114 protein-coding genes, 2 pseudogenes and 1 riboswitch (2 of these 117 cut by a window edge) are annotated in these 110,230 nt (G+C 71.2%); of the genes and pseudogenes, 54 read left to right on the plus strand and 62 right to left on the minus strand.

Annotated features, from left to right (window positions below):
• Positions 1-1,631, plus strand: the 3' portion of a protein-coding gene (locus tag OG965_RS33550) for a SpoIIE family protein phosphatase (RefSeq protein WP_371655807.1). Its footprint begins 415 nt before the window's first position; 1,631 of the gene's 2,046 nt are visible here — the last part of the coding sequence; its start codon lies beyond the left edge, outside the window; the stop codon is at positions 1,629-1,631.
• 54 nt (positions 1,632-1,685) lie between these two features.
• The gene (locus OG965_RS33555; protein WP_371655808.1) at positions 1,686-2,546 is read left to right on the plus strand and encodes an Fpg/Nei family DNA glycosylase; all 861 of its coding nucleotides are present in this window, start codon (positions 1,686-1,688) and stop codon (positions 2,544-2,546) included.
• Positions 2,547-2,603: 57 nt separating this feature from the next.
• On the opposite strand, the gene OG965_RS33560 is transcribed toward OG965_RS33555, so the two are convergent.
• On the minus strand, positions 2,604-3,251 hold the full coding sequence (locus OG965_RS33560; RefSeq protein WP_371655809.1) for a zf-HC2 domain-containing protein: 648 nt from the start codon (positions 3,249-3,251) through the stop codon (positions 2,604-2,606).
• Between the two features lie 86 nt (positions 3,252-3,337).
• Here OG965_RS33560 and OG965_RS33565 point away from each other — a divergent pair, with 86 nt between their 5' ends.
• Complete coding sequence (locus OG965_RS33565; RefSeq protein ID WP_371655810.1) at positions 3,338-4,099, plus strand: LytR/AlgR family response regulator transcription factor; 762 nt, start codon at positions 3,338-3,340, stop codon at positions 4,097-4,099.
• Positions 4,100-4,129: 30 nt separating this feature from the next.
• On the opposite strand, the gene OG965_RS33570 is transcribed toward OG965_RS33565, so the two are convergent.
• Positions 4,130-4,621 carry a hypothetical protein gene (locus OG965_RS33570; protein ID WP_371655811.1) on the minus strand — a complete coding sequence of 164 codons (492 nt, stop codon included), beginning with the start codon at positions 4,619-4,621 and terminating at the stop codon, positions 4,130-4,132.
• Between the two features lie 121 nt (positions 4,622-4,742).
• On the opposite strand from OG965_RS33570, the gene OG965_RS33575 reads away from it, so the two are divergent.
• A complete protein-coding gene (locus OG965_RS33575; RefSeq protein ID WP_371655812.1) occupies positions 4,743-4,931 on the plus strand; it encodes a zf-HC2 domain-containing protein in 189 nt (62 codons plus the stop codon).
• On the opposite strand, the gene OG965_RS33580 is transcribed toward OG965_RS33575, so the two are convergent.
• Positions 4,850-5,407, minus strand: a complete 558-nt coding sequence (locus tag OG965_RS33580; RefSeq protein WP_371657131.1) for a sigma-70 family RNA polymerase sigma factor — start codon at positions 5,405-5,407, stop codon at positions 4,850-4,852. The two genes, OG965_RS33575 and OG965_RS33580, sit on opposite strands and share 82 nt — an antisense overlap.
• 298 nt (positions 5,408-5,705) lie before the next feature.
• Here OG965_RS33580 and OG965_RS33585 point away from each other — a divergent pair, with 298 nt between their 5' ends.
• Positions 5,706-6,917 carry a CapA family protein gene (locus tag OG965_RS33585; protein WP_371655813.1) on the plus strand — a complete coding sequence of 404 codons (1,212 nt, stop codon included), beginning with the start codon at positions 5,706-5,708 and terminating at the stop codon, positions 6,915-6,917.
• Positions 6,918-7,080: 163 nt separating this feature from the next.
• Here OG965_RS33585 and OG965_RS33590 read toward each other — a convergent pair whose 3' ends face one another.
• Positions 7,081-7,530 carry a universal stress protein gene (locus OG965_RS33590; RefSeq protein WP_371655814.1) on the minus strand — a complete coding sequence of 150 codons (450 nt, stop codon included), beginning with the start codon at positions 7,528-7,530 and terminating at the stop codon, positions 7,081-7,083.
• A 73-nt stretch (positions 7,531-7,603) separates the two neighbouring features.
• Between OG965_RS33590 and lysX the strand changes: the two genes are divergently transcribed.
• Complete coding sequence (gene lysX, locus OG965_RS33595) at positions 7,604-10,891, plus strand: bifunctional lysylphosphatidylglycerol synthetase/lysine--tRNA ligase LysX (protein ID WP_371655815.1); 3,288 nt, start codon at positions 7,604-7,606, stop codon at positions 10,889-10,891.
• A 107-nt stretch (positions 10,892-10,998) separates the two neighbouring features.
• Positions 10,999-11,853 (plus strand): polysaccharide deacetylase family protein, encoded by an 855-nt coding sequence (locus OG965_RS33600; protein WP_371655816.1) that lies wholly within the window; start codon positions 10,999-11,001, stop codon positions 11,851-11,853.
• A 41-nt stretch (positions 11,854-11,894) separates the two neighbouring features.
• Here OG965_RS33600 and OG965_RS33605 read toward each other — a convergent pair whose 3' ends face one another.
• Positions 11,895-12,554: a class F sortase gene (locus OG965_RS33605; RefSeq protein ID WP_371655817.1), complete on the minus strand. Its 660-nt coding sequence runs from the start codon at positions 12,552-12,554 to the stop codon at positions 11,895-11,897.
• A gap of 354 nt (positions 12,555-12,908) precedes the next feature.
• On the opposite strand from OG965_RS33605, the gene OG965_RS33610 reads away from it, so the two are divergent.
• Complete coding sequence (locus tag OG965_RS33610) at positions 12,909-13,388, plus strand: hypothetical protein (protein ID WP_371655818.1); 480 nt, start codon at positions 12,909-12,911, stop codon at positions 13,386-13,388.
• A 130-nt stretch (positions 13,389-13,518) separates the two neighbouring features.
• Here OG965_RS33610 and OG965_RS33615 read toward each other — a convergent pair whose 3' ends face one another.
• The 3 genes from OG965_RS33615 to OG965_RS33625 all read right to left on the minus strand — a co-directional run bounded on the left by OG965_RS33615 (position 13,519) and on the right by OG965_RS33625 (position 15,639).
• Positions 13,519-14,061: a hypothetical protein gene (locus OG965_RS33615; RefSeq protein WP_371655819.1), complete on the minus strand. Its 543-nt coding sequence runs from the start codon at positions 14,059-14,061 to the stop codon at positions 13,519-13,521.
• Between the two features lie 179 nt (positions 14,062-14,240).
• A complete protein-coding gene (locus OG965_RS33620) occupies positions 14,241-15,005 on the minus strand; it encodes a hypothetical protein (RefSeq protein WP_371655820.1) in 765 nt (254 codons plus the stop codon).
• Between the two features lie 73 nt (positions 15,006-15,078).
• Positions 15,079-15,639, minus strand: coding sequence for a hypothetical protein (locus OG965_RS33625; protein ID WP_371655821.1), 561 nt, complete (start codon positions 15,637-15,639; stop codon positions 15,079-15,081).
• A gap of 228 nt (positions 15,640-15,867) precedes the next feature.
• On the opposite strand from OG965_RS33625, the gene OG965_RS33630 reads away from it, so the two are divergent.
• The 3 genes from OG965_RS33630 (at position 15,868) to OG965_RS33640 (ending at position 20,065) form a co-directional block, all read left to right on the plus strand.
• Positions 15,868-16,857: an SCO0930 family lipoprotein gene (locus OG965_RS33630; protein ID WP_371655822.1), complete on the plus strand. Its 990-nt coding sequence runs from the start codon at positions 15,868-15,870 to the stop codon at positions 16,855-16,857.
• Positions 16,858-17,081: 224 nt separating this feature from the next.
• Entirely contained in the window at positions 17,082-17,894 is an 813-nt protein-coding gene (locus tag OG965_RS33635) for an SAM-dependent methyltransferase (protein WP_371655823.1), read from the plus strand.
• Positions 17,891-20,065 (plus strand): putative bifunctional diguanylate cyclase/phosphodiesterase, encoded by a 2,175-nt coding sequence (locus OG965_RS33640; protein ID WP_371655824.1) that lies wholly within the window; start codon positions 17,891-17,893, stop codon positions 20,063-20,065. The genes OG965_RS33635 and OG965_RS33640 overlap by 4 nt, the downstream gene beginning before the upstream one ends.
• A 64-nt stretch (positions 20,066-20,129) precedes the next feature.
• Here the strand turns inward: OG965_RS33640 and OG965_RS33645 are convergent, their stop codons facing one another.
• Positions 20,130-21,017: a LysR family transcriptional regulator gene (locus tag OG965_RS33645; protein WP_371655825.1), complete on the minus strand. Its 888-nt coding sequence runs from the start codon at positions 21,015-21,017 to the stop codon at positions 20,130-20,132.
• Between the two features lie 83 nt (positions 21,018-21,100).
• On the opposite strand from OG965_RS33645, the gene OG965_RS33650 reads away from it, so the two are divergent.
• The 3 genes from OG965_RS33650 to OG965_RS33660 are packed head-to-tail and all read left to right on the plus strand — an operon-like array spanning position 21,101 to position 24,519.
• A complete protein-coding gene (locus OG965_RS33650; protein WP_371655826.1) occupies positions 21,101-21,808 on the plus strand; it encodes a succinate dehydrogenase in 708 nt (235 codons plus the stop codon).
• Entirely contained in the window at positions 21,809-23,767 is a 1,959-nt protein-coding gene (locus OG965_RS33655; RefSeq protein WP_371655827.1) for a fumarate reductase/succinate dehydrogenase flavoprotein subunit, read from the plus strand.
• Positions 23,764-24,519, plus strand: a complete 756-nt coding sequence (locus OG965_RS33660) for a succinate dehydrogenase/fumarate reductase iron-sulfur subunit (RefSeq protein ID WP_371655828.1) — start codon at positions 23,764-23,766, stop codon at positions 24,517-24,519. The genes OG965_RS33655 and OG965_RS33660 overlap by 4 nt, the downstream gene beginning before the upstream one ends.
• 66 nt (positions 24,520-24,585) lie before the next feature.
• Here OG965_RS33660 and OG965_RS33665 read toward each other — a convergent pair whose 3' ends face one another.
• The 3 genes from OG965_RS33665 to OG965_RS33675 all read right to left on the minus strand — a co-directional run bounded on the left by OG965_RS33665 (position 24,586) and on the right by OG965_RS33675 (position 28,873).
• Entirely contained in the window at positions 24,586-25,260 is a 675-nt protein-coding gene (locus OG965_RS33665; protein WP_371655829.1) for a hypothetical protein, read from the minus strand.
• A 229-nt stretch (positions 25,261-25,489) separates the two neighbouring features.
• On the minus strand, positions 25,490-27,853 hold the full coding sequence (locus OG965_RS33670) for an ATP-binding cassette domain-containing protein (protein ID WP_371655830.1): 2,364 nt from the start codon (positions 27,851-27,853) through the stop codon (positions 25,490-25,492).
• Positions 27,854-27,862: 9 nt separating this feature from the next.
• On the minus strand, positions 27,863-28,873 hold the full coding sequence (locus tag OG965_RS33675; protein ID WP_371655831.1) for an MsnO8 family LLM class oxidoreductase: 1,011 nt from the start codon (positions 28,871-28,873) through the stop codon (positions 27,863-27,865).
• Positions 28,874-28,920: 47 nt separating this feature from the next.
• Here OG965_RS33675 and OG965_RS33680 point away from each other — a divergent pair, with 47 nt between their 5' ends.
• Positions 28,921-29,409, plus strand: a complete 489-nt coding sequence (locus tag OG965_RS33680) for a hypothetical protein (RefSeq protein WP_371655832.1) — start codon at positions 28,921-28,923, stop codon at positions 29,407-29,409.
• A gap of 32 nt (positions 29,410-29,441) precedes the next feature.
• Here the strand turns inward: OG965_RS33680 and OG965_RS33685 are convergent, their stop codons facing one another.
• Complete coding sequence (locus OG965_RS33685) at positions 29,442-29,663, minus strand: dodecin (RefSeq protein WP_371655833.1); 222 nt, start codon at positions 29,661-29,663, stop codon at positions 29,442-29,444.
• 240 nt (positions 29,664-29,903) lie between these two features.
• Between OG965_RS33685 and OG965_RS33690 the strand changes: the two genes are divergently transcribed.
• Positions 29,904-31,157: an extracellular solute-binding protein gene (locus OG965_RS33690; RefSeq protein ID WP_371657132.1), complete on the plus strand. Its 1,254-nt coding sequence runs from the start codon at positions 29,904-29,906 to the stop codon at positions 31,155-31,157.
• Here OG965_RS33690 and egtD read toward each other — a convergent pair.
• Genes egtD through egtA form a run of 4 tightly spaced genes read right to left on the minus strand, consistent with a single transcriptional unit; the run spans position 31,135 to position 35,466 of the window.
• Entirely contained in the window at positions 31,135-32,133 is a 999-nt protein-coding gene (gene egtD, locus OG965_RS33695) for an L-histidine N(alpha)-methyltransferase (RefSeq protein WP_371655834.1), read from the minus strand. The genes OG965_RS33690 and egtD overlap by 23 nt on opposite strands.
• On the minus strand, positions 32,106-32,885 hold the full coding sequence (gene egtC / locus OG965_RS33700; protein WP_371655835.1) for an ergothioneine biosynthesis protein EgtC: 780 nt from the start codon (positions 32,883-32,885) through the stop codon (positions 32,106-32,108). The genes egtD and egtC overlap by 28 nt, the downstream gene beginning before the upstream one ends.
• Entirely contained in the window at positions 32,885-34,216 is a 1,332-nt protein-coding gene (gene egtB / locus OG965_RS33705; protein WP_371655836.1) for an ergothioneine biosynthesis protein EgtB, read from the minus strand. Before egtB ends, egtC begins: the two co-directional genes overlap by 1 nt.
• Positions 34,213-35,466: an ergothioneine biosynthesis glutamate--cysteine ligase EgtA gene (egtA, locus tag OG965_RS33710; RefSeq protein ID WP_371655837.1), complete on the minus strand. Its 1,254-nt coding sequence runs from the start codon at positions 35,464-35,466 to the stop codon at positions 34,213-34,215. Before egtA ends, egtB begins: the two co-directional genes overlap by 4 nt.
• A 284-nt stretch (positions 35,467-35,750) precedes the next feature.
• On the opposite strand from egtA, the gene OG965_RS33715 reads away from it, so the two are divergent.
• Positions 35,751-36,788: a glycosyl hydrolase family 18 protein gene (locus tag OG965_RS33715; protein ID WP_371655838.1), complete on the plus strand. Its 1,038-nt coding sequence runs from the start codon at positions 35,751-35,753 to the stop codon at positions 36,786-36,788.
• A 25-nt stretch (positions 36,789-36,813) separates the two neighbouring features.
• Here the strand turns inward: OG965_RS33715 and OG965_RS33720 are convergent, their stop codons facing one another.
• Together OG965_RS33720 and OG965_RS33725 are read right to left on the minus strand one after the other, a co-directional pair.
• Positions 36,814-39,510, minus strand: coding sequence for a sugar-binding domain-containing protein (locus OG965_RS33720; RefSeq protein WP_371655839.1), 2,697 nt, complete (start codon positions 39,508-39,510; stop codon positions 36,814-36,816).
• Between the two features lie 87 nt (positions 39,511-39,597).
• Positions 39,598-40,785 (minus strand): ROK family protein, encoded by a 1,188-nt coding sequence (locus OG965_RS33725; RefSeq protein WP_371655840.1) that lies wholly within the window; start codon positions 40,783-40,785, stop codon positions 39,598-39,600.
• Between the two features lie 170 nt (positions 40,786-40,955).
• Between OG965_RS33725 and OG965_RS33730 the strand changes: the two genes are divergently transcribed.
• Complete coding sequence (locus tag OG965_RS33730; protein WP_371655841.1) at positions 40,956-42,404, plus strand: APC family permease; 1,449 nt, start codon at positions 40,956-40,958, stop codon at positions 42,402-42,404.
• Here OG965_RS33730 and OG965_RS33735 read toward each other — a convergent pair.
• Complete coding sequence (locus OG965_RS33735; protein ID WP_371657133.1) at positions 42,377-43,495, minus strand: hypothetical protein; 1,119 nt, start codon at positions 43,493-43,495, stop codon at positions 42,377-42,379. The genes OG965_RS33730 and OG965_RS33735 overlap by 28 nt on opposite strands.
• Positions 43,432-43,986 carry a hypothetical protein gene (locus OG965_RS33740; protein WP_371655842.1) on the minus strand — a complete coding sequence of 185 codons (555 nt, stop codon included), beginning with the start codon at positions 43,984-43,986 and terminating at the stop codon, positions 43,432-43,434. Before OG965_RS33740 ends, OG965_RS33735 begins: the two co-directional genes overlap by 64 nt.
• A gap of 644 nt (positions 43,987-44,630) precedes the next feature.
• Here OG965_RS33740 and OG965_RS33745 point away from each other — a divergent pair.
• The 7 genes from OG965_RS33745 to OG965_RS33775 all read left to right on the plus strand — a co-directional run bounded on the left by OG965_RS33745 (position 44,631) and on the right by OG965_RS33775 (position 49,172).
• Positions 44,631-45,269, plus strand: a complete 639-nt coding sequence (locus OG965_RS33745; protein WP_371655843.1) for an HAD family hydrolase — start codon at positions 44,631-44,633, stop codon at positions 45,267-45,269.
• Between the two features lie 106 nt (positions 45,270-45,375).
• The gene (locus OG965_RS33750) at positions 45,376-46,578 is read left to right on the plus strand and encodes a helix-turn-helix domain-containing protein (protein ID WP_371655844.1); all 1,203 of its coding nucleotides are present in this window, start codon (positions 45,376-45,378) and stop codon (positions 46,576-46,578) included.
• Between the two features lie 91 nt (positions 46,579-46,669).
• On the plus strand, positions 46,670-46,834 hold the full coding sequence (locus tag OG965_RS33755; protein ID WP_371655845.1) for a hypothetical protein: 165 nt from the start codon (positions 46,670-46,672) through the stop codon (positions 46,832-46,834).
• On the plus strand, positions 46,834-47,328 hold the full coding sequence (locus OG965_RS33760) for a hypothetical protein (RefSeq protein WP_371655846.1): 495 nt from the start codon (positions 46,834-46,836) through the stop codon (positions 47,326-47,328). Before OG965_RS33755 ends, OG965_RS33760 begins: the two co-directional genes overlap by 1 nt.
• Positions 47,325-47,588 (plus strand): hypothetical protein, encoded by a 264-nt coding sequence (locus OG965_RS33765; RefSeq protein WP_371655847.1) that lies wholly within the window; start codon positions 47,325-47,327, stop codon positions 47,586-47,588. The genes OG965_RS33760 and OG965_RS33765 overlap by 4 nt, the downstream gene beginning before the upstream one ends.
• Positions 47,589-47,699: 111 nt before the next feature.
• Positions 47,700-48,731 carry a LacI family DNA-binding transcriptional regulator gene (locus OG965_RS33770; protein WP_371655848.1) on the plus strand — a complete coding sequence of 344 codons (1,032 nt, stop codon included), beginning with the start codon at positions 47,700-47,702 and terminating at the stop codon, positions 48,729-48,731.
• A gap of 183 nt (positions 48,732-48,914) precedes the next feature.
• Positions 48,915-49,172 (plus strand): hypothetical protein, encoded by a 258-nt coding sequence (locus OG965_RS33775; RefSeq protein ID WP_371655849.1) that lies wholly within the window; start codon positions 48,915-48,917, stop codon positions 49,170-49,172.
• On the opposite strand, the gene OG965_RS33780 is transcribed toward OG965_RS33775, so the two are convergent.
• Positions 49,136-50,689 (minus strand): IclR family transcriptional regulator C-terminal domain-containing protein, encoded by a 1,554-nt coding sequence (locus OG965_RS33780; RefSeq protein ID WP_371657134.1) that lies wholly within the window; start codon positions 50,687-50,689, stop codon positions 49,136-49,138. The two genes, OG965_RS33775 and OG965_RS33780, sit on opposite strands and share 37 nt — an antisense overlap.
• A 163-nt stretch (positions 50,690-50,852) precedes the next feature.
• Between OG965_RS33780 and OG965_RS33785 the strand changes: the two genes are divergently transcribed.
• From OG965_RS33785 to OG965_RS33795, 3 genes are all read left to right on the plus strand, one after another.
• The gene (locus OG965_RS33785; RefSeq protein WP_371655850.1) at positions 50,853-52,037 is read left to right on the plus strand and encodes an acetyl-CoA C-acyltransferase; all 1,185 of its coding nucleotides are present in this window, start codon (positions 50,853-50,855) and stop codon (positions 52,035-52,037) included.
• A gap of 210 nt (positions 52,038-52,247) precedes the next feature.
• Positions 52,248-53,714 carry a benzaldehyde dehydrogenase gene (locus tag OG965_RS33790; RefSeq protein WP_371655851.1) on the plus strand — a complete coding sequence of 489 codons (1,467 nt, stop codon included), beginning with the start codon at positions 52,248-52,250 and terminating at the stop codon, positions 53,712-53,714.
• Positions 53,715-53,809: 95 nt separating this feature from the next.
• Positions 53,810-54,739, plus strand: a complete 930-nt coding sequence (locus OG965_RS33795) for an AEC family transporter (protein WP_371655852.1) — start codon at positions 53,810-53,812, stop codon at positions 54,737-54,739.
• A 14-nt stretch (positions 54,740-54,753) separates the two neighbouring features.
• Here OG965_RS33795 and trxA read toward each other — a convergent pair whose 3' ends face one another.
• A complete protein-coding gene (gene trxA / locus OG965_RS33800) occupies positions 54,754-55,122 on the minus strand; it encodes a thioredoxin (protein ID WP_371655853.1) in 369 nt (122 codons plus the stop codon).
• Between the two features lie 137 nt (positions 55,123-55,259).
• Here trxA and OG965_RS33805 point away from each other — a divergent pair, with 137 nt between their 5' ends.
• Positions 55,260-56,693: an NAD(P)/FAD-dependent oxidoreductase gene (locus tag OG965_RS33805; RefSeq protein WP_371655854.1), complete on the plus strand. Its 1,434-nt coding sequence runs from the start codon at positions 55,260-55,262 to the stop codon at positions 56,691-56,693.
• A 38-nt stretch (positions 56,694-56,731) separates the two neighbouring features.
• Here the strand turns inward: OG965_RS33805 and OG965_RS33810 are convergent, their stop codons facing one another.
• Positions 56,732-57,619, minus strand: a complete 888-nt coding sequence (locus tag OG965_RS33810) for a nuclease (protein WP_371655855.1) — start codon at positions 57,617-57,619, stop codon at positions 56,732-56,734.
• 208 nt (positions 57,620-57,827) lie between these two features.
• On the opposite strand from OG965_RS33810, the gene OG965_RS33815 reads away from it, so the two are divergent.
• Together OG965_RS33815 and OG965_RS33820 are read left to right on the plus strand one after the other, a co-directional pair.
• Positions 57,828-58,382, plus strand: a complete 555-nt coding sequence (locus OG965_RS33815) for a DUF1990 family protein (RefSeq protein ID WP_371655856.1) — start codon at positions 57,828-57,830, stop codon at positions 58,380-58,382.
• A 10-nt stretch (positions 58,383-58,392) separates the two neighbouring features.
• Positions 58,393-58,869, plus strand: a complete 477-nt coding sequence (locus OG965_RS33820) for a GNAT family N-acetyltransferase (protein ID WP_371655857.1) — start codon at positions 58,393-58,395, stop codon at positions 58,867-58,869.
• A 16-nt stretch (positions 58,870-58,885) separates the two neighbouring features.
• Here OG965_RS33820 and OG965_RS33825 read toward each other — a convergent pair whose 3' ends face one another.
• The 3 genes from OG965_RS33825 to OG965_RS33835 form a co-directional block, all read right to left on the minus strand.
• Positions 58,886-59,935, minus strand: coding sequence for a M4 family metallopeptidase (locus OG965_RS33825; RefSeq protein WP_371655858.1), 1,050 nt, complete (start codon positions 59,933-59,935; stop codon positions 58,886-58,888).
• A 123-nt stretch (positions 59,936-60,058) separates the two neighbouring features.
• Positions 60,059-61,141, minus strand: coding sequence for a magnesium/cobalt transporter CorA (gene corA, locus OG965_RS33830; protein WP_371657135.1), 1,083 nt, complete (start codon positions 61,139-61,141; stop codon positions 60,059-60,061).
• Positions 61,142-61,228: 87 nt separating this feature from the next.
• On the minus strand, positions 61,229-61,582 hold the full coding sequence (locus OG965_RS33835; protein ID WP_371655859.1) for a tetratricopeptide repeat protein: 354 nt from the start codon (positions 61,580-61,582) through the stop codon (positions 61,229-61,231).
• Between the two features lie 143 nt (positions 61,583-61,725).
• Here OG965_RS33835 and OG965_RS33840 point away from each other — a divergent pair, with 143 nt between their 5' ends.
• Positions 61,726-62,691 (plus strand): pirin family protein, encoded by a 966-nt coding sequence (locus tag OG965_RS33840; RefSeq protein ID WP_371655860.1) that lies wholly within the window; start codon positions 61,726-61,728, stop codon positions 62,689-62,691.
• Positions 62,692-63,390: 699 nt separating this feature from the next.
• On the opposite strand, the gene OG965_RS33845 is transcribed toward OG965_RS33840, so the two are convergent.
• The 10 genes from OG965_RS33845 to OG965_RS33890 all read right to left on the minus strand — a co-directional run bounded on the left by OG965_RS33845 (position 63,391) and on the right by OG965_RS33890 (position 70,960).
• Positions 63,391-64,293, minus strand: coding sequence for a C40 family peptidase (locus tag OG965_RS33845; protein ID WP_371655861.1), 903 nt, complete (start codon positions 64,291-64,293; stop codon positions 63,391-63,393).
• A 13-nt stretch (positions 64,294-64,306) separates the two neighbouring features.
• Positions 64,307-65,281: an SPFH domain-containing protein gene (locus OG965_RS33850; protein WP_371655862.1), complete on the minus strand. Its 975-nt coding sequence runs from the start codon at positions 65,279-65,281 to the stop codon at positions 64,307-64,309.
• 179 nt (positions 65,282-65,460) lie between these two features.
• A complete protein-coding gene (locus tag OG965_RS33855) occupies positions 65,461-66,129 on the minus strand; it encodes an SsgA family sporulation/cell division regulator (RefSeq protein ID WP_371655863.1) in 669 nt (222 codons plus the stop codon).
• 38 nt (positions 66,130-66,167) lie between these two features.
• Complete coding sequence (locus tag OG965_RS33860) at positions 66,168-66,422, minus strand: hypothetical protein (protein WP_371655864.1); 255 nt, start codon at positions 66,420-66,422, stop codon at positions 66,168-66,170.
• The gene (locus tag OG965_RS33865; RefSeq protein ID WP_371655865.1) at positions 66,419-66,994 is read right to left on the minus strand and encodes a signal peptidase I; all 576 of its coding nucleotides are present in this window, start codon (positions 66,992-66,994) and stop codon (positions 66,419-66,421) included. Before OG965_RS33865 ends, OG965_RS33860 begins: the two co-directional genes overlap by 4 nt.
• A 109-nt stretch (positions 66,995-67,103) precedes the next feature.
• The gene (locus tag OG965_RS33870; protein ID WP_371657136.1) at positions 67,104-67,652 is read right to left on the minus strand and encodes a transposase; all 549 of its coding nucleotides are present in this window, start codon (positions 67,650-67,652) and stop codon (positions 67,104-67,106) included.
• The gene (locus OG965_RS33875) at positions 67,649-68,188 is read right to left on the minus strand and encodes a winged helix-turn-helix domain-containing protein (RefSeq protein WP_371655866.1); all 540 of its coding nucleotides are present in this window, start codon (positions 68,186-68,188) and stop codon (positions 67,649-67,651) included. Before OG965_RS33875 ends, OG965_RS33870 begins: the two co-directional genes overlap by 4 nt.
• A 60-nt stretch (positions 68,189-68,248) precedes the next feature.
• The gene (locus OG965_RS33880) at positions 68,249-68,830 is read right to left on the minus strand and encodes a hypothetical protein (RefSeq protein ID WP_371655867.1); all 582 of its coding nucleotides are present in this window, start codon (positions 68,828-68,830) and stop codon (positions 68,249-68,251) included.
• Between the two features lie 175 nt (positions 68,831-69,005).
• Positions 69,006-69,683 carry a response regulator gene (locus OG965_RS33885; protein WP_371655868.1) on the minus strand — a complete coding sequence of 226 codons (678 nt, stop codon included), beginning with the start codon at positions 69,681-69,683 and terminating at the stop codon, positions 69,006-69,008.
• Complete coding sequence (locus tag OG965_RS33890; protein ID WP_371655869.1) at positions 69,680-70,960, minus strand: sensor histidine kinase; 1,281 nt, start codon at positions 70,958-70,960, stop codon at positions 69,680-69,682. The genes OG965_RS33885 and OG965_RS33890 overlap by 4 nt, the downstream gene beginning before the upstream one ends.
• A 228-nt stretch (positions 70,961-71,188) precedes the next feature.
• On the opposite strand from OG965_RS33890, the gene OG965_RS33895 reads away from it, so the two are divergent.
• The gene (locus tag OG965_RS33895) at positions 71,189-72,052 is read left to right on the plus strand and encodes an SsgA family sporulation/cell division regulator (protein ID WP_371655870.1); all 864 of its coding nucleotides are present in this window, start codon (positions 71,189-71,191) and stop codon (positions 72,050-72,052) included.
• A 186-nt stretch (positions 72,053-72,238) separates the two neighbouring features.
• On the opposite strand, the gene OG965_RS33900 is transcribed toward OG965_RS33895, so the two are convergent.
• Positions 72,239-72,910: a GntR family transcriptional regulator gene (locus OG965_RS33900; RefSeq protein WP_371655871.1), complete on the minus strand. Its 672-nt coding sequence runs from the start codon at positions 72,908-72,910 to the stop codon at positions 72,239-72,241.
• Positions 72,911-73,161: 251 nt separating this feature from the next.
• Between OG965_RS33900 and OG965_RS33905 the strand changes: the two genes are divergently transcribed.
• The 5 genes and pseudogenes from OG965_RS33905 (at position 73,162) to OG965_RS33925 (ending at position 78,242) form a co-directional block, all read left to right on the plus strand.
• Positions 73,162-74,214 (plus strand): FUSC family protein, encoded by a 1,053-nt coding sequence (locus tag OG965_RS33905; RefSeq protein ID WP_371655872.1) that lies wholly within the window; start codon positions 73,162-73,164, stop codon positions 74,212-74,214.
• 121 nt (positions 74,215-74,335) lie between these two features.
• Positions 74,336-74,500: pseudogene (locus OG965_RS33910) on the plus strand (pirin family protein); the annotation flags it as partial.
• A gap of 480 nt (positions 74,501-74,980) precedes the next feature.
• The gene (locus OG965_RS33915) at positions 74,981-76,270 is read left to right on the plus strand and encodes an ice-binding family protein (RefSeq protein WP_371655873.1); all 1,290 of its coding nucleotides are present in this window, start codon (positions 74,981-74,983) and stop codon (positions 76,268-76,270) included.
• A 126-nt stretch (positions 76,271-76,396) separates the two neighbouring features.
• Complete coding sequence (locus OG965_RS33920) at positions 76,397-77,125, plus strand: DUF5819 family protein (protein ID WP_371655874.1); 729 nt, start codon at positions 76,397-76,399, stop codon at positions 77,123-77,125.
• Positions 77,115-78,242 (plus strand): HTTM domain-containing protein, encoded by a 1,128-nt coding sequence (locus tag OG965_RS33925; protein ID WP_371655875.1) that lies wholly within the window; start codon positions 77,115-77,117, stop codon positions 78,240-78,242. The genes OG965_RS33920 and OG965_RS33925 overlap by 11 nt, the downstream gene beginning before the upstream one ends.
• A gap of 34 nt (positions 78,243-78,276) precedes the next feature.
• Here the strand turns inward: OG965_RS33925 and OG965_RS33930 are convergent, their stop codons facing one another.
• Entirely contained in the window at positions 78,277-79,149 is an 873-nt protein-coding gene (locus tag OG965_RS33930) for a helix-turn-helix domain-containing protein (protein WP_371655876.1), read from the minus strand.
• A gap of 741 nt (positions 79,150-79,890) precedes the next feature.
• Between OG965_RS33930 and OG965_RS33935 the strand changes: the two genes are divergently transcribed.
• The 3 genes from OG965_RS33935 (at position 79,891) to OG965_RS33945 (ending at position 81,462) form a co-directional block, all read left to right on the plus strand.
• Positions 79,891-80,079 (plus strand): hypothetical protein, encoded by a 189-nt coding sequence (locus OG965_RS33935; RefSeq protein ID WP_371655877.1) that lies wholly within the window; start codon positions 79,891-79,893, stop codon positions 80,077-80,079.
• A 433-nt stretch (positions 80,080-80,512) separates the two neighbouring features.
• On the plus strand, positions 80,513-81,079 hold the full coding sequence (locus OG965_RS33940) for a GNAT family N-acetyltransferase (protein WP_371655878.1): 567 nt from the start codon (positions 80,513-80,515) through the stop codon (positions 81,077-81,079).
• Positions 81,079-81,462 (plus strand): ANTAR domain-containing protein, encoded by a 384-nt coding sequence (locus tag OG965_RS33945; RefSeq protein ID WP_371655879.1) that lies wholly within the window; start codon positions 81,079-81,081, stop codon positions 81,460-81,462. Before OG965_RS33940 ends, OG965_RS33945 begins: the two co-directional genes overlap by 1 nt.
• A gap of 48 nt (positions 81,463-81,510) precedes the next feature.
• On the opposite strand, the gene OG965_RS33950 is transcribed toward OG965_RS33945, so the two are convergent.
• Positions 81,511-82,347, minus strand: coding sequence for a DUF1206 domain-containing protein (locus OG965_RS33950; RefSeq protein WP_371655880.1), 837 nt, complete (start codon positions 82,345-82,347; stop codon positions 81,511-81,513).
• A 127-nt stretch (positions 82,348-82,474) separates the two neighbouring features.
• Between OG965_RS33950 and OG965_RS33955 the strand changes: the two genes are divergently transcribed.
• Positions 82,475-83,815 (plus strand): diacylglycerol kinase family protein, encoded by a 1,341-nt coding sequence (locus OG965_RS33955; protein ID WP_371655881.1) that lies wholly within the window; start codon positions 82,475-82,477, stop codon positions 83,813-83,815.
• A 194-nt stretch (positions 83,816-84,009) separates the two neighbouring features.
• Positions 84,010-84,612, plus strand: coding sequence for a hypothetical protein (locus tag OG965_RS33960; protein ID WP_371655882.1), 603 nt, complete (start codon positions 84,010-84,012; stop codon positions 84,610-84,612).
• 42 nt (positions 84,613-84,654) lie between these two features.
• Here the strand turns inward: OG965_RS33960 and OG965_RS33965 are convergent, their stop codons facing one another.
• The 3 genes from OG965_RS33965 to OG965_RS33975 all read right to left on the minus strand — a co-directional run bounded on the left by OG965_RS33965 (position 84,655) and on the right by OG965_RS33975 (position 86,465).
• Positions 84,655-85,008 carry an ANTAR domain-containing protein gene (locus OG965_RS33965; protein WP_371655883.1) on the minus strand — a complete coding sequence of 118 codons (354 nt, stop codon included), beginning with the start codon at positions 85,006-85,008 and terminating at the stop codon, positions 84,655-84,657.
• A 72-nt stretch (positions 85,009-85,080) separates the two neighbouring features.
• Complete coding sequence (locus OG965_RS33970; protein WP_371655884.1) at positions 85,081-85,251, minus strand: hypothetical protein; 171 nt, start codon at positions 85,249-85,251, stop codon at positions 85,081-85,083.
• 377 nt (positions 85,252-85,628) lie between these two features.
• A complete protein-coding gene (locus tag OG965_RS33975; RefSeq protein WP_371655885.1) occupies positions 85,629-86,465 on the minus strand; it encodes an alpha/beta fold hydrolase in 837 nt (278 codons plus the stop codon).
• 123 nt (positions 86,466-86,588) lie between these two features.
• Here OG965_RS33975 and OG965_RS33980 point away from each other — a divergent pair, with 123 nt between their 5' ends.
• Positions 86,589-87,026 carry a MarR family winged helix-turn-helix transcriptional regulator gene (locus OG965_RS33980; RefSeq protein WP_371657137.1) on the plus strand — a complete coding sequence of 146 codons (438 nt, stop codon included), beginning with the start codon at positions 86,589-86,591 and terminating at the stop codon, positions 87,024-87,026.
• A 28-nt stretch (positions 87,027-87,054) separates the two neighbouring features.
• On the opposite strand, the pseudogene OG965_RS33985 reads toward OG965_RS33980, so the two are convergent.
• The 3 genes and pseudogenes from OG965_RS33985 to aceA form a co-directional block, all read right to left on the minus strand.
• Positions 87,055-87,477 (minus strand): annotated as a pseudogene (locus tag OG965_RS33985) (acyl-CoA thioesterase); the annotation flags it as partial.
• Positions 87,478-87,663: 186 nt separating this feature from the next.
• Positions 87,664-87,901, minus strand: a riboswitch (cobalamin riboswitch).
• Between the two features lie 57 nt (positions 87,902-87,958).
• Positions 87,959-88,825 carry a 3-hydroxybutyryl-CoA dehydrogenase gene (locus OG965_RS33990; RefSeq protein ID WP_371655886.1) on the minus strand — a complete coding sequence of 289 codons (867 nt, stop codon included), beginning with the start codon at positions 88,823-88,825 and terminating at the stop codon, positions 87,959-87,961.
• 51 nt (positions 88,826-88,876) lie between these two features.
• Positions 88,877-90,160: an isocitrate lyase gene (gene aceA / locus OG965_RS33995; protein WP_371655887.1), complete on the minus strand. Its 1,284-nt coding sequence runs from the start codon at positions 90,158-90,160 to the stop codon at positions 88,877-88,879.
• A 382-nt stretch (positions 90,161-90,542) separates the two neighbouring features.
• Here aceA and OG965_RS34000 point away from each other — a divergent pair, with 382 nt between their 5' ends.
• Positions 90,543-91,964 carry a short-chain fatty acyl-CoA regulator family protein gene (locus OG965_RS34000; RefSeq protein WP_371655888.1) on the plus strand — a complete coding sequence of 474 codons (1,422 nt, stop codon included), beginning with the start codon at positions 90,543-90,545 and terminating at the stop codon, positions 91,962-91,964.
• 191 nt (positions 91,965-92,155) lie between these two features.
• On the opposite strand, the gene OG965_RS34005 is transcribed toward OG965_RS34000, so the two are convergent.
• The 3 genes from OG965_RS34005 to OG965_RS34015 all read right to left on the minus strand — a co-directional run bounded on the left by OG965_RS34005 (position 92,156) and on the right by OG965_RS34015 (position 93,902).
• Positions 92,156-92,620 carry a Crp/Fnr family transcriptional regulator gene (locus tag OG965_RS34005; protein ID WP_371655889.1) on the minus strand — a complete coding sequence of 155 codons (465 nt, stop codon included), beginning with the start codon at positions 92,618-92,620 and terminating at the stop codon, positions 92,156-92,158.
• 46 nt (positions 92,621-92,666) lie between these two features.
• Positions 92,667-93,032 carry an STAS domain-containing protein gene (locus OG965_RS34010; RefSeq protein ID WP_371655890.1) on the minus strand — a complete coding sequence of 122 codons (366 nt, stop codon included), beginning with the start codon at positions 93,030-93,032 and terminating at the stop codon, positions 92,667-92,669.
• 243 nt (positions 93,033-93,275) lie between these two features.
• Positions 93,276-93,902 carry a TetR/AcrR family transcriptional regulator gene (locus OG965_RS34015; RefSeq protein WP_371655891.1) on the minus strand — a complete coding sequence of 209 codons (627 nt, stop codon included), beginning with the start codon at positions 93,900-93,902 and terminating at the stop codon, positions 93,276-93,278.
• Positions 93,903-94,113: 211 nt separating this feature from the next.
• Here OG965_RS34015 and wrbA point away from each other — a divergent pair, with 211 nt between their 5' ends.
• The 3 genes from wrbA to OG965_RS34030 all read left to right on the plus strand — a co-directional run bounded on the left by wrbA (position 94,114) and on the right by OG965_RS34030 (position 95,528).
• On the plus strand, positions 94,114-94,716 hold the full coding sequence (gene wrbA, locus OG965_RS34020) for an NAD(P)H:quinone oxidoreductase (RefSeq protein WP_371655892.1): 603 nt from the start codon (positions 94,114-94,116) through the stop codon (positions 94,714-94,716).
• 150 nt (positions 94,717-94,866) lie between these two features.
• Positions 94,867-95,088 carry a hypothetical protein gene (locus OG965_RS34025; protein WP_371655893.1) on the plus strand — a complete coding sequence of 74 codons (222 nt, stop codon included), beginning with the start codon at positions 94,867-94,869 and terminating at the stop codon, positions 95,086-95,088.
• Positions 95,089-95,114: 26 nt separating this feature from the next.
• A complete protein-coding gene (locus tag OG965_RS34030; RefSeq protein ID WP_371655894.1) occupies positions 95,115-95,528 on the plus strand; it encodes a VOC family protein in 414 nt (137 codons plus the stop codon).
• A 39-nt stretch (positions 95,529-95,567) separates the two neighbouring features.
• Here OG965_RS34030 and OG965_RS34035 read toward each other — a convergent pair whose 3' ends face one another.
• The 7 genes from OG965_RS34035 to OG965_RS34065 all read right to left on the minus strand — a co-directional run bounded on the left by OG965_RS34035 (position 95,568) and on the right by OG965_RS34065 (position 101,233).
• Entirely contained in the window at positions 95,568-96,608 is a 1,041-nt protein-coding gene (locus OG965_RS34035) for a hypothetical protein (protein WP_371655895.1), read from the minus strand.
• 1 nt (position 96,609) lies between these two features.
• Positions 96,610-97,260 carry a contact-dependent growth inhibition system immunity protein gene (locus OG965_RS34040; protein WP_371655896.1) on the minus strand — a complete coding sequence of 217 codons (651 nt, stop codon included), beginning with the start codon at positions 97,258-97,260 and terminating at the stop codon, positions 96,610-96,612.
• An 8-nt stretch (positions 97,261-97,268) separates the two neighbouring features.
• Complete coding sequence (locus OG965_RS34045; protein ID WP_371655897.1) at positions 97,269-97,568, minus strand: RNase A-like domain-containing protein; 300 nt, start codon at positions 97,566-97,568, stop codon at positions 97,269-97,271.
• A 69-nt stretch (positions 97,569-97,637) separates the two neighbouring features.
• Positions 97,638-99,311 carry an RNase A-like domain-containing protein gene (locus OG965_RS34050; protein WP_371655898.1) on the minus strand — a complete coding sequence of 558 codons (1,674 nt, stop codon included), beginning with the start codon at positions 99,309-99,311 and terminating at the stop codon, positions 97,638-97,640.
• A gap of 5 nt (positions 99,312-99,316) precedes the next feature.
• Entirely contained in the window at positions 99,317-99,622 is a 306-nt protein-coding gene (locus OG965_RS34055) for a WXG100 family type VII secretion target (protein WP_371655899.1), read from the minus strand.
• A gap of 57 nt (positions 99,623-99,679) precedes the next feature.
• Positions 99,680-100,048, minus strand: coding sequence for a WXG100 family type VII secretion target (locus OG965_RS34060; protein ID WP_371655900.1), 369 nt, complete (start codon positions 100,046-100,048; stop codon positions 99,680-99,682).
• 150 nt (positions 100,049-100,198) lie between these two features.
• Positions 100,199-101,233 carry a PucR family transcriptional regulator gene (locus OG965_RS34065; protein ID WP_371655901.1) on the minus strand — a complete coding sequence of 345 codons (1,035 nt, stop codon included), beginning with the start codon at positions 101,231-101,233 and terminating at the stop codon, positions 100,199-100,201.
• Positions 101,234-101,367: 134 nt separating this feature from the next.
• Between OG965_RS34065 and OG965_RS34070 the strand changes: the two genes are divergently transcribed.
• On the plus strand, positions 101,368-102,300 hold the full coding sequence (locus OG965_RS34070; protein WP_371657138.1) for an alpha/beta hydrolase: 933 nt from the start codon (positions 101,368-101,370) through the stop codon (positions 102,298-102,300).
• A 103-nt stretch (positions 102,301-102,403) separates the two neighbouring features.
• Here OG965_RS34070 and OG965_RS34075 read toward each other — a convergent pair whose 3' ends face one another.
• Entirely contained in the window at positions 102,404-102,805 is a 402-nt protein-coding gene (locus OG965_RS34075) for a VOC family protein (RefSeq protein WP_371655902.1), read from the minus strand.
• A gap of 215 nt (positions 102,806-103,020) precedes the next feature.
• Between OG965_RS34075 and OG965_RS34080 the strand changes: the two genes are divergently transcribed.
• The 3 genes from OG965_RS34080 (at position 103,021) to OG965_RS34090 (ending at position 105,261) form a co-directional block, all read left to right on the plus strand.
• Positions 103,021-103,704 carry an NADPH-dependent FMN reductase gene (locus OG965_RS34080; RefSeq protein WP_371655903.1) on the plus strand — a complete coding sequence of 228 codons (684 nt, stop codon included), beginning with the start codon at positions 103,021-103,023 and terminating at the stop codon, positions 103,702-103,704.
• Between the two features lie 335 nt (positions 103,705-104,039).
• Complete coding sequence (locus OG965_RS34085) at positions 104,040-104,666, plus strand: hypothetical protein (protein ID WP_371655904.1); 627 nt, start codon at positions 104,040-104,042, stop codon at positions 104,664-104,666.
• A 190-nt stretch (positions 104,667-104,856) separates the two neighbouring features.
• Entirely contained in the window at positions 104,857-105,261 is a 405-nt protein-coding gene (locus OG965_RS34090) for a DUF1003 domain-containing protein (protein WP_371655905.1), read from the plus strand.
• On the opposite strand, the gene OG965_RS34095 is transcribed toward OG965_RS34090, so the two are convergent.
• Together OG965_RS34095 and OG965_RS34100 are read right to left on the minus strand one after the other, a co-directional pair.
• A complete protein-coding gene (locus OG965_RS34095) occupies positions 105,235-105,558 on the minus strand; it encodes a DoxX family protein (protein ID WP_371655906.1) in 324 nt (107 codons plus the stop codon). The genes OG965_RS34090 and OG965_RS34095 overlap by 27 nt on opposite strands.
• A 66-nt stretch (positions 105,559-105,624) precedes the next feature.
• On the minus strand, positions 105,625-106,098 hold the full coding sequence (locus OG965_RS34100; protein WP_371655907.1) for a carboxymuconolactone decarboxylase family protein: 474 nt from the start codon (positions 106,096-106,098) through the stop codon (positions 105,625-105,627).
• Between the two features lie 230 nt (positions 106,099-106,328).
• On the opposite strand from OG965_RS34100, the gene sigJ reads away from it, so the two are divergent.
• Entirely contained in the window at positions 106,329-107,261 is a 933-nt protein-coding gene (gene sigJ / locus OG965_RS34105) for an RNA polymerase sigma factor SigJ (RefSeq protein ID WP_371655908.1), read from the plus strand.
• Positions 107,262-107,511: 250 nt separating this feature from the next.
• Here sigJ and OG965_RS34110 read toward each other — a convergent pair whose 3' ends face one another.
• Positions 107,512-108,414 (minus strand): CAP domain-containing protein, encoded by a 903-nt coding sequence (locus OG965_RS34110; RefSeq protein WP_371655909.1) that lies wholly within the window; start codon positions 108,412-108,414, stop codon positions 107,512-107,514.
• A gap of 208 nt (positions 108,415-108,622) precedes the next feature.
• A complete protein-coding gene (locus OG965_RS34115; protein ID WP_371655910.1) occupies positions 108,623-109,720 on the minus strand; it encodes a PepSY-associated TM helix domain-containing protein in 1,098 nt (365 codons plus the stop codon).
• Between the two features lie 52 nt (positions 109,721-109,772).
• Here OG965_RS34115 and OG965_RS34120 point away from each other — a divergent pair, with 52 nt between their 5' ends.
• On the plus strand, positions 109,773-110,009 hold the full coding sequence (locus OG965_RS34120; RefSeq protein ID WP_371655911.1) for a hypothetical protein: 237 nt from the start codon (positions 109,773-109,775) through the stop codon (positions 110,007-110,009).
• A gap of 52 nt (positions 110,010-110,061) precedes the next feature.
• Here the strand turns inward: OG965_RS34120 and OG965_RS34125 are convergent, their stop codons facing one another.
• Positions 110,062-110,230, minus strand: the 3' portion of a protein-coding gene (locus OG965_RS34125; RefSeq protein WP_371655912.1) for a YwqG family protein. The gene runs 677 nt beyond the window's last position; the window shows 169 of its 846 coding nt (coding positions 678-846); the start codon falls outside the window, past its right edge — the gene reads right to left on this strand; the stop codon is at positions 110,062-110,064.

Here is a 110,230-nt window from a genome sequence, read left to right on the forward strand (position 1 = left end):
GCCGCAATACCAGCGTGGTCGACAGCACTACGGCGGCCCTGGCGCACGCCCGTACCGTGCAGGACGTCATCGACGTGCTCAAGGGCTCGCACGGCCTGGAGCACCTGGGCGCCACCAGCCTGGTGATGGGGCTCCTGGAGGCCGGCCGGATCCATCTGGTGGCCGAGGGCCCCGAGGACAGCTTCGTGCCCGGCACCCGCTGGACCCGGGTCGACGAGCAGTACCCGATGAGCGAGGTCGTGCGCACCCTGGCCCCCCGGTTCATCCAGACCGCGGACGACTTCGCCAGGTCCTACCCCCGTCTGTGGCCGCACATCAGCGGCCTCGGCATCACCGCCGCCGCCTATCTGCCGCTGATCGCCCAGGCCCGCCCGATCGGCGCCCTCGGCCTGCTCTACAGCGACAAGACCGGGTTCACCGCCGACGAGCGCAACCTCCTGGTGGCGCTGGGCAGTTCCATCGCGCAGAGCCTCCAGCGGGCGGTCCTGTACGAGCAGGAGCACGACCTCGCCGAGGGGCTCCAGCAGGCCATGCTGCCGCGCCGCATCCCCGAGGTGCCCGGCGCCCAGATCGCCGTGCGCTACCGCTCGGCCCGGCTCGGCCGGGACATCGGCGGCGACTGGTACGACGTCATCCCGCTGCCCGGCGGCCGCGTCGGCGCGGTCATCGGCGACGTCCAGGGCCATGACACGCACGCCGCCGCCGTGATGGGCCAGCTGCGGATCGTGCTGCGCGCCTACGCCGCCGAGGGGCACACCCCGGCCACCGTGATGGCCCGCGCCTCGGTGTTCCTGCACGAGCTGGACACCGACCGCTTCGCGACCTGCACCTACGCCGAGGCGGACCTGTCGACCGGGGTCGTCCAGCTCGTACGGGCCGGACACGTCGACCCGCTGCTGCGGTACGCCGACGGCAGCTGCCGCAGACTCCCGGTCGAGGGCGGTCTCCCGCTGGGCCTGTCGGCCGAGTTCGGGCGGCTCGAATACCCGGTCTCCACCATCGAGCTGGACCCCGGCCAGACCCTGCTGCTGTACACCGACGGCCTGGTCGAGCAGCCCGGGGCCGACCTCGACGACGGGATGCAGCTGCTGGCCGCGCTGGTGCGGTCGGGGCCCGGCGACCTCCAGGAGCTCGCCGACCGGCTGTGCGACGTGGTCGACGACCGGGCGGGCGACGACGACGTGGCGCTGCTGCTCCTGCGCCGGCGCGCCCTGGAGGCCCCGCAGAGCGGCGGCCGGCTCCAGCAGCACGTGGCGCAGAACGACCCGGAGGCGCTGAGCTCCTCGCGCCATATGATCCGGGCCGCGGTGCGGGCGTGGGGCGCCCGGGAGCGGGCCGACGAGATCGAGCTGGCCGCCGACGAGCTGATCACCAACGCGCTGATGCACACCGACGGCGGCGCCATCGTGACCGTACGGGTCCTGGCCGGGCCCGAGCGGCGTATGCGCGTCGAGGTCGAGGACCGCTCCAGCGCCCTGCCGCGCCGCCGCGAGGCGGGCGACTCCGGGGTGTCGGGGCGCGGTCTGATGCTGGTGGACCGGCTGGCGGACGTGTGGGGCGTGGAGTCGAGGGGCAGCGGCAAGTGCGTGTGGTGCGAGTTCATCGTCCCGGAGCGCGCTACTGGACGGTAACTATCCGTTACATGGCTGAGCGAGGAGCTCGCGGGGCTGGTTAATCTGTGAGGTATGCCGGAATTGCCCGAAGTTGAAGCGCTCCGTGACTTCCTCGCCACGCATCTCGTCGGCCACCGGATCGCCCGCGCGCTGCCGGTCGCGATCAGCGTCCTCAAGACGTACGACCCGCCGGTCGGCGCCCTCGGCGGACGGGCGGTCACCGGGGTGGGGCGGTACGGCAAGTTCCTCGACATCGACGCCGACGGCCTCCATCTGGTGGTTCATCTGGCCCGCGCCGGCTGGCTGCGCTGGCAGGACGCGCTGCCCACCGAGCCGCCGCGCCCCGGCAAGGGACCGCTGGCGCTGCGGGTCGCGCTGGAGGGCGGCGCCGGGTTCGACCTGACGGAGGCGGGCACCCGCAAGAGCCTCGCCGCGTACCTGGTCCACGACCCGGGGGAGGTGCCCGGCATCGCCCGGCTCGGGCCCGACCCGCTCGCCCCGGACTTCGGCCGCGACCGGTTCGCCGGGCTGCTGGCGGGGGAGCGGCGCCGGCTCAAGGGCGCGCTGCGCGACCAGTCGCTGATCGCCGGGATCGGCAACGCCTACAGCGACGAGATCCTCCACGTGGCGCGGATGTCGCCGTTCAAGCCGGTGGACCGGCTCACCGACGACGAGATCGCCACGCTGTACGAGGCGGTCCGCGCCACTCTCGCCGATGCGGTGGAGCGCTCGCGCGGGCTCGCGGCGGGCCGTCTCAAGGCGGAGAAGAAGAGCGGGATGCGGGTGCACGGCCGGACCGGCGAACCCTGCCCGGTCTGCGGCGACACCGTCCGCGAGGTCTCCTTCGCGGACTCCTCGCTCCAGTACTGCGCCACCTGCCAGACCGGCGGCAAGGTCCTCGCCGACCGCCGGATGTCCAAGCTGCTCAAGTAGCCGCGCGACCAGCCACGGGCAGTCCGCAGCCGACGAACCCCGTTTCCGGCGGGGCGCTCACCCAGATCTGGTCAGCGTCGCGAGCCGGGCCCCGTCCTGGGTCCGCACCTCGAAGCGGGAGATGTCGGCGGGCGCCAGCGCCGCGGCCCCCCGCATCGTCACCTGGGCCCCGTCCCGTACCGCCCAGGTCGCCACCGTGTCCTCCTCGCCGCCGCGCCCCACCGCGACCAGCGTGCACACCGCCGGGCCGCGCACCCCGCCCACGTCGAGCCCGACGTCGGTGCCGAACCCGGTGGGCGCGGCCGCCAGCGTCGCCGTCACCCCGGGCGCCGACGCGGTCGCCGTCCAGTGCGGCGCCGCCGGGTCCGCCATCAGGTTCAGGGCGGCGAAGGGCGCGCCCACCACCAGCGCCGCCGCGGCCACCAGCAGCCCGAGCCGCCTTCGGCGCTGGGCCCGCAGCCGGACGACGACCGCGCCGAGCGCCGAGTGCAGCAGCCCGGGCGACGGCGCGGCGACCGGATCCACCCCGGGGGGCGTCCAGCGGGCGTACGCGGCGAGCAGCGCCTCCACGCTCCCGAGCTCGTCCAGCAGGCGTGCGCAGTGCGCGCACCCCGCCAGGTGCTCCTCGAAGCGGAAGGTGTCGGCGACACCGAGCACACCGAGCGCGTACGCCCCGACGTCCCGGTGGAGTTCCAGCGGCCTCATGCCGTCTGGTACGCAGACGGCGGCCCAATCACTCAAGTCACACGGGAAGGGACAGTAAGCAGTCGGCGCACCTACAATCCGACCGCATGCTGCGCGTACTGGCCGTCGACGACGAAGCCCCCGCCCTCGAAGAGCTTCTGTACCTCCTGCGCGCCGATCCGCGGATCCGCAGCGCCGAGGGCGCCACCGGGGCCACCGACGCGCTGCGCCTGATCGGGGGCGCGCTGGACGCCGGGCCGGACGACGAGCAGGGCGTCGACGTCGTCTTCCTCGACATCCACATGGCGGGGCTCACCGGACTCGACATCGCCCGGCTGCTCGCCGGGTTCGCGCGGCCGCCGCTGATCGTCTTCGTCACCGCGCACGAGGGCTTCGCCGTCCAGGCGTTCGACCTGAAGGCGGTCGACTACGTACTCAAGCCCGTCCGCAGGGAGCGGCTCGCGGAGGCGGTGCGCCGGGTGGCCGAGATGACGGGCGACCGCGCCCCTTCGGTCCCGGAGGTCCACGAGTCCCCGGCGGCCCACATAGCCGTCGAGCTCGGTGGCGTCACCCGGTTCCTGGCCGTCGCCGACATCGCGTACGCCGAGGCGCAGGGCGACTACGCCCGGCTGCACACCGGCTCCGGCAGCCATCTCGTGCGCGTGCCGCTCTCCACGCTGGAGGACCGCTGGCGCGCGCACGGGTTCGTGCGCATCCACCGCAGCCATCTCGTGGCGCTCGCCGGGATCGACGAACTGCGCCTGGAGGCGGGCAGCATGACCGTCCGCATCGGCGGGGCCGAGCTCCCCGTCAGCCGCCGCCATGCGCGTACCCTCCGCGACCAGCTGCTGCGTCGCGGCGGTCGCTGACGATCCGCCCGCTTACGTTCTGATGGTGCGTCAGAACAGATGGATCGCCAGATGCCCGAGCGGCAGGCCGAGTTCCCACGCCGGGGTCCACACCCGCGGCTCGTCCTCGACCTCGGCCCGCGGGTCGACCCCGCCCGGCACCACCGCGTCCAGGTCCGTGGCCAGCAGCTCGGTCTCCTCCAGCCACCGCCACGCGTCCCGCGCCAGCGCCAGGTCGGGGCCGGACCCGGCCGCCTCCCGCTCGTGAAGGCGCTCGCGGACCCATCTGTGCCACGGCCGGCCGGCCGCGGTCAGCGAACTCCACTCGTCGAGCCGGGCCACCACCCGCGCGCCGCCGACCGCGCCGTCCGACAGGAAGATCGTCAACGCCAAGGCGTTGCGTCCAGCCCTGAATTCGAGCGTCGTCGGCGGCATCAGATCGCCGGTGCGCAGTAATTCGTCGGCGATGTACTCCGCGTACATCCATGCCATCGGCACCAGCAGCTCTCCACCACTGGTCCCGTTCGTACCCTCCGGACGCATTCCGTCTCGCCTCTTTCATCGACTGTCCAGGCGCTCCAGGGAGCTCCAGGGAGCATTGAACCGGGGGCGCGTGCCCGCCGTGGCCAGAAGGGCAGGATCCGTCGTCCCACACGAGGTGCCCATGCATGTGCGGCAGTTGCTCGGCGCGTACGTCCTCGGCGCCCTCGCGCCGGACGAGGACCGCCGGGTCGCCGGTCATCTGCGCATCTGCCCCGGCTGCCGCGCGGCCTACCTGGAGGTCGCGGAGGCACCCTCGATGCTTGCCCTGCTCTCCGAGGAGGACCTGGCGGACGGGCCGCCGGACGAGTAGCCCGGCAGGACCCGCGCCAGGGCCCGCAGAGCATAGTACGAACGGGACTTGACGGTGCCGCACGGCACCCCCAGGACTTCGGCCGCCTCGGCCACGCTCAGCCCCCGGAAGTAGATCTGCGCCAGCACCGCCCGGTGCTCGGGGCTCAGGGTGCGCACCGCGTCCCGCACGTCGAGCGCCGCCGTCGACCGCTCGGCGTGGTCGTCCTGCGCCTCCACGCGCGCGTCGAGCACGGCGTCGTGCACCTCGACCGGCCGCGCCTGCCGGTTCCTGCGGGCGTCGATCGCGAGGCGCCGCGCGACGGTGAACAGCCACGGCCGCATCGAGGCGTACGGGCCCTCGAACGCCTCCGGGTGCTGCCAGGCCCGTACCAGCGTCTCCTGGAGCAGGTCCTCGGCGCGCTGCCGGTCGCCGTAGGTGAGGCCGAGCAGGAAGTGCATCAGGGCGGGGCCGTGCTCGCGCTGGAGCGCCGCCAGATCGGGCTCGCGGGTGTACCGCCGCGGCGGCGCCGCACCTCGTGGGGCCGCGTCCGACCGTGGGGCCGCATCCGGGATACCCGTGCTCACCGTGGTGCTCCTTCCCGAGAATCCGCAGGCCGCAGCCGTATCCGAGCGCAGCCGGGCGCGAAGGGACAGCCGCCGGACCGCGACATGCGACGAACGGTCGAATGGAGCGGCGAATGGTGCGGCGAACGGTTGGGGAATCGGGCCAGATATGCATGATGTGGATATCTGATAATCAATCAGGCATTTCCGACCCGTGGAGCCCGGTGCCATGACCAGCAGAACGAGCCGGCGGACGGCGGCCGTCGCGGCCCTCGCCCTCGCCGCGACCGCCGGGTGCGCGGCGGAGCACCCCGCCCCCGCGCGCCTGCCGTACCACCAGGACTCCGAGCGGCCCGGCACTCCGTCACCGGCCGGCGGCTCGGCGACTGCGGGGCCGCGCGCGTTCACGCTGGTCGCGACCGGTGACGTACTGCCGCACTCCTCGACCATCGAGCGCGCCGCGGCCGACGCGAGCGGGGACGGCTACGACTTCCGGCCGATGCTCGCCGGGGTCAAACCGCTCATCTCCCGGGCGGACCTGGCGATCTGTCACATGGAGACGGTGTACGGGCCGGACGGCGGGCCCTTCACCGGCTATCCGGCGTTCAAGTCGCCGCCGCAGGTGGCCGCCGCGCTCAAGGACACCGGGTACGACTCCTGCTCGACCGCGTCCAACCACAGCCTCGACGACGGGGCCGACGGGATCGCCCGGACCCTGCGCGCCTTCGACAAGGCAGGCCTCAAGCACACCGGTTCGGGCCGCACCGCCACGGAGTCCGCGACGCCCGCCCTGCTGGAGGCGGGCGGCGCCAAGGTCGCCCAGCTGGCGTACACGTACGACACCAACGGCTATCCGATGCCGGACGGGCAGCCGTGGGCCGTCCACCTCATCGACGAGCAGAAGATCCTCGCGGACGCGCGCGCGGCCCGCGGGGCGGGGGCCGACGTGGTCGTCGTCAGCCTCCACTGGGGCACCGAGTGGCAGACCGAGCCCGACGAGCAGCAGCTCCAGCTCGGCAGGGCGCTCACCGCCTCCCGCACCGGCGGCCGCCCCGACATCGACCTGATCCTGGGCACGCACGCGCACATCCCGCAGGCGTACGAGAAGGTCAACGGCACCTGGATCGTCTACGGCGAGGGCGACCAGATCGCCGGGGAGATGTTCAACAACACCGGCGCGCGCGACCCGCGCGGCAACATGAGCTCCATCGCCCGCTTCACGTTCGCGCCGCCCGCGCGGGCGGGGGCGCGCTGGGAGGTCACCAAGGCGGAGTTCGTCCCCCAGTGGGTCGACGCGGACCGCGGCCGCGTCGTCAACCTCCCCGAGGCCCTGCGCACCTCCCCCGACCGGGAGGACTACCGCACGGCCGAAACGGAGATCCGGGAGGCGGTGCTGGGGCGGGGTGCGGCGAGGGACGGGTTGAGGATGGCGGAGCGGTAGGGCTGCGCCCCGGACCCCGGTTGGTGTGCGAGCCCCCCCGGGGAGCGCGGGGCTGTGACATGTGCGGCTCCGCCGCGATGGGGGTCCCCCCTGTTCGAGCGAAGCCGAGAGCTTGGGGGAGCGACCAGCCACAGACGGCCCGCAGACAAAGACCGGGCTGAGGCTACGGCACCACCGTCACCGGCCACCGCCCCGCCTTCACCAGCCGTACCGCCACCGACCCCACGATCCGGTGCCCCGCCGACTCCGACGCGCCCACCACCACCGCATCCGCCTTCAGCGAGTCCGCGGCCGTCACCAGGCCCCCGTACGCGTCGCCGCGCAGGGTGTGGAACTCCCAGCGCACGGTCCAGATGTCCCTCACCCGTTCCGCCGCCGCGCGGATCTCCTCGGCGAGACCCTCGGCGATCTCCCCGGTGGTGTCGGCGACCGGCGCCCCCATCGCGGCGCCCGCGGTCACCAGGGGCTGGACGTAGACCACCGCGAGCAGTGCGTGCTGGCGCCGGGCCAGACCGCTCGCGTACGCCGCCGCGCGCAGCGAGGAGTCGGAGCCGTCCACCCCGACGACGATGACCTTGGGACCGTCCGTACCGCGTTCGAAGGGTGCTGTCACACGAACGAGGCTAACTCCGCGGCGCGCCGCTCCCGACAGGCGGCCCGGCGTGCCGCTCCCTAGAGTGCAGGGCATGAGTGTCAGCGAGGAGACGCCCATACCGGCACGGGCCCGGACACCCTCGCGGTCCCGGTTCCTGAGCCGGGTGCCGGAGGCCTTCGCGATGTTCTTCGCCGGGCTCGGGCTGTTCTGCGGGGTCATCGCGCTGGTGCCCGCCCTGCGCAGGTGGCTGCGGCCGGTCTCCTGGTTTCTCGACCGGGTCACCGTCCCCGTCAGCGCCAACCTCGCCTACGCCGTCTTCCTGCTGCTGCTCGCCGCCGCGATCGGCGCCCGCAAGAAGGTCGCCTGGTGGCTGGTGGTCGGCTACCTCGGGCTGCTCTTCCTCGCCGATGTGCTGCTCGTCGCCGTCGCCGAGTGGATGTGGGCCGCCAACGGCATCGTGTGCGGCGCCGCGCTCGTCGTGCTGATCCTGGCGCGCGGCGAGTTCTACGCCGAGACCCGGCGCGGCGCCGTCCACCGGGCGCTGCTCGTCCTGGTGCTCGGCCTCGCCGCGGGCGTCCTGGCCGGCTGGGCTCTTGTGGAGATCTTCCCCGGCACGCTCCCGCGCGGCCAGCGGCTGCTGTGGGCCACCAACCGGGTGCTCGGCGGGCTCGCCTCCAGCGGCCAGTTCGACGGCCGCCCGCCCCGCCCGCTCTACTTCTTCCTCGGCCTTTTCGGCGCGATCGCTCTGCTCAGCGCGGCCACCACGCTCTTCCGCTCGCAGCGCATGGAGGCCGCGCTGCACGGCGACGAGGAGCCGCGCATCCGGGCCCTGCTGCGCGCCTACGGCCGGGAGGACTCGCTCGGCTACTTCGCCACCCGCCGCGACAAGGCGGTCGTGTTCTCGCCGAGCGGCAAGGCGGCCGTCACCTACCGGGTGGAGGCCGGGGTCGCGCTGGCCAGCGGCGACCCGGTCGGCGACCCCGGGGCGTGGGGGCCCGCCATCGCCGCCTGGCTGGACGTGGCCAGGAAGTACGCCTGGGCGCCCGCGGTGATGGGCGCCTCCGAGGAGGGCGCCACCGTCTACGCCCGGCACGGTCTGGGCGCCATGCAGCTGGGCGACGAGGCGATCCTGCACGTCGCGCGGTTCGACCTGGACGGCCGCGAGATGCGGGTCACCCGGCAGGCAGTGCGCCGCGTCGCCCGCACCGGCGCCACCACCCGCATCCGCCGCCACTCGGCGCTCACCGACGAGGAGATGGGCCAGATCGTCGACCGGGCCGACGCCTGGCGCGACACCGAGACCGAACGCGGCTTCTCCATGGCGCTCGACCGCCTCGGCGACCCGGCCGACGGCGACTGCCTGCTTGTCGAGGCCTTCGCCGCCGACGGCACGCTCATCGCGCTGCTCTCGTTCGTGCCGTGGGGCCCGGACGGCATCTCGCTGGACCTGATGCGGCGCGACCGCAGCGCGCCCAACGGTGTCATGGAGTTCATGGTGGCCGAGCTCTGCGCGTACGCGCCGAAGCTGGGCGTACGGCGGATCTCGCTCAACTTCGCCGTGTTCCGCTCGGCCTTCGAGGAGGGCGCCCGGATCGGCGCGGGCCCGGTGCTGCGGCTGTGGCGCAGGCTGCTGCTGTTCTTCTCCAAGTGGTGGCAGCTGGAGGCGCTGTACCGGTCGAACGTGAAGTACCAGCCGCAGTGGTTCCCGCGCTTCCTCTGCTACGGGGACGCGGGCTCCCTCGCCCGCGTCGGGCTCGCCTCCGGCATCGCCGAGGGCTTCGTCTCCGTACCCAGTCTGCGCAAGCTGTGGGGCAAGGGGCATCCCAGGGGCGTCACCAGCCCGGGCACCACCGAGGGCCTGCCGTCCATCGAGGCGCTCGGCCTGTCCGGGCCGGGCGCCGAGGGGACGGGGGAGCGGCAGCTGCCCGACCAGGTGCGGGTGCGCCACACCAAGCTGGAGCGGCTGCGCGCCGAGGGCACCGAACCGTATCCGGTGGTCATTCCGCCGCGCACGCACACCCTGGCGGAGCTGCGGGAGGCCGGTGCGGGAACGGCCGCCACGGTGGCCGGGCGCGTGATGGCCGTACGCGACTTCGGCGGCGTCGTCTTCGCCGTGCTGCGCGACTGGTCGGGCGACCTCCAGCTGGCGTTCACCCGGGACGGCACGGGCGTGGACGTCCTCGACCGCTTCACCCGCGACGTCGACCTCGGCGACCACATCACCGCCACGGGCACCACCGGCACCACGGTCAAGGGCGAGTACTCGCTCTTCGTCACCGGCTGGCAGATGACCGGAAAGTGTCTGCGCCCGCTGCCCGACAAACGGCTCGGCCTGGCCGACCCCGAGGCCCGGGTGCGCCGCCGCTACCTCGACCTGGTGGCCCGGCCCGAGGCCCGCGACGTCGTACGGGCCCGCTCCACCGCGGTCCAGGCGCTGCGCCAGGGACTGCTGGACCGCGGCTATCTGGAGGTCGAGACCCCGATGCTCCAGCAGATCCACGGCGGCGCCAACGCCCGCCCCTTCACCACCCACATCAACGCCTACGACCTGGACCTGTATCTGCGGATCGCCCCCGAGCTGTATCTGAAGCGGCTGTGCGTCGGCGGGGTCGAGAAGGTCTTCGAGATGGGCCGCACCTTCCGCAACGAGGGCGTCTCGTACAAGCACAACCCCGAGTTCACGATGCTGGAGGCCTACCAGGCCTTCGCCGACTACGACGTGATGCTCGATCTGACCCGCGAGCTCATCCAGGGCGCGGCGACCGCCGCGTTCGGCGCGCCGGTGGCACGCAAGGCCGGTCCCGACGGGCGGCTCGTGGAGCACGACATCTCCGGCCCGTGGCCGGTCAAGACGCTGTACGGGGCGCTCTCCGAGGCGCTGGGCGAGGAGGTCGGCGCCGACACCGACGAGCGGGAGCTGCGTCGGCTCTGCGACCTGGCCGGGGTCCCGCACACGCCCGAGAACACCCGCGGCGACGTGGCCCTGGAGATGTACGAACGGCTGGTCGAGGAGAAGACCCAGCTGCCCACGTTCTACAAGGACTTCCCGACCGACGTCTCCCCGCTCACCCGCCAGCACCGCAGTGACCCCCGCCTCGCCGAGCGCTGGGACCTGGTGGCGTTCGGCACCGAACTGGGCACCGCCTACTCGGAGTTGACCGACCCCGTGGAGCAGCGGCGGCGGCTCACCGCGCAGTCACTGCTCGCGGCGGGCGGTGACCCGGAGGCGATGGAACTGGACGAGGAGTTCCTGGACGCGCTGGAGTACGCCATGCCGCCCACCGGCGGGCTCGGCATCGGCGTGGACCGGCTCGTCATGTTCCTCACCGGCCTGACGATCCGTGAGACACTGCCGTTCCCGCTGGTGCGGCGCCACTGAGCCACACACGTCAACGGTCCGCCCCGGGTGCGTCCCAACGGGTGTTTTCGGCCGCGCGGGCGGTGCGCTTCAGCCGCCGGGGCCGTGTGCCGTGCGAGCCATGGGTCATGAAAAAGGATCAGATGCTCCCCGGGCGTCGCACGCTCCTGCGCGTCGGCGCCTGTCTGGGAGCCGCCGCCGCCCTGCGGATGCTGACGGCCGAGGACACCGGCGCGCCGGAGGGCGGGGCCACGGGAGCGGCCGCCGGTCCCGCCGCGGGCCCGCAGGCCGCCGCGCCCCGGCTGAAGTCCACCGCGTACCGCCTCGAACCGATGACCGCCGAGGCCCCGCCGCAGTACCGCACCGCGCTGCCGCCGGTGCGGCGCCGGCCGTTCCTGAGCATGCCCCAGCTCGGCCCCGACACCATGGTGCTGACCTTCGACGACGGCCCCGACCCGCGCTACACGCCGGAGATCCTGCGGACCCTTCGCGAGTACGACGTGCGGGCGATGTTCTTCGTCTGCGGCGAGATGGCCACCGACAACCGCGACCTGCTGCGCGAGATGCGTGACGACGGGCATGTGATCGGCAACCACTCCTGGAGCCACCCGCTGCTCATCAAGATGTCGCGGGACGCGGTACGCGACGAGATGACCCGCACCAGCGAGGTGGTCGAGGAGGTGCTCGGGGAGCGGCCGCAGTGGTTCCGCGCCCCCTACGGCGCCTGGAACCGCAACTCGTTCCAGATCGGCGCCGAACTCGGCATGGAGCCGATGGGCTGGACCCTCGACACCCTCGACTGGACGGCGCCCGGCACCGACACGATCGTGCGCCGGATCCGGGACGGTGCCGCGCCGGGCGTCGTGGTGCTCTCGCACGACGCCGGGGGCGACCGCTCGCAGAGCGTGGCGGCGCTGCGCACCTATCTGCCCCGGCTGCTCACCTCGGGCTACCACCTGCGCGTACCGCCCAAGCGGCGCTGAGCAGGCGGGGGTTCAAAGACAGGCTCTGAGGCCGGGCCGGTTCAGCGGGTTCCCACCATGCGGGCGAAGACGACGACGTTGCCGTCGTAGCCCTTGGCGCGGGTGAAGCCGCCGCCGCAGGTGATCACCCGCAGCTCCGGGTGCCCGGTGTCGCCGTACACCCGGGCACCCGGGAAGTTGTTCTTGTCGTAGACCTCGACGCCGTACACCTCGAAGACGGCCACATGCCCGTCGTAGCGGGTCACCTCGACGTGGTTGCCCTTCTTGAGCGAGCCCAGGCCGTAGAAGACGGCGGGGCCCCGCATGGTGTCGACGTGGCCGACCATGACGGCGGTGCCGTTCTGGCCGGGGGAGATCGCGTTCTGGTACCAGCCCGCCAGATTGGGGTCGTCCGGCGGCGGCGCCTGCACCCAGCCGTCCTGGTCGATGCCGACCTCGATGACCGGGGCGTCGACCTTGATCGCGCCGATCTTGATCCGGGAGGCCGGCGCGTACGCCAGCGGCTCGACCGGGGCGAGGGACGTGGCGGCGACGAACACCTCCGGCCTGCCCGTCAGCGCGGCGGCCGCCGCGGGCTGCGGGGGGCCCATCGTGACGTCGGCGCCGTTCCGCAGCAGAGCCAGACCGGTGAGCATCACCAGGGCGAGCGCCCCCCACGGCGACCGCCTCCGATGCTCCGAGCCGCCCTCTTCCTGCCCCATCTCGCTCCCTCCAAAGCCCTCCGTGCCACCTGTAGGCACGGTAAGGGCGTGATCGCACTCCGGCGATCAGGGAGGTGCGAACGGGTGGTGACGGGGGTGACGGCTCCCTCGGGGCGGCACCAGGGGGGCGGCACCCGCGTGACCCATCCGTGTCATGGTCCGATAAAAGTTCTGACGGTCTGTGACCTGCAGGTCCGTCAGATCGGCGGACCGTCCACCGGCGTGTCGGCTCACCAGGGTGGACCAGCGCGACATGCGAGGTGAAGAGCGTCCGGTGAGGGTTCGTCATGGGAGGCGTACTCGTCGAATTTCCCGGAGCACGGCTTTGGGGCGCCCTCCCTCGGAGGTTCAACCATGCGTGCTGCACGCGCTCTCCCGGTGGCCGTGGCCGCCTTCGCGGCGGTGGGGCTCTCGGCCCCGCTCGCCTCCGCCAACTTCGGCCCGAGCAACGTCACCGTCAACCCGAGCGCGGTCCACCCGGGCTCCACGCTGACGATCACGGCCAACGGCTGCGGCCACGGCGGCATCGTGACGTCGAACGCCTTCTCCCCGACGTCCCTCTCGGGCGGGGACACCGGATTCGCGACCGCCAGGATCCACGACCACATCACCCCCGGGTCGTACAACCTGTCGGTCCGCTGCAACGACAACCCCAGAACGGAGACGCGCAGCTTCACCGTGCTCTCCGGCCGCGGCGCGATGGGCGGGCTCGGCGGCTCCGCCGGTCCGACCCAGACCGAGATGGCCGTCGGCGGGTCCCTGGTGGCGCTGGCCGCCATCGGCGGTGCCGTGTTCGTGGCACGGCGCCGCCGCACGACCGGCGGGCGGGTCTGACCGGCCGAACCTCCCGGACAGAGCCGAACCGCCCGCCGCCCCGAGTCCTGGCCAGGACTCGGGGCGGCGGGCGGTTCGCGGCTGTTCTCTGCCGGGGAGGCCCTGGTTGTCAGTTGTCAGTTGTCAGTTGTCAGCTGTCACGGCGGCGCAGATAGAACATGAGGCCGCCGCCGGCCGCGGCGACGAGTGCGAGGCCGATCGCGATCTCGCCCTTGTCGATGCCCTCCGAGGTGCCGCCGATGCCGCCCCGCACACCGCGCGAGGGCGCGGTGGTGGTGCTGATGGTGGGCCTGATGGTGGGCCGGAGCGTCTGGATACCGCCGGTGATCGTGAGATCGGTGGTGCCCCGCTCGCCGCCGCACATGAACGTCACGGTGTAGGTGGCACCGCGCTTGGCGTTGAAGTCGACCTGGGCGGTCGTGGAGCTGTTCGGCGAGATGGTCACCGTGTTGAAGACGCCGGAGGAGGCGGTGGCGGTGGAGGGGCACCCGGTGACGTTCAGCGTGACCGTACCGCCGGGGGCGATGGTGGAGGGGGTCACGCTGAACCCGAACGACGTGATGTTGCTGCCGTGCGCGCCGCCGCCATCGGCGGCCAGCGCTGCCGCGGGGGCGGCGACGGAGAGAGCCGCGGCGCCGAGCAATGTGGCGGATGCGATGCGTATCGCGCCCATGGTCAATCCTCCGGGTCCCCGAGGAGCACTGCGGAACCGTTTTCCACAAAAAGCGGGAAATGCACCTCGATGCCCGACACGCTAAGAGCGGGCGGCGCCGGTCGCGATCGCTGTCCGGCGAATGGGGCATTCCCTTCCCCCACCCGGCGGACCTGTCGGGGTGTCACCGGGGATTTCGGTCAGGTGAACAGATCGGGAAAGAGGTCGCGGAACGGCGCCGAGGTGGCCGACAGGCCCCGGCCGAAGGGGGCGTCGAAGTCCCAGATCAGGAAGAGCAGGAAGGCGATGAGCACGCTGAACAGCCCGGCGAGCAGCAGTTCGCGCCCGGTGCGGCGGATCTGGAGCGTGAAGATCAGGCCAACGGTCACCACGGCCCCGGTGATCAGCCCGAACCAGACGACCCCCGGCATCGTGGCCCCGGCCCCGGCACCGCGCGTGCTGCGGGCGTCGTCGACGGCCGCCACCTGGTCGACCAGCGGCTGGTACGCCTGGCCCTCGTGGTCGGTCTTGGGCTCGTAGTCCGTGACGTCCTTGCGCAGCTGGGAGAGCAGGACCGACCCCTTGTCGCCGAGCTCGCCCGAGACCTCCATGTGGTGCCACTCGGAGCGGACGACGTAGGTGACGTACGAGTCGACGTCCGCGCGGATGCGCTCGCGGACCGGGCCCGGGTAGACCTGGACGCGCTCGCTGACCTCGTGGAGCGCCTGCGCCTCCTGGCGGACGGTCTCCGAGGCCGCGCCCCGGGCCTCCCAGACGCCCGCGATGGCGAGGCCGAGGACGATCGCGTAGATCACTCCCATCATCATCGTCATGTACTCCATGACGTCCGGGGTCTGGGAGGGGTCGTCGTCCTCGCCGATACGGCGGTGGTTGACGATGACGATGGTCAGCACGACGACGCACGCGGCGGCCATCGCGATGGAGAGGACGATCCAGTCCTTCAAGGGGGAACCTCCGACGAGGGTGGAGCGGGAACGGCGCCGCGCGGCGCGGACGGGGCGCGCCGGGGGGCGACGGCTAGTTCGAGCGGGGGCGGAGCACCACGACGGCGACCACCGCGGGCACCGTGATCAGCAGGGTGAGCGTCACCGTCGAGAGCCCCGGCTCGGGCTTCTTCCTCGGCGGCCTGCGGTACGCGGGCAGCGCGACGGGCCGCAGCCGCGGCGGCGGGGTGGCCGAGGGGCTCGGCGGCACGGGCGCGGGCGGCGGGGGCGCGGGGTTCGCCGGTACGGGTACCGCGGGCCGCACCGGTCTGGGCTTCGGAGGCTGCGGTTCGGGCGGGGCCGGCGGCGGGGGAGGGACCGGCTTCGGCGGGGCCGGCGGGTGCGCCGGCGGGGGTTTCGGCACCGGTGGCTTCGGTTCGGGCGGCTTCGGTGGAGGCGGTTTCGGCGTGGGCGGCGGGGGCGACGGCGTGCAGATGCCGCCCCCGGCGACCGCCACCGCCCAGTCGTCCCCGGCGCCGCCCGAGACCGAGGCGTACGCACAGGCGTCCGCGCGCGCGTACGGCGCGGGGCCGGTCAGCAGCAGGGCCAGGGCGGCGGCCGAAAGCAGCCGTTGCGCCAAGTGGGGTACGTGCACGCCCAGGATCATCCGGCCCGGCGGGCCGCTCGGCCATGAGACCGGCGCGGATTCGCCTGATGGGGGGAGGTTGGCCGGGTTTGCGTTTGGAACCGCCGGGGGCGGTTCGGCGGGGGCGGGAAAATTCTTTCGCAGGCTTTTGAACGCTCCGGGGGCCGCCACGCGTACCTAGGGCCATGAAAGGCGCACCCAGGCGCAACAACAAACAGAGAACCAACTGGAGTTGACATGGCAACCTGGCGCAACGCCTCGCTCGCGGTGACGGCGGCGGCAGTACTGGCACTCACGGCGACGGCGTGCGGCCAGGACAAGGGAAGTGCCTCTCCCAAGGGCCAGTCGGTCGGCAACGCCGCCCAGGCCGCGGGGAGCGGAAACGGCTACGGATACGGCGACGCGGGCTACGGCTCGGGGTCCGGCACCGCCAATCAGGCGGCCGCCAAGGCGGCCGGACAGCTCACGGTGTGGGACAGCAAGGAACTGGGCAAGGTGGTCACCGACAGCGCCGGAATGACCCTCTACCGCTTCGACAAGGACACCGCCAGTCCGCCCAAGTCGAATTGCGACGGCGACTGCGCGAAGCTGTGGCCGGCCGTGCCCGCGGGCAGCGTCACAGCGGCTCCCGGCACCGACGCGAGCCTCATCGGCGAGGTGGCGCGTACCGACGGCAGCAAGCAGCTGACGATCGCCGGCTGGCCGATGTACCGGTACACCAAGGACACCAAGGCCGGTGACGCGAACGGGCAGGGCGTGGGCGGCACCTGGCACGCCTCGGCCCCCGACGGCAAGAAGGCGGCGCCCTCCGCGGACAGCGCCGGGGCCGGGGCGGAAGCGGGGGCGGAGGCGGAGACGCCGAGCCTGCCGGGTCTGTCGGTCCGTAACGACGCCAAGCTCGGCAAGATCATCGTCGATTCCCGCGGGATGACCGTCTACCGGTTCAAGAAGGACTCCGCCTGGCCCATGAAGTCGGCCTGCACCGGGGACTGCCTCAAGAAGTGGCCGGTGGTCGCGCCGGTCGAGAAGAAGGACACCGAGGGCATCATCCAGAAGGGCTTCGTCACCTTCAACCGGCCCGACGGCATCAAGCAGCAGTCCATCAACTGCTGGCCGATCTACACCTACGCCGGCGACAGCAAGCCCGGTGACACCAACGGCCAGGGCGTGGGCGGCACCTGGTGGGCAGTCTCGCCCGAGGGAAAGCTGATCGCCACCACCAAGTAGCCCCGCAAGGCCCCCCAAGGCCGTCGGCCCGTCACCGTGTCCCCCGCGCGGTGGCGGGCTCGACGTACGTTCCGGGGGATGTGACCGAACTTGTGTGTGACCAATAACGGATCGGCATTTTCCGTTTTTACTCGCCCTCCTGCCTGACGATCAGTAGCCTCAGCTCGAACACTGACCATGCACATGGCCACCACACCCCCCGCGGCGAGCTGTTGGAGACATAGATGGAGCGTCCTGCCTGGGCCCCTACGGGCATCGACATCTCGGTGCCGAGTGTGTCCCGCATCTACGACTACTACCTGGGCGGCTCGCACAATTTCGAGGTCGACCGGGAAGCCGCGCGCAAGGCCATGGAGTTCATCCCCGGACTGCCGAAGGTGATGCAGGCGAACCGGGCGTTCATGCGGCGGGCGGTCCGGTTCGCCCTGGATGAGGGAATCACGCAGTTCCTGGACATCGGCTCGGGCATCCCGACGTTCGGCAACGTCCACGAGGTCGCCCAGATCGCCGCCCCCGAGGCGCGGGTCGTCTACGTCGACCACGACCCGGTCGCCGTCGCGCACAGCAGGGCCGTCCTGGACGGCAACGAGCGGGCGGGCGTGCTCGCCGCCGATCTGCGCAAGCCGCAGGACATCCTCACCAGCCCCGAGGTCGGCCGGCTGCTCGACCTGGACCAGCCGGTCGCCCTGCTCCTGGTGGCGGTCCTGCACTTCGTCGAGGACGCGGACGACCCGCGCACCGCGGTCGCCCAGCTGCGCGACGCGCTCGCCCCCGGCAGCCTGCTGATCCTCACCCATGCCGCGTACGAGGGCATCCCGCTCAGCGAGGACCGGGCAGGCGGCGCGGTGGGCGTCTACCGCAACATCCGCAACCCGCTGGTCATGCGGACGAGCGACGAGATCGCCACGTTCTTCGACGGGTTCGAGATGGTCGCGCCCGGTCTGGTGCAGATGCCGATGTGGCGCCCGGAGTCCTCGCCGGAGCAGGAAGACCCCTATGCCTTCTCGGGGTTCGCCGGCGTGGGACGTATAGCGTGAGCACCCCGCCCCGGAAGGACGGGCAGCCCGTCGATCCCGACGGCCCCGAATCCAGGCTCAGACGGTTCGCCACGATCTGGAGCAGGGCCATCTTCCCGGTGACGGCCACGTCGCTGACCCGCCCCGAGTTCGAGCGCCATCTGCTGCCGCTGGCCCGCCGCCTCATCGAGGCGCTGCACCGCCGCCACTTCGACCCGGCGCCCGCGCACGAGATCGGCGCCGCCCTGGTCGGCGCCCACTGCACCGACCCGGACGCGCTCAGCCGTACGCTCGGCGTGGTCGACTCCTATCTCGTCCTGTACTGCGGTACGGGCGGCGACCTGCGGGCCGAGGAGGCCCGGGCCCGCTGCGCCCGCCTCCAGCACGCACTGGCCGCCGGGTTCGCCCAGGCGCTGCGCGAGCGCACCCTGCGCGAGCAGGAGGCCATCGCCCGCTCCGCGCTCGCCGCGCGCAGCGCCGCCGAGGAGGCCCTGCACACCACCGAGGCCCGGTTCCGCGCGGTCTTCGAGGGCGCCGCCGTCGGCATCGGGATCGCCGACCTCGAAGGCCGCGTCCTGGAGGTCAACGAGACCCTCACCCGGATGTTCGGCGGCGTCGAGGGGCAGATCCGCAGCCGCAATGTCAGCGAGTGGGTGCACCCCGAGGACGCGCCGCAGGTCTGGAAGCTCTACGAGGAGCTGGTCCGGGGCGATCGCGACCACTACCGGGTCGAGAAGCCGTACTACCGCGGCGACGGCACCGTCCTGTGGACCAATCTGACGGTCTCGCTGCTGCGCGACGCCGAGGGCCGCCCGCAGTACCAGCTGGCCCTCCTGGAGGACACCACCGAGCGGCGGCTGCTGAATCTGCGGCTGCGCTACGAGGCCACCCACGACGCCCTGACCGGCCTGCCCAACCGCACCCTCTTCTTCGAGCGCCTGGACAAGGCGCTCGCGGCGGGCCAGGGCAAGCGATTCGGGCTCTGCTACCTCGACCTCGACGGGTTCAAGGCGGTCAACGACAGCCTCGGCCACTCGGCGGGCGACCGGCTCCTGGTGGAGGTCGCCGACCGGCTGCAGAGCTGTGCGACCGGTCCCGGCGAGATGGTGGCGCGGCTCGGCGGCGACGAGTTCGTGGCCCTGACCACCGGCACCGACACCCTGCGCGAGGTCGACGAACTGGCCTCCCGCATCCTCGGCGTGCTCTCCGTGCCGATCCGTCTTGAGGGCCGCGAGCTCACTGTGCGCGGATCGATCGGTGTGGTCGAGGGCCCGGCGGACGAGCGCGGCCCGGCGGAGGTGCTGCGCAGCGCCGACATCACGATGTACCGGGCCAAGGCGGCGGGCGGCAACCGCTTCGAGCGGGCCGACCCGGAGGCCGACGCCCGGGCGATCACCCGGCACGGGCTCACCAACGCGCTGCCGGCGGCGCTGGAGCGCGGTGAGTTCTTCATCGAGTATCAGCCGCTGGTGCACCTGGGCGACGGCAGTGTGCACGGGGCGGAGGCGCTGGTGCGCTGGTCGCATCCGCAGCACGGCGTGCTGGGCCCGGACCGGTTCATCCCGCTCGCCGAGCACACCGGTCTGATCGTGCCGCTCGGCCGCTGGGTGATGGCGGAGTCCGTACGCCAGGCGAGGTTCTGGCAGGAGCGCCACCCGGGCTCGCGGGCCGGCGGCCCGCTGCGGATCAACGTGAACCTCTCGCCCACGCAGCTGCACCACCCCGGTCTGGTGGCCGACACGGTGGAGGTCCTGGAGCGGTCCGGCCTGGAGCCGGGCGCCCTGTGCCTGGAGGTCACCGAGTCCGCGCTGATCGGCGCCGACGACGATCTCCTGAAGCCGCTGCGCCAGCTCGCGGACATGGGTGTGGACATCGCCCTGGACGACTTCGGCACCGGCTACTCCAACCTGGCGAACCTGCGCAGGCTCCCGGTGAGCGTGCTGAAGCTGGACCGCTCCTTCACCCAGTCCATGCAGCAGCACCCGGCCGACCCGGTCGACATCAAGATCGTCGAGGGGATCGTGTCACTGGCCCACAGCCTGCAACTGGCCGTCACCGTCGAGGGCGTGGAGACCGGGGCGCAGGCCGAGCAGCTGCGCGAACTGGGCTGCGACACCGCCCAGGGCTGGTACTACGCCCGCCCGGGCGCCCCGGACCGCATTCACTCGCTGGCCCTGACCGACGCCGTCTGACCCGTACCGATGCTGAAGGTCGGGGTCCGACCCCCGGCCGGGCGCGCGTCGTCCGGGCCGGGGGTCAGACCCCGACGCTGAGCAGGACCCGCTGCAACTCCCGTGCGGCGCGCGGCGGGTCCACGTCGCTGCGGTGGGCGAGCGCGATCGTGCGGCGCAGGCCCGGGCGGGCCAGCGGGGTCACCCGCAGATCGCGGCCCGCCCGCGCGGCCACCATGCTCGGCACCACCGCGATGCCGAGCCCGGCCCGTACGAAGCCGAGCACCGCGTCCATCTCGCCGCCCTCGACCGTGAACACCGGCTCGAAACCCTCGGCGCGGCAGGCCGCCACGGTGAGCTCCCGCAGGTCGTAGCCGTGCCGGAACATGACGAGCGGTGCGTCGCGCAGATCGCGGATGTGGACCCGCCCGTCGGTGCCGGGGGCGGGTTCGGCGGCGGCCGAGACCACCACCAGGTCCTCGTGGAGGAGCTCGACGCTGGTCAGCGCGGGGGAGGCGGGCGGCAGCGGGAGGACCACCAGTGCGAGGTCGAGCGCGCCGCGCGCCAGCGCCCGTACGAGGTCGTGCGAGCCGCCCTCCTCGATCAGGAGCTGGATGCCCGGATGGCGGCCGTGGAAGGCGCGCAGCACGTCCGGCAGCAGGCCGGTGCACAGGCTCGGGGTGGCGCCGAGCCGGACCCGGCCGCGGCGCAGCTGGGCCAGCTCCTGCACCTCGATCCGGGCGGTGTCCGCGTCGGCCAGGATGCGGCGGGCCAGCGGCAGCAGCGCCTCGCCCGCGTCGGTCAGCGCGATGTTGCCCCGGGCGCGGCTGAACAGCTCGGCGCCCAGCTCCTTCTCCAGCGCCCTGATCTGCTGGGAGAGCGAGGGCTGCGAGACGTGGACCTGCTCGGCGGCGCGGGTGAAGTGGCGGGTCTCCGCGACGGCCACGAAGTACAGGAGCTGCTGGAACTGCATGGACCCACGATAGGCCATGGCTATCGAATTGAGCATATTCATGTCTTGGACCTCTCGGGACCTCCGGCCCTAGCGTCTATGACATGGCTCTGGCAACGCGGACGGACCGAAAACCGTCCTTGACGCGCACCGTGTGGGACTCGACCGTCGGCAAGAAGGCGGTCATGGCCGTCAGCGGCATGATCATGCTGACGTATCTGGCCGTCCACATGTTCGGCAACCTCAAGATCTTCTTCGGGGCGGGCGACTTCAACGGGTACGCGCACTGGCTGCGCACCGTCGGCGAGCCCTTCCTGCACTACGAGTGGGCGCTCTGGATCATCCGGGTGGTGCTGGTCGCCGCCGTCGTCGCGCACGCGGTCTCCGCGTACCAGCTGAGCCGCCGCGACATCAGGGCGCGCCCCGACAAGTACGTGCACCGCCGCCCCCGCGCGAGCTACGCCACCCGCACCATGCGCTGGGGCGGCGTCATCCTCGGCCTGTTCATCGTCTGGCACGTCCTGGACCTGACCACCGGGACCGTGCACACCGGCGGCTTCCAGTCCGGGCACCCCTACCAGAACGTGGTGGACACCTTCTCCACCTGGTACGGCAACACCGTCTACATCGTGGCGATGCTCGCCCTCGGCCTGCACGTCCAGCACGGCTTCTGGAGCGCCGCCCAGACCCTCGGCGCCGGCAGCGCGGCCCGCGACCGGATCCTCAAGACCCTCGCCAACGTGCTCGCGCTGGTGCTGACCCTCGGATTCATCTCCGTCCCCGTCGCCGTCATGACCGGAGTGGTGAGCTGAATGACCTCGTCCCCCGACTACACCGACTACGCGCTCGGCGAGCCGATCGCCGACACCAAGGCGCCCTCGGGACCCGTCGCCGAGCGCTGGGACACCCGCCGCTTCGAGGCGAAGCTGGTCAACCCGGCCAACCGCCGCAAGCACACCGTGATCGTCGTCGGCACCGGGCTCGCGGGCGGCTCGGCCGGCGCGACCCTGGCCGAACAGGGCTACCACGTCGTCCAGTTCTGCTTCCAGGACTCCCCGCGCCGCGCGCACTCCATCGCCGCGCAGGGCGGCATCAACGCGGCCAAGAACTACCGCAACGACGGCGACTCCATCCACCGCCTCTTCTACGACACCGTCAAGGGCGGCGACTTCCGGGCGCGGGAGTCCAACGTCCACCGCCTCGCCCAGATCTCCGTCGAGATCATCGACCAGTGCGTGGCCCAGGGCGTGCCCTTCGCCCGCGAGTACGGCGGACTCCTCGACACCCGCTCCTTCGGCGGCGTCCAGGTCTCCCGTACGTTCTACGCGCGCGGCCAGACGGGCCAGCAACTGCTGCTCGGCGCCTACCAGGCGCTCTCGCGGCAGATCGCGGCCGGCAACGTGGAGCTGCACGCCCGCACCGAGATGCTCGACCTGATCGTGGTGGACGGAAAGGCGCGCGGCATCGTCGCCCGGGACCTGGTCACCGGCCGCATCGACACCTACTTCGCGGACGCGGTGGTCCTGGCCAGCGGCGGATACGGCAACGTCTTCTACCTCTCCACCAACGCCATGAACTCCAACGCCACCGCCGTGTGGAGGGCCCACCGGCGCGGCGCCTACTTCGCCAACCCGTGCTTCACCCAGATCCACCCCACCTGCATCCCGCGCACCGGCGAGCACCAGTCCAAGCTCACCCTGATGAGCGAGTCGCTGCGCAACGACGGCCGGATCTGGGTGCCGAAGGCCCAGGGCGACACCCGCCCCGCGGCCGAGATCCCCGAGGACGAGCGCGACTACTACCTGGAGCGCATCTACCCCTCCTTCGGCAACCTGGTCCCGCGCGACATCGCCTCGCGCGCCGCCAAGAACGTCTGCGACGAGGGCCGCGGCGTCGGCCCCGGCGGCCAGGGCGTCTACCTCGACTTCGCGGACGCCATCGCGCGGATGGGGCGCGACAAGGTCGAGGAGCAGTACGGCAACCTCTTCGAGATGTACGAGCGGATCACCGCCGAGAACCCGTACGAGGTGCCGATGCGGATCTATCCCGCCGTGCACTACACGATGGGCGGACTGTGGGTCGACTACGACCTCCAGACCACCGTTCCGGGGCTGTTCGCGATCGGGGAGGCCAACTTCTCCGACCACGGCGCCAACCGGCTCGGCGCCTCGGCCCTGATGCAGGGCCTGGCGGACGGCTACTTCGTACTCCCCTCCACGATCAACGACTACCTGGCGCGCAACCCGCACCAGGAGCCGGTCACCGCCGAGCACCCGGCGGTCGCGGAAGCGGTCGCCGACACCGAGGACCGGCTCAACCTGCTCCTGTCGGTGAACGGCGACCGCACCCCCGACTCCTTCCACCGCGAGATCGGTGAACTGATGTGGGAGTACTGCGGAATGGCCCGCACCGAGGAGGGGCTGCGCAAGGCCCTCGACCGGATCCCGCAGATCCGCGAGGAGTTCTGGCGCCGCATCAAGGTCCCGGGCACCGGCGAGGAGTTCAACCAGTCCCTGGAGAAGGCCAACCGCATCGTCGACTACCTGGAGCTCGCCGAGCTCATGTGCCTCGACGCACTGCACCGCGCCGAGTCCTGCGGCGGCCACTTCCGCGCGGAGTCCCAGACCCCGGACGGCGAGGCGGCCCGGCGCGACGAGGAGTTCTCGTACGCGGCCGCCTGGGAGTTCAGGGAGACCGGCACTGCCCCCGTCCTGCACAAGGAAGACCTCGTCTTCGAGTACGTCCACCCCACCCAGCGGAGCTACGCATGAAGCTCACCCTGCGCGTCTGGCGGCAGAAGAACGCCGACGCCGACGGAGCGATGTCCACCTACGAAGTGGACGGCATCTCGGCCGACATGTCCTTCCTGGAGATGCTCGACACGCTCAACGAGGAACTCATCCTGGGCGGCGAGGACCCGGTCGCCTTCGACCACGACTGCCGCGAGGGCATCTGCGGCGCGTGCAGCCTGGTCATCAACGGCGACGCGCACGGACCCGAGCGCACCACCACCTGCCAGCTGCACATGCGGGCGTTCCGGGACAGCGACACCATCGACGTCGAGCCGTGGCGGGCGGCAGCCTTCCCGGTCGTCAAGGACCTGGTGGTGGACCGCTCGGCCTTCGACCGGATCATCCAGGCGGGCGGCTACATCAGCGCCCCGACGGGAGCCGCGCCCGAGGCGCACGCGACGCCGGTGCCCAAGCCGGACGCCGACTTCGCCTTCGAGCACGCCGAGTGCATCGGCTGCGGCGCGTGCGTGGCGGCCTGCCCCAACGGCTCGGCCATGCTGTTCACCTCGGCGAAGGTCAACCACCTCAATGTGCTGCCGCAGGGCGCGCCCGAGCGCGAGACCCGGGTGCTCGACATGGTCGGCCGGATGGATGAGGAGGGCTTCGGCGGCTGCACCCTCACCGGCGAGTGCGCCACCGCCTGCCCCAAGGGCATCCCGCTGCCGTCGATCGCGGCGATGAACAAGGAGTGGCTGCGGGCGACCAGGAAGGCGAGGAAGGTCGGCCGCTGAGGCGCCGCCGAGGAGTGGGGCGTGCCCCGGGCCGTGGGTCCGGGGCACGCTCCTTCGGCGTACGGCTCAGCTGGTGACGGTGATCTGCTGGGCCGGGTCGGTGGTGTCGGTGACGTCGTACGTGGCCGAGAAGGTGGCCGTCTGGTTGCCCGTCGGGCAGAGGAAGCCGCCCGTCCCGGTGGCTGCCACGGGCGCGTTGGCGATGGCGAGCTTGGACGGTGAGCCGTTGGTCCAGGTGCCCGCGACAGTGCTGGGGCCGCCTGGCGACGCGGTGAGCGTGCAGCTGGCGAGGCCGCTCGTCTTGATGACGACGCCGCCCTTGGGCATGGTGAGCCCGGCCGAGACCGGCGAGCCGTACTGGGCGGAGATGCTCCACTGGCCGTTGGTCGCGTTGCTGGTGACGGTCACGCCGACGCCGAAGATGCTGGTGGTGCAGCCGCTGAAGGAAGGCGGGTTGATGGCGGCGGAGACGGGCCCGGCGGCGTTGTGGTTGCCGGGGGCGGCCGGGACCTGGTTGGTGCTCCCGCCGCCCGGGACCGAGGCGGAGACCGTGCAGGTCATGGTGGTGGAACCGGCGGTGAAGGTGGCCTTGCCGTTGAGCTTGGCGGCGAAGGAGTGGCCGGCCGGGGTCACCGTGGTGGAACCGGCCACGAGGGCGTTCGCGGCGGTGGTGGCGCCGAAGGTGAGAGCGGCCGCGGCGGCTATGAGGGCGGCGGGCACACGGAATCTGCGGGTTGCCATGGGGGGCTCCTCGGTCGAACGATTTCGATGGGGTGGGGGTGCGAGGAGGAACTCAGGTGAAGTCGAACCCTGGTGAACTTGAGAGTAAGTCCGCTTTTGGGGACCGAACAGCCGGGGATCCGCCATGAATTGACGGACCGTCAGCTTGCTGTTCGGTGAGGTTCTGCTACTGGTGGCGAGGCGCGGCCCGCAGTCGAATCACCGGACTTCCAGCGGAGCGCTCAGCGCGTCAGCCGTCGAGGGCGTTCGCCAGATACGGCGCCGTGCGCCCGGCCCCCGCCGAGGCGACCTCGCGCGGCGGGCCCGCCGCCACGATCCTGCCGCCCTCGTCGCCGCCGCCCGGCCCGAGGTCGACCACCCAGTCCGCGCCCGCCACCACGCTCATGTCGTGCTCGACGACCACCACCGAGTGGCCCGCGTCGACCAGGCCGTGCAACTGGCGCAGCAGCACCTCGACATCGGCCGGGTGCAGCCCGGTCGTGGGCTCGTCCAGCAGATACAGGGTGTGGTCGCGCCGCACCCTCTGAAGTTCCGTCGCCAGCTTGATGCGCTGGGCCTCGCCGCCGGAGAGCTCGGTGGCGGGCTGGCCCAGGCGCAGATAGCCCAGGCCCACGTCGAGCAGCGCGGTCAGACTGCGGGCGGCGGCCGGGGTGTCGGCGAAGAACTCGGCCGCCGCCTCCACCGTGAGGTCGAGCACCTCGGCGATGGTGCGGCCCCGGTGGGTGACCTCCAGCGTCTCCGGGTTGTACCGGGCGCCGTGGCAGTCCGGGCAGGGCGCGTACGTACTCGGCAGGAACAGCAGCTCCACCGAGACGAACCCCTCGCCCTGGCAGGTCTCGCAGCGCCCGCCCGGCACGTTGAAGGAGAACCGGCCCGCCTTGTAGCCGCGCGCCCTCGCCTCCTCGGTGGCGGTGAAGAGCTTGCGTACGACGTCGAAGAGGCCGGTGTACGTGGCGAGGTTGGAGCGGGGCGTGCGGCCGATCGGCTTCTGATCGACCGTCACCAGCCGTTCCACACCCGGGAGTTCCTCGGTGACCTCGCCCACCAGCGTGGACTTTCCGGAGCCCGAGACGCCGGTCACCGCCGTGAAGACGCCCAGCGGCAGCCCGGCCGTCAGGCCCCGCAGATTGTGCCGGGTCACCGGGCCGACGTTCAGCCATTCGGACGGCTCGCGCACCTCGCGTACGGGCGCGGGCGCCGTGTCGAAGAGGAAGCGGCGGGTCTGCGACTCGGCCACCTCGGCCAGCGCGTGCGGCGGCCCGCTGTGCAGCACCTGACCGCCGTGCACACCGGCGAGCGGGCCCACGTCCACCAGCCAGTCGGCGTGCCGCACCACATCGAGGTGATGCTCGACGACGAACACCGAGTTCCCGGCCGCCTTCAGCCGGTCGAGGACCGTGAGCAGGGCCTCCGTGTCGGCCGGGTGCAGCCCCGCCGACGGCTCGTCCAGGACGTACACCACGCCGAAGAGCCCCGACCGCAGCTGGGTCGCGAGCCGCAGCCGCTGGAGCTCCCCGGTGGAGAGGGTGGGTGCGGTCCGGTCCAGGCTGAGATAGCCGAGACCGAGCTCGGTGACGGGGTCGATCCGGCTCAGCAGGTCGGCCGTCAGAACCTCGGCCGTGGGCCCGCCGTCGGCCGAACGCAGCACATCGGCGAGGGAGTTCAGGGGGAGAGCGGCCAGCTCGGCGATGGTGCGGCCCGCGAAGGTGACGGCCAGAGCCTCGGGCCGCAGCCGGCTGCCGCCGCAGACCGGGCAGTCGGCGGCGGTGAGGAACCGCTCGGCCTTCGTCCGCAGCGTCGGGCTCTTGCTCTCCGCGAACGTCTTCATCACATAGCGGTGGGCGCTCATGTACGTACCCTGGTACGGGCGTTGGATGCGGTTCGCCTCGCGCACCGGGTGCACGGTGACCACCGGCTGCTCGTCCGTGAACAGGATCCACTCGCGGTCCGCCGGGTCGAGCTCGCGCCAGGGCCGGTCGACGTCGTACCCGAGCGTGTCGAGGACGTCGCGCAGGTTCTTGCCCTGCCAGGCGCCCGGCCAGGCCGCGATGGCGCCGTCGCGGATGGACAGCGACGGGTCGGGGACGAGGAGCTCCTCGCTGGTGCGGTGGACGCGGCCCAGGCCGTGGCACTCGGGGCAGGCACCCGCGGCCGTGTTGGGCGAGAAGGCGTCCGAGTCCAGGCGCGCGGCGCCCGCCGGGTAGGCGCCCGCGCGGGAGAACAGCATCCGCAGCGAGTTGGAGAGCGTGGTGACCGTGCCGACCGAAGAGCGAGAGGTCGGTGACGAGCGCCGCTGCTCCAGCGAGACGGCGGGCGGCAGCCCCGAGATCTCCGCGACCTTCGGCGCGCCCACCTGGTGGATCAGCCGCCGGGCGTACGGAGCCACCGACTCGAAGTAGCGCCGCTGGGCCTCCGCGTAGATCGTCCCGAAGGCGAGCGAGGACTTCCCCGACCCGGAGACACCGGTAAAGACCGCCAGCGCGTCCCGGGGGATGTCCACGTCGACCCCGCGCAGATTGTGCTCGCGCGCGCCCCGCACCCGTACGTAAGGGTCGTGGGCGCGGTCTTCGGTGGGTCCGGTGGGGCTTTGCATACCGGAATTCTAGGCGGGGCCGCCGGTGAGGCCCGCGAGCCGCCGGTAGGAGTCCAGCATCGCGCCCCGGTCGTACGTACTGGTGGTGACCAGGTACTCGTCGGCCGCGCTGCGCGAGAGCAGCTTCTCCAGGGCGTCCGCGACCTCGTCCTCGGTGCCGTGGATCTGGCCGCGCTGCGCCTCCTCGAAGAGCGCGCGTTCGCGGTCGGTCATCGGCAGCGCCAGGATCTCCTCGGCGGGGGAGAGCGGCGGGAACTCGCCCCGGGTGCGCGAGTGCGCCGTCGACCAGGCCTCGGGCAGCAGGATGCGGCGGGCCTCCTCGGTGGTGCCGGCCACGGCGACCGTGCCGGAGACCACCACGTACGGGCGGTCGTTCCACGCGGACGGGCGGAAGGCGTCGCGGTAGTCGTCGATGGCGCGCAGCATGGCGTCCTCGCCGCGCACATTGGCGATGACCAGGGCGAGACCGGCACTGGCGGCGAGCTGCGCGCCCTGTCCGGTGGCGAGGACGAACGCGGGGACCCGGAGGCCCTCGGCGGGGCGGGCGTGCACCTGGGGGTGGGCCGTCTGCGTACCGTCGAAGTAGCCGAGGAGCTCGGTCAGCCGGTCCGCGAAGTCGTCGGCGTCCTTCTTGTCGCGGCCGAGCGCCTTGCGGATGCCGTCCGTGAACCCGACCGAGCGGCCGAGGCCCATGTCGATACGGCCGGGGAAGAGGGACTCCAGGACCCCGAACTGCTCCGCCACCACGAGCGGTTGGTGGTTGGGGAGCATCACCCCGCCCGTGCCGACCCGGATCGAGGAGGTCGCGGCGGCGACGGCCGCGGCGAGCACGGTCGGCGCGGAGCCCGCGACACCCGGCACGCTGTGGTGCTCCGAGGCCCAGAAGCGGTGGTAGCCGAGTCGCTCGGCCTCCTGCGCGAAGGCCACGGTGTCCCGCAGTGCCTGCGGGCCGTCGTGCCCCGCGCGGATGCGGGAGCGGTCCAGGACGGAGAAGCGCGTCGACGCGATCACTGAGCTCACACAACCTTCAACGTCTGTGCCGCGCCAGGATTCCCTAGGGTGGGCACATGACGGAGAACAGCAGGCCACTGGCCGTATTCGACCTGGACGGGACGCTCGCGGACAGCGGTCACCGGCAGCACTTCCTGGAGGGCGCGAAGCGGGACTGGGCCGCCTTCTTCGCCGCGGCCCCGGCCGATCCTCCGCTGGCGGAGGGAATCGCGCTGTGCCTGGCGGCCGCCGAGGAGTGCGAGGTCGTCTACCTCACCGGCCGCCCCGAGCGCTGCCGCCGGGACACCCGGGCGTGGCTGGCCGCGCAGGGCCTGCCCGACGGGACGCTCCACATGCGGCCCAACGCCGACCGCAGGCCCGCCCGGACCACCAAGCTGGAGCTCCTGCGCCGGCTCGGCGCCGGGCGCGAGGTGCGGATGCTGGTGGACGACGACGAGCTGGTGTGCGACGCCGCCGAACGGGCCGGGTTCCGGGTCGTACGGGCCCGGTGGGCCGCCCCGTCCGAGGCGCTGAAGGACGCGCAGGAGCGGGAGGGGCGGACCTGAGCGGGTGGGGCGGGGCGGACCCGCCCCGGCCGTCACACCTCCTGGTCGTCATCCAGCCGGAAGCCGACCTTCAGACCCACCTGGTAGTGCTCGATCTGCCCGTCGGCGATCTGGCCGCGTACCTGGGTGACCTCGAACCAGTCGAGATTCCTCAAGGTCTGCGACGCGCGGGCGACGCCGTTGCGAATGGCCTGGTCGACGCCCTCGGGGGAGGTGCCGACGATCTCGGTGACGCGGTACGTGTGGTTGGACATGGAGGTGCACTCCTCTTCGTCGCGTCCCTCCACCGTGCCCCACCTCGCGCCGCTTCGCGAGGCGTCGGGCGGGGCCCGGGTGCGGCCTCGGTTCCGTAACAAGGGTTGACCGGCCCATTGGTACAGACCAAAATCGGCCGCACCCGAACTAGCCAACTGCGCTTTCCCCCAGAAGAGCCGTCTGCGCTTTCCCCACGTCGGGTCATGACTGCCCGTGCCATGACGCAGAAGGTGACCTCCGTGAAGAACCGCTACCTCCATGCCCCCGTCGTGCTCGCCACGGCCCTCGCACTCGGCGGCTGCGGCGCGCTGCCGGGCATGGGCGGGGACTCCACCACCACCGTCACCGTGTGGCTGATGAAGGACAGCGCCTCCGACGAGTTCATCAAGCGGTTCACCGACGAGTTCGAGAAGGAACATCGCTCGGTCAAGCTGGACGTACGGATCCAGGAGTGGACCGGCATCGGCCAGAAGGTGACCACCGCCCTCAAGAAGGGCGAGGTGCCCGACGTCGTCGAGGTCGGCAACACCCAGGTCTCCCAGTACGCGGCGAGCGGCGGGCTGCTCGACCTCACCCTGGAGTCGCTGCGCGACTGGGGCAGCAAGGACTGGCTGCCGGGCCTCGCCGAACCCGGCAAGGTCGACGGGGTGCAGTACGGCATTCCCTGGTACGCGGCGAACCGCGTCGTCATCTACAACAAGGACCTGTTCGACGCGGCGGGCATCAGCAGGACGCCGAAGACCCGCGCCCAGTGGCTGAGCGACACGGGCAAGCTCAACACCGGCGCCACCCAGGGCGTCTACCTCGCCGGACAGGACTGGTACACCCTCGCCGGATTCGTCTGGGACGAGGGCGGCGAGCTCGCCCAGGAGAGCGCCGGGGAGTGGACCGGCACCCTCGCCACGCCCGCCGCGCTGCGAGGCATGGACTTCTACCGGCAGCTCCAGGCGCTCGGCGACGGCCCCAAGAACGCCGACGAGGCCACGCCCCCGCAGGCCGAGGTCTTCGCCAAGGGCAGGGTCGCCCAGATCATCGCCGTCCCGGGCACCGCCAAGGCCATCCAGAAGGCCAACCCCGCCCTCGCCGACAAGCTCGGCTACTTCCCCATCCCTGGCAGGACCGTGGCCCAGCCGGGCGCGGTCTTCACCGGAGGCTCGGACCTCATCGTGCCCAAGCGGTCCACACACCACACCGAGGCTGTGGAGGTGGTCAAGGCGCTGGCCGGGGAGAAGTGGCAGCAGGATCTCGCCGCCACCATGAGCTACGTACCGAACAAGCCCGCGCTCGCGGCCGCCGTGGAGAACCAGGCGGGTACCGCCGCGATGGCGCAGGGCGCGGCCCGGGGCAGGGCCACGCCCAACTCGCCCCAGTGGGCCGCCGTCGAGGCCGACAACCCGATCAAGCCGTACATGACCGCCGTGCTCACGGGGGCCGACCCGAAGACGGCGGCCAGGACGGCCTCCTCGCGGATCAGCTCGCTGCTGTTCCCCTGACCTGGTCGCCCGCCGTCGCCAGCGACAGCGCGAACCGGCCGTCGGCGTCGGTCCACCAGTGGGTGGCCGTCAGCCCGGCGGCCGCCAGCTCGGCCCGCACGCCCTCGCGGCGGAACTTCGCCGAGATCTCGGTCCGCAGCTCCTCGCCCTCCTCGAAGCGGACGACGAGATCCAGCTCGGGGATCTTCACAGTGAGGTCGGCGCGGGCCCGCAGCCGCATCTCGATCCACTCGTTGTGGGCGTCCCAGCGCGCCACGTGCGTGAAGTCGTCGAGGTCGAAGTCCGCGCCGAGCTCGCGGTCGATGACGGCGAGCACGTTCTTGTTGAACTCGGCCGTCACCCCCCGCGCGTCGTCGTACGCCCGCACCAGGACCGACTCGTCCTTCACCAGGTCGGTGCCGAGCAGGAAGCTGTCGCCCGGCTCCATCATCGCGGCGACCGAGGCCAGGAACTCCGCGCGCTCGGCGGGCAGCAGATTGCCGATCGTGCCGCCGAGGAACACCACCAGACGCGGCCCCGGGGTGGCGGGCAGGTCGAGCGGACGGGTGAAGTCGGCGATCAGCGCGTGCACTTCGAGCTTCGGCCGCTCCTCGATCAGCGCCTTCGCCGCCCCGGCCAGGGCGCTCTCGCTGACGTCGACCGGGATGTACGTGAGCGGGTCCGGCAGCGCGTCGAGCAGCAGTCGGGTCTTCTCCGAGGAGCCCGAGCCCAGCTCGACGAGGGTGCGGGCGCCGGAGGCGGCGGCGATCTCGGCGGCCCGACGGGTGAGGATCTCCCGCTCGGCGCGCGTCGGGTAGTAGTCGTCGAGCCGGGTGATCTCCTCGAACAGCTCGCTGCCCCGGGCGTCGTAGAACCACTTGGGCGGCAGGGTCTTGGGCGTACCCGTCAGCCCGTGCAGCACATCGGCGCGCAGCGCGGCCCCGGTGGTGTCCTCGGGCAGGGTGCGGGTCAGCTGGAACGGGTGGGACTCGTGCACGAGGAAGGCTCCTTGAGGGGGGTCAGTACGAGGTCGGTACGGGTCGCGGACAGCAGGGTGCGGTCGGGGACCTCGTGCCAGTGCGGATCGTCGTCGTAGGGCTCCGAGGCGACGACCGTGCGGTCGCCCGGCCGGGCCAGGTACCACAGGGTGTCGCCCCAGGCCGTGGCGGCGATCGTCTCGCCGTCCGTGAGCAGCAGGTTCAGCCGCGAGCCCGGGGCCGCCTCGGCGACCTCGGTCACCGTCTCGGCGAGCGCCCGGCCCATCTCGTCGCCCGCCCGCAGCCGGTGAAGCAGCAGGGCCCACACCAGCGCGGAGTCACAGCGCGCCTCCAGACGCAGCAGCTCCTCCGCGGGCAGGGCGGCGGCCGGCGGGGCCAGCGAGCCGGGCCAGCCCTTGACCGCCCCGTTGTGGCTGAACAGCCAGCGCCCGGCGGTGTAGGGGGCGGCGGCCGCCTCGCCGTCCGCGCCCGGCTCGGTGGCGTCCCGGACCGCCGCGAGCAGCGCGCCGGTGCGCACCACCCGGGCCAGGTCCGCGAACGACGGGTCGGCCCAGATCGGCCCCGGGCGGCGGTAGCGGCCCGGCACCGGGTCGCCCTCCGCGTACCAGCCGACCCCGAAGCCGTCGGCGTTGACCGTTCCGTACCGCTGGTGGCGCGGCGCCCAGGACTGCCGGTACAGCGCGTGCGGCGGGCTGACGAGCAGCTCGCCGAGCGGCAACGGCGCGCCCAGAAAAGCGATATGACGGCACATCAGGCATCCCTCGCGGTCCGGAACCCGGCGAATATCTGCCGCCGCACCGGAAGGTCCCAGTTGCGGAAGGTGCCCCGGCAGGCCACCTGGTCCACCGCGAACGAACCGCCGCGCAGCACCTTGTGGTCGGGGCCGAAGAACACTTCCGAGTACTCGCGGTAGGGGAACGCCGCGAAGCCCGGGTACGGCATGAAGTCGCTGGACGTCCACTCCCAGACGTCACCGATCAACTGCCGTACACCCAGCGGGGACTCGCCCGCCGGATAGGCCCCGGCGGGGGCCGGGCGCAGATGGCGCTGGCCCAGGTTGGCGTGCTCGGAGGTGGGGTCGGCGTCGCCCCACGGGTAGCGCCGGGAGCGGCCGGTGGCGGGGTCGTGCCGGGCCGCCTTCTCCCACTCCTCCTCGGTGGGCAGCCGCCGCCCGGCCCAGCGGGCGTACGCGTCCGCCTCGTACCAGCTCACATGGAGCACCGGCTCGTCCAGCGGTACGGGCTCGGTCACCCCGAACCGGCGGCGCAGCCACTCGCCGCCCTCCCGGCGCCAGAACAGCGGAGCCGTCAGCTCGTACTGGCGGACCATGGCCCAGCCCTTGGGCTCCCACCAGCGCTCGTCGGTGTAGCCGCCGTCCTCGATGAACCGCAGATACGCGCCGCAGGTCACCGGGGAGGTGTCCAGATGGAAGGCCGGGACGATCCGGTGGTGGGCCGGGCGCTCGTTGTCCAGGGCCCACGGCTCGGCCGAGGTTCCCATGGTGAACGGGCCGCCGGGGACCAGGACTTCGGCGGGCAGGCCCGTGGTGGAGCCCCGCGGCGGCTCGGGGGCGGCGAGCGCCGCCGGGCCCTTGCGGAGCTGATGGGTGATCAGCATCGTCTCGTCGTGCTGCTGTTCGTGCTGGGCGACCATCCCGAAGGCGAAGCCCGCGTCGACGAGACGGGGGCCGCCCTCCAGCGGCGCGCTCTCCAGGACGTCCAGGGCCCGGCCGCGCACCTCGGCGGCGTACCGGCGCGCCTCGGCGGGGGAGAGCAGCGGCAGCGAGGGCCGGGTGGCGCGGGGGTGCTCGAAGGCGTCGTACAGCGAGTCGATCTCCGGGCGCATCGCGTCCCGCCCGGCGACCGCCCGCAGCAGCCACTGCTCCTCCTGGTTGCCGATGTGCGCTAGGTCCCAGACCAGCGGCGACATCAGGGGCGAGTGCTGGGCCGTGAGGTCGTGGTCGTCGACGCAGGAGGTGAGCGTGGCGGTGCGCGCCCGCGCGGCGGTGAGCGCCGTCAGGGCGCGCTGCCGCAGCGCCTCCGGGTCGGTGGGGGCCGCTCCGGTCGGTTCGGGGCCGGTCATGAGGAGGTGTCCTTCCCGGGGGCGAGCGCGAACGAGGTGTCCGCGGGAGAGAGGCCCCGTGCGATGTGGCGGTCCGTGAAGGCGGCGACCGCCTGCCGGACCTCGGTGGTGGCGCCGAGCCGGGGCAGCGCCTCCAGCGCGGCCGCGAAGCAGAGCTCGGCCGCCTCCCGCAGTTCGGGGTCGGTGAGCCCGGAGCGGGCCGCCTCGACCCAGAGCGGGTTGCGCGGCGCGGGCAGCGAACCGGCCCTCTCCGCGAGGGATTTGACGGCCCGGTAGGCGGTCTCGGACGCCTCCTGGTCGTCGAAGAGCGCGGTGGTCACCGCGAGCGGGACGATCCAGCCGTCCTCGCCCGGCTGCGCGTCGATCATGCGCAACTCCAGGTGCCCGCGCGGCCGCACCGGCGGGAAGAGCGTGGTCAGGTGGTAGTCGAGGTCCTCGCGGGTGGGCCGACGCGGCTCGCCCGTGCGCAGCCACTCGCGGAAGGTGAGCCCCTCCGGCGCCTCCCAGGGGCCGTCCTCGGACCGGACGCACATCACCGGCGCGTCCAGGACGTGCGCGGCCCAGGCCGCCCGGGGCTCGGCGTCCAGCGGGGGCGCCAGCGACCGTACCGGGTCGATCGCGGTCCACACCGCCTGCCGGGAGGAGCGCCAGCCGGTGGGTCTGCCCTCCTGCCAGGGGGAGTTGGCGAACGCGGCCACCAGGACCGCGCCGAGGAGGTGGGCGAGCCGCCAGCGGCGCCCGAAGCCGAGCGGGCCCGGCTCCTCGTATCCGGCGTCGAGGCAGACCTGGACGGAGGCCGAGGCGCACATCATGGCGCGCCCGGCCGGGCCCGTACGGTCGAAGTGGGCTTCCATGGCGTCGTACCGGGGGTCGTGCAGAAAGCGGCGCGGCGGCTGCCACGGCTCCTGGCCGAGCCCGGTGAGAGTGAGGTCCCTGGCGCGAAGATCGGCCCGGACGGCCGTCAGATCGGCCGCCACGGAGTCGATGCACTCCATGAGGGAATCGGCGGGAAGCGAGCTGAGCTCCAGCTGGCCGCCGGGTTCGACGGTGAGTGCCGACCGCAGGGGGAGCGCCCTTAACGAGGCGTAGGCGGCGGCGAGTCGGTGGTGCTGAACGGGGAGGTGCGGGTCGTGCAGATCATGGACGAGCCACTCCACTTCCACTCCGACGGCGCGAGGCGGGCCGTTCTTGAAGCAGATACATCGAAGCAGATCGTCTGCTTCCGTTTCTGTGAACTGTTTGGTCAGCATGGTCGCTTCCCCAACTCGGGGTCTTTTTCGGTGCACTGTCCCACCTAAGCCACTGCCATCGTCTCGCACAAGAGTGCCCATCCGGACGGAAAGTATGTTGCGGGAGTGTTGTCCTGGCGTCAACGATGCTAGATACGAGTGCACGACTGCGCGACCTAGGGCCTGTCCGGTGGATCTGGTCGGCACGCGGGGGTCTGGCCCTGGGGTGAGTGTCGCCTTCCCGGTTGCGCCGGACGGCGCAGTGTGCGCTGCCCCGGGGGCGGACGGCGGCCAGGCTCGGGGGCATGATCATCCGAGCCTTCACGGCGCTGCTCGCCGCCCTCCTCGCCGTCCTCGCCACGCCCCCGCCCGTCTCCGCCGCGGAACCCGCGCCGCCCCGCACCGTCTCCGGCTGGCTGCCGTACTGGGACCAGGAGGGCGCCTACCAGGACGCCCTGCGCCACGCGGCACAGCTGCACACCGTCAGCCCGTTCTGGTACCAGGCGATCAGCGCCGAGCGCGTCGACGGCCACCCGGGCGCGGGCGCGCAGCGCATCGTCGACGGGCTGCACGCGGCCGGGATCGCCGTGGTGCCCACCGTCATGGAGACGATGAAGCCCGGCGTACTCGCCGCGATCCTCGCCGACCCGGCCCGCCGCGCCGCCCACATCACGGCCCTGCTCACGGTGGTGGGCAGCCGTTCCTACGACGGCCTGGACATCGACTACGAGTCGATCGCCCCGACCGGCGACGCCGGCTACCCCGCGGTACGGGCGGACTACGCCACGTTCATCACCGAGCTGTGCGGGCGCCTGCACGCCCTGGCCAAGAGCTGCGTCAGCACCGTCTCGCCGCAGACCTCGACCACCGGACGCATCTGGGACTACGCGACGATCGGCCGGGCCGCCGACCGGGTGCGGATCATGGCGTACGACCGGCACTGGTCGGGCGGCGACCCCGGCCCGCTCGCCGGGGCCGACTGGTACGAGGAGATCCTGCGCCGGGCCACCGCGCTGATCCCGGCCGCCCGCATCGAGATGGCCCTGCCCGCGTACGGCTGGGACTGGCCCGCGGGCGGCGGTGGCCGCGCCCGGCACGTCACCATGCGGGAGGCCGAGGCCCTGCGGGTGGCCGAGGGCGCGCCGTACCAGTTCGACCCCGTGTCGAAGACACCGCACTTCGGCTACCAGGACGGGGACACGGCCCGCGAGGTCTGGTACCAGGACGCGCGCGGCATCGAGGCCGATCTGCCGGTCCTGGCCCGCTACGGCATCCACCACACCTCCCTCTGGGCCCTCGGCTTCGAGGACCCGGCGGTGTGGCCGGTGCTGGCGAGAACCTGACCGGCGAACCGGCCACGGGCCCGGTTCAGCCGTGGACCGTGGCGGTCGGGGTGTTCCAGCCCGAGATCCGCAGCCGGGGCGCGGACCCGTGCAGGTCGGCGGTCCGGTAGGCGGCGGTCAGCGTCGTCGTCTCGCCGGGCCAGAGGGTGACCTGGTTGTCGGACCACTGGACGGGCAGGACCGGGGCGCCCTTGGCGTCCACGAGGTGGACGTCGGTGAGCAGCGCCGGAGTCCTGCCCGTTCCCGTGTTGGTGAGTGTGACGGTCGTCGTCGAGGTGCCGTCGCCGCCCGTGGCCGTCGTCGCGGTGGCGGTCACCGTCGCCTTCGCCATCGCGCTCAGGCCCTTCAGATCGGCGTAGGCGGTGGTGGGGGTGTAGTACCAGTCGGTGTGCGCGTAGTCGAGGACGTCCGCCTTGGTGGAGAGCCAGTACACATTGCGGCCGACCTCCTTGCCGGTGGCGTCGGTGAGCAGCAGCCGGGCGAGATAGGTCGTGGAGAGGCCGCTCACGCTCGCCGGGACGGTGAGCGCGGTCGTCCTCGCCCCGTCGCCGCCCACTCCCACCCCCGTCGCCGTCCTGTCGTACTTCTGCGTCCCGTCGGTGTTGAACAGCGTCACCCGGGCCGTGAGACCGGACACGGGCGTGTGCCTGCCGTTCACCACGGCGACCGAGCGGTCGTCGTAGGAGTACTGGATGTGCAGCGGCTCGTTCGCCTTCTTCGCGCCGAAGTACGCGCCGCCCTGGTCCAGGTAGCGGTCCGTCAACTGCCAGTGCAGAGAGGTCCAGCCGCTGTTGAACATCCAGTGGACGACCCCGGTCGCGGGCTTCGAGGCGTCCTTGGCGTTGCGGGCGTACGCCTCGTACTGGGCGCGCACGTTCTCGTACTGGGCGAGCTGCGCCTTGCGTACATAGTCGTCCAGACCGGCCGGGGCACCGTAGCGTCCGGCCAGGGCCGCGTCGTAGAGGGCGAGGGTGGCGAAGGTCGAGGAGGGGGAGCGGTGGTACTGCTTGGCCGACGGGCTCTTCCAGAGCGTCTCCAGCTCGGCCGGTGACATCATCCGGCGCAGGGTGTCCAGGGTGGGGATGTCGGGGCCCGCGCTGGTCTCGGAGTTGAAGCCGGTGGCCCCGCCCTCCTGCTTGTTGTACCAGTAGTTGGGCGGCACCCAGTCGTACGGGCCGGTCATCTTCATGCCCGAACTGCCGGTGATCGGCGAGGACTTGTCGGACGCGGCGGCCACGATCGGGGTCTGCCAGTCGGCCGCCCGCAGTGCGTCGACATAGTTCTTCTCGATCGTCTTGTCCGGGGCGAAGTCGCTGCCGATCAGGAACGAGATCACACTGGGGTGGTCGCGTAGCCGGGCCGCCTCGGCGGCCATCGACGCCTTCGCGACCGGGTAGTCCGCCGCGGTCCACTTGTCGCCCGGCTCGCTCCCGTTGACCTGGCCCTCCCACTTGTCGCAGCACTCCCAGCCGGGGAGCGTGAGGATGCCGTACCGGTCCGCGAGGTCGAAGAACTCGTCCGGCTCGATGTGCCCTTCGAGCCGGATGGTGTTGAGGCCCAGATCGAGCGCGTACTTGAGCCGGTCCTCCACATAGGTGCGGTCCCAGCGCAGGTACTCGTCCGGCGACCACCCGCCGCCCTTGATCAGCAACGGGCGGCCGTTGACGGAGTACTGGCGGGCGCCGTCCGCGTTGAGCGGTGCCTTCACGTCGCGGATGCCGAACGACTCGTGCACGGTGTCGGAGGTGGTGCCGGAGACCGACGCGGTCAGGTCGAGCCCGTACAGCGCCTGCTCGCCCATCCCGGCAGGCCACCACACGCGCGGCGAGGCCAGATGGAGCTGGGGGTGGGCGGCCGGGGTGAAGGTGACCGTCCTGGTCTCGTGCGCGGCGAGCGTGACGTCCTGGCTGAAGGAGGCCGTGCCGATCGTGCCGGAGACGGTCGTGGTGACCGTGCTCGCCGAGTCATTGCGTGCCTGCGCCTTCACCGTCAGGTCGGCGGTCGACAGGGACGGCACGGCGAGTGCGGTGACGACGTGGGCGTCCCGCAGCGCGACCGGACCGCCGCGCCGGACCAGCACATCCCGGACGATGCCCATGTTCTCGTCGGGCGGCGGCTGCAGCCAGTCGATCCACCCCATGGTGAGGTTCTTCCTGGGGGCATTGGGCTGGACGCGGAACGCGACGGTGTTGGTGCCGGACCTCACCGCCGAGGTGATGTCCAGCTCATGGCGGGTGTACGCCCCGGTGACCGCACCCTTGTCCGCGACCTGCTGCCCGTTGACGAACACATCGGCGGCCGAGACGACCCCGCTGAAGTCGAGATACGTACGCGAGGAGGTGTCCGCGACGGTGAAGTCCGAGCGGTACCACCAGGGCACCGCGAAGTCGGCGGTGGGGATGTTCTTCTGGTTGGTGGAGTAGAAGGGGTCGGCGTACTTGCCGGCGGCGAGCAGCGCCGCGAGGACCGTGGAGCGGGGCCCGGCCGGGTACCAGCCCGCCGCCGGATAGCCGGGGCTGGAGACGGCCGCCGCGGAGTCGGTGACCTTGGCGGTGGACTGGATGGCGTAGGTGGAGAGCGCCGCTGTGGAGGGGACAACGGCCGTGTGGGCGGCGGGAGTTGCCTGCTGGACTCCCGAGGCGAGGGCGAGCGTCAGGGTGAGGGCGACGGCCGCGGCGGTCCTTCGGCGGACGAAAGGTCGGCGGTAGAGACGGTAGAACACGGTGGTCTCCCGGCATCCAAGTCAGGCATTCAAGTTAGGAAGCTTTACTAACTCGCACCCCGAAGGTAGAGACCTGAGGAAGTCATGTCAACGACCGGAGTCGCCGGAGCGGGTCCGCCGCTCGAACGTCACGTCCCGCGCCGTCCCCAGCGCCGTCGCCACCGCGCCGAGCAGCACCGCGTCCTCGCCGAGCGAGCTCGCCGCCACCTTCGGGCGCAGCGGCGTCAGGGTGCGCAGGGTCTCCCGTACGGTCCGCAGCAGCAGATCCGCGCTGTGGCCCACGCCCCCGCCGAGCACGACCAGATCCGGGTCGAGCACCGCGGCGACGGCCGCCACGGTGTGGGCCAGGCGCTCGCCCTCCAGCTCAACAGCCTTGACAGCGGCGGGATTTCCGGCCCGCGCGGCGTCGAAGACGTCCTTCGCGGTGAGGGGCCCGGACATGCCGTGCGAGCGTGCCGCCGCCACCACGGCGTCGCCGGAGACCACGTCCTCAAGGGTGTCCGGCTTCTGCCGTCCGGGCCAGGGCAGGAAGCCGATCTCGCCGGCGCCGCCGTGCGCGCCGGTGAAGAGCCGGCCCTCGCTGACCACGCCCATACCGAGGCCGGTGCCGATCATCACGTACACGAAGAGGCGGCTGCCCGAGCCGACGCCGAAGGTGTACTCGCCGAGCGCCGCCAGATTGGCGTCGTTGTGCACCGCCAGCGGCATCCCGAGCCCGTCGCGCATCCGGTCGAACAGGCCAGGGCGGCCCCAGCCCGGCAGGTGCTGGGCATAGCGCACCCGCCGCTTCTCCGCGTCGTACACACCGGGTGTGCCGACCACCGCCTGGGCGATCTTGTCCGCGTCCACCCCGGATCCGGCGACGAGTTGACGGGCGGTGGTGACCACCAGATCGGCCATGGTGCCCGAGGTGCGGGCCTGGTTGCGGACCTCCGAACGGGCCACCACCGCGCCGTCCAGATCCGCGAGCGCGACCCGCAGCCAGGCCCGCCCGATGTCGATGCCCAGCGCGTATCCGGCGGTCGGGTCGGGGGCGTAGAGCACCGCGGACCGGCCGCGCTCGGGCGTGTGCGTGCCCGCCTCACGGACCAGGCCGGTGGCGGCGAGCGCGGCCAGCGCGCTGGAGACCGTGGGCTTGGACAGGCCGGTCTCGCGGGCGAGCTGGGCCCGCGACGAGGGGCCGCCCGCGCGCAGCCGGGCGAGCAGCAGCCGCTCGTTGCTGCTGCGCTGGCGCTGTGGGTTCCAGGGCTGTTCACCCTCGTCGCTGCTGGTCATCGCATCATTCTCACGTATCGCTCCGGACGGTTTCCCGGCGACCTCTTGACGCTCAAAGTAAAGGTACTTAACTTGAGCACGCCCGGCGCCGGGGCGCACCCCCGCTCTGGCCAAGAACCGCCGCTCGCACCGCCGTTACCAGCGTCCCCCAAGCCCCAGGGAGGTCCTTCGTGTCCGGAACCCCGCCGCCGACCGGCGGCTTCGTCCGCCGTATCGGACTCTTCCAGGCCACCGCCATCAACATGAGCCAGATGTGCGGCATCGGCCCGTTCGTCACCATCCCGCTGATGGTCGCCGCCTTCGGCGGGCCGCAGGCCGTCGTCGGCTTCGTCGTCGGGGCGGTGCTCGCCCTCGCCGACGGGCTGATCTGGGCCGAACTCGGCGCCTCCCTGCCCGGCTCGGGCGGCAGTTACGTCTATCTGCGCCAGGCCTTCCAGTACCGCAGCGGACGTCTGATGCCGTTCCTGTTCGTGTGGACGGCGATGCTCTTCATCCCGCTGATCATGTCCACCGGCGTGGTCGGCTTCGTTCAGTACCTCGGCTACCTCGCCCCGGACATGGGGGACACGACCGGCGACCTGGTCGGGCTCGGGGTGATCGCACTCGTCGTCCTGCTGCTGTGGCGCGGCATCGAGCACATCGCGCGGATCGCCACCGTGATGTGGGCCGTGATGATCGCCTCGGTGACCCTGGTCGTCATCGCCTCGGCCACCGACTTCAGCGCCGACCGCGCCTTCACCTACCCGTCGGGCGCCTTCGAGCTCACCAGCAACCACTTCTGGCTCGGCTTCGCCGCGGGTCTCACCATCGGCATCTACGACTACCTCGGCTACAACACCACCGCGTACATGGGCGCCGAGATCAAGAACCCCGGCCGCACCCTGCCGCGCTCCATCATCTTCTCGATCGTCGGCATCATGGCGATCTATCTGCTCCTCCAGATAGGCACCCTCGGCGTCATCGACTGGCAGCGGATGACCGACCCCGGCGACATCGCCTCCACCTCCGTGGCGTCCGCCGTCCTGGAGAAGGCCTGGGGCAAGGGCGCCGCCGACGTCGTCACCGTCCTCATCCTCATCACGGCCTTCGCCTCCGTCTTCACCGGACTGCTGGGCGGCTCCCGGGTGCCCTACGACGCGGCCCGCGACCGCGTCTTCTTCCGCCCGTACGCCAGGCTCCACCCCAAACACCGCTTCCCGACGCTGGGCCTGGCCACCATGGGCGTCATCACGGCGATCGGCTTCCTCATCGGCCGCCACACGGATCTGGCCACCCTGATCCAACTGCTCACCACGGTGATGGTGCTGGTGCAGGCGCTGGCCCAGATCGCCGCGGTGACGGTACTGCGCAGCCGCCAGCCGGGCCTGCGCCGCCCCTACCGGATGTGGCTCTATCCGCTGCCCAGCTTCGTCGCCCTGGTGGGCTGGCTGGTGATCTACGGCTACGCCGACAAGAACTCGCCCGGACGCCACCCCATCGAGTGGTCACTGGCCTGGCTGGCGCTGGGGTGTGTGGCGTTCGTGGTGTGGGCGCGGTTCGAGAAGGTGTGGCCGTTCGGGCCGCGCGAGGTGCGGGAGGAGTATGTGGAGGGTCATGATCCGAGGGCGTCCATCAGGTGATCATCCAGGTCGGCCACCCAGCCCTCGTGGCGCCACGGCCGCAACTCCTGCCGTGCCCGCCGCAACCGGATCGCCGGGACCCGCCCGCCGGTCGCCGAGGCCGACACGACGCACTGGTGCAACAGCTCGGCTGCCGAGCGCGGATCGTTCATACGGATCCGGGCCAGCGCCTGGTCCGTCGTGACGATCGCCCGCTGCACCTGCTCGCGCGGCGCCACAAGCGCGTCGGCCGAGACCGCGAAACGCTCGTGCGCGGCAGCTGGGTCACCGACATACAGCTCACATACGCCCTCGAAGCCCCGCAGGTGGCCCGCCGTGAACGACGTCATGCTCGGATCCCGCTGATGGCTGCGCTCCATGTCGTACCGGGCCAGCCCCAGAGCGGCCTGCGCCTGCCGCTCCTGGCCCGCCCGCGCCGCGATCTCGGCCTGGAGGGCGTGGGCCAGTGCGCGCACGACGGCGCTGCCGCTATTGCGGGCATCGCACACGGCGGCATCCACGAGTGTCCGTGCCCCGTCGAGGCCCTGTGTCGAATACAGCGTGACCAGGGCGTGGCTCATGTGTACGACGGGGCGCCGCCACGGATCCGGCAGCAGGCTCGCTTCCCGGGCGGCGGCCGTGTACAGGCTGCGGGAAGCCACGTCATCCCGGGTCTCGAAGGCGAGGCGCCCCGCGAATGTGTGGGTGGCGACCGCGACCGCGCGCAGGTGTGGCAGCAGCGGTTCGGGCACGGGCCCGATGGCCAGCTGTCGGCAGGCCTCCAGCGCGGGGGCGAGCATCAGCTGGAGCCGTACGAAAGGGAGGCTGCCGACCTGTGAATTGACGTCGGACACCACGGCGGACAGCGCGGCCACCGCGTGTTCATCCGTCAGGGACGGGTCGGCCATCGTCGCAGCGAGGGCGGACTGCGCTGCCGTCGACAGCAGCGCCAGCATCCCGCCGCCCTGGTCAGTCGCGGCCTGCACGAGCACCGACCGCAGCTCCGCCAACTGGCGGGCGGATTCCCCGAGATGGGCCAGCGCGTCGATCAGCTCAGCGAAGTCGGAGCCGGGGCCGAGCGCGATCTGGCCGGTCGGAGTGCGCGCGTACAGGTGGGCGAGGAGGAGTTGGTGGCGTTCGTCCGGCCGGGGCGGGTGGGCGGATTCCCAACGCGCCACTTCCTCTGCTCCGCCGTGTAGTCGAGGGTCTGCCACGTGCCCGTCGACGGCTCGATGGCGTGCGGGAAGCCGATGGTCATCGAGGCGTGGTCGACCATCCACCGGTTCCGCGCGTGATAGGCGGGGGTCCCCAGTTCCGTGGCCTTGAGCTCGACGACCTGCTTGATGCGGTCCCTCGCGCGGGCGATGGCCTGCCGGGCGTCAGCCGGCTGTTGGTCGACCGTGCCCGGCACGACGACGGTGAGCTCTGCCGCGGTGTTCCCGGCCAGCCACACCAGGGCCATTGAGTCGATGCCGCTGGCGCCTCCGATGAAGAAGTGAGCATCGTCGGCGAACGGGCCCAGATAGGTCATGAACAGGTCGCCGTACGCGTCCAGGCTGCGGTGGCCGGTCGAGCGCGTTCCGGTAATGGCTACCTGACGCATGATCAACTCCGTGTCATAGGTTGTCATATCCCCCTTGCCCTCGCGTATTGGGATCGTCTCCACATGGACACCGACCTGCGGAAACTCGCGGGCCGAACACCGGCGGCGACCACACCAGCTACGCGCACGCCGACTGCGCCGAGGCGGCCGGAGCCGAGGTGATCACGCCGTGATGGACCAGAACAGCAGAGCCATCATCGACTGGCTCGCCTCCGCGCACCCCGTGCCCACGCAAGCCCGACGCGAATTCGACGTGGGTATCGCCCTCGTGCCGACCGGGACCAAGTTCGACGCGATCCGCCTGCCCGCCGACGTCGTACACGCGGCGGCGGGCAGCGAAGACCCGGACGCCGTCGGCGTCTGGTGCTACGCACTCGTACCGCCAGGCACGTACGCCGATTGGCGAGTGCCGGGCGTGGAGTGCCTGCGTCCAGGGACCTGGCTGGGTGTGCCCCGCCCCGACCTCACCGCACGGCCCGGCCCGCACTGGGTCCTGCCACCCCGCGCGGCGGGCAGTGTCTGCGCGGCCAAAGCCCTCGCCGACCTGGTGGCGCTTGGGCAGACCAGACCCCGGTTCCTGGTTCCGGCGGGTCCAACTCCGCACCGTCCGTGTCGCACTCGGCAGCATGTCCTACGCTTTCACCATGATCCGCGCAGTGGCCTTCGACGTCGGTGAAACCCTGGTGCGCGACGACCGCTACTGGGCTTCCTGGGCCGACTGGCTCGACGCCCCCCGGCACACTGTGGCCGCTCTGGTCGGCGCCGTGGTCGCCCAGGGGCGGGACAACGCGGACGCGCTGCGGCTCATCCGGCCGGACATCGACGTCGCTGCGGAGTACGCGGCTCGTGAGGCTGCCGGGCTGGGCGAGTTCCTGGACGAATCCGATCTGTACCCGGACGTACGCCCCGCCCTGACGGCCCTGCGCGAGCGGGGCGTACGGGTCGTGATCGCCGGGAACCAGACGGCTCGCGCGGCCGAACTCCTGCGGGCACTGGACCTGCCCGCCGACGTGATCGCCACGTCCGGCGAGTGGGGCGTGGCGAAGCCCTCGGCCGCCTTCTTCGCCCGAGTCGTCGAGGCCGCGCGGACCGCGCCGGGCGAGACGCTGTACGTCGGCGACCACCCGGCGAACGACGTCGGTCCCGCCCTCGCCGCGGGCATGAGGACCGCACACCTGCGGCGGGGTCCGTGGGGCCATCTGTGGGCGGACACGGCGGAGGCGGCAGCGGCGGACTGGCGGATCGACTCCCTGGACGACGTTGTGCGGATCGTCACCGGGTAGGCCGAGGCGAACGGCCCCAACTCGGGCTCCGGGGACGGGTCGTTCACGTGCGCACAGCGCGCACGCATGGGTACGGTTCGGAGTGCAGCCCCGAACGGAGTTCAGTATGCCCGCCGACCGTGCACGCGAGGTGGGGCAGCGCATCGCAGCCACTCGCCACTCCCGCCGTATGACACAACAAGATCTCGCCCGCGCTTCCTTCGTCTCCCTCGCCATGGTCAAGGCCGTCGAGCGAGGCGCCCGTATGCCGAGTGATTCGTCCCTCGACGCCTTGGCGGACAGCCTCGGCGTGGACCCGTCCGCGCTGCGCACCGGCTATGCGAGGACTGAGCGTCGTGTGCACCGGGCTCTGCCCGCGATCTCCGCCGCGCTGGCCGCGTACGACGCCCCGGAGGGGCCACCGGCCCGGACGTTGCCCGAGCTGCGTGCGGCGATGGACGAAGCCGTGAACTGGCGCCTGGGTGCCCAGTACGGCCGCATCTCGCAGGTGATCCCGGGCCTTCTTGAGGACAGCCTCCGCGCCCTGCATGGGGAACGGGGCGCCCAGGAGCGCCGCGCCGCCGCGCTGGTCGTCTCCGCCGCGCGGACCGCCGATGCCGTGGCGTTCAAGTTCGGCGCCCACGACCTCTCCGCCCGTCTGGTGGACCTGATGAGATGGGCCTCGCTTCTGGCCGAAGAGCCGCTGCTGGCTGCTTCGGTCGCGTACGTGCGGACGGAGACGTTCTTCGTCGCCCGCGCCCACACGGCAGGTCTGCGCGCTCTGGAGGCGGCCATCGATGCCAGTCCGGCGCCCGATCGGGGCAGCGCAGGTGCCGCCCGGGGATCCCTTCACATGCGGGCAGCCGTCATCGCCGGGCGGGCCGGAGACCCGGAGGCGGCTGACAGCCACCTCGATGAGGCACTGCGACTGGCTGATCAACTCCGAGAGGATGTCTACGACGGCACTGCCTTCGGTCCCGACTCGGTCCGCGTTCACGAGGTGTCGGTGGCCGTGAGTCTGGGCGGCGACCACGTCGAACGCGCCCTGAGCGCCGCCCGCGACTGGGAGCCGCCGAGCGGCATGCCCGCTGAGCGGCGCTCCGGCTTCTCCATCGAACTGGCCCGCGCCCAGTTGTGGGCCGGCCTCATGGACGATGCCTTCGAGTCGCTGAAGGTTGCTCGCCGCATCGGCCCACAGCACACGCGTGAGCACCCCTGGGCCCGTGAGACAGCGGCAACGCTACGCCGGCTGAAGCGGGCCGACGACGAGTCGTTGACGCGTTACGCGGAATGGATCGGCGCGATCGAGCAACCCCTTCGAGGGATCTGAAGGGATACAAGCTGTAGCACTTGTGCCCCTTCCACGAGTCCACCATCTGCCGTGTCCACATGACATGACCTGGCAGATGGGAGTCCGAAGCATGAGCGACACCAACGAAGCCGCAGGCTTGGCGCAGTACCGGCGTTGCGAGGTCTGCAAGGAGCCGGGCGCCGACACCATCACCCGTATGTTCGTCGCCGAAACGGGCGGCGGCGACCACACCAGCTACGCGCACAGCGGCTGCGCCGAGGTGATCACGCCGTGATGAACCAGACCGGCAGAGCCATCATCGACTGGCTTGCCTCCACGCACCCCGTACCCGCCCAAGCCCGACGCGAATTCGACGTGGGTATCGCCCTCGTGCCGACCGGCACCAAGTTCGACGCGATCCGTCTGCCCGCCCCCGTCGTCCACGCGGCCGCAGGCGGCGAAGACCCCGACGCCGTCGCCGCGTTCCTCGCCAAAACCCTGCCCGGCGGGGCCGTCATCCACGATGCGTACGGCGTCGGCGTCTGGTACTACGCACTCGTACCGCCAGGTACGTACGCCGATTGGCGAGTGCCGGGCGTGGAGTGCCTGCGTCCAGGGACCTGGCTGGGCGTGCCCCGCCCCGACCTCACCGCACGGCCCGGCCCGCACTGGGTCCTGCCACCCCACACAGCAGGCAGTGTCTGCGCGGCCAAAGCCCTCGCCGACCTCGTGACGCTCGGGCAGAACAGTCCGCGCCAGATGCCGACGACGCCGGAGCGGACGCCATGAGGTCCGTGATCCGCTACGCGGAATGGACCCTCGGCGCCGACACAACCCCCGGTGCCGCCGGGCCGATCCACGTGATGGAGTGCACCACCTGCCTCGACACCTCCCCACCCTCCGACACCCGCGACGGGCCGGAGGACTGGGCGATCCGGCACACCGCACGGCACCACGATCACGCCGGATTCCGGGCCGTCGTGACGTCGTTCAGCCGGATCACTCCGGCGCCGGGCAACCCGTTGTACGAGCAGCCGTCGCCTCGTTGAGCGCCCGCCCTCGTGTCCCCTGCCCCAGACGGTATATCCGGTCTCCGCCGTACCGACTTCGGCCAACCGCCGGACCGGGACACCGGTGGTTCTGCAAGGATGCCGAACGCGATGAGCGATATAGCGAAGCAGCCGCAGCAGCCCGCCGACCGGCCCGTCCCGACCAGTGCCGACGTGGCCCGACTGGCCGGCGTCTCGCGCGCGACGGTGAGCTACGTACTCAACAACACCTCGGCCGTACGCATCAGCGAGCCCACCCGGGTACGGGTGCGGGAGGCCGCCCAGGAGCTGGGTTACGTGCCGCACGCCGCGGCCCGCAGCCTGCGCGCCGGACGCACCCGGATCGTGCTGCTGCCCAGCGGGCACATCCCGGTCGGGCCGCTCTACAGCCGCTTCCTCAACGAGCTGCAAGGGGCGCTGCGGCGGCTCGACTACACGGTCGTGCAGTACGGCAGCCTCGGCCTGGGCGCCGACGACGCGGCCCGCGCCTGGGCCGAGCTGCGCCCGGTCGCTGTCATCTCGCTGGGCGAGACCGAGCTGACCGCCCAGGGCGTCGAGCTGCTGAAGCGGTCGGGGGCGCGGGCGGTCGTCACGCTCGGTCCGCAGCGCGTCGAGGGCGCGCACTCGCTGCTGATGGACCAGCGAGAGATAGGGCGTTGCGCGGTCGGCCACCTGCTGGAGCGCGGCCATCGCCGCATCGGCGTCGTGGTGCCGGCCGAACCGGGCCTGGAGCTCTTCTCCACACCCCGCCTTGCGGGCGCCCGCAAGGCCGTCGCGGGCACGGACGCGGTGGTCGAGCCGCTGGAGCTGGCGTACGAGGAGGAGTCGGCGGCAGGGCTGGCCCGGCGCTGGCGAGGGCTCGGTCTCGACGCGGTGTTCGCGTACAACGACGAGTACGCGATGCTCCTGATACGCGCCCTCCAGGACGCGGGCATAGAGGTTCCCGCCGAGGCGGCCGTGGTCGGCGCCGACAACCTCCTCCTCGGCAAGCTTCTCCGCCCCCGCCTGACCACGGTCAACATAGACATGATCGCGGGCCGCCACCTGGCAGAACTGGTGGACGCGGCGGTACGCGACCCGTCGGCGGTGGGGGAGCGGAGGGACTTGATGGGGGCGACCTTGGTGAGGCGGGAGTCGAGCTAGGTAATAGGTGCGTGGACTTTCCGTCCTCCGTCCGTTGTGGGCACAACGGACCACCGGCCCGCAGCTGACACGAGAGCCGCCCTGCTGAGGGCTTTCGGGAAGGGGCGGGGTGGGGGAAATTTCCGCCCCCACGAGCGGAGTGGCACCCCGCACCCTCCACCCCCACCCCCCTACCGTCCCCCCATGCACCCCTCCCGCTTCGTCATCCTCCTCGTCCCCTCCCACGTGGAAACCCGCGGCACCGCCTCCGTGGCCGACAGCGCCGTCCGCTCCGCCCTCGTCGAGGCGACGGGCGAGACCGGTGAGACGGGCTACCCCCGCTACGCCGGCCACGGCATCGTCGCCGACGTGGACCCCCGGACCCGTACCGTGGAGGGCATCCTCGTGGACGGCGCGGAGCTCGACTACGGCCTCACCGCGCTCATCGCCCCCGAGGGGTGACCGGGCACGCCCGACAAACCCGGCACCCCCAGCACCCCCAGATCCGCCGAGATCCCCGCGCCCGCCGCCCGCAGCGCCGGAAGCAGCGTCCGCAGCATCTCCTCCGGCGTCCCGCGCCGCGCGTGTTGCGCCACGTTCACCGCCGCCACCACCCGCCCGTCCGCCCCGTGCACCGGCACGGCCAGCGAGCGCAGCCCCTCCTCCAACTCCTCGGCCACCAGCGCGTACCCGTCGGCCGCGCACCCCTCCACGATCCGGGCCAGCTCGGCCGCGGACGTCACCGTGTTCGGGGTGAGGGCGGGCAGCCCGTCGGGCAGCGGCGGGCGTTCCCCCGGCGTGAGACCGGCGAGCAGCACCCGCCCCATCGACGTCGCGTACGCCGGGAACCGCGTCCCCACCGTGATGTCGATGCTCATGATCCGTACGGTCGGGACGCGTGCCACATAGCGGATGTCGGCCCCGTCGAGCACCGCCATCGACGCCGACTCACCGGTCCGGGCCACCAGGCGCGCCAGGTGCGGCCGGGCGACCTCGGCGAGCCCGAGCGCCGAGAGCCGGGCACAGCCCAGTTCGAGGACCCGGGGGAGCAGCCGGAAGTGACGCCCGCCGGGGCCGCCGCACTCCACGTACCCCAGGTGCGCGAGCGTGAGCAGCGAGCGCCGCACGGTGGCCCGGGCCAGGCCGGTCGCCTCGGAGACGGCCGTGAGCGTCAGCCCCTCGCCCCGGTCCGCGCCCAGTGCGCACAGCACCGCGAGGCCACGGGCGAGGGACTGCAGAAAGTCCGGCCCGAGCTCCCGCTTGAGCCCGGCGGAGGCGTCGACCTTGAGTCCGGCGGACGCGTCGACGAGGGACCCCGCCACGGGGTCGACCACGGCCGACGGACACGGCCCCGCGAGCGCCGCCTCCATCGCACCCCCCGCCTCCCGCAGCCGAGGCAGCACCGCCTCCCGCAGGGACTCCGGGGTGTGCCTGCTCGTGTGGCTCGCCACGCTCACCGCGCACACCGTCGAGCCCGCCGCGTCACGTACGGGCACCGCCACCGCGATCAGCCCCGGCTCGATCAGCTCCTCGTCGACCGCCCACTCCAGCGTGCCGTCGGCGAAGAGCGCGCCCGGCGCGCAGCGGTCGGCGGGCAGGAGGTCGCCGATGCGGAAGGCGAGCGACATCGTGCGGCGGCGGGCGGCGGTCTGGAGGACGACGCGGGCGCCCGCCCCGTCGGGCACGGCCACCGAGACGGACTCGTCCAGCTCGTCCGCGAGCCTTCCCACGAGCGGGCCGAGCGCCGCCGGAATCCCGCTGCCGCGCAGATACGCGCCGGACAGCGCCATCAGGCGCGGTGCGAGCGCGACTCCCCGGCCGTCGGCGCGGACCAGGCCGAGCCGGTCCAAAGTCGCCACCACCCGGTCGACCGTCGCCCGGGCGAGCCCGGTGGACCGTACGAGCGCGCCGCGGTCCATGTCGTGTGCGGCGAGCGCGCGAAGCACCGCGAGGCCGCGTTCCAGCGGGCCGACCGACATGTCGTGGGACACGGGTCCTCCAAGGGCCGTTGACAGCGCGCCGGGGCGGGCCGAGACTCGGCATTGATTGTGAACCAAAGTTCACTGGGCGAACAGAGTGCGTCGGACCGAATGCGTCGCGCACCACGCGGGCACGGCCGACCGAGCAGCGGGAGAGAAACCGATGAGCATCCGGGACGTGTACATCGTCGACGCCGTGCGCACCCCCATCGGCAAGTTCGGGGGCGCGCTCGCCCGGGTGCGGCCCGACGACCTGGCCGCGCACGTGGTGAAGTCGCTCGTCGGCCGCTCCCCGCAGCTCGACCCGGCCCGCATCGACGACGTCTACTTCGGCGACGCCAACGGCGCCGGCGAGGACAACCGCGATGTGGCCCGGATGGCCGTGCTGCTCGCCGGGCTGCCGGTGTCGGTCCCCGGCGTCACCGTCAACCGCCTGTGCGGTTCCGGCCTGGAAGCCGTCATCCAGGCGGCCCGCGCCATCGCGGTCGGTGACGCGCACATCGCGGTCGCGGGCGGTGTGGAGTCGATGTCCCGCGCCCCATGGGTGATGCAGAAGCCCGAGCGCGCCTTCCCGGCCGGTCACCAGCAGCTCTGGTCGACCACGCTCGGCTGGCGGATGACCAACCCGAAGATGCCCGCCGAGTGGACGGTCGCGCTCGGCGAGGGCGCCGAACTCATCGCGGACCGGCACGCGTTGACCCGTGAGCGGCAGGACGCGTTTGCCCTCGACAGCCACCGCAAGGCCGCCGAAGCCTGGGCGAAGGGGCTGTACGACGACGAGGTCGTCCCGTACGAGGGCGTCGATCTCGTCCGTGACGAGTGCATCCGCGAGTCGTCCTCCATGGAGGCGCTCGCCCGGCTCAAGCCCGCCTTCCGCGAGGGCGGTTCGGTGACCGCGGGCAACTCCTCGCCGCTCAACGACGGCGCCGCCGCTCTGCTGCTCGTCGACGAGGAGGGGCTGCGCGCCACCGGCCGCGAGCCGCTCGCCCGGATCCGTACGTCAGCGGTCACCGGGATCGAGCCGCAGCTCTTCGGTCTCGGCCCGGTCGAGGCGGTGCGCACCGCGCTGGCCAAGGCGGGCAAGGGCCTCGGGGACCTGAGCGTCTTCGAGCTCAACGAGGCGTTCGCCGCGCAGTCGTTGGGGTGTCTGGCCGAGTGGCCGGAGCTGGATCCCGCCGTGGTCAACCCGCGTGGCGGCGCCATCGCCATCGGCCACCCGCTGGGCGCGTCGGGCGCCCGGCTCGCCGGGGCGGTGGCCCACCAACTGGCCGCGGCGGGCTCGGGCGTGGGGCTTGCCGCGCTCTGTATCGGCGTCGGCCAGGGGCTCGCGCTGGTCCTGGAGCGCTAGGCGCTCCGCTGGAGGGGCAGTTGGTCGGCTGCGGGCCGTCTGTGGCTGGTCGCGCAGTTCCCCGCGCCCCTGTAGGGCACCCGGTACCGCACCGGACCTCCGCAGACATTTGTTCGTGCAGCCCCACTAGGATGCCGCACGGAACTTCCCCGCGATCATGGCTTCCCCTCGGTCATCGCTCTCGATCACGCGTGAGACTGGAGATCCTTCATGACCCTGCTCGACCCCAAGACCTGGCAGGCGCGGACGCTGTCGGGGGGTGAGTACGAGGTCACCGAACCCGCCACCGGAGAGGGCCTGGGCGCGCTCACCCTGGCTACCGCGGACGACATCGCGGCGGCCGTCGCGGCGGGCCGCGCGGCACAGCCCGGCTGGGCCCGCACCCCGCACTTCGCCCGCGCGGCCGTACTGCGCCGCGCGGGCGACCTGTTCACGGAGTGCGCTGGGGGCACCTCCCAGGCTTTCGGCTCTGGGGGAGAGCTGCGCGAATGGCTCGTACGGGAGTCCGGCTCGATCCCCGGCAAGGCCGACTTCGAGCTGCACGTGGCCGCCCAGGAGTGCTACGAGGCGGCGGCGCTCGCCTCCCGGCCGCTGGGCGAGGTGCTGCCCAGCGAGGAGCCGAGACTCAGCTTCACCCGGAGAGTGCCGGTCGGCGTGACCGGGGTCATCGCCCCGTTCAACGCCCCCCTCATCCTCGCCATCCGCTCGGTCGCGCCCGCCCTCGCCCTCGGCAACGCCGTGGTCCTGAAGCCCGATCCGCGCACCGCCGTCTGCGGCGGTCTCTCGCTCGCCGCGGTCTTCGAGGAGGCCGGGCTGCCCGAGGGCCTCCTTCACGTACTGCCGGGCGGCGCCGAGGCCGGACAGGCCCTGGTCGCGGACCCCGGCATCCCCGTGATCTCCTTCACCGGCTCGACCGCCGCCGGGCGCCGGGTCGGTGAGGCCGCCGGGCGTCTGCTCAAGCGCGTCCACCTGGAGCTCGGCGGGAACTCCGCGCTGGTCGTCCTGGAGGACGCCGACATCGAGGGCGCGGTGGCGCAGGCCTCCTGGGGCTCCTTCTTCCACCAGGGCCAGATCTGCATGACCACCGGCCGCCACCTCGTCCACGCCTCGCTGTACGAGGAGTACGTGGAACGGCTCGCCGCCAAGGCCGACGCGCTGGCCGTGGGCGACCCGTACCGCGAGCGGGTGCATCTCGGGCCGATCATCGACCGGGCCCAACTCGCCAAGATCCACGGCCTGGTGGAGGGCAGCACCGCCCGCGGCGCCCGGCTCGCCGCGGGCGGCACCCACCAGGAGCTGTTCTACCGGCCGACCGTCCTCGCGGACGTCGACGACCACACCCCGGCGTATACGGAGGAGGTCTTCGGACCGGTCGCGCCCGTACGGCCGTTCCGCACCCTGGACGAGGCCGCCGCACTGGCCGCCGACGGCCCGTACGGGCTCTCCCTCGGCATCGTCACCCGCGACACCGCGCTCGGCCTTGAGCTCGCGGACCGCATCCCGACCGGCATCGCCCACATCAACGACCAGACGGTCAACGACGAGGCGGTGGCGCCCTTCGGCGGCGTGGCGGCGTCGGGGACGGGCGCGAGGTTCGGCGGCGCGGCGAATCTGGAGGCGTTCACGGAGCTGAGGTGGACGACGGTACGGCGTACCCCGCCGAGCCATGCGTTCTAGCGGAGCCTTTTAGGGGCGCGGGGAACTGCGCGACCAGCCACACACAACCCGCAGCCGCACGACGGCATTCGCACCCCACCACCTAGTCTGAGCCAGTGAACGCAGTGATCAGCGGCTTCCTGCCCATCTGGGCACTCACCGCCTGCGGCTGGGCCGCCGGGCGCTACAACGTGCTCGGCGCCCAGGCGCAGGCGCAGCACGTGCTGGGAAGGTTCGCGTTCACCTTCGCGATGCCGTCGCTGCTGTTCCTCACGATGTCGCGCTCGCACCCGGGCGATCTGGCCCGGCCGGGCGTGGCCGTCTTCGCCGCGAGCCTGGTCACCGTGTTCGCGGCCGGGCTGCTCGTCAGCCGCTGGATGTTCCGGCGCAAGCGCGGGGAGCAGGCGATAGGCGCGATGGCCGCGTCCTATGTGAACTCCGCGAACCTCGGCATCCCGGTCGCCGTGCACGTCCTGCACGACACCTCGTTCATCGTCGCCGCGGCCCTCTTCCAGATGCTCTTCATCACGCCGCTGATCCTGGTCCTGATCGAGCTGGACGTACGCCGGGCCGGGCGCGAGCGGTGGACGCGGATCCTCCAACTCCCCTTCCGCAACCCGGTGATCGGGGCGTCAGCGCTGGGGCTCGTGGTCGCCGGGACCGGGCTGCGGCTGCCCGACGAAGTGGTCTCGCCGCTCCAGATCCTCGGCGGCGGCGCCGTCCCGTCGGCGCTCTTCGCGCTCGGCATGTCGCTGAACGCGCGCGCCCGGCCCGACGCCGACGGCCGGACCGAGCGGTTGATCCTGGTGGGGCTGAAGGTCGTGGCGCAGCCCCTGCTCGCCTACGCGCTGGGGCGCTGGCTCTTCGGGCTCGACGGGCACGCGCTGTTCGCGGTGGTGCTGTGCGCCGGGCTGCCGACCGCGCAGAACGCGTTCATCTTCGCGTCGGAGTACTCCCTGGACACGGAACTGCCCAGGGACACCGTGCTGCTTTCGACGCTCCTGTCGATGGTGTCCCTGTCGCTCATCGCCTGGCAGTTGGGCTGAGCCGCGGGGCCGCCCTACTCGGCCTTCTCGGCCTCGGCGACCGACTTGCGGACCTCGTCCATGTCGAGGGCGCGCGCCTGCCCGATCACGTCCTCCAGAGCGGCCTCCGGCAGTGCGCCGGGCTGCGAGAAGATCGCCACGTTGTCGCGGACGATCATCAGGGTGGGGATCGAGCGGATCTCGAACGCCGCCGCCAGCTCCTGCTGGGCCTCGGTGTCCACCTTGGCGAAGACCAGGTCCTCGTGGCGCTGGGAGGCCGCCTCGTAGACGGGGCCGAACTGCCGGCAGGGACCGCACCAGGAGGCCCAGAAGTCGATCAGGACGAAGTCGTTGTCCGACACGACCTGGTCGAAGTTCTCCTTGGTCAGCTCCACAGTCGCCATCACGCACTCCTTCTTCCTGGCCTCACCGTGAAGCCGCTTCGCACAACGGCGGCCGCCGTCGTGGTATTCCGTGTGTTTTCCGCTGACTCACGGCTGCCCCTGTGGCTCCGAGGTACTCCCCGCACCAGACTGTGCGTATGACGGAAGCCCTGGAATACGACGTGGTGGTGCTGGGAGCGGGGCCGGTCGGCGAGAACGTCGCCGACCGGGTGCGGGCGGCGGGCCTGAGCGCCGCCGTGGTGGAGAGCGAACTCGTCGGCGGCGAGTGTTCGTACTGGGCGTGCATGCCCAGCAAGGCGCTGCTGCGGCCGGTGATCGCTCGCTCGGACGCGCGCAAGGTGCCCGGGCTGCGCGGCAGCGTGGAGGGCCCGCTGGACGTGCCGGCGGTGCTCGCGCACCGCGACAGTTACGTCTCGCACTGGAAGGACGACGGCCAGGTGCGGTGGCTGGACGGCATCGGCGCCCACCTCTACCGCGGCCACGGACGCCTCTACGGCACCCGCAAGGTCAGCGTCACCAGCCCCGAGGGCGAGCACCACGTGCTGACCGCCCGGCACGCGGTCGCCGTCTGCACCGGCAGCCGCGCCATCGTGCCCGATCTGCCCGGCATCGCCGAGGCCGGGCCCTGGACCAGCCGCGAGGCCACCAGCGCGCAGGAGGTGCCGGGCCGGCTCGTGGTCGTCGGCGGGGGAGTGGTCGGCGTCGAGATGGCGACGGCCTGGCAGGCGTTCGGCGCGCAGGTGACGGTGCTGGTGCGCGGCGACGGGCTGCTGCCGAAGATGGAGCCGTTCGCGGGCGAGCTGGTCGCCGAGGCACTCAAGGAGGCGGGCGCCTCCGTACGTACGCACGTGTCCGTGTCCGAGGTCGTACGGGAGGGCAGCACCGGACCCGTCACGGTCGTCCTGGACGACGGCGGGCGCATCGAGGCGGACGAGATCCTCTTCGCCACCGGCCGGGCCCCGCGCACCGACGACATCGGCCTGGACACCATCGGCATGGAGCCCGGCTCCTGGCTGCCGGTCGACGACTCCTGCCTGGTGGCGGGGAGCGACTGGCTGTACGCGGTGGGCGACGTCAACCACCGGGCGCTGCTGACCCACCAGGGCAAGTACCAGGCGAGGATCGCGGGCGCCGCGATCGCCGCGCGCGCGGCGAAGGTCCCGCTCCTGGAGACCGACTCCTGGGGCGCCCACGCGGCCACCGCCGACCGTGCCGCCGTCCCCCAGGTCGTCTTCGCCGACCCCGAGGCCGCCTCGGCGGGGCTGACGCTCGCCGAGGCGGAGGCGGCCGGGCACCGCGTCCGGGCCGTCGACTACGACCTGAGCGGCGTGGCGGGCGCGGGCCTGTACGCCGACGGCTACCGGGGCCGCGCCCGGATGGTCGTCGACCTGGACCGCGAGGTCCTGCTCGGCGTCACCTTCGTCGGCCCCGGCGTGGGCGAGCTCATCCACTCCGCCACGGTCGCGATCGCCGGCGAGGTCCCGATCGGGCGGCTGTGGCACGCGGTACCGGCGTACCCGACGATCAGCGAGGTGTGGCTGCGCCTCCTGGAGACGTACCGCGACCAGTAGGCGCCCGTGTGGAGGTCGCCGTCAGCTGGAGGTCGCCGTCAGTGCTCCTCGAAGACGAGGTTCTCCGGCGGCTCGGTCATCCGGACGGTCTGCTCGGCGACCTCCACGACTGTCGACAGGGTGGTGAACTGCCCCTTCGACACGATCAGGACGCGGTCGGGGCGCTGGTCGAGAAACGCCTTGAACCCGGCGAGCGAGGGGTCCCCGGCGCCGAGGACGAGATAGTCCGCAAGGCGCCGGAACAGCTTCGGCAGCACGACCGCGCTCTCGGTGAGCGAGGCCAGACCGTCGATCTTCGCGCCGCTCGCGGTCAGATCCACCGGCCACAGCCCGTTGGCGGCCGTGCGCGCCTCCTGCACCGCGGCCGTCATCGCCGCGCGCAGATCGACGAACAGCTTGGTGTAGTACGTCGGATAGGCGAGCCCGTCCGCCAACTGGGCGAAGTTGGCGGTCTGCTGGAGCAGCGCCGCGTCGACGAAGTGCTGCTGCCCGCTCGGGCCGGGCGCCGGGCCCCGTCCGGCCATCGCCACACAGCGCCCGTGCAGGTCCGCGCCCCGGGTGAGAACGAACCCCGGGGCCCGGTCGGGCTCGGAGGCGGTGACCGTGCCGTGGGCGTCGCGCTCGACGCCGGTGAAGCCGAGCCAGGCGGTGAGCGCGTCGGCCGCCCGGTCCGCGAACGGCGGCGGCTGGTGCGTCTCGCGGCCGTGCGCCGGGATGTAGTGCGTCTCCAGGGTGTCGATGCCGTCGAGCCGCAGCTGGGCGCCGCCGCTCCGGTTGCGCTGGACGCGGTGCGGCCCGGGTACGAGGTCCCACTGCGCGGGGTCGGCCGGGTAGAAGCGGACGGAGTCGCCGTCCGGTCTGGCACCGGTGACCCGGTACGTTCCTTCGATCACGAGCATTCCCACGACGGCCTCCTCAGCGTGCACACCGGGCACCTCCAGCATCCGCCGTCCGGGCCCCGGGGGCGCCCGCGCGGCGCGATAGTTACGGTCCGCCGGGCCCCGGCGCGCACAGCGCCGTACGCCGTTGCGCGTACGTCCCGTCCGCTCCGGCCACCGCCTTGTTGAACGCGTTCAACGCGAGGTAGGCTCGCTCTGTATCTGAACGCGTTCAGAATGGGGGGTCGGTAAGCGCATGAGCGTCCTCGCCTTCACTTATCCCGAGGTCGGCGGCACCCGGCTGCACCGGCTGCCCGCCGGATACCACCACCTCCACCACAGCACGCGGATCGGCCATGGGCCGGACACTCTGCGCCGCGCCGGAGCCGCCGTCACCGAGTGGCGGATGCACCGCGCCCTCGGCGTCGGGGTGCGCTCGCCGTCCGGGCGGGCCGAGCCGGGCGTCCCCGTGGACATCGTGCTCGGCGTCGGCCCGGTCGGGATCGCGGCGCCGTGCCGGGTGGTGTGGACCGACCGGGAGCCGCACCGGATCGGCTTCGCCTACGGAACGCTCCCGGGTCACCCGGAGTGCGGCGAGGAGTCCTTCGTCGTGGAGCTCGACGGCAGGGGCCAGGTCTGGTTCACCGTCACCGCCTTCAGCCACCCCGCGAGCTGGTACACCCGCCTGGCGGGCCCATTGGTCCCGGTCGCCCAGCGGCTGTACGCCCGCCGCTGCGGGGCGGTGCTGCGCAGGCTGGCCCGGGAGGCGGAGCCCCGGCCCGGGTTCGCCCGCACGGCCACCCATCAGTAATACTCACCACATGACCTCACACATTACGAGCAAGGGTGGCGAGGGCGTGCTGATCCGGCGCGCGGTCGCGCGCGACGCCAAGCGCCTCACCCGGCTCGTACGGTCGTCACGCGCGTACGAGGGCCCGTACGCGCCGATGGTCGCGGGCTACCGGGTGGGACCCGACTACATCGAGACGCACGAGGTGTACGTGGCGGTCGGCGCCGACGACCGGCTGCTCGGCTTCTACGCCCTGCTGCTCGCCCCGCCCGAGCTCGACCTGATGTTCGTCGCCGACGACGCCCAGGGGCTCGGCATCGGACGCCGATTGGTCGCGCACATGACCGGCCGGGCCCGGGCCGCCGGGCTCGACCGCGTCCGGGTGGTCTCGCACCCGCCCGCCGAGGGCTTCTACCGCAGCATGGGCGCGCTGCGGACCGGCACGGCCCGCGCGAACCCGCCCGCGGTGATGTGGGACCGGCCTGAGCTGGAGATCCCGATTCCCTGACCGGTCCCGGACCGCCTCAGGTGAGCTCCACCCCGACCTGGCCCCACGCCTTGGTGACGGCCTGGAGCTCGTCGCCGTCGCCGTACAGGCCGCGGGCGGTGGCGACCGTGAGGCGGCCGAAGTCGGCGAACTGGGCGTCGCTCGCCAGCTCTCCGCCGGTCAGCGTGGCGTACCAGATCTTCCCGGCCCGCTCCCAGGCGTTGCCGCCCAGCGCCGTGGCCGCCAGGTAGAACGCGTGGTTGGGGATGCCCGAGTTGATGTGCACTCCGCCGTTGTCCCGGCTGGTGCGCACGAAGTCCTCCATCGTGGCGGGCTGCGGGTCCTTGCCGAGCTGCGGGTCGTCGTACGCCGTGCCCGGCGCCCTCATCGACCGCAGCGCCTCGCCGTGGATGCGCGGGCCGAGCAGCCCGGCGCCGATCAGCCAGTCGGCCTGGTCGGCGGACTGCCCGAGCGCGTACTGCTTGATGAGTGAGCCGAAGACGTCCGAGACCGACTCGTTGAGCGCGCCCGACTGCCCGAAGTACTCCAGGTTGGCGGTGAACTGCGTGACGCCGTGGGTGAGTTCGTGGCCGATGACGTCGACCGGGATGGTGAAGTCGAGGAAGAGCTCGCCGTCCCCGTCGCCGAACACCATCTGCTCGCCGTTCCAGAAGGCGTTGTCGTACTTCTCGCCGTAGTGGACGGTCGCCTCCAGCGGCAGTCCGGAGTCGTCGATCGAGTGCCGCCCGTACGCCTTGAGATACAGCTCGAAAGTGGCACCGAGCCCGGCGTGCGCCCGGTTGACGGTCGCGTCCTGCGACGGCGTGTCGCTCTCGGTGTGCACCTTCGAACCGGGCAGCGTCTCCTGCGACCTGGCGTCGTAAATCGTGCGGGTGGGCTTGTCGGAGGGCGTGCCCGTGGGGGCGGCCATGCCACGCACGGTGGTGATCCGGCGCCGGGTGCGCTGGAGCGCGTCGTGCTCAAGGGTGCGGCGCGCTGGCTCGAACGTGGTGGGGTCCTCGGCCTGCGCGAGCTTGTCGAGGACATGGGGCGGGATGATGGTGCAGAACACGGTGTTGGTCTCCATGCCGAGCAATGTGGCACAGCGTGACCGCTTCGGTGATGCCTGTAGTCGAGTTGGCTGAAAATCGGTGGCGGAGTCGGAACGGCCGCTTCTACGGACCGTGACGGCGGCCCGCCGGTCGTCCGGTCACAGCCAGCCGTTGCGGCGGAAGCCCCGGTGGATGGCGAAGCAGGCGACGGCCATGAGGGCGAGGGCGAGGAAGTACCCGTACTTCCAGTGCAGTTCCGGCATGTTGTCGAAGTTCATGCCGTAGATCCCGCACACCATCGTCGGCACCGCGACGATCGCCGCCCACGCCGTGATCTTGCGCATGTCCTCGTTCTGGGCCACCGTCACCTGCGCCAGATGGGCCTGGAGGATCGAGTCGAGCAGCGCGTCGAAGGAGCCGATCTGCTCGTTGACCCGGGCCAGATGGTCGAAGACGTCGCGGAAGTACGGCTGGGTGTCCGGGCCGATGTGCGGCATCGGCCCGGTGGCGAGGGCCTGGAGCGGGCGGTACAGCGGCGTCACCGCCCGCTTGAACTCCAGGAGTTCGCGCTTGAGCTGGTAGATGCGGCCCGCGTCGCCGCGCCCGGCGGTGTCGCTGAACACGGCGGTCTCGACGGCGTCCACGTCGTCCTGCATGGCGTCGATGACCACGAGGTAGTCGTCGACGACGTGGTCCGCTATGGCGTGCAGCACCGCCGCCGGGCCCTTGGCGAGCTGGTCGGGCGTCTTCTCCAGGGCCTCGCGCAGCGGACCGAGCGAGCCGTGCTTGCCGTGCCGCACGGTGACCACGAAGTCGGGCCCGGTGAAAATCATCAACTCACCGGTCTCGACGACCTCGCTGGTCGCGGTCAGCTCCTCGTGCTCGACGTAGCCGACGGTCTTGAAGACCGCGAACAGCACGTCGTCGTACGGCTGGACCTGCGGCCGCTGATGGGCGCGGACCGCGTCCTCGACGGCCAGCGGGTGCAGCTCGAAGAGCTCGGCGATCCCGGCGAACTCCTCGGCGCTCGGCTCGTGCAGCCCGACCCACACGAACCCCTCCCCGGCCTTGCGCACCCGCCGTACGGCCTCGTCCACCGGGCAGTCGCCCGGCTGGCGCACCCCGTCCCGGTAGACCACGCAGTTCACCACGGCGCTGCCGAGAGGCGAGCGGGCCGGGTGGCTGAGGTCCACCGTGCGGCGGTAGGCACGGCGGACCGCCCTGCGGAGGTTGCGGATCATGGGCACGGCTGAGCACTCCTTCGGCGGATCGATCGGCCAGTGTGCCATGCGCGGCCGAAGGGGCCGTCGGCGCGCCGAGTCCGCAGGTCACCGCTGCTGTGCCGGGACCTCCCCGTCGAAGGCGGCGGCGAGGCGCAGATAGCGGGCCGCGTCCTCGGGCCGGCCCTGGCGCTCCAGGGTGCGGCCGAGCATCAGCGTCGCGTACTGCTCGACGGGGTCGCGCTCCAGGACGGAACGCAGCTCGGCCTCGGCCTTCTTGAGCTGGGCGGAGTGGTAGTAGGCGCGGGCGAGCAGCAGCCGCGGCGCGACCTGCTCGGGCACCTCGTCGACGATGCCGGTCAGGATGCGTACGGCTGTGACGTACTCCTTGGCCTCGAAGAACAGCTGGGCGCGGTCCCAGCGCTCGGCGGTGGTGCCGGACTCGTAGTAGCTGTCGACCACGGAGGATCCTCTCGTAGCTGGTCTGCCAAATGCCGATACGGACGCCACAACACGAGGTGATGGTTGAAAATTCCACAACCTTGCGGGTGTGGCGCGCGTGGGAGGCTGCCACCGGGTGCCCCGACAGGAATAGGTTGACCGACATGAGCAATCTCGATCGTCAAGCCACACTCTCCGTGTGCGGCGGCCGCGGCTTCGTCGTCGCCGAGCCGGTGCGCGAGCTGCTGTCGCCGCGCACCGTCAAGCTCGGCGAGTCCACCGAGGTCCGCCGGCTGCTGCCGAACCTCGGCCGCCGCATGGTCGGCGCCTGGGCCTTCGTCGACCACTACGGCCCGGACGACATCGCCGACGAGCCCGGTATGCAGGTGCCGCCGCACCCGCACATGGGGCTGCAGACGGTGAGCTGGCTGCACGAGGGCGAGGTGCTGCACCGCGACAGCCTCGGCAGCCTGCAGACCGTACGCCCGCGCGAGCTCGGCCTGATGACCTCGGGGCGGGCGATCAGCCACTCCGAGGAGAGCCCCCGCCCGCACGCCCGCCTCCTGCACGGCGCCCAGCTCTGGGTCGCCCTGCCCGACGCCCACCGCCACACCGAGCCGCACTTCCAGCACCACGCGGACCTCCCCACGGTCACCGCCCCGGGCCTGAAGGCCACGGTGATCCTGGGCGAGCTCGACGGCGCGGCGTCGCCGGGCACGATCTACAGCCCCCTGGTGGGCGCCGACCTGACCCTGACGGCCGGCGCGGACCTCGCCCTGCCCCTCGACCCGGACTTCGAGTACGCGGTCCTGTCGATGTCCGGCGAGGCCCACGTGGACGGCGTCCCGGTCCTCCCCGGCTCCATGCTCTACCTCGGCTGCGGCCGCACCGAACTCCCCCTGCACGCCCCCTCGGACGCCTCCCTCATGCTCCTGGGCGGCGAGCCGTTCGAGGAGGAGATCGTGATGTGGTGGAACTTCATCGGCCGCTCGCAGGCGGACATCGAGGAGGCGCGGGAGGAGTGGATGTCGGGGGCGCGGTTCGGTGAGGTGAAGGGGTATGACGGGGAGCGGTTGGCCGCGCCCGCGCTGCCGGCGGTGGCGTTGAAGGCTCGGGGGAGGGTGCGCTGAGCTGCACTTTTCGTGTTTCGAGCGGAGTGCGGAAGGGGTGGGCCCCGGGGTGCCCTCGGGGCCCTTGCCGACGCTCGGCCGGGAGCGGCAACCCCTTCATGGGTGTGGGGCTCCCTGGCGCGGGCGTCTTGCAGGTTTCGGTGCCTGTGAGCAGGTCTGATCGGACTGGTGCTGACCCTTTGCTGACTCTACTGATGAGTAATCAGAGGGGGGTGGGGGTGCTTTCAGCAGGGACGAGGCAGCCTCGGAGTCGAGGGGGAGGGAGTGCATCGGAAGGGCTTCCGGGACGCATGCTGACTTCCCCGCCCGTCGCATCCGGTGGATTTCTCGCGATCGTCCGCACGAGGCCTTCTTGTTCTCTTGTCCGGTTCCGAGGCCGAGGCCATTCCGTGCACGGCGCGAGTCCGGGCCAGCAGGTTTTTCGTCTGCTGGCGGTACGCGGTCTCACCTGCTGCTGATGTGCGGCAACGGGTGGGTCTCCCGATGTGGAGCCGAGTTGGTCCGCAGGGGGTACGCGCGCTCCTTGGCTCACGGCGGCAGTCGGGCCGCTCCCCGGCACGAGCGATCCTGGCGGGGAGCGGCACACCGGCACCAGAGGGCTGTGTGCGGCGGTGGCGGACGTGGCTGGACTGCGGCGTCGAGGGGCATGGGAAGAGCCGGCTGCCGCACCGATGTCGCCGTACAGGCGACATCGGTGTGCTAACGGAGACGTCCGTACATGTTCGGGTTGTACCAGTCGAACGTAGACACGCGGACGTTCTTGCCGGGGCGGGGGGCTTCGAGGTACTGGCTGTTGCCGAGGTAGATGGCTACGTGATGGATGCCGGAGGCGCCGCCGGTGGTGCTCCAGAACACGAGGTCGCCTCGGCGCAGTTGGTCGCGCGGGATCGGGGTGGTCGCGCGGTACTGGTCGTCGGCGACGCGGGGCAGGGTGATGCCGGCCTGGCGGTAGGCGGCCTGTACGAGGCCGGAGCAGTCCCAGCCGTGCGGCCCGTCGCCGCCCCAGACGTAGGGGTCGCCGAGGTGTGCCATGGCGTACGCGATGGCGGCCTCGGTGCCGTGACGGCTGGGGGTTCCTGAGCCCGTGCCACTTGAGGAGCTCGCCGATCCGGAAGAGGTCGACGAGCCGGAGGATCCTCCCGAACCACCCGTGTTCCGTGCGTACTTGGACTGGTGGCTGGTCCACCACCACTGCCCGCCCTTCTGATACCAGTACACGCGGTCGGTGGCGTCCCAGCCCGCATGCCCGCGGAACGTCGGTTCCTTGGCAGAGGGCGACCGGGGGGAGGTGCCACCGGTGGATGAGCCCCCGGCCCGCTCGACGTACTTGTCGTAGTGGGAGGTCCAGCGCCACCAGCCGGTCGCGTCCTTGTACCAGTACTTGGAACCGTCCCAGCCCGCGTGGCTGGGTGCTGGTTCGGCCGAGGCCGTGCCCGCCGCCGTGCCCACCAGGACGGCGGCGCCGACGGCGGCCACTACCGCACCGCGCACGCGGGGCCGCCGGTCGGCGGAGGTGTCCGTGCGTCCCGCGCGGCGGTTTCCCAGGCATGCCGAACACGTGCAGTCGGCGGGGGTGGCGTCGGTGAATTCTGGCGGTTGCATGTCCGTCTTTCTTTCAGCGGGTATCCACGGCGCCGGCGCGCGCCGTGTAGAAAGCCACGGTCAAGTCCTTGACGAGGGCCTTGCGTTCGTAGTCGTCGAGTGAGACCAGGCCGCGTTCGGTCAGTCGGCTGACGGTGTCGTGGACCGCGTCGAGGACCGAGGTGAGTACGGCGTCGCGGTGCTGGGCGTCGAGGGCGGCGATCTGGCGTCGCCGCATCGCCGCCGCCACGCCGGGCGCGTACTCGATCCGGATCGGCCGGGCGGAGGAGATCTCGATGCCGACCGGCCTGCACTCGGCGGCCAGGGTTCGGGTGAGCTCGCTGCTCATTGCGTCGGTGTCGCGCAGCGTAGGGGAGTTGGGGTCGGTTTCCCGGAAGGAATCCGCAGGAAGTCGGGAGGCGGTGCGGGCGGTGGCTGCCTCGATCTGTTCGCGCAGGTATGCCGTGTGGTCGTCCACGGTGAACAGGGCGCGGGCGGTGTCCTTGACCCGCCACACCACGAGGACGACGACCTGGAGTTCGGCGCCGGTCGCGTCCACGGCGCGCAGGGGCTCGCTGCGCCAGTGGCGCAGCCGCACGTCGGCGCGGTGACGCCGGGCCAGTGGGCTGATCCACACCAGTCCGGTCCGGCGGACGGTGCCCTGGTAGCGGCCGAACCGGGTGAGGACCCGGGCACTCCCGGCCCGGCTGCGGGTGAGTCCACCGAGGGCCGCGAGAGAAAGGACCGCACAGCCGGTGATGGCGGCCCACTGTCCCGGCGCCAGGCCTTGGTCAAGCCGTTCCGGGAGGCGGCCAGGCTCCGTGGGGGTCAGCCCCGCGCGCCAGAGCAGCCATCCGGCCGTGGCTTGGGCGAGCAGTACCACGAGCACCGCCCACCATGCCGAGGGCGACCGCCCGGGCCGCTCCGTGAGGTCGCGTTCCAGGCGCGGTGGTGACAGGGGGTGCCGGACGGTTGCCGGGTCGGACGGCCGGGGCTGGGCGGCTGCCACAACCGGTCCTCGTTGTTCGGTGGGGGAGCCGTCCCTGAAGAGCTGATCCATGGGGATGGTGGCGGGGCGTTTGCGCACGATGAGCTCGCGGGGTTTCTTGATCCCCGCAGGATCGACAATGTTCAGGTCGCTCGGTAGCGACGATGTGGCCTTCTCCGGAATGTGCGGTATGGGCATGGTCAGTTCGGCGGCAGCCACAAGCGCTGATCGGAAGTGCTCGGCTGTGGACGGATCTCTCTGTTCGAGGGGGGCCTGGTGTGAACGGCCTGCTGTGCGGTGAGCAATCGTGCGAATCGCGCGCCGCGAATGGCCTCACCGATGCGGCGGGCGACATCCCGTGCCGGAATCCTGAGCTCACCGGTGCCAGGTATTTCCCCCTCCTCCGGCCCCGGTGGCCCTTCCGTTGAGGCTTCCTCCTCGTCGGCCTGGAAAAGAGCCGCGAGGTGCCGGTCGATGTCGAAGTACGGGCTCTCCATTCCGTACGGGACGACGCGCCGGGTCTCGTCGAGCCACGCCTTGAGGTCGTGGAACGGGAGGGTGAGGCGGCAGGACACGTGAGACCGCAGGTCGATGTGGATGCGGCTGCGGAACGGCTTGCCTCCGTGGTCGGCGGTCGCCGGCCGTACCCGTACGTCGCCGTCGCCCGTGGGCTTCCAGCTCCCCTGGATCAGAAGGGAGCGCGCGAACACCCAGGTGGTTATTTCCTGCCCCTGGAAGGATATTTTGAGCTCTGTCTCGAACGGCAGCGCCGGGGTGTATCGGAAAGTGCCTTCGACGGGGACGTGTACTCCGTTGGTCTCGGGGGTCACGACATTCATCCCGATGGTTCGGGTCACGTCATGGGTCACAGCGTCAACTCCAGTAGGGGAAAGGGGGATTCGTGCCGTCACGGCATGGGTTGAATGAGCTCGCTGTTGTCGCCTGGGGTTGACGGAAGCGGATCGGGCGATTGGTGCGGCGTAGGCGACGAAGAGGGCGGCGAGAACTGGCCGGCGGTGGTGGTGCCGCTGTCCACGTGGGTCACGGAGGTGTTCCAGGTCTGGCCGTATCCGCCCGCCGAGACGAGGCCGCAGGCCGCGGCGGCGAGCAGCAGTGCGGCTGCTACGTGGTGGCCGCGCAGGCGACAGGGCGGGATGTTCACGCTGCGGCCCCGCGGTGCGGATCGCTGCCGACCGGTTCGCCGGAGCGGCGCAGGGCTCGGACGGAGAGCCAGGTGATCAGCAGACCTGTGATGAGTGCGGCTGTGCCGAACGGGCCGAGGGAGCGGATCCATGTGATCACCCCGCCCGCGTAGGGGACTTGGAAGACCGGAGCGCGGTAGGTGCCTGATTCGAGGTCGATCTTCCAGGGGTCGGGCGCGGGGTTGGCGTCGCCCTTGGTGGTCATGACGGTTGTTCCGTCAGGGGACTTGGTGAGGGAGTACACACGGTGGATGACGGGGGCACCGCCGGGCTCGCCGTACGGCTTGGGCGGCTGGAAGGCGATGGTTTCGCCGGTGGCGACGTCTCGCGGGTCGAGTTTCTCCAGGGCGATGAGCGTTCCGGTGGCGAGGTTCGGTGCCATGGAGCCGGTGAGGATGGGCTCGTACCGGAGGTCGAAGCAGAAGCGGCCGACGGCGAGGCCGGTCACGGCGGCCAGTGTCGTCGTGAGCACGAGAATGCTGAGGGAGCGACCTGTTGCCGCGACGACACGTTTCCAGAGGGGCGTGTTCATGGGGTTTCCTGTCGGTGCTGCGGTGTGCGTGTCCGCGCGGGACGGCATGGGGAGAGGCCGTCCCCGCTCTCGTCGAGCGGGGACGGCCTCACTGGGAGGGGACTACTCGTTACTGACGTTGTGGTCGTGATGTCGGCGGGGTGAGTCCGGTGGCGGCGAGGCATCCGTCGATGACGTCGCTGCGGTACTGAAGTTCACGCAGGCTGCGTCGCAGAACCCGGATCAGGTGGTCGGGGTCGCTGAACGCGGTATTGCACTGGCCCGACCGTCGGATCACGGACCAGATGCCTTCGACCGGGTTGAGGTCGGGTGCGTAGGACGGCAGTTGGAACGAGGTGACCCAGTCGTGGGCGTTGATGAAGTCCCGCAGCCGGGTATCCAGGTGCACGTTCAGGTTGTCCCACACGAGCACGAGGGGGGCGTCGAGCTGGTGGTGGGCGGCGGTCAGCAGGTCGCGGTAGTCGGTCCAGGTGAAACTGCGCCGGCCACCGCGCTTGTGGTCAACGTGCCGTTTCGGGCGGAAGATCAGGCGCGAACGCTCGCCGGGTTTGTAGCAGCACATCGCAGCGATCGAGAACCGCCGCTGAGAGCGTCCTCTCACCCGGATCACCGGGGTCCGGCCCCGCTTGGCCCAGGTGCGGGAGGTCGGCGGCGTCATCGAGAATCCGGCCTCGTCTTCGAAGACGATCCAGGCCCCGAGCGCCGCCGCGGTCCTTCCACCTGCGGCCACGTGTCCTTCACCCAGCCCGTCACCTTCTCCTCGTCGCGCTCCAGTGCCCGCCGGGCCGGGACCTGATGGCTCCACCCGTGCCGCCTCAGCATCTGCGCGATCGCCGAGAGCGTGAGTGTCTTGTGGAACCGCCGTCCGATCAGCGTCTTGATCCGGGCCAGCGTCCACGTCTGGTCTTCCCACCCGTGCGCGACCGGTCCCTTGGCCAACTCCTCTTCCAGCACCGCGAACAGCCGCTCGCTCAACACGGGCAGAGAAGCCGGACCCTTTGAACGGAGAGCCCGCCGGCCACCGTCCTGCCAGGCCCGGCGCCACCGTTGCACCGAGCGCACGCTGATCCGCAGCTCCTTCGCGACCGCCGCGTTGTCCTGGCCCACGGCGAACAGCTCCGCCGCCTCCAGCCGGATCCGCTCGCGAAACTCCCGCCGCTCAGCACTCAGACCACCACCTTGCGGATACCTCATGGTTCGGGCATACCGCGACGATCACCATCCGTCAGTCCCGACGACATCACGACCACAACGTCAGTAGAGGGTGCCGTCGAAGCCCAGGTTGAACTTCGCCTTCTTGCCCTGGAGGGAGACGTCGGCGTTCGGGTCAACCGTCGCGACGATCTTCAGGAACCGGGTGGTGCTGGGGTCGAGCTTCTCCGCCGCAGTGACCGTGCCGGTCTGGTCGACAGAGGCGTTGTCGATGACGACCTTGTCGTTCGTGGCGTCGTGCTGGCCGTCGAACGCGTTGTCGCTCTCGGTGACGGTGAACAGCAGCCCGGCCTCCAGGCCGTCGCTCGACGAGTCGGCCTTCAGCGTGCTGGACGTGTTCAGCGCGACAGAGCCGCTGTTGGTCACGTTGACGTAGCCGGTCTGGGTGGAGCCGGGAAGGGCGTCCGGCATGTCGACGGCCCACTGCGAGCCGCCCGTGACGTCGTCCTTGGCGTCCAGCTTGACCGAGGCGGCGGTGATGGTGCCGCTGTCCGGCGCGTCGGTGTGGGTCTCCCACGCCGAGTAGCCGCCGCCGGCGATCAGGCCGAGACCCACCAGAGTGGCGGCACCCGCCACCGCGGCGCTCTTCGACTTGAAGCGGGATGCGACGTTCTTCGCGTACATGATGATTCCTGTCGTGATAATTCCCGCATTGCCTTTACTGGAAAGGGACTTGGCGGGAACTGCGGATTAACGATCACGAACTTAAGCCAGGAATCAGCTGCATCCGATACGGAATTGACGGAAGTCAGCAGGGTTGATGCCGACGTCAACCGCGCGGCGGGGAAAAGCTGGACCGTCAGCGCGTGGACGGTTTGTCGGAGCCACCGCTCAACAGCCCCGCGTCGTAGATGAGAAGCGCGGCCTGCGTGCGGTTTTCCAGCCCGAGGAGGCCGAGGATCCGGGAGAGATAGGTCTTCACCGTGCCCTCCGTCATGCGCAGGGTGCGGGCGATGTGCGCATTGGAATGGCCGTGCCCGACGAGGACGAGGATCTCGCGCTGGCGGTCGTTGAGTTCGGCCAGACGGGCCCGTGCGGTGCGGGCCCGTTGCGGACTCTGCAGCCGGGCCTCGCCCAGCAGGCTCCTGACCTGCTCGGGCATGAGCGCGGTCCCGCCGGAGGCGACCAGACGGACGGAGTTGACGATCTGGTCGGGGGACGCGGTTTTACGGAGGAAACCGTGTGCGCCCGCCGCGAGGGCCTGCAGCACGTTCTCGTCGGCGTCGAGGTTCGTCAGGAGCAGGACTTTCGGCGGCTGGGGGAGAGCGGTGAGGGCGGCGGTGGCGGCGAGTCCGTTCATGCCGGGCATCTGAATGTCCATCAGGACGACGTCGGCGGGGTGCTGGACGGCCAGGCGCAGTGCGTCGGTGCCGCTCGCCCCCTCCGCGACGACTTCGATGGCGTCGGCCGTGGACAGCAGGGCGCGCAGCCCGGAGCGGATGAGGGTCTCGTCGTCGACGAGCAGGACGCGGATCACGGGTTCGGGCTCTTCCTGCGGTGGGGAACGGAGGGGATGAGGGCGCGCACCCGGAAGCCGCCGGTGTCCGTGGGCCGGGCTTCGAAGCGCCCGCCGAGGAGAGTGACGCGCTCCCGCAGGCCGACAAGGCCGAATCCGCCGCCGGGAGCCGAGGGGGTACTGGCGACGGCTGAGGGCGGGCCGCTGACCACCGTCAGATCGGCCGTGTCGTCCTCGTGGGTGAGCGTGATGCGGATCTCGGCGCCCGGTGCGTACTTGGTGGCGTTGGTCAGCGACTCCTGCAGCACACGGAACAGGGTCGGCCGGATGTCGGCGGGCAGTATGCCGAATGCGGCCCAGCCGCCTGCCGGGCCCGTCACCGGGGCGCCGGTCCGCCGGACGCGTGCCACCAGCGCGTCCATCTCCGCGGCGTCCGCCACGGCCGGTGGACCGTCGTCGGGCACGTCCGAGCGCAGGACCTTCACCACCCGGTGGAGCGTCTCGGCCGCGGCGGCATTCGACTCGACGACGACCTGGGAGAGCCTGTTCCACTCGGTGGACGTTTCCCGCGTACGGGCCAGAGCGCCCGCGTAGAGGTTGGTGAGGGCCAGGTGGTGGCCGAGGGAGTCGTGCATTTCCCGGGCGATGCGGGTGCGCTCCATGAGGCGGGCCTGTTCGGCGTGGCGGTGGTGTTCCTGCCGCAGCTGGCTGTTCAGGCGGCGCATGCCTCGGGAGCGGCGCAGATAGGTGCCCAGGGCGTAGGCCGTGATGACCGCGGTGGCCGAGCGGTAGGTCGCCTCGGCCACGCCGCACGGGAGGTAGAGGCGCGGTATGTCGGCCGGGCACTGGGTCCCTGCCTCGCGGTACGCGCCCAGGGCTCCGGCGAGCGTGGTCAGCGACATGGCGGTGAGGGCGGGCAGGGCGCGGCCGTCGAGCCGGCCCTGGCGGGGTACGGCGCCGAGGGCGAAGGCGGCCGCGGTCAACGGCACGTAGAAGTCCGTGGCGACGAAGGTGTAGGCCGCCAGAGCACCGTACGCGAACGCCGACCAGCGGCAGACGGCGAAGAACCCGGCGACCGCCATGAGGTTCACGGAGGTGCGGGCGAGGTTCCCCTGGACGAATCCGCCGTCGCGGGTCACCCCGACGTGCACCGCGAACGCGGCCATCACCAGGGCCGCGGCCATGTCCCCCCACACGCCGGGCATGTTGCGGCCCCGCCGCACGGACCACGCCCACGAGCGTCCGCCCGCCCCCACCCGGTCCTGGACCTGTCTGACGACCCGGAGAAAGTGAATCACTGGAGCGTTCCGATCATGCGTTCCGAATGGAAGGGGAATGATTGCTGGGGAATACCCGCCGGGTCCAACGAGTGTGACTTCATTGATGGATTGATTGACCTTGGTCAACTCGACGTGGCAGAAGGTCATATGAACCACTGGCTTTGGTTACTTCCTCTTGATGGTGCGAGGGAGGACATGGCTACGGTGAGGCTTGAAATTCGTCTCTCACCCACTGGAGTTCGCACTGTGGTCACCGACGTGGTTCAGACCGTCGAGATGAAACTCCTGCAGCCGGGAAACCACGAGGTTGAGGTTTCGGTCGACGGGACCTTCCGCTATGACCGGAGTCGGCCCTTCGAGGTGGAGCTGAGCATCTCCGGTGCGGGCAGGACCATCGCCACCTGGGTGTTCGCGCGCACGCTGCTGGTGCAGGGCTGCCGTGAGTGGGTGGGCGAAGGAGACGTCCGGGTGTGGCCCGAGCACATTGCCGTGGACGGGTGGCCGTTCGCCGACCGCGTGTGCATCGAGCTCCGAGCGGGCACGACGTGTCTGCTCGGCGTACCCCGCCAAGAGCTGTCCGGCTGGTTGGGCGAGACCTACCGCCTTGTGCCGCACGGGCAGGAGGGCAGGCACTTCGACATCGACTGGCACATCGCTCCGTTCGGACGCCTCAATGCCCCCGCGGCACACTGGGCGCAGCGCTTCAGCTCGACCCGGCGCAGCGCCCGGCTGGCCCGCTGGCTCGCCCTGCACCAGCTCGACGTATGGGGCGTCCCGTATCGCAGCGGGCCCTCGGAGGCCGCGGCTCTGGTGATCGCCGAGCTGACCGCCAACGCCGTCACCCATGCCGGAGCCGAGGGGCGCAACTTCGAACTGAGCCTCGTCCTCGGGGGCACGCTGCGCATCGAAGTCGGTGACATACGGGACGAGTACCTCTCACGGCATTCCGCCCCGACCCACCTCGACGCCGTGGCTCCAGGAGTTCGCGGGCTGGCCGAGAGCGGGTACGGCCTCGTCCTCGTCGACTCCGTGTCCTCGGCTTGGGGAGTGCGGTTCCGCGAGAAGGGGGCCGGGAAAGTGGTGTGGGCCGACCTCGGCCTGTCGGCCTGAAGGCCGGTACCGATCCGTGCCGCCGCCCCCTGGGATCGGGGGAGGCGGGGCCGCCCGGCGAGTCGTGCGTCTCGGTTCGGCAGGCCTCCGCGTGGCCCTGTCGGCCGAACTCTCCCTGTGGCGGCGTCAGTTGGGCATGGCGGCATCCAAGTGGGCCGTCCGTGCGCGCGGTCCTGGGTGGCGCGGTCACCCTCTGCCGGGGAGTCGCAGGTCGTGGTCACCGAGGCCGAGGCGGCGCAGGATCGCCGAGGTGTGCTGCTGGAGCAGCCGGCGGGCGCGCGCGGTGTCCCCGTGGCTGAGGGCCTCGGCGATCGCCGCGTGCTCGTCGATGTCCTCATCCGCGTGCTGGACGGTGGTGATGGACGCGGCGGCGATGCGGAGCTGCTGGATCCACAGGCGCCCGTACATCTCGGTGACGACGCTGTTCCCGGCGCCCGCGACCAACTGCGTGTGGAAGCCCTGGCCGACTCCGAGGGCGACCGACTGCGTCGGGCCCGGTCTGGCCGTGTCCTTGCTGAGCGCCGAGCTCAGGGACGCGCCCAGCTCGCGCACGGCGTCCGCGCCTCGGGCGACCGTGGCATCGATGGCGTACAGCTCCAGCAGGAGGCGGGCCTCCATCGTCTCGCGCCCCTCGGTGAGCGTGACCGGAACGACCAGCGCGCCGCGCTTGGGGTAGAGGCGCAGGAAGCCCTCGGCCTGCAGCTGGAGGAACGCCTCGCGCACAGGGGTGCGGGAGATTCCGAGCTCTTCGGCGACCACGCCTTCCGACAGCAGCGTGCCGCCCGGGTGGGTGCCGTCCAGGAGCAGCGTCCTGACGTGCGTGTAAGCGCGCTCCGCGGCGGGCCTGGTCTCAGTCATGGTTTGTCCCTGCTTTCTCTGTATGCATACATTCTTGCATACAAGCTTGTATCTAAGCTTAGATGCGAGATGCACGGATCGTCCCATTACTGGCCGAGAGGGGCGGATGTGCGAGCCGCCTCCGGTCACAGGGGCGCGGCACCGACGACCGCACTACTCACGGAAGGAAGGGAACCCCGAGCATGCCGACCGCCCCGCCCGATGCCGTTCCACGCCGACTCGCGATCCCCTGGGGGCGCACGCTCCGGGGCATGGTCACCTTGTCCGGCGCCCTGGCCGCGGCACTGCTCGGCAACGCGCACCAGGCCCCGGTTCTGGTCATCGCGGGGCTCTGCTCGATCAACGCCGACGTGACCGGACCGCCCCGGGTCCGTGCCGCGCGCCTGGCCGCGGTCATGGCGGGCGGCACCGTCGGGCTCCTGCTCGGCTGCCCGGTTCACGCGTCGGGACCGGGTCAGATCGCGGCGATGGCCGGGGCCGGTCTGGCCGCCGGCGTGTTGTGGCCGAGAAGTGGCACGGCCCAGCTCGGCGGGCTGAAGCTGATGATCCTCACCTGCGTCGGCTTCGGCGCCGGCGCCCAGCTCGCCGCCCCTCTGGCCGTCGGGCTCTACCTGCTGGGCTGTCTGCCGATGGTGCTCGTCACCACGCTGATGTGGTGCGGCGAGAGCCTCTCGCGCGGACCACGGGGCGGCCTCTCCCGCCGAACCTCCCGAACCCGTACGATCTGTCCGCCGATCTGTCCGCCTCGCCCAGCCCGTCCGAGAGCGCGATGGCAGCTCCGCGCCCTGAGCACACTCCACGCCCGGGACGCGCTCAGACTGGCCACGTGCGTCGGGCTCGCCGCCACCGTGGCGGTCGTACTGCACCCCGCGCACGCGTCCTGGCTCCCCATGACGGTGTGCCTCGTCTTCCGGCTCGATCCGATGCCACTGCACCACCGTGCCCTGCACCGGGCGGCGGGGACGGTCGTCGGCGTGCTGCTCGCTGTCGCGCTGAGCCGACTCGCCCCGCACGGCTGGGTGCTGCTCGGCGTCGCCGTCGCGGTGGGCGCGCTGGTGCCCGGGATCACTGACTGGTCCTACGCCGGGCACACCTCCCTGGCCACCGTGATCGTCCTGGTGCTCACCAACCCGGCGGCCGTGGCCGACTCCGCCGACATCGCCGCCCGCCTCATCGACACCCTCCTTGCCTGCCTGATCGCTCTCGCGTTCGGTCGGCTCATCTGGCCCCGCCATCAGCCGCACCCCTTCCGGGCACGCCGCCGGGCCCACTTGTCCATGCCGACAAGCGAAGAACGCATGTAAGCGTGCGGGTCAGAGCATCACCGCGCGGAGGAGGGAGCGTTCTCGTGCCGATGCTGACCTTTTGCTGACCCCCGGCAGCCCATCATGCCGTTGACCTGCGGAGACGCTGCAACTGTGTGAGATGTGGTGGAACTACATCGGGCGGTCGCAGGAGGACATCGCGCAAGCGCGTGCGGAGTGGATGAACGGCAGCCGCTTCGGTGAGGTGAAGGGGTATGACGGGGACCGGCTGGCGGCCCCGGAACTCCCGCCGGTTCCGCTGAAGCCGCGGGGGCGGGTGCGCTGACCTGCTCGGCAGTAGGGGGGCCTTCGTCGAGTGTTGAGCAGTCTGTGACAGGGGTCGGCAATCCGAAGCCGACTTACTGCTGACTGCTGTGCTCCTGGCGGCACGGGTGGCCCTGGCCGAGCCCCGACCGCCAGGAGCTTCGTCGTTGTGCGGACATGTCCAACTCGCGGCCACCGCCGCCAGGTTGGAAGATGATTATTGATCAGCCGGCGGGTCGCCGCGGTGACCGGTGCCCGCCTGCCGGGCCGGACTGCCCAGGGAATCGTGAGCGGCTCGTCCGCCATTGGGCCGGATAAACGGCAGCGCCATTCAGCCCATTAATCATTTGGGTAGATCAAGCGCCGAATTCTTCCATTTCAGCTAAACCGCCCGGGTGAGCCGTAATCGGAGCAGATTCCTGCGTAATATTCCACGCGCAGAATCGAATTCTGCACGGCAGGGAATCGCCAAGATCATCCTCTCAAAGGAGTTGGCCCCTCGATGACGCTGAATATCTCTGACGCGCCTGCACGGCGCACACTGTCGGTGTGGATCGCGGCGGTTACGGCCGTGGTGATGGCCGCTGCCGTCCTCGCCATGACGCCGACACGAGCAAACGCTGTCGCCAGCCCTGTGCCTCTGGGCACGGCAGCTGATTTCGGAGTGCTGGCCGGCGCCACGGTCACCAACACCGGTTCCACGGTGGTCAACGGTCTCAACGTCGGCGTGAGCCCCGGGACGGCCATCAGCGGGTTCCAGACGTCCGACGGAGGGCCCGGCATCGTGACCCCGCCCGGGGTTCTGCACCGTGCCGATGCCGTCGCGGGCCAAGCCAAGATCGACCTGAATACGGCGTACAACCAGGCCGCCGGACAGACTCTGAGGGACGCGACCTACAACGACGCTCCCCACGAGTTCGGTGGCCAGACGCTGACACCGGGCCTCTACAAGGCGAACAGCTCCGCCGGGATCACCGGCACGCTCACCCTGGACGCCCAGGGCACCCCCAGTGCCGTCTGGGTGTTCCAGATCGGTTCGACGCTGAAGACGGCATCCGCCAGCTCGGTGAGCTTCATCAATGGCGCCTCGCCGTGCAATGTGTACTGGCAGGTCGGCAGCTCGGCCACGCTCGGTACCAACTCCACGTTCGTGGGCACCATCCTGGCCGACACCTCGATCACCGCCACCACGGGGGCGATCATCAACGGCCGGCTGCTGGCCGATGCGGGCCTGCGCGGTGACGGCGCCGTGACGCTGGACAGCAACAGGATCTTCCAGGGGCCGTGCGGGACCGGGGCCACTGGTGGGACCACGGGTGGTCTGGTCACCGGCGGTGTTGTCGCCGGTGCCACGTCCGGTGGCCCCACGTCCGGTGGCTCCACGGGCGCCTCCACGGGCGCCTCCACGGTCGGGGTCATCGCCGGCGTGCCGACGGGCGGCGGAACCGGTGGCGTCCTGGGCGGTCTCCTCGGCGGCGTCCTGACGACAGGCGGCAGCACGGGCGGAGCGCTCGGCGGCCTCGTCGCGGGTGCTACGACGAGCGGGACCACGGGTGCCACCTCGGGCGGCGTGCACGGCGGCGCGACCGGCGGGACCGGGCACCACCATGGCGAGAAGCCGGGCAAGCACGGAGGCCACTACGGAAAGCCGGAGAAGCCGGGTGGCCACTACGGAAAGCCCGAGAGGCCGGGTCACTACGATCACGGTGGGAAGCCCGAAAAGCACGGCGGTTACGGCGGGTACGGCAACAAGCCCGAAAAGGACAACGGCTACGGCAGCGTTCGTCACTGAGTCGTACACGCGTCCTTGAGGGGACGGGCGGCGCGTGGCGGATCGTTGCCGATTCCGTCGCGCGCCGCCGCCGAAAGCCCAGGAGAAGCAGTGAGAGAAGCCGGGATCGAAAGGCCGGGTGGGGGCGTGCTGAATGGCACCTCATCGACGGCTGCGGACGAATCTTCGGGCGAATTCCCGCAAGAATCCGTGCCACAACCCGCGGAAAGACCCACGGAACAAACGGGGCCTCCGCCGGTCTTCCTGCAAGCGGTAACGAGTGCTGCCGTTTTCCTCTGCCTGGCGACGGCCCTGGTCCATGTGCTCCTGGTTTTTCTGCATGTGGCGCCCCCGAACCCGCTCTCCCAGCGGTACAGCCGGCAGGTCAACGCATGGGTCTTCCCGCTGTTCGAGCAGAACTGGCGACTTTTCGCCCCGGATCCGGAGTCCGTGAACCGGCGGATTTCGGCGAGGACCCTGCACACCGCCCCGGACGGAACCGTGCGGGTAAGCGGCTGGTTCGATCTGACCGCCGTGGACGATGCCGCGGTGGAGCACAACCCCTTCCCGAGTCATACGGCGCAGAACATGCTGCGGCGGGCCTGGAGTTCCTACCTCGAAAACCACGTTGTCGACGACCAGCCGCGCTCGCCGCGGGCGCTGATGACTCAGCGGTACCTGACCGACATCGCGTCGGACCGCGTCGCGGCCCACCGTGGCGGGAGCTTCGAGGTCATTCAGCTACGGGTGGTCACCGTACCCATCGCCGCACCCGCCCCGGCGGGCGGTGCGGGCGCGGCCGAGGTCGCACCGCGGACGGCCGATACGCGGTATCTGCCCTGGTGGAAGGTGGAGGTGGACTCCCATGGAAACTGAGCAGCTGCCCGCATCGCACCCCCGTACCGCCGAGGGGCCGGGGGCGGGCGCGCCGCACCGCGCAACCGACCGTGTCCGTGCGGCCCTCGACGTCCTGACCGAGCGGCCGGTCTCCCTGTACGCCGCGGCGGTCCTGCGCATCGGATACGGGTCCGTCTACCTTGTCTTCCTGCTGCGCGAGTTTTCGCACCGCGACGAGATCTGGGGTCCGGGATCACCGTGGACACCGGAGCTGGCGAGGCAGCTGTTCGACCAGACCGGATGGGTCAGCTTCCTCACCCTGTCCGACAACCGTACCTACTTCGAAGCCTGTTACGCACTGGCCGTCGGTGCATCGGCACTGTTCGCCCTCGGCTGGCGGACCAGGGCGGTGTCCGTGCTGTTCGCGGTCGTGGTCGCGTCGTTCCACAGCAGGGCGATCTTCATGACCGACGGAGGAGACAACCTCATCCTCCTCATGGCCCTCTACCTCGTCCTCACCGCATGCGGCCGCCGCTGGTCCCTGGACGCACGCAGAACCCGGCTCCGGGCATGCGCGGGTGCTACGGCGCGCCCGTCGGTGGACCCGACGGCGGGTGGGCCACGGCAGCACCTCCGCGCTTCCCGGCGGACCCTGACCGCCGTGCTGCACAACTGCGGGATGTTCGTCATCGCGGTCCAGGTCTGCTTCCTCTACGGGTCCGCGGGCCTGTACAAGGTGCAGGGCGGATCCTGGGGCAACGGGACCGCGCTCCACTACGTCCTGAACCTCGACCTGTTCCGGCCCTGGCCCGGACTCTCCCTCATGGCGGACGAGCACGACGTACTGATCGCCATCGCCTGCTACCTGACGGTGCTGCTGCAGGTCGCCTTCCCGTTCGTCCTGTTCGGGCGGCTCAAGTACCCGGTCCTGACCATGCTGTTGGGCATGCACCTGGGCATCGCGGTACTCATGGGGCTGCCCCTCTTCTCCGGCGCGATGATCATCGCCGACGCCGTGTTCCTGCCGGACCGCTTCTACCGGGCTCTGGGGCGGCTGTGGCGACGTACCGTTCGGGGCGCGGGTCCCGGAAGAACGGCGGACGCGCCCCGGACACCCCATGCACTGGTACCCGCGCAGAGCGAACCGGCCGGCTGAGGCCGTGCCCCGTACGAAGGGAGAGAACGACCTCTCAGGGGCGGCTCAGCGCGTCGATGTACGTCTTGGAGACATCGGCGATGAGGTCGCGGGTGCTGTCGGGGCTGAGGGCCTGGGCCTGGAGGTGGTCGTACAGCATGCTGAAGTGCTGCATGTCGGATCGTTTCTCCAGGTACAGGTCGCTGGTGAACCGCTCCAGGTACACCACTCCCGCGTCGGGGCTGTCGGCGAACTGCAGGAGGGAGAACTGTCCTGACAGGCCGGGGTGGGCGCCCACCGCGTGGGAAAGTACCTGCACGGTGATGTGCGGCTCGGCGCCGAGTGCGTTGAGGTGCTCCAGTTGTTCGCGCATGATGTCGGGACCGCCGACGACGCGGCGCAGTACCGATTCGTCCAGGACGACCCACAGACGCAACGGGCGGGCCGGGTCGTAGATCCGGTGCTGACGGCGCAACCGCACCTTGAGGCGCGTGGCGGCCTGTTCGGCAGTGATCGGGGGGATCGTTTCCTCGATGACCGCGTGGGCGTAGGCGGGAGTCTGCAGCAGCCCGGGGATCACCATGGGCTCGAAGCTATGGAGGCAGGCGGCGTCCGTCTCCAGGGCGATGTAGACGCTCTGGGGGATGTCGCCGTACGCGTGCCACCAGCCTTGCTGTCCGGATTCCTTGGCCATCTCCATCAGAGCGTCGATGACCTGCTGGTCCGTCACTCCGTAGAGCGCGCACAGGTCGCGCACGTCGCGGGGGCTGATGGTGCGGTTGCCGTTCTCCAGGTGACTGATCTTCGGCTGGGAGACCATGAGTCGCTCGGCCACTTCTGTGCTCTTCAGCCCACTGCCCTGGCGGAGCCGACGGAGCTCGGCTCCCAGACGGCGTCTCCTGACGGTGGGGTTGGTGTTCGCCGCCACGAGCGGTGTACCTCCGGCCTCAAGTCATCTTGTTCGCCCGCAGATTGCCATGTGACAAGGTCTGTTGACCGTATGCCGTGCCGTCGTGTCGCGGAGCAGTCGAAACGGAATCTGCCCTTGTAATGTGCCTCACGGCAGGAACCGCCGGAGCCGGCCGCACCACACCTGCCACGATCGCCGCCGAGGCCGGCTCGGTATCCCTGGGCGTTCGCCTTCGGCTTGCCGTGCTTTCGCCGTGCGCGCCACCTGGTGGCGGACAGGTGGAGGTAGCCGATGAGTGCGGCGAGCCACAGCACAAGCCGCCGGCGGGAGTGGATTTCCGCAGGAGGGAGAGTGCGGGGCGTCGGCCCGTGCGGCGGGGCCTCCAGCCGTTACAGGGCCGCAAGCCCTGTTCTCCGCGAGGTGCAGGCTAAACAGAACGGGGGCGCGTCGCCCGGAAGTTCCAGGCGGCATGGCCCAACGCCGTGCCTGCCAGGCAACTCCGCATGACCGGACCTGTCAACGCGAACGGAATGCCGGTGCGTTCGCGTACGGGCGCGGAGACGGTCGAGCGGAGTCCAGGGTGAACACTTGACGAGGAAGCATGATCAATCCGTTCCCACGCATCGGGACGCTCTGCACGATCGAAGGACATTCCTCTGGATCGCGGTGCCTGATCGCAGTTTGGCGGGGAACACGACAGCCAGCGGTGCTGCCACCGGGAACACCTGTGGGTCGCCGTTCATCGGCAGGAGAAGTCAGATGCTGGCATTCGTGGCGGCCGTGCTCTTCGTTATCGCCTTCGTCATTCATGCAACCGAGACGTCGACCGAGGTGGTCTTCAGCGCGACGAGTCTCATGCTCGTCGGGCTTGCCTTCCTCGCCGTGCACTCGGCCGGCGTGGGGTCCGGGTGGTCTCCCCGTGGTCGGGGCCGCGGCCGCCGACGCTGAGCGAGGTCTTCGGGTCCCGAATCGACGATCCGGGCCGCCGCGTGTGTCTCCGTGAGTGGACGCCATTGCCCCCGCTGGAGGGAACTGGGCGGTTCCCCTGTCCTGGTGGACAGGTTGTCGGACCGCCTGTTCGCCTGTCTCCGCCCTATGTGTGCCTCTGCCGGGAACACCCCGAGAAGAGCCGGGAGCCAAGCTCCTCTCCGTGGCCCTGCCCGGCGGGTCTCTGAAACTGAGGCGTCATGCCCCTACCGCAGTTGAACGTCCACCGGCACGCCAGAAAGACCAGTTCCGCGACATCGCATCGGCTCGCTCCCGCTGTCCTGGGCGGTGTGCTGTGAGGGTTTGGCCCCGGCGGGGGCAGTCACAGGAGGCCGCACTCGACGAGCCGTTCACCCCGAGCGCGGTGCCCCTGCGTCGGGTGAACCGCCGGCTGGTGGAGGACCTGCGCCAGGATCTGGCGGATCTGTACGTGGAGTCCTGTGAAACGGAGCCGGGCGAGGACTACCGCAGTCGCAGTCGCGAGGACTTCCTGAATCGTCTCACCGGTGACATCCGCCGGCCGGGGTTCGCCATGGTGATCGCGGAGACGGAGGACCTGGTGGGATGCGCCTTCGGCTTCCCGGTGCGCAGCGACAGCTTCCGGTGGCTGGGTTTCGACGGTGAGCTGCTCCGCAGCTTCGAGCAACTCACCGAGTCCGACAGGGTCTTCGCCATCACCGACATCCTGGTCCGCCCACACCCTCAGAACCAGACTCTGGGCCGACGTCTGCAGGAGCGCTTGCTGGGCGACCACCAGGCGTCGATCGGCGCCACCTTGGTGGACCAGGCCGATCATCCGGCCCTGACCGCCTTCCGGGCCTGGGGGTGGCAGGACATCGGAGAGATCTGGAGGCCGACCGACCACACGATGTTCCGCGTGCTGGTCCTTCCCCTCGGAGAACGGACCGTGGCGAGGCTGGAGGTGCCGGCTCATCATTCCTTGACGCGGTGGACCGGGTGATGCCGGACAGCCGGTCGTCCCGGATCCGTGTGCTCGTCGCCGAGCAGGCGGGCCGACGTGGTGCACGGGCCGGGGTGGTGGACGTGTGCACCGCGGCGGTGGCCTCTCTGCCGGTCGGTGGGGCCGGGGTGTCGGCGATGTTCCGGACGGCGGCGAGCGATCCGCTGTGCAGTACCGATGACATCAGTGAGCAGCTGACGGCGCTCAACAGCCGCGTCCTGATCGAGCAGGCCAAGGGCAAACTCGCCGAGCGCCAGGGCATCGACATGGAACAGGCGTTATCCGCCCCGCGCGCCTACGCCCGCTCCCACAACCGCCGTCTGTCCGACGTGGCCCGCGCCTTCGTCGACGACACCGAGCCCCTCGCCGGTCTGACGTCCTGACCCATCTCCAGCGCTCAGCTCGGACCTGGTGGTCGTTGCCGTCCTTGTTCACAGGCGGCGCCAGCGCGCGGAGGCGAACGAGAAGACTCCGAAGAGGATCAGGCCGACCGCGACGGCGACCAGGAGCCACGGGCCCGCCGGGGTGTGCGTAAAGCTGCGGAGCGTGGCGTCCACGCCTCTGGCCTCTTGTGCGTCGAAGCGGATGGCCGCGATCAGGATGAAGACGCCGGCCGCGGCGAACACCAAGCCGCGCGCCACGCCCCCGCCCACCCCCAGGCCGGTGACGACCTGCCGGGTCCGGTGGCTCATCGCGCCCAGGTCCAGCTGTCGCAGGAACTTGCGCATCGCCGCCCGTGTCGCGAGCACCGCACCGATGCCGATCAGGAGGCAGCCGCCGGCCCCCACCAGCACTTGGCCGTACGACAGCTTCAGTACCGACGCCGTCCAGTCCTGCGACTTCGCGTTGCCGCTCGAACCCTGGCCGCCACCGGCGGCGAACACGGCGGTTCCCCAGCAGACAGAGGCGTAGAAGACCGCCCGGCCGCCGTCAAGGAGTCGCGAGGCGGTCTTCCGCTCGGGCCCCCTACTGAGGACCGCGCGGGATCCCCGCCACAGCGCCATACAGCCGAAGCCGACGACCAGCGCCCACAGCATCACCTTGCCGAAAGGCTGCGCCGCGACCCGGTCCAGCGCCCCTTGGCGGTCCGCCGACTCCCCGCCGCTTCCCAGGGCCATCTGAACCGCCAAGACACCGATGAGGACGTACACGACTCCGCGCGCGACGAACCCCGCCCGACCGGCGGCGGTCAGCGTCTCCTTCTCGGCGGCCCGGGCGGCAGAACCCCCGCCCCGGCCCCTTCTCTGTGCTTGAGGCGACGTCACCATGGTCCTCCCCACGGCACGGGGCGCGCGATCCGCGTCCCTGGCCTGGCCCCGAGTGCCCCCGTGCGGAGGTCTGATGCGCTGTGCGGGCGAGCAGCCTGTTCACCGCAGGCAGGGGTACCCGGCCGGCATGCGAACCCATGAATCGCGCCTCGGCGAGCGCACGAAGTTCGCCTCCTCGGCCGCGAAGGGCCTGACCGGCAGCCGCAGCGCGCGCCGGGCCGCCTTGCGCGGCGCCGGCTCGCTTGCCCTCACTTCCGCCATCCGGGTCGCCATCCAGGTGCTCGACGGCAGCCGACCGCTCCGGCATCCGCCGAGCGGGGTGTCGTCGTCCCACCGCACAGCCGGCGCTGCCGCCTTCGCGACGGGCGCCACCTTGGAGGCGCCCCGACTGGGAGTCGTCCTCATCCCCGCCGCGGCAGGCATCGTCGCCGCTCGCGTCCGATCGGGCGCACATGCGCCCGCCCGAGTCCTGGTGGACGTCGCCTTCGGCATGGGGATCGCGGCGGCGACCTGCCGCTGGTGGCCGCGGCACCGCGACGAGCCCGCCGACAGCGCCCGGCCGGAGCTCCCGATTCCCGCCCTTCCCTCCGGCGAGGGGCTGGTCGTGGTCGTCAACAGCGACGCCGGGAACGAGGTCCCCTCCGATGCCGAGCTGCGAACCCTCCTGCCCAAAGCGGACCTGCGGCTGTGCGAGGCCGGCGAGGACCTGCACACCGTGCTCCGCCAGGCCGCCGCGTACGTATCCGCACGCGGCGGCGCGCTCGGGGTCGTCGGGGGTGACGGCACCGTCAACGCGGCGGCCGTGCTGGCCGTCGACAGCCGTCTGCCGCTCGCGGTGTTCCCCGGCGGCACCCTCAACCACTTTGCCGCCGACCTCGGACTGCCGACCCTGAAGGACACCGCCGAGGCCGTGGAAGCAGGCCGTGGCGGAACCGTCGACCTCGGCCGCATCACCGGTGACGGCAACTGCACCTATTTCCTCAACACCTTCAGTATCGGCGTCTACCCCGAACTCGTCCGGGCCCGCGAAGCCCGCGAGACGTCTCTGGGCAAATGGCCCGCCCTGGCCGTCGGCCTGCTCCGCGTCCTCGCCGACGGCACCCCCATCGACGTCACCGTCGACGGGCAGCCCAGGCGGCTGTGGCTGCTCTTCGCCGGCAACGGCCGCTACGACCCACCGGGCTTCGCCCCCTCCTACCGCCACACCCTGGACGACGGGCTGCTCGATGTCCGCATGGTCGACGGAAAGCACCCCTTCGCCCGCACCCGCCTCGTCGCGGCCTTCCTCACCGGCACCCTCGCCCGCTCCCGCGTCTACCAGGAGACCACCGCCGTTCGCCTGCGGATCGACGGCGTGGGAAAGGCGGGCGACTACACCCGCGACGGCGAAGTCAGCCCCGCCGCCGACACCCTCGTCCTCGACAAGAGGGCCCGGACACTCACTGTCTACCTGCCTGAGCGACACTGATCCAGTGCCGTCAGCGGGACGGCACCGCGGTGCCGTCCCGGGGCTATGCTGTGGGGGAGACGCCCCAGACCCCGGCGGTGCACTGCCAGTTGGGCACCACGCCCGTCCCGCACGTCTGCCGGTCTCCTGAACCGAGGCGCCCCATGCGTACTCCGCAGCACCCGCACGAACCCGACACCTCCCAGCCGTCCGCCATGGACGCCGTGCGCCTGCGCCGACTGAACCGCTGGCAGGCCGAGGACCAGCGCGAAGACCTCGCGGACCTGTACGTGGAATCCTCCACAGCGCCATCCGGTGAGGAGTTCCACGGCCGACAGGAGTTCCTGCACCGCTTGGCGGATGGCGTACAACAGCCGGGATTCGACATGCTGGTCGCCGAGGCCGAAGCGCTGGCCGGCTGCGCGTACGGAGTTCCCCTGGCGCGTGACGGTTCCTGGTGGCAGGGGTTCGACGGCCCCCTGCCCCAGAACCTTGAGCAGCTCACCGCGTCCGGACATGTCTTCGCGATCACCGAAACCGTCATCCATCCCCATGAGCACGCGCGCGGGCTTGCCCGCCGTCTTCAGGAGCGCCTGCTCGCCGACCATCAAGCGTCGCTTGGCGTCACCCTGGTCGATCAGTCCGATCACTCGGCGTCCGCCGCGTTCGCGGCCTGGGGTTGGCAGGAGGTCGGACAGGTCCACCGGCAGCCGCCCGGCCCAACAGCGTTACGTGTACTGGTCCTTCGGCTGGGAGAGCGTACGACAGAGCATCCCGACGGCCTGGCTCACAATGCCGGGACCCAGCGGCCCGAATAGCGGCGCCCGCCGGAAGTGGAGCCGCCCGCACCACACGAGTCGTCACCGCCGATCGTGGAGGCGCCTCAGCGCGTGACGCAGTTCGCGTTGCATCGGCGCCGGGAGCGACTCGCCCTGCGCCGTGGCGACCAGGGCCGCAGCCACGTCCCGGAGCTTGATGTTGCAACGCTGCGACACATCCACCAGCAGACCCCAGGCCCTCTCGCTGGAACACGGCGCCAGGGCCATCACCATGCCGCGCGCCTGGTCGATCACCGCACGGCTCGACAGGGCCTTGTTCAACTGATCGTTCTCGGCACGCAGTTCGAGGACCGCGGCCACAAGAGCCGCATCCTGCGCCGAAGCCGCGGCCGTCCATCTCCGCTGTTCGCCATAGGGCGTGATCGTTTGATGCATGGTGCCTGTCTCGTAGCGCGGTGATGAGAGCCATGGCCTACGCCCCCAGGGCTTGTCCGGTCGGAGTGCTGCTCATCGTCGGTCGGCTGCATGGAGCCGCCGCAGGGCGCGGCGCAACGCCCGGTGCATCTGGAGCAGGACCATCACCATGCCGCATGGCTGGTCGACGAGCGCGCGGTCGGCCATCGTCCGCCGCGGCTGATCGTTCTCGGTGCGCAGCGCGGTGACCTCCTGCTCGGACACGGCGGGCCTCCCGGGAACGGAATGGGACATCGCTGCCAGGGGCCGGGGCGTCACCCAACAGCGTAGTCCTGCCCAAAGGTTGCGGATACCTTGCGACGCCGGCGCGTATCTGTGCGACGTAGATGGCCACCTGGCATCTGGTCGGGCCTCGGCCCCCTTCGTCCTGCTCGCCTTCCGCCCCATGATGCGCGACCGCCGGCCGACGGTGGCGAGCTGTTGCCACAAGGTGCCATTGGTTGGTGTGAGAGCTGTCCGCGGTACGGCGGTCACGGTAGGTCAACGGTCGGGCGGGCCCAGAGGAGGTGCGCCGGCCTCGCCCCGCACCCGGATCATCGCGGTGCGGAGCGAGACGGGGAACCCCGGTTCTCCGGCACTGCCTAGCCCTCGTGGCCGTGGACCTCGCGCAGGAAGTCCACCAGGACCCGGGTGAATTCCTCCGGTTGCTCCATCGTCGTGTAGTGGCCGGCGCCGTCCAGCTCCGTGGTGCGGCCGTGGGGGACGGCGTCCATCAGGGCCGCGACGGTGTCGAGCAGGCCGGGCACGTCGAGGGCGCCGTTGATGGCCAGGACCGGGATGGCGATGTCCTTGGCGCGGGAGGCCAGGTCCTCGACCGGGACGAGGTGGTCCGGCTCGTCCGGGGTGTGCTTCATCAGCGTGCGCGTCGCCATCTCGCGGACGTGCGCCACGATCGCCGGATCGATCTCGTCGAGGCTGCGCCGCGGCCCCGCGATCCACTCAAGGAAGCCGTCGAGGTAGCCCGGGAGGTCTCCGCCGGCCAGTGCGGTGTGCTGCCGCTCGGCGACGGCGGCGGACCAGGGGTCGGTCAGGTCCGGCTCGCCCAGCCCGCGGCCGCTGACCACCAGGGCGCGCACCAGCTCGGGGTGCTCGACGGCCGTGTCCACGCCGATCATCCCGCCCATCGAGACGCCCACGAGTACGACCTGACGCAGCCCCAGGTTCCGCAGCAGGTCCGCCAGGTCGTCGGCCTGTCGGAACGGCTTTGCGGCATTGGCGGAGCGGCCGTGGCCCCGGGCGTCGGGGGCGATGACCCGGTAGCCGAGGGCGGTGAGGCCCGGGATCAGGGTGTCGAACTGGGTACTGTCCGCGAAGACGCTGTGCAGGAGCACCAGCGCCTCGCCGTCACGGGGTCCCTCGTCGCGGTAGGTGAGCAGGCCGTCGGTGGACTGGAAGGTCTCGAACAGGATCTCGTTCATGACAACCAAGGTGTCATGAATGCCCGAAGATGGCAACCCGGTTGTCATGTGGCGTGAGAGAGTGATCCCGTGACCGAACCGACCTCCGTACCCCTGTCCCCCGACGAACTGCCGGGACGTCTCATGGAAGTCTTCGCACTCGTCGGCCCGCTCTACCGCCGCGTACAGCGCCGGATCGAGCTGGACGCCGCCCAGAACATCTCCGTGGGCGTGCGCGCCGTGCTGGACCTGCTGCGCGAGAACGGCCCGATGACCGTGCCGCAGATGGGCCGGGCCCAGTCGCTGAGCCGCCAGTTCGTGCAGCGGATGGTCAACGACGCCGCCGAGCGGAAGCTCGTCGAGAGCATTCCGAACCCCGCGCACCAACGCTCCTCGCTGATCCGGCTGACCGGTGAAGGCCAGGCGGTGATCACCGCCGTGACCGCTCGTGAGTACGCCCTGCTGCGCCAGGTCGGCGGCGACCTCAGCGATGCCGACATCGCCGCCTGTGTCCGGGTGCTCGGCCGGATGCTGGAGCTCTTCGACGACGTCGACGTCGTTTCGGAGTCCGGAAGCCCCTGAGCGGAGGTGCGGAGGTACGGCGCTGTCACGTGGCGGTGGTCAGCTCCGGGACCCCCCTCGGCGTGCCGTCCGCGTCGATCGCGACGAACGTCAGCTGGGCCGTGGCCACTTCTGTCGTGGGGCCGGACGCGTTCCAGCGCTCGGCCGTGACCTGGACGGCGACGTCCATCGAGGTGCGGCCCGCGCGTTCCAGTTCGGCGTGGACCGTGAGCAGGTCGCCCGCGCGGACGGGGGAGAGGAACGCCATGCGGTTCACCGAGACGGTGACGGCGGGGCCGTCCGCGTGGCGGCCGGCGGCGGCCGCGGCCGCGTCGTCGATCAGTTTCATGACGACGCCACCGTGGATGGTGCCGTACAGGTTGGTGTCGTGCTCGCTCATGATGTGGGCGAGGGTGACCCGGGAGTCGGCCGGTGCCTTGTGGGCGCGGCCGGTGGTCGTGCGAATGCCCATGGGGTTCACGGGACTCTCCTTCGCGAGTCGCGGGGGTATCCCGGCGGTTGGTGCGAGGAGCCGGATTTCGCCAAGGTCGCGAAGGGCGCGGAGGAACGGCAGCGCCGGTGGCCACGCGTGTCCGGCTGCGTGTCCGCCCGCTCCGCCGGCCCTCCCCTCGAAGGCCGCCGAGATCGCCGTACGCACGGGTGGCGTACGGGCAGTGGCAGGTCTTCGGACTCGCGGGCGCGTCCCCACACGTACGTATGACGACGTGTCAGGCACCTACTGGCCGTCGCTTCCCGGGCCCGGCGTGCGGGCCCAGTGCTGATGACGGCGGTCGTTCCCGCTCACCGCTGCGGGGCAGTCCCGGATTCCCACCGGGTTCCCTCTTGCGACGCATCCCGCCTGGCGGACGGGGCGAACCAGCTGCGGTGACAGCGTAACCAGAGACCGGCAACCGGACGGCAACCGGCTCCGGGCGCGCGACACCCGTACGCCCTCACTCCGCCCCGTACCGATGGAAGCCGCGGCCGCTCTTGCGGCCCAGCAGGCCCGCCTCGACCATGCGCTGGAGGAGGGGCGGCGGGGCGTACAGCGGCTCCTTGAACTCCGCGTACAGGGACTCCGCGATCGCCGCCACCGTGTCCAGGCCGATCAGGTCGGCGAGCCTGAGCGGGCCCATGGGGTGGGCGCAGCCCCGTTCCATGCCGGCGTCGATGTCGGCCGCCGTGGCGAACCCGGACTCGGCCATGCGGATCGCCGCGAGGACGTACGGCACCAGCAGGGCGTTCACCACGAACCCCGCCCGGTCCTGCGAGCGGACCGTGGTGCGGCCCAGGACGGACGTGGCGAACTCCTCGACCCGGGCCAGGGTTTGAGCCGAGGTGTGCAGCGACGGGACCACCTCCACCAGCGGCATGACCGGCACCGGGTTGAAGAAGTGCAGCCCCACCACCCGGTCCGCGCGCCCGGTCGCCATGCCCAGGCGCATGACCGGGACGGAGGACGTGTTGGTCGCCAGGATCGCGTCCGGGTCCTCCACGGCCTTGTCGAGCGCGGCGAAGACCTCGGCCTTCAGCGCCGGGTCCTCGGGGACGGCCTCGACGACCAGCTGCCGGTCGGCCAGGTCGTCGAGGCTGCCGCTGAACACGAGCCGGGCCAGGGCGTCGTCCCGCTCGGCGCGCGTCGCCTTGCCCCGCTCGACGGCGCGGTCCAGGGAACGGACCAGCCGCTCGCGCGCCGCCCGGGCCGCGGTGGCGTCGGCCTCGCAGACGACCGTGTCGAGTCCGGCCCGGGCACACACCTCCGCGATCCCCGACCCCATCTGGCCGCCCCCGACGACCCCCACGCGCTGGATTGTGCTCATGATCCCTCCGTACGTTGTTGGTGGGCCCTCGCGGGCGAATGCGCGGACGCGTCAGTGGAACTGCGCCTCCTCAGTCGAGCCGCGCAGCGCGAGCGTCTCGGCGGCCGGGTTGACCGCCGTCGAGACGACGTCGAAGTAGCCGGTGCCGACCTCCCGCTGGTGCTTGACGGCGGTGAACCCGTCGTGCTGGGCGGCGAACTCCCGCTCCTGAAGGTCGACATAGGCCGTCATGCCGGACTCCGCGTAGCCGCGCGCCAGGTCGAACATGGCGTGGTTGAGGGAGTGGAATCCCGCCAGGGTGATGAACTGGAAGCGGTAGCCCATTGCCCCCAGCTCCCGCTGGAACTTGGCGATCCGGTCGTCGTCCAGCGCCGCCCGCCAGTTGAACGACGGCGAGCAGTTGTACGCGAGCATCTGGTCGGGGTAGCGGTCGTGGATCGCCTCGGCGAACGTACGGGCCTGTGCCAGATCGGGTGTGCCCGTCTCCATCCACAGCAGGTCCGCGTACGGGGCGTAGGCCAGGCCGCGCGCGATCACCGGGCCCATGCCGGGCTCGACGCGGTAGAAGCCCTCGGCGGTGCGCTCGCCCGTGGCGAACCGGGCGTCGCGCTCGTCGACGTCGCTGGTCAGCAGGTTGGCGGCGAGCGCGTCCGTGCGGGCCACGATCAGAGTGGGGACATCGGCGATGTCGGCGGCGAGCCGGGCGGCGTTGAGGGTGCGGACGTGCTGGGCGGTGGGGACGAGGACCTTGCCGCCGAGGTGGCCGCACTTCTTCTCGGACGCCAGCTGGTCCTCGTAGTGGATGCCCGCCGCGCCCGCCGCGATCATGGCCTTGGTCAGCTCGAACGCGTTGAGCGGCCCACCGAACCCCGCCTCCGCGTCCGCGACGATCGGCGCGAGCCAGTCCGTGGTGTCGCCCGCGCCCTCGGCGGCGGCGATCTGGTCGGCCCGCAGCAGCGCGTTGTTGATGCGGCGCACCACGGTGGGCACGGAGTTCACCGGGTAGAGGCTCTGATCGGGGTAGGTGTGACCGGCCTGGTTGGCGTCGGCGGCGACCTGCCAGCCGGAGAGGTAGATCGCCTGGAGCCCGGCCTTCACCTGCTGGACGGCCTGGCCGCCGGTCAGCGCACCGAGCGCGTGGATGTAGTCCCGCTCGTGCAGCTGCCGCCACAGCCGCTCGGCACCGCGCCGGGCGAGGGTGTGCTCCTCGCGGACGCTGCCCGACAGCCGTACGACGTCCTTGGCGCTGTAGGTGCGCTCGACCCCTTTCCAGCGGGGCTCCGATGCCCAGCGCCGCGCGAGCCGCTCGGCCGCTGCCGTGACGTCCTGTGTCATGTCCATCTCCTGGGAGTGCGAAGGGTGTTAAGGAGGGTGGGGAGTGAGTGGGGGAGTCGTCGCCGGGGATGATGCGGCCGCCCGGAACCGTAGCCACGCCTGGCCCACGGGCCAACGGCTGAGCCGTCGGGCAGGACAGGTCGGGTGCACCGAGAGTGGAGTGGAGCGGCTTCCCGACCGGTCGGCCCGAGCTTGGTTCCGAGCGGCCGCGGTACGACTGTGGCAGGGGCCCCGGGCGGGTGTCGATGCTGGCCGGAAGCCATGTTGTGCGAATCTTTCCGCCCCGATCCGCCAACTTTGCGAAGCCGCCCGTGAGTTACGCTGATCGCGTCCGATCGGCTCGCGGGGTGCGTACGGCCGCCCGCACGCGAAGGGGGACGCGGTGAGCAAGACGTACGCCGGGGCGCGGCTTCGGCGGCTGCGCGAGGAGCGGCGGCTCAACCAGGCCGAGCTGGCCAGGCTGCTCGCGATCTCGCCGAGCTATCTGAACCAGATGGAGCACGACTCGCGCCCGCTGACCGTGCCCGTACTGCTGCGGCTGACCGAGGCGTTCGGCGTCGACCCGTCGTTCTTCTCCGAGCACGACACCACCCGGCTGCTCGCCGGACTGCGTGAGGCCATGGCCGACCAGGTGTCCGCCGCCCGCGTCTCGCCCTCCGACCTCGCCGATCTGGCGGGCCGGCTCCCGGCCGTCGCCGAGGTGCTCCTGGACCTGAGCAGACGCAACCAGGACCTGACCGAGCGGCTGGCCGAACTGGCCGACGGGCGCGACGACACGGCGCCGCCGGTCGCGGCCCGCACCCCGCACGAGGAGATCCGCGACTTCTTCTACCGCCGACAGAACTACCTCCACGACGTGGACTTGGCCGCCGAGGAGCTGGCCGCCGCGATCGGCATCCGCCCCGGCGAGGTCCGCCAGGCGCTCGCCGCGCGCCTCGCGGACCGCCACGGCGTCCGCCTGGTGACCGAGGACGGCGACCGGCTGCACCGCTACGACCCGGCGACTCGGGCCCTGTATCTGTCCCCGCGACTGCGCCCCGGCCAGCAGGCGTTCCGCCTCGCCACCCAGCTCGCCCTGCTCGAATACGCCGACGAGCTGTCCCGGCACGCCGCCGAGGACTTCGACCCGGCGGCCCCGGCCTGGCCGCTCGCCCGCATCGGCGTCGCCAACTACTTCGCCGCCGCGCTGATCCTCCCGTACCGGACCTTCCACGCCGCGGCCGAAGAGGTCCGCTACGACATCGAGCGGCTCGGCGACCGCTTCGGCCTCGGCCACGAGACGGTCTGCCACCGCCTGAGTACGCTCCAGCGGCCGCGTGCCCGGGGTGTGCCGTTCTCGTTCGTGCGCGTCGACCGGGCCGGCAACATGTCCAAGCGCCAGTCGGCGACCGGCTTCCACTTCTCCCGCAGCGGCGGCACCTGCCCGCTGTGGAACGTGTACGAGGCGTTCGCGTCGCCCGGCCGGATCCATGTGCAGATCGCCGCCATGCCCGACGGGCAGCGCTATCTGTGGACCGCCCGCACGGTCACCCGGCACCGCGGCGGGTGGGGCGAGCCCGCCAAGACCTTCGCGATCGGCCTCGGCTGCGAGCTGCGCCACGCCTCCCGCCTGGTCTACTCCGACGGCCTCGCCCTGGACAACGCGTCCGCGGCGACCCCCATCGGCATGGGCTGCCGCATGTGCGAACGCCTGGACTGCCCCCAGCGCGCGGTCCCGCCACTGGGCCGCCCCCTCGCGATCGACGAGAACAGCACGACGTTCGTGCCGTACCCGGTGGCCGAGGGCACCCGGCGCGAGGGCTGAGAGCCTGTCTTTGAACCCCCGCCTGCGCCCCGACGCCCGGCACGCACGCTCGGCGCACGGGGTCCCAGGACAGGTGGCTCCGCCACATGACCTGGGACCCCGCACACCGATCGCACGCACCGACCGCCGCTGCGCCCGCCCTCCGGGCGGACGACGGGGGTTCAAAGACAGGCTCTCAGCCGCAGCGGCGGTCACATGGCGTTTCCGCTGCCGTACGGGGCGTACAGATCGAGCAGCCGGGTGCGGGCCGCGTGCAGTCGGTGGGCCAGGACGCGGCCCACCCAGCCGCTGACCGCCGCGCTGAACGCCGCGTCGGATTCCATCAGGGTGCGTACGGCCTCGGCGTCGAACTCGAAGGCGCGTACGGGCGTCTTGACCTCGGCGCCCAGCTGCCACACATAGGGCCGGAACAGCCAGGACCAGCCCACCAGTTCGTCCGAGCCGAGCGTCTCGATCACGGCCGGGCGTCGGCCGGGGATATGCATGTCGAGGGTGACCGTGCCCGAGCGCAGGACCCAGAACCGGTCGGCGTGGCCGCCTTCGTTGAAGAGGCGCGTTCCGGAGGGGAAGTCGACCTCGTGGGCGAGGTCGGTGAGGCGGTTGCGGTGCTCGTCCGCCAGGGCGCTGGTGAGCCGGGGGAGCGCGGGGATGCTCATGGGCGGCCTCCTTGTCGAGTCCCCCTTGTCGATTCCTCCTCCAGTGTCACCCGGGTGCGACCAGGACGGCCTCCTCCAGGGTGGGAACCAGGTGCAGCACGGCGCCCAGGCCCGAGAGCGCCAGAACCCGGAGAGTGAACGGGTGCGCACACACCACGGTGAGGCTGCCGTGCCGGGCGGCCACGCGGCGGCGGGCGGAGCTGAGCAGCCGCAGGCCGGAGCAGTCGAAGAAGGTGACCGCCGTCAGATCGATCACGACTTTGGGTTCGTACGGGGCGGTCACCGCCTCCAGGTAGGGGACGACCGCGACGGCGGTGGCGATGTCGATCTCGCCGCAGAGGGCCAGGACGGTGTGTCCGTGCATGCGGTAGACGCGCGATGGCGGAGCGAAGTCCGGAAGAACGGTGATCATGTGCTCACCTCGGTTGAGGCGACCCGCCAGACCGGAGGCGGACGTAGGGAGGGGTGCGGGGGACGACGTGCGGTGGAACCGTGGAGACGCCCGGCCTTATGTGTTCAGAACCGGGGCCTCCGGTGTGTGCATGCCCGGCACAAGTAGCCCTTGAACATGATGCGTTGGCATATGACCCACTGGTTTGGCCGACTCGGTCGACCGACTCGGTCGACGGGATCCGCCGACCGGCTTGATGGGCCGTCAGGAAGCGTCGCCGGTGGTGTGGGCCGGCCCGCGTTCCACTCCGAGCAGATCGTCGATGCCCGCCTTGATGCGCTCCGGCGTCACTCCCCGACCGACCGTGAGGTGCTCGAACAGGCTGGGTACGAAGGGGGCGAGCAGCAGATGAGCCAGGAGCGTCGTGTCCGCCTCGGGCCGCGCCTCGCGCAGGAGGACCGACACATGGGTGTGCAGCGTCGCGTATACCCCGCTGCTGTAGCGCGCGCTCGGTGACGCGGCCTCCGCCATCTGCATGATCTCGCGCTGGTCCACGATCCGGTCGGCGAGCGCGTGCAGGAAGGCGCGCAGCCGGTCGGCGGGCGGGGCGCCCGGGCCGAGCGGCGGGGGGCCGGTCAGGAACGACTGCTGGAAGCGCTGCTCGCTGTCGTCCAGGAGGGCGAAGAGGAGCTGACTCACGTCGCCGAACCGCCGGTAGACCGTACCGACGCCCATGCAGGCGGCGTGCGCCACCGCGTTCATGGTGACGGCCTGGGGCCCCTGCTCCGCGACCAGACGGGCCGCCGCGTCGAGGATCTTCCGGCGGTTGCGAGCGGCGTCGGCGCGCTCGGGTGGGGCCTGGCCCGTGACGGCGAGTTCGATGCGGGTCATGGTCCGAGGCTAGCGGATGCCTCGGATACGTATCCGTTTCGATCGAGGGAGCCGTAGGGGGAGGTGCCCGGGATCGCTTGGGCCGCTCGGACCGCTGGGACCGCTTGCAAAGTGGATTGCTATCCGCTTTACTCGCACTCGAAGGCAGAACCGGATAGCTATCCGGTTCGCCGCTACTGTCTTAACGATCTCTGCTTGGGAGGGCCTCGTCATGAGCGCCAAGGTCGCGGTCATCTACTACTCGTCCACCGGCAACGTCCACCAGCTCGCCAAGGCGGTCGCCGAGGGGGCGGAGAAGGCCGGCGCCGAGGTCCGGCTGCGCCGGGTCCCCGAGCTCGCCCCGGACTCCGCCATCGATGCCAACCCGGCCTGGCGCGAGCACGTCGAGGCCACCAAGGACGTCGACATCGCCACGCTCGACGACCTGGCGTGGGCGGACGCGTACGCGCTCGGCTCGCCGACCCGATACGGCAACATCGCCGCGCAGCTGAAGCAGTTCATCGACACCACGGGCGGCCTGTGGCAGCAGGGCGCGCTGTCGGACAAGCCCGCCACCGGCTTCACCAGCGCCCACAACGCGCACGGCGGCAACGAGTCGACGACGCTCGCGCTGTACAACACGTTCCACCACTGGGGCTCGATCATCGTCGCGCCCGGCTACACGGACCCGGTCGTCTACGGCGCGGGCGGCAACCCGTACGGCACGGCGCACGCGGGCGCCGACGCCGTCTCCGAGGAGACGCTGGTCGCGGCTCGCTACCAGGGCCAGCGCCTGGCGACGATCGCGGCGCGTCTGCTGGCGGGAGCGCGCTGACCGATCCCGCTACCTCGGTGCCCCGGCCGTACGACACGGCCGGGGCACCGACGCGTACATCGACGTGGCGCGGCCCGTGGGTGTCAGGCGGGCGCTCAGGGGCACTCGTACCAACCGACCGTACGTGCAGTCGAGTTCGGAGGTACAGCCATGGGTCTGGGCGGATGCATTCTGCTGATCGGGGCCGGAGCGATTCTCACGTTCGCGGTCGACTGGCATGTGCAGGGCATGAACATCCATGTGGCCGGTCTCGTGCTGATGGCCGTCGGCATCATAGGAACGGCCGCCTACGTCAGCATCTTCAAGCGTCGGCGGCTCCAGGCGCCTCCCCCTGCCGCGCACGTGGTCGAAGAGGACCGCCGCTACTACTGAGGCGCGGAGGATCAAGGGGAGTTGAGATGGAAGCCTTGTCGAAGAAGGTGACGACGGAGTCGACCGGCCTGGTGGAGGCGGCGGTCCTCGCCCTCGACTGCGCCGAGCCGGAGGCGCTCGCAGAGTTCTACGCCAGGCTGCTCGGCGCCGATCCGCCCGTGGAGCGCGGGACCGAGCGTGTGGAGATCACCGGTCGCGGCGGTACGAGGATGGCCTTCCGCCGAGACCACGGCGCGGCCCCCAACAGCTGGCCCCGCCCCGACGACTCCCAGCAGGCACATCTGGAGCTGCTGGTGGGCCGGGAGGACATGGACGCGGTCGAGCGCCAGGTGATCACGCTGGGCGGCCGCCCGCTGGACACGAAGGACAACGGCGGGCTGTACGACACCAGGCTGTACTCCGACCCGGCTGGGCATACGTTTTCGCTGCGGAGCCGGTGACGGCGGACGCGCCCGCATCGGCGCGGACCACCGCCCGTGTCAGTCGACATCCTGCCCGTCGACGATCCAACTGGTGCTCCGGCCACCGTGGTTGCCATGTCCCAGCGCCAGGTGCAGGAACCAGATCTCGTCGCTCGGCAGCTCCCAGGTCACACAGGTGAGCCCGGCGACGAACGCGGAGACGTCCACCGCGGGCGCCGCCTCGGACAGCCCGGCGAACCCCCTGAGCATCCGCCATACGGCGATACGGCCGAGTGCCGTGGACGCCACCGTCCCGTACGCGCTGCTGCCGCCCAGTGCCAGCACCAGGTCGGGGTAGGCGGCCGCGAACGGGATGGGCGTCGCGTAGGAGGGCCGCTCACCGGCGGGGAGCCCACTGAGGAACCGGGCGGCGGCCTGTTCCACCCCGCACCGCACGGGCCCGGAGATCCCCGCGAAGCAGTACGTCGGAGCGCCTGGCGCCAGGGGCTCGGGCGGGGTCGTCACCGGTACGGCTCCACCGGTGGTCGGGGGGAGCCGCACGCGGCCCTCGCGCCCGACGGCGGAGAGCGAGGCGATGGCTGTGGCACCACTGCTGCGCCCCGACGAGCTGGGATGTTGCGCCACATCCCAGGACTCCGCTTCCCAGGGCGCGAGCGACAGAGGTACGCCGCCGTACGCCGCCGGATCGAGGCCGTCGGCCAGGGAGAGGTCCTCCCCGCGCAGCACCCGCGCGTGCGCCACGAGGTGCCGCAGCAGCGGGTGGCGCAGGTGCGGGCCGACCTCCTGCCAGGTCCGGACATGGGCCAGCGTCTCCCACAGCGCGCCGGAGTGGGGCAGCCCGTCCTCGTACTCCCGCACCAGGATCCGAACGGCGTCCGCGGCTCGCGCGGCGGGCAGCTCGAACATCGCCACCCGCGCCACCCGGGCCCGGCACTGGCGCAGTTCGCGCTCGTCGTCGGGGGAGGGGCGGTCGGCGAGCGCCGAGTCGAGCGCCGAGCCGAGCGCGTCGTAGAGCCGGATCAGCCCGTCCCAGTCGCCGTTGTCGGCGAGCAGGTCGCTGCGCTCGAAGACCTCGCCCCAGCTGAAGTGGTGTCTCATGTCAGGACAGTCTGTCCGCGAGGTGCTGGAGCCAGGCGGGCGGGGTGTACGGGGCCGGTGGGTCGACCTCCATCCCCAGTTCGGCGACGGCGAGGGCGTAGTCGGTCTCGCCGAGGCGGAGGGCGAGGACTTCGTGGACCTCCCCGGCCGCCTTGGCGACCAGCGAACGGTCGGTGGTGTCCAGATAGTCCCGGAGTGCCGCGTCGTGGTCGGCGAACTCGTCCGGCATGTCCTGCGAGAACCAGCCGCCGAGGAGCTGGGCGAGCTCGGGGAACCGGGCGTGCCACTCCCAGTGGGTCAGGGGAGCGCCCGGTGGCGGCAGCTCGCCGTCCTCGATGCTCTGCCGGAGGTGGTCGGCGAGGACCAGCAGCCAGCTCTGGACGTCCCCGCCGGGGAGGTCGGTGTCGGGTACGGGGTAGAACTCGCCGAGGCGCCGGCGGAGCCGGCCGGGCGGGTTGCGGGCGTACTCGCGCAGCTGGGACTCCGCGGTGGCCATTGCCCAGGGCCGGGTGTGCCAGGTGTGACGGAGATAGGCGTCCAGGGCCGCACTGCGCCGTTCCGGGCTGTCGTCGGCGGGCATGCCCAGGTAGGCGCGCAGGACCTGGTCCAACTCGCCGTACTGCCGGTCGTGTTGCAGGGGCTTCAGGGGCACGGTCGGCCTCAGAGGTAGATGGGGAAGGTGGCGTGGACGGTGAAACCGTGGGGGCTCGTGTCGCTGCGTTTGAGGACGACGCGCGCGGCACGGACGTCGACGGGCTCGCGGCCGGCCAGCATCATCGCCTGGAGCAGGACGCGCCCGACGGGCTCGGGCCGGGAGGGCCAGCCTGCCTCGATGGTGAGCCGCTGCCGCGTCGACTGGGCGAGCCAGCGGTGGATCACCTGCTCGTTGCGCGTCACGACCTCCTGGGTGGCCCACTGTGCGGTGGCGCGGTCGGTGTACGTGGCGGAGCGGGTTCGCATGGGTGACTGCCTATCACGTGGCGGGGCGATGACCTACCGCGACCGTGCGTACGTATGCACGGCTCATGCTCACGGCGGGGGCTGGCGGTCGGACGGCATGGCGGTGAGGACGACGTACGGGGGGTGCCCGCCGGGGACCGGCCGTATGACCACGATCACGTTCATCGAGGCGTGCGGCGCCGGGTCGCCCTGTACCCAGGTCGTTCCGGTCGGCTGGGGGAAGACCAGTCCCAGTTCCCGCTTGGACGGCGGTGAGGGATTGTTGGCCAGGTAGTTCTGGAGCCTCTGCTGGTTGGCGGGGTCGTCGAGCACCGCCTGGGTCAGACGCTGGGCCGTGGCGAGGTCCGCGAACGTCGACGCCTTGGCGGGGGAGTTCGGGTTGGAGCCGGGGGCGTCGCGCAGCCGCTGTCCCAGCTGCTCGTCGGTCAGCCCGACGTGCCGGTCGATGACGTGGGCGCCGCTGAGGCCTTCCTGGTTGGCGAGGTCCACCGGGAAGGTGTGGTTGCTCTCGTCGTCACCGGCGACGGTGTAGAGCGGGTCGCCCTTGAATTCGGTGAGCGCGCGGGCCCCGAACGCCTCGGCGCGCGCCTCTTCCTTACGGAACTCCGGCGCGCTCAGATAGGCCTCGTCGAGCGCCGCCATGAGCTTGTTCAGCTCGGGTATCTGCCGGGTGACGCGGTTGTTGTAGGCCTCGACGACCTCGTTCATCGCGTGCTCGTCGATTTCCAGGACGATGCCGACGGACAGTTCCTGCAGCGACTTGGCCGTGCTCTTGACGAGATCCTTCAACGCCTTGAACGGGTTGTGGGAGCTGATGTGCGGCAACGCCTTGAGCACGGCCTTGCGGTAGAGCTCGTGGAGGTCGTGGCGTACGTCCTCGGCGGCCTGGGCATAGGCCTCCAGCGCCTGGCCCATCACACCGCAGGTGTCGTTGATCACGGCCAGGATGGGATGGGACATACCGGTGTTGTTGGCCTGGTCGTGGGACCAGACGTAGCCGTCGCGGTAGGTGCCCCAGGCGGTGGTGCCCCAGACCGAGCTGCAGAACTGGCGCATGGCGGTGTACCAGCCGGTGTTCGTCTGGTCGGTGATCCCGGAGAGCACGTTGATCAGGTTGCCGTCGGCGGTGCCGGCCGCCATGCCCGGGAGGGCCCACGCCTGGGAGACGTCGCGCAGCCGCTGATGGTTGGGCAGCGGAAGAATGGTGGCGGCCTTCCCGAACCGGCAGGCGTGCTCCAGGACGGGGCGCAGTACGGCGAGGAAGACGGCCTCGACGTGGTGCAGGGCGCTGTCGATGAACTCCTGCGCGTCGTCGTGGGAGCCCCACTTGAGGCCGGGCACCTGACGGTACTGCGGCGGTCTGTCGATGATCGGCGGCAGTTGGTGATGGGGGAGCGACGCGTTGCCCGACGGGCCGGTGGGCTGGGTGGCCATGTCGGCGGCGGCATAGTTGTTGGCCGTGGTGGTGAACCCGACGGCCACGCCGCCGATGCTGACGACGGACTTGGCCCACACCTCAAGGAGTCGGTTGGCGACTTTGGTGTAGGCCTCCGCGAACTGCTGGGCGGCTGTGCCGAAGCCGCCGCAGTCGGGGTGTTTCTCCAGTTCGTCGATGAAGTGGTCGGCGGCTTTGTGGAAGAGGTCCTGCTGGACGGCGATGTCGTCCGAGGCACGGTAGAGCTGGCTGGGGGTGACGTCGAAGCCGCCGCTGGGTGTGGCCGCGGTGGCTACGGTGGCGGGCACGGCCATCAGGCGGCGCCCCAGCCCCGCAGGACGGCCAGATGGGCCGCCGCGTAGTTGGCGTGTCCGGTGGTCACGACTTCGTGGAGCCAGGCCTGCCGGGCCTGGAGGTCCTGCATGTCGCGGTCCCAGCGGTCGAGTTCGGCGACGAAGGCGTCGCGGGCCTCACCGTCCCAGGTGAGCACGACCTTCTCGGTACGGGTGTACAACGTGCCCAGCTTCTCGTTGAGTTGCTTGAGGATGTCCTCCAGCTCACCGGCGAGCTCGCGCAGGGCGCTGAATCGTACGGCTATGTGGTCGTCCGGGACGGACATGAGGGTGGGCCCTCCCTGGGTGTCTGGACGGTGGGGGCGCGCGCGGGGTAGCGGCTGTCACAGGTCGCTGATGCCGCTGTGCGGGCCGGGGGTTGGGGCGGGGGCCTGGAGGGCGTCGGCTTCGCGGGCGACGTCGATGTGGTCCTGGATCTGCCGCATCTGCGCGAGGACGGCGAGATCCTGCTCACTGAACCCGTCCCGGCCGAGCCGGACGGCTTCTTCGATGACGGCGAGGATCGCCCGTATCCGCACGGCGTCCTTGGCCGCACCGCGGTGCAGGTCGCGGTAGGCGGCCGAGGCGGGACTGCGCCACCCGGCCTCGATGCGGTCGACGATGCCGTCCATGCGGCGCACCTGTTTGTCGAGGTGGCTCTGCATGTCATGGAGGTCACCGGCGAGCGTGGCCAGCCCGTCTTCCTCCGGCACACCGAGATCCGGCTTACCTCGCACCGCGCCCACCCCCCGTAGACAGTTGCGGCCGGACTCTACAACGGGGGTATGGGGAACGGGAGTTGTGATTGCGCCAGATGTGGTGGGGGAGGGGTGGTGCGGGTTACGGGGCTGAGGCGGGTGCGGCTACTCGTCGAGTAGCTGCCATGCGGTGAGGGCGAGCCTTGCCCGTATCAGTCCGGTGGGCTCGGTGAGTTCGAGGCCCAGGGTCCTTCCGATCTGTTCGAGTCGGCGGGAGACGCTGCTGTGGTGCAGATGGAGACGGTCGGCGGCCCGGCGGAGCGAGCCGGTGGCGCAGTAGGCGTCGAGAGTCTCCAGATCGTCTGGGTTGGCGGCGATTCGGGCGACCGCGGCCACGTCGGCGTTGTCCCGCGCGGCGTCCTGGGGTACTTGGGCGAGCAGGGCCAACGCCCCCAGGCCGTCGTAGTGGACGACCGGCTGGCGTGGGGTGGTGAAGCGGAGGGCGGTGCGGGCTTCGCGCCAGGACCGGTCGGGGGTTGCGGCGGCGCCGATGCCCGCGCGTACGCCTGCGGGGAAGCGGGTCGGGTCCAGGGTGGTGGCCAGGACGACGCCCACGTCGCCGATCGGTGCGGCCTTCACCGGGCGGTCCGGGCAGAGCAGGCCGGCGACCTGGTCGAGCGGAAGCCGCGACCGTACGGCGGCGACGTGGACCGGCAGTTCGGCGGCGAAGCCCAGGAGCCGTAGCGCACGGGCTCTGGACGCCTCGTCGCTGTCGGTGCTGACCACCAGCTCGACGAGCGCGGGGTCGGCCATGGTGGTGCGGGCCGGACCGTACCTCTCGACGACCGCCGCGGCGGCGATGGCGAGCCGGTCGAGCAGTACTTCGTCGAGCGAGCCGGGAGGGCCGGGGCGCTCCAGCCACACCGCGCCGATCTCCTCCTCGTCGAGTGTGATCGGCACTTTGGTGGACGCGGGCCGCGGCGGAGTGGTCGCCTCTCTGCCGTCGGGCGAGAGCCGCATGGGCCGCCCGGCACTGTGGAGCCGAATTCCGGCCACGCACTCGGCGAGGCCTGCGGAGGCCCGTGCGAGCGCCGGGAGGTCCACCCGTCGGCGCATGAGGGTGTCGTAGAACATGACGACGCGGATCGCGCCTTCGACGTGCGAGTCCAGTTGCGACAGCCGTATGGCCAGTGCCTCCATGACAGGAGGATAGGTGCTGGCAGGCAGGCCGGTGGGTGGGCGCCGATCGGTGCGTGATCGGGGCGAGTTGCCCGACGTATGGCGGATGACCTTGGTGGGTGGCGGCGGCGAGGATGGCCGACATGGACATGAACATGGACCCCGAACTCGAAGCATTCATCCCGCTGTTCCCCCGGGCCGACCTGAGCGACCCGGTCACCGAGCGCAAGAACTTCGCGGAGTTGGCCGCCGCGATCCCGGCGCCGGACCTCGCACACATGGAGGTCGAGGACCGAACGGTGCCTGCGGAGGTGTCAGGCGTGTCAGGTGCGTCGGATGCGTCGGATGCGTCAGACGTTGCGGTACGGATATACCGGCCGCATCGAGCGCAGGGCGCGATCATCTGGTTGCACGGCGGCGGATTCGTCATGGGCGACCTGGAGACCGAGCACCCGTGGGCCGCGCGGCTCGCGGACGGCTCCGGCGCGGTGGTGATCTCGGTGGGCTACCGTCTGTCCCCCGAGCACCGGTTCCCGGCGGCCCTGGACGATGCGTACGCGGTGCTGACCTGGGCGGCGGGGTACGCAGCCGACCTCGGCATCGACGCGGCGCGCATCGCGGTGGGAGGTCACAGCGCCGGTGCGGCGATCGCCGCGGCGGTGGCGTTGCGGGCGCGGGACGAGCAGGGGCCGCGCATCTGCTTCCAGCTGCTGAACCAGCCCGGGCTTGACGACCGCCAAGAGACGTGGTCTGCACGGCAGTTCACCGAAACTCCCTGGATGAACCGGAGCAAAATCACCGCGGCGTGGCGGCACTACCTGGGTTCCACCCCGGCTTCGCCGTACGCGGCCCCGGCGCGGGCCACCGACCTGTCCGGTCTGCCGCCCGCGTATCTCGCCACCGCCGAATTCTGCCCGAACCGCGACGAAGGCATCGGCTACGCGTTGCGCCTGCTGCAGGCGGGTGTGCCGGTCGAACTGCATCAGTGGGCGGGCACGTTCCACGGGTCGCAGGCGATTCTGTCGGCTGAGGTTTCGCAGCGGCAGATGTCGGAGCTGGGTGCGACGCTGAGGCGGGCGTTGGTTTGAGTGAGGGCGGGTGGGGGCCGCGGTCGCGACAGACGAGTCCGACCGCCCCTCTTGCGGCAACCCATCGGATGGGGGGCTTCACCCGCTGGTGCGATTGGCCTGATCAGGCGACCAGTTCACTGATTTCGAACAGGTGTCCGTCCGGATCGCGGAAGAACGCCCGGATCTCGTAACCGCGATCCACCGGCGGAGCGAGGAAATCCGCCCCCCGGGCCCGGAGGGTTTCATACGCGCTGCGGCAATCACGTACCCGAAAGATCAGTTCGGCGCTGACCCGGTCGGGGTCCGTGGGCGGCGCCATGGTCACGGTGGGCTTGTCCTCGGTCGGGTCGCCACCCGGGACCAGGAGCATCCAGCCACCCAGCATGCTCAGCACGCACGCGGACTCGTATTCGCGGTCGACGTGCGCCCCCAGTACCTCCTCGTACCACTTGCGTGAAGCTGCGACGTCGGAGACGACGAGCAGCCGGGTCATTTCCATGTCCTCGGTCGGGAAAGCACTCACAGGGGATGGCACCTCCTCGGGACGGATCCCCGCCGCTCGGGGGTGGCCCTCTCTCCCATCGTCGGGTTTCGTGCCCGTCGCGCCACCGGAGTCGGCCGCATGCGCTCGCCGAGTCGCCGTCGGTGCGGGGGAGAGCCAGGATGGGCGGGCGACCCGTGAGCCACCGTCATCCGTCGTCGTCCGTTCGATATTTCGATATGGGGAGGTCCGATTCCATGGCCGCAGGCACAGGGGACGAGATGGGGGACGAGCCAGGACACGGGCCCGTACGCGTGCTCGTCTTCGGGGCCTCGCTGCGCGCCGATTCCCTGAACGGGCGCCTCGCCTCACTCGTCGCCCGGCTGGTGGAACGTACAGGCGCGGCAGTCGAACTCGCCCATATGCGGGACTTCACCATGCCGGTCTACGACGGCGACGTCGAGGCGACCGAGGGGCTGCCGCCGGGCGCGCTGGCTCTGCGTGAGCGCATCGAGGCGTGCGACGCGTTCGTGATCTCCGCTCCCGAGTACAACGCGTCGGTGTCCGGAGTGCTGAAGAACGCCGTCGACTGGGTCTCGCGTGTCCGCCCCCAACCGTTCAAGGACAAGCACGCGCTACTCGTCTCGGCCTCGCCCTCCATGGTCGGAGGCAACCGCGGACTCTGGGCGCTGCGGGTCCCGCTCGAACACCTCGGCACCCGTGTCTATCCGGACATGTTCAGCCTCGCCAAGGCACACGAGGGCTTCACTGATAGCGGCGACCTCTCCGACTCCGCCCTCCAGGAGCGCCTGGCGGACGCGGCGGCCTCGTTCGTACGGCTGGTGGAGGCCGACACCCGTTACGTATGTCTGCAACGTCGCTGGTACGAGTTCCTGGGGGACCGTACGGACGCGCCGGTCACCCAGCGCGCCCAGGACTGATCGTTTTCCGTGTTGCTGTGGCTGCCACCGGGAAGATCAGCTCGCCCTCGCCGTCTTGGGCTGCCTCCGGGGTGAACTCACGCGAGGCTGAGATACGTCGTGACGGCTGGATCCCCCCGGTAGGCGCGGGGATCACCGGCACGATCAACTCCCGCCTGAGACCACCCCTGCATGCGTGGGGACCGCGGCGGTGCATAAACAGGCCAATGTTTAGCTAATTTAGCTATTTCGAGACATTTGATCATCGTTTGTCACGTGATGCGAAAAATTCCCGCTTAGGGTAGGTGCTGTCAGTCGGAGAATTTCTTCGGCTGTACAACCGAAAGGCGTACCTCATGCGCTTCACGCGCAATATCGCCATCCCCCGAAGCCTTCTCGTCGCCGTGTTCGCTGTAGCCGGCCTCGCCGCTACCCCGGTCCTCGCTTCCGCAACGGCACAGACCAACGCGGGCGTCGCCCGCACCCACACCGGCCTCGGCGCACTGGGGTTCCCCGGTGTCAATGGAGCCAATGGGGTGGGGAGCAACGGTGGGATCGGTGGCCTGGGCGGCACCGGTGGCGCGGCCGGCGCCAACGGCAACGGTGGCAATGGTGGCGCCGGCGGCAACGCCAACGGCATCTTGAGCGTCGGCGGCGCCGGTGGTGCGGGAGGCGCCGGCGGGGCCAACGGCAACGGCGGCACTGGCGGGTTCGGTGGCGCCGCCACATTCAATGGCACCGGCGGCAAGGGCGGCGTGGGCGGCGTAGGCGACGCGGGGACCGGTATCCCCGGCGGCGCGGCCGGCAACGGTGGCGCCGCCACGGCGGGAGGCGGCCACAAGGGCGGTACGGGCGGCGCCGGCGGCGCTGCCAGCCCCGTGTGCCCGGGCAAGCCGGGTGGCAACGGCACCGCTGCCACGTTCAGTGCGGACGGCACCACAGGCGCCACCGGCGCTGCCGGTCGCACCACCCTCCCCTGCTGAGCGTCGCACAACCAGTGAAAGGCCGGTTCTCCCGCCCCTTCAGGGGGTCGGGAGAACCGGCCTTTCGCCTGGGTGCCGAGGGGGTGTCGGCGAGGGCGGCAGGAAGCCGCCGGTTCCTTGGAGTGTCTGGCACCATGCAGCGACATCGCAGTGTGGGACAGGGTCGACCCAAGGAAGCAGGAAGCCGAAGATGAGCGATCCCGGCGGTACGAGTCAGCACCATCCGGTCGTCGTCGCGCACCGAACCCACCGCGCCGGCAGCGCCCAGTTGCGCATCGCCGATGCGATCACCAAGTTCGCCGGCTCCATGACGTTCGTCTATCTTCATGCGGTCGGTTTCGGGCTCTGGATGCTGTTCGTGGAGTCCAACCCATGGCCCATGCTGACCCTCGTCGTATCCCTTGAGGCGATCTTCCTTTCGACGTTCGTCATGATCGGCCAGAACCGGCAGGCGGAGTTTCAGCAGGCGAAAGCCGATCACGACTTCGTCGAGCAGGAACTGGAGCTCAAGACGAACACCGAGCTGACCCGGGCCATCCACACGATGACCGCGGAACTCCACCGTCGGCTACTGACCACCCCCGAGAAGCAGTAGCGCCGCCACAGCCCCACTTCCCGTCCCCTGTGTGGGCACCCGGCCCCCTCGCACCGCTGGTGTCGGCGGTACGAGAACCGGCGCGATGTCGAGCGCGGCGGGCAGGATCAGGCCCGCCGCAGCGAGGACTTCGAGGGTTCCGATGGTCTTCACGCCGCCGCCGCTGAAGTCTTCGACCCATCTCGCGCTGGGCCCGCTGGCGGCTGTCTTCTCCTTCGGTGTGATCACCTTGAAGCCACCGCCGACCAGGTAGGCAACGGCGAGCAGCCCGGTAACGATCCACAGGGCGACGTTCATGGGGTTTGTCCTTGCGGGGTTGGGGGGCGGTTGGGTGGGCGGCGTGGCGATCGGGTGGTTGGTTGGTTATCCGTGCTGGCCGGGCTGGTAGTTGCCGGCGGGCTGCTGGACGGTGACGTTCAAGCGGTTGAATGCGTTGATGACGGCGATCTGGGTCACCAGGGCGGCGAGCTGGTCCTCGTCGTAGTGCTTGGCGGCGTTCGCCCAGATGTCGTCGGGGACGCCACCGGATGCGTCGGCGATGCGGGTGGCCTGTTCGGTGAGCTCCAGGGCGGCGCGTTCGGCATCGGTGAAGACTGTGGCCTCGCGCCAGGCCGCGACCAGGTGGAGGCGTACCGGGGTCTCCCCGGCGGCGGTCGCGTCCTTGGTGTGCATGTCGACGCATCCGGCACAGCCGTTGATCTGACTGGCGCGGAGCATCACCAGCTCACGCGTCGCGGCCGGCAGGGTCGAGTCTCCGAGCGCCTTGCCCGCCGCGATGATGTGCTTCCACGCCTTGGCGGCGGCCGGGTTGGCGAAGACGTTCAACCGAGCATTCATGATGCATTCCTTTGCCGTCGTTTGCTGTTGCCCTCTAAGACAGGGCACTCCGGCTGGCTGTGACGGCGGCGAATGTGACGTGCATCTCCCCGCTGCGGCGCCGATGACGTGCTGATGGCCGGGCCGGGCTCCTCGGGTACCCTTCTCGACGCCCTGTGGATCTTGGAACGGGCAGGCGGGGCGGCGAGCTCGACCGAGCGCCGCAGTACGCGAGTTGGGGGAGGGTTTACGTGCCGGGGTCAACAGGTGAGACGGACGCGTCGGGCTACCGGCCGCTGATGTTCTCCATCGCCTACGGGATGACCGGGTCGGTGGGCGACGCCGAGGACATCGTGCAGGACGCGTTCCTCGGCCTGACCCGGGCGTACCGGGCAGGTACGGCGATCGCCGCTCCGAAGGCATACCTGACCACGGCGGTGACACGGCTGGGGATCAACTACCTGAGTTCGGCGCGGGTACGGCGTGAGACCTATGTGGGGAACTGGCTGCCCGAGCCGGTCGTCGTGACCACCGATCGGCCGGGGCCGGCCGAGCACGCCGTGCTGGCCGACTCGTTGTCGATGGCGTTTCTCGTGCTGCTGGAGGCCCTCTCCCCGGTGGAGCGGGCGGTGTTCGTGCTGCGTGAGGTGTTCGGGTACGGCTACCCGGATGTGGCGAGGACCACCGGCAAGTCCGAGGCGAACTGTCGGCAGATCTTCGCCCGGGCCAGGAAGCGCATCGCCGCCGGATGGCAGGAGGCCGACAGTGCGCCGCCCCGGGCGCGGCGGGCGGAGGGCGAGGAGCTGGCCCGTAAGTTCTTCGAGGCCGCCGAGGGTGGCGACATGGACGCGCTGCTCGGGATGCTCGCGCCTGACGTGGTGTTCTACGGGGACGGCGGCGGCAAGGCGCGGGCGACCAGGAACCCGGTGACCGAGCCGCGGCGCGTCGGACAGTTGCTCGTCGGCGGGCTCCGCCGGACCCGGTTGCTCGGCGCCGCCCTCCGGCCGGCCTGGGTCAACGGTCGGCCGGGCGCCGTGACGTACGACGCCGAAGGGCGCGTGGTCAGCGTGGTCGAGGTCGACATCGTCGGCGGCGTGATCCACGCGATCCACTCCGTGTCCAACCCCGACAAGCTCGGCCATCTCGGGTCGGTGTCCGACATGGCGCGACTGCCGGTGGAGTAGTCCACCCCGGGCAGCGACAACCCGTAGCCGTGATCCGGTGGTTGGTGCCCCTCGCGTTCCTCGAAAGGGGCGTTCCAGTACGCGGTTGCCCAACGACAGCCCCGGTCAACGAACCGGGAGTCCTGTCGGCCGGCAGGCTCCGCATGCCGGGAGCGGGCTGTCGCCCGGCGCACGCCGCGGCGCCGGGCACCGCGGCGTGCGTGCTCACCGGCGGCGTGTGCCGCCGCTGGCGGTGGTTGACGGCTCTGGGTCAGCCGACGAAGTCCTGCGCCCACCAGTAGTTGCCGTTGGCGTCGACTGTGACGCCGACGCCGGTGTACTTGTAGGCGTCGCCCAGCATGATCTGCTCGTGCAGCGGTTCCCTGATCCACGCGTCGACGACCGAGGCGGCGTCCTTCCACATGCCGGGCGCGCCGGCCGCGTTCTCGGCGGTAGCGCCGATCGGGCGCGGGTAGCCGTACCTTCGGAGCGCGTCCGACATCCCCGCGTAGGTCCAATGGCCCTGCTGACCGCGCCGGGCTTCCTCGTTCGCCTCGTCCTGTGCGGTACGGGCCACGGCGTCGTCGTACTGGAGTGCCGCCTTGCCGTGCTGTACGCGGTAGTTGTTGACGAGGTCGAACACCTGCCGCTGCACTGTGGCGGGCGGATTCTGGCCCTGGTCGCCGCCCCACTTCCACATCTGGGAGGCCGTGAAGTTGCAGGCGTAGATCTGCACCGGGGTGCTGTCGGCAGTGTTCCCGCCGGAGACGTCCAGGCACTTGTTGGACTGCGGGTTGATGAGGGCGTCGCCTTGGTAGCGGACCCACTTCTGCGCTCCGCTGCCGTTGCAGTCCCACAGTTGCACGGGAGTGCGGTCGGCGGTGCCGCTGGACGCGACGTCCAGGCACTTGCCGAACGCGGTCACCGTCGCACCGACCTCGCCGGGCTGCTCGGTGTAGGTCCATCTCTGGGACGTGGTTCCGTTGCAGCCGTAGATCTGCACGGCGGTGCCGTTGCCCGTGTTCCCGCCGCGTACGTCGAGGCACTTGCCCCCGAGCCCGACAACCGGGCCGGTGAGCTGCGCTGCCTGCGCCGTTGCCGGAACGGCGGCGATGCCCATCGCGGCGACGGCCAGCGTCCCCCATATGTGCGACTTCTTGAGTGCCAGTATCATGGCAGTCAGTCCTTGCCCTCGTATCCGCGGCCCGGGTGTGCCACCAGGGCCGTTCATGTCGTTGAGGACGGTATGGACGGGCTCTCAATATCGAATAAACGCCTTCTGGCAAACGTCTTCTGGGCGCGAGCGGGCCTTCAAGGTCGATGCCCGAAAGGGGTATCAAGCCCTGCACGGCCGCCGCCGCGCCGCCGTCGACGGGCGCCGCTCAAGTCCGTGTAGCGCGGCCGCACCCCTTGTCCGTCCGCTGCTCCAGCGGCGCGCTGCGGTCGTACGGATCGATCGCGGGGCCATCACCCGCCCCGGTGTCCTGTCCCGAGCCGAACACCGGAGTGAGGTAGCCGTTCGGTGCGCCGCAACCGCCGTTGGTCATGTGGAGTTTGTACGAGACGAGGGAGAACGTTCCCGGCTCGGTGATCACCTTCGCGGGGTTGTCCCAGCTCACCACGACTTCGCGGCGCACGATCGTACGCTCGACGTCGTCGCTGCCCGCGGCCGCGCGCGCGACCGGGTATACGTACGTGATGTCGGTGGACACCTGCAGCGCGCCGCGCTCACCTTGCTGATACGTCATCCGGCCCCGCGTCTTCACCACGTCCCCGACGAGACGTGTACGCGTCTTGTCGAACCGGCTGAACAGCAGCAGCGGGTCGTTCTCCTTGCTGGGTGTGCGGAACGCGGTCGACAGGTAATCCTGGACGTCCTTCTGGTGCGGATTGATCCGGGCGATCGCCTTGGTGGGGTGATCGCCGCGCAGCACCGCCGGATCGAGGCTGGTGGCGGCGAGGAAGTCCCGGGTGCTGCCGAGGGCCTGTGCCACCTCCGCCGTACTCATCCACCCGGTCGCTTTGGCCTCGGGAACCGTGATCCCGGCGGCGTTGTCGGCCCAGCGTGCTGCGGGCGATCCCCTGAACGGTTGGTCGAGGGTGGGCCGCTCCGCCGGTGGAGTGGGCGGCGCCTGGTCGGGGCGTCCCGACTCGGCGGCAAGCGGGGTGTCGGGCTGCGCGTCATCGCCGAACAATCCGACGACCCGCCCCGGCATCAAGGCCACGACCAGCAGAGCGAGCGACGCCAGGAAGCCGACGACGTACCACCCCTGCCTCTTCCGCCTCGGCCGGGCAGGCGAGTGGCTGCGCCACGCCTGCGGCGACTCGGGTTCCTCGCGCAACCGCCGCGCCACCACGCGGGCCCGCGCGGACGGCTCCTTGGGCGCGTCCGCCACGCCGTCTGCGGACTCCCGCAGGAACCGTTCCCACTCCTCGTCAGGCACCGACGAACCGCTGCTCTGCTCCCCAACCCCGCTCACGCCAAATCCCCCTGCATCAACTGCCGCCCAGGCCCTCCCCAGCGGCCCGCCAATGGTCGCACAGCAGGTTTCTAACCTGGTTTCTGACCTGGTATCCGAGCAGGGGCGGCCGCAGCGCGGCATCATCACCGATCGACATCACCGCCCGTCACCACCGACCGACGCCATCGGCCCGCTGGTAGCGGCGCTGGTCAGCATGGTCAGTGTCGAGGACGCCATCGCCACTTTCCGGACTGAAGTACGTGTACGCCCTCAGTACGTGTACGCCCTCGGCAACCTCACGAGCTGACCGAGAGCGAGGAGGCGGCGCTCAGCGTGAACCCGGCTACGGTCCCGATGGTTCAGCAGCACTGCATGGTGAACATCGCCCGGTCGAAGCGGCGTTCGGCGAGGTCCTGGGGGCGGATGAGCCAGTACAGGGCTCCGCAGTCGCCCCACATCATGTCGGCGTCGTCGTCCGTGTCGAACTGCGCCAGCAGGACCCAGTGTTGGGCCTCTTCGTCGACGCGG

Source organism: Streptomyces sp. NBC_00224 (assembly GCF_041435195.1).
Lineage (GTDB): Bacteria > Actinomycetota > Actinomycetes > Streptomycetales > Streptomycetaceae > Streptomyces.

Bases quoted from the DNA above. Each gene is read 5' to 3' on its own strand.
- OG965_RS33555 (WP_371655808.1), top strand. From the start codon at position 1,686: ATGCCGGAATTGCCCGAAGTTGAAGCGCTCCGTGACTTCCTCGCCACG.
- OG965_RS33560 (WP_371655809.1), bottom strand. From the start codon at position 3,251: ATGAGGCCGCTGGAACTCCACCGGGACGTCGGGGCGTACGCGCTCGGT.
- OG965_RS33565 (WP_371655810.1), top strand. From the start codon at position 3,338: ATGCTGCGCGTACTGGCCGTCGACGACGAAGCCCCCGCCCTCGAAGAG.
- OG965_RS33570 (WP_371655811.1), bottom strand. From the start codon at position 4,621: ATGCGTCCGGAGGGTACGAACGGGACCAGTGGTGGAGAGCTGCTGGTG.
- OG965_RS33575 (WP_371655812.1), top strand. From the start codon at position 4,743: ATGCATGTGCGGCAGTTGCTCGGCGCGTACGTCCTCGGCGCCCTCGCG.
- OG965_RS33585 (WP_371655813.1), top strand. From the start codon at position 5,706: ATGACCAGCAGAACGAGCCGGCGGACGGCGGCCGTCGCGGCCCTCGCC.
- lysX (WP_371655815.1), top strand. From the start codon at position 7,604: ATGAGTGTCAGCGAGGAGACGCCCATACCGGCACGGGCCCGGACACCC.
- OG965_RS33600 (WP_371655816.1), top strand. From the start codon at position 10,999: ATGAAAAAGGATCAGATGCTCCCCGGGCGTCGCACGCTCCTGCGCGTC.
- OG965_RS33605 (WP_371655817.1), bottom strand. From the start codon at position 12,554: ATGGGGCAGGAAGAGGGCGGCTCGGAGCATCGGAGGCGGTCGCCGTGG.
- OG965_RS33610 (WP_371655818.1), top strand. From the start codon at position 12,909: ATGCGTGCTGCACGCGCTCTCCCGGTGGCCGTGGCCGCCTTCGCGGCG.
- OG965_RS33615 (WP_371655819.1), bottom strand. From the start codon at position 14,061: ATGGGCGCGATACGCATCGCATCCGCCACATTGCTCGGCGCCGCGGCT.
- OG965_RS33630 (WP_371655822.1), top strand. From the start codon at position 15,868: ATGGCAACCTGGCGCAACGCCTCGCTCGCGGTGACGGCGGCGGCAGTA.
- OG965_RS33635 (WP_371655823.1), top strand. From the start codon at position 17,082: ATGGAGCGTCCTGCCTGGGCCCCTACGGGCATCGACATCTCGGTGCCG.
- OG965_RS33645 (WP_371655825.1), bottom strand. From the start codon at position 21,017: ATGCAGTTCCAGCAGCTCCTGTACTTCGTGGCCGTCGCGGAGACCCGC.
- OG965_RS33650 (WP_371655826.1), top strand. From the start codon at position 21,101: ATGGCTCTGGCAACGCGGACGGACCGAAAACCGTCCTTGACGCGCACC.
- OG965_RS33655 (WP_371655827.1), top strand. From the start codon at position 21,809: ATGACCTCGTCCCCCGACTACACCGACTACGCGCTCGGCGAGCCGATC.
- OG965_RS33660 (WP_371655828.1), top strand. From the start codon at position 23,764: ATGAAGCTCACCCTGCGCGTCTGGCGGCAGAAGAACGCCGACGCCGAC.
- OG965_RS33665 (WP_371655829.1), bottom strand. From the start codon at position 25,260: ATGGCAACCCGCAGATTCCGTGTGCCCGCCGCCCTCATAGCCGCCGCG.
- OG965_RS33670 (WP_371655830.1), bottom strand. From the start codon at position 27,853: ATGCAAAGCCCCACCGGACCCACCGAAGACCGCGCCCACGACCCTTAC.
- OG965_RS33680 (WP_371655832.1), top strand. From the start codon at position 28,921: ATGACGGAGAACAGCAGGCCACTGGCCGTATTCGACCTGGACGGGACG.
- OG965_RS33685 (WP_371655833.1), bottom strand. From the start codon at position 29,663: ATGTCCAACCACACGTACCGCGTCACCGAGATCGTCGGCACCTCCCCC.
- egtC (WP_371655835.1), bottom strand. From the start codon at position 32,885: ATGTGCCGTCATATCGCTTTTCTGGGCGCGCCGTTGCCGCTCGGCGAG.
- egtB (WP_371655836.1), bottom strand. From the start codon at position 34,216: ATGACCGGCCCCGAACCGACCGGAGCGGCCCCCACCGACCCGGAGGCG.
- egtA (WP_371655837.1), bottom strand. From the start codon at position 35,466: ATGCTGACCAAACAGTTCACAGAAACGGAAGCAGACGATCTGCTTCGA.
- OG965_RS33715 (WP_371655838.1), top strand. From the start codon at position 35,751: ATGATCATCCGAGCCTTCACGGCGCTGCTCGCCGCCCTCCTCGCCGTC.
- OG965_RS33725 (WP_371655840.1), bottom strand. From the start codon at position 40,785: ATGACCAGCAGCGACGAGGGTGAACAGCCCTGGAACCCACAGCGCCAG.
- OG965_RS33740 (WP_371655842.1), bottom strand. From the start codon at position 43,986: ATGCGTCAGGTAGCCATTACCGGAACGCGCTCGACCGGCCACCGCAGC.
- OG965_RS33745 (WP_371655843.1), top strand. From the start codon at position 44,631: ATGATCCGCGCAGTGGCCTTCGACGTCGGTGAAACCCTGGTGCGCGAC.
- OG965_RS33750 (WP_371655844.1), top strand. From the start codon at position 45,376: ATGCCCGCCGACCGTGCACGCGAGGTGGGGCAGCGCATCGCAGCCACT.
- OG965_RS33755 (WP_371655845.1), top strand. From the start codon at position 46,670: ATGAGCGACACCAACGAAGCCGCAGGCTTGGCGCAGTACCGGCGTTGC.
- OG965_RS33760 (WP_371655846.1), top strand. From the start codon at position 46,834: ATGAACCAGACCGGCAGAGCCATCATCGACTGGCTTGCCTCCACGCAC.
- OG965_RS33765 (WP_371655847.1), top strand. From the start codon at position 47,325: ATGAGGTCCGTGATCCGCTACGCGGAATGGACCCTCGGCGCCGACACA.
- OG965_RS33770 (WP_371655848.1), top strand. From the start codon at position 47,700: ATGAGCGATATAGCGAAGCAGCCGCAGCAGCCCGCCGACCGGCCCGTC.
- OG965_RS33775 (WP_371655849.1), top strand. From the start codon at position 48,915: ATGCACCCCTCCCGCTTCGTCATCCTCCTCGTCCCCTCCCACGTGGAA.
- OG965_RS33780 (WP_371657134.1), bottom strand. From the start codon at position 50,689: ATGTCGGTCGGCCCGCTGGAACGCGGCCTCGCGGTGCTTCGCGCGCTC.
- OG965_RS33785 (WP_371655850.1), top strand. From the start codon at position 50,853: ATGAGCATCCGGGACGTGTACATCGTCGACGCCGTGCGCACCCCCATC.
- OG965_RS33790 (WP_371655851.1), top strand. From the start codon at position 52,248: ATGACCCTGCTCGACCCCAAGACCTGGCAGGCGCGGACGCTGTCGGGG.
- trxA (WP_371655853.1), bottom strand. From the start codon at position 55,122: ATGGCGACTGTGGAGCTGACCAAGGAGAACTTCGACCAGGTCGTGTCG.
- OG965_RS33805 (WP_371655854.1), top strand. From the start codon at position 55,260: ATGACGGAAGCCCTGGAATACGACGTGGTGGTGCTGGGAGCGGGGCCG.
- OG965_RS33815 (WP_371655856.1), top strand. From the start codon at position 57,828: ATGAGCGTCCTCGCCTTCACTTATCCCGAGGTCGGCGGCACCCGGCTG.
- OG965_RS33820 (WP_371655857.1), top strand. From the start codon at position 58,393: ATGACCTCACACATTACGAGCAAGGGTGGCGAGGGCGTGCTGATCCGG.
- OG965_RS33825 (WP_371655858.1), bottom strand. From the start codon at position 59,935: ATGGAGACCAACACCGTGTTCTGCACCATCATCCCGCCCCATGTCCTC.
- corA (WP_371657135.1), bottom strand. From the start codon at position 61,141: ATGATCCGCAACCTCCGCAGGGCGGTCCGCCGTGCCTACCGCCGCACG.
- OG965_RS33840 (WP_371655860.1), top strand. From the start codon at position 61,726: ATGAGCAATCTCGATCGTCAAGCCACACTCTCCGTGTGCGGCGGCCGC.
- OG965_RS33845 (WP_371655861.1), bottom strand. From the start codon at position 64,293: ATGCAACCGCCAGAATTCACCGACGCCACCCCCGCCGACTGCACGTGT.
- OG965_RS33865 (WP_371655865.1), bottom strand. From the start codon at position 66,994: ATGAACACGCCCCTCTGGAAACGTGTCGTCGCGGCAACAGGTCGCTCC.
- OG965_RS33870 (WP_371657136.1), bottom strand. From the start codon at position 67,652: ATGACGCCGCCGACCTCCCGCACCTGGGCCAAGCGGGGCCGGACCCCG.
- OG965_RS33875 (WP_371655866.1), bottom strand. From the start codon at position 68,188: ATGAGGTATCCGCAAGGTGGTGGTCTGAGTGCTGAGCGGCGGGAGTTT.
- OG965_RS33880 (WP_371655867.1), bottom strand. From the start codon at position 68,830: ATGTACGCGAAGAACGTCGCATCCCGCTTCAAGTCGAAGAGCGCCGCG.
- OG965_RS33900 (WP_371655871.1), bottom strand. From the start codon at position 72,910: ATGACTGAGACCAGGCCCGCCGCGGAGCGCGCTTACACGCACGTCAGG.
- OG965_RS33905 (WP_371655872.1), top strand. From the start codon at position 73,162: ATGGTCACCTTGTCCGGCGCCCTGGCCGCGGCACTGCTCGGCAACGCG.
- OG965_RS33915 (WP_371655873.1), top strand. From the start codon at position 74,981: ATGACGCTGAATATCTCTGACGCGCCTGCACGGCGCACACTGTCGGTG.
- OG965_RS33925 (WP_371655875.1), top strand. From the start codon at position 77,115: ATGGAAACTGAGCAGCTGCCCGCATCGCACCCCCGTACCGCCGAGGGG.
- OG965_RS33935 (WP_371655877.1), top strand. From the start codon at position 79,891: ATGCTGGCATTCGTGGCGGCCGTGCTCTTCGTTATCGCCTTCGTCATT.
- OG965_RS33945 (WP_371655879.1), top strand. From the start codon at position 81,079: ATGCCGGACAGCCGGTCGTCCCGGATCCGTGTGCTCGTCGCCGAGCAG.
- OG965_RS33950 (WP_371655880.1), bottom strand. From the start codon at position 82,347: ATGGTGACGTCGCCTCAAGCACAGAGAAGGGGCCGGGGCGGGGGTTCT.
- OG965_RS33955 (WP_371655881.1), top strand. From the start codon at position 82,475: ATGCGAACCCATGAATCGCGCCTCGGCGAGCGCACGAAGTTCGCCTCC.
- OG965_RS33960 (WP_371655882.1), top strand. From the start codon at position 84,010: ATGGACGCCGTGCGCCTGCGCCGACTGAACCGCTGGCAGGCCGAGGAC.
- OG965_RS33965 (WP_371655883.1), bottom strand. From the start codon at position 85,008: ATGCATCAAACGATCACGCCCTATGGCGAACAGCGGAGATGGACGGCC.
- OG965_RS33975 (WP_371655885.1), bottom strand. From the start codon at position 86,465: ATGAACGAGATCCTGTTCGAGACCTTCCAGTCCACCGACGGCCTGCTC.
- OG965_RS33980 (WP_371657137.1), top strand. From the start codon at position 86,589: ATGGAAGTCTTCGCACTCGTCGGCCCGCTCTACCGCCGCGTACAGCGC.
- OG965_RS33990 (WP_371655886.1), bottom strand. From the start codon at position 88,825: ATGAGCACAATCCAGCGCGTGGGGGTCGTCGGGGGCGGCCAGATGGGG.
- aceA (WP_371655887.1), bottom strand. From the start codon at position 90,160: ATGACACAGGACGTCACGGCAGCGGCCGAGCGGCTCGCGCGGCGCTGG.
- OG965_RS34005 (WP_371655889.1), bottom strand. From the start codon at position 92,620: ATGAGCATCCCCGCGCTCCCCCGGCTCACCAGCGCCCTGGCGGACGAG.
- OG965_RS34010 (WP_371655890.1), bottom strand. From the start codon at position 93,032: ATGATCACCGTTCTTCCGGACTTCGCTCCGCCATCGCGCGTCTACCGC.
- OG965_RS34015 (WP_371655891.1), bottom strand. From the start codon at position 93,902: ATGACCCGCATCGAACTCGCCGTCACGGGCCAGGCCCCACCCGAGCGC.
- wrbA (WP_371655892.1), top strand. From the start codon at position 94,114: ATGAGCGCCAAGGTCGCGGTCATCTACTACTCGTCCACCGGCAACGTC.
- OG965_RS34025 (WP_371655893.1), top strand. From the start codon at position 94,867: ATGGGTCTGGGCGGATGCATTCTGCTGATCGGGGCCGGAGCGATTCTC.
- OG965_RS34030 (WP_371655894.1), top strand. From the start codon at position 95,115: ATGGAAGCCTTGTCGAAGAAGGTGACGACGGAGTCGACCGGCCTGGTG.
- OG965_RS34035 (WP_371655895.1), bottom strand. From the start codon at position 96,608: ATGAGACACCACTTCAGCTGGGGCGAGGTCTTCGAGCGCAGCGACCTG.
- OG965_RS34045 (WP_371655897.1), bottom strand. From the start codon at position 97,568: ATGCGAACCCGCTCCGCCACGTACACCGACCGCGCCACCGCACAGTGG.
- OG965_RS34055 (WP_371655899.1), bottom strand. From the start codon at position 99,622: ATGTCCGTCCCGGACGACCACATAGCCGTACGATTCAGCGCCCTGCGC.
- OG965_RS34065 (WP_371655901.1), bottom strand. From the start codon at position 101,233: ATGGAGGCACTGGCCATACGGCTGTCGCAACTGGACTCGCACGTCGAA.
- OG965_RS34070 (WP_371657138.1), top strand. From the start codon at position 101,368: ATGGACCCCGAACTCGAAGCATTCATCCCGCTGTTCCCCCGGGCCGAC.
- OG965_RS34080 (WP_371655903.1), top strand. From the start codon at position 103,021: ATGGCCGCAGGCACAGGGGACGAGATGGGGGACGAGCCAGGACACGGG.
- OG965_RS34085 (WP_371655904.1), top strand. From the start codon at position 104,040: ATGCGCTTCACGCGCAATATCGCCATCCCCCGAAGCCTTCTCGTCGCC.
- OG965_RS34090 (WP_371655905.1), top strand. From the start codon at position 104,857: ATGAGCGATCCCGGCGGTACGAGTCAGCACCATCCGGTCGTCGTCGCG.
- OG965_RS34095 (WP_371655906.1), bottom strand. From the start codon at position 105,558: ATGAACGTCGCCCTGTGGATCGTTACCGGGCTGCTCGCCGTTGCCTAC.
- OG965_RS34100 (WP_371655907.1), bottom strand. From the start codon at position 106,098: ATGAATGCTCGGTTGAACGTCTTCGCCAACCCGGCCGCCGCCAAGGCG.
- OG965_RS34110 (WP_371655909.1), bottom strand. From the start codon at position 108,414: ATGATACTGGCACTCAAGAAGTCGCACATATGGGGGACGCTGGCCGTC.
- OG965_RS34120 (WP_371655911.1), top strand. From the start codon at position 109,773: ATGGTCGCACAGCAGGTTTCTAACCTGGTTTCTGACCTGGTATCCGAG.